Genomic DNA, 114,607 nt, shown 5'->3' with positions numbered 1-114,607 from the left:
GCGAAACCAGCCCAGGAGCCGCTCCCCGTCGGGGTTGTCGTATTCGCATTTCCCGCTCTGGCACGTGTCTAATACGCTGCGCGCGCGGCCCGCCGTGCGCGGATCGCTCCGACCGGACCGTCGCGGTCCGGTCGTCGGACAACGGGGAGGAACACATGGCTGCTGCGCGCCTTCGCGCAGTCTCACGCATCCTGGTCACCGCCACCGCGGCCACCGCACTGCTCGGCGCGGCGGCCGCGCCGGGCCTCGCCGCGGCAAAACCGAAGATCGATTTTTCGGGTATCGCGTTCGCGACCGACCAGGTCGACACCACCACCGGCGGCACGACGGTCACCCTGAACTGGACCGTGACCGACTCCTCGGCCACCGCCCGGAACCTCAGCGGCCGCATTTTCGTGCAGCGGTACAGCGGCGCCAGCGCGGTCGGCCCGGCCGAGGAGATCCGGTTCAGCCTCGACGGCGGCTGGCCGGTCGTCGGGCCGTACACGGGCGGGATCGCCAGTTCGTCGTACGCGCACGACTTCCTCGTGACCGAGTACGGCCCGGCCGCGCCGGTGACCTACCGCGTCACGAAGATCACTGCGACCGACGACCAGGGCACCACGCGGACCCTGTCCGGCGACCGGATCAGCCCGTCCGCCGTGCTGGCCGCGACCCAGAACCCCGACACCGCACCGCCGGTGGTCAACCAGATCTGGCTCGACTCGCCGACCAAGGAGCACGTCTACGACGCCGGCTCCGGCGCGACGCTGCGCTACGGCCTGTACGTCTTCGACGAGCCGGGCGCGGGCTTCTGGAAGGGCCGGATCGTTCTCGACGGTCCCGGCACCGCGGAGGTCGTCGCCCCGATCACCATGTCGTGGAGCGACCAGGGCGGCTACCTCTGCGGCGACATGCAGACCTGGGACCCCTGGTTCACCGAGTGCCACGTGCCGGTGACCCTGCCCGCGGGCAGCCCGACCGGCGAGTGGAAGGTCAAGGCTGTCACCGTGACCGACCGGGCCGGCAACACCAAGCGCTACACCGGTCTCGCCGCGCCCACCGTGCAGGTGACCCGCAACGAGGCGATCGTCGCCGGCGGGTTCGCGCTGACCCCGACGCAGGTGAACAACTGGCGGGAGCCGGGCAAGCCGACGCTGACGTTCACCGCGAGCGGTGTGCAGGGCACGCTGAACGCCACGGTCGCGACCACGGGCTGCTCCACCTGGAACCAGGTGCTGACCGAAGGGCCGGCGGGCACGTACTCCATGCCGGTGGTGATGAGCGAGCAGAACACCACCTGCACCGTCGACGGCATCCTGCTCACCGACGCGTCCGGCGCGGCGTCGGTGTACGGGGCCTACTACGGCGCGCCCGCGCTCGACCTGCGGGCCACCCGGGTGCCCGACACGTCCCGGCCGGTGGCGACCGCGGCGGCGCTGAGCCGCACCGAGGCCGCTCCGGGCGAGCTGTCCAACGGCATCAGCATCGCCGTCACCATCGACGATGTCACGCTCGCCCCGGTGACCGGGTTCTCGACCACCATCTACAACTCCCTCGGCCACTCCGTGGGCGGCGCGAACGGAGGCGTCCACGTGGGGGCCGACGGGAAGCTGTCGCTGCCGGTGTACTTCCGGGACCTGCCGGCGGGGACGTACACGGTGGGCTTCACGCTCAGCACCGCGGCGGGCAACAGCGCGAGCTGGGGCTATCCCAACGGTGGCGCTCCGGCGCCGTCCGGACCGCTGGTGTTCACCAGCCTGCCGGCGGCCTGACCTGCCACCACACTGCTGAACCGCGGCCCTTCCCGTTTCGGGAGGGGCCGCGCGGCGTATCCGGCCCCGGATACACCGAAGGCCCGGATCAGATCTCTCTGACCCGGGCCTTCTTTCGGTCGGGGTAGCCGGATTTGAACCGACGGCCTCTTCGTCCCGAACGAAGCGCGCTACCAAGCTGCGCTATACCCCGAAGCGGTGCTCCGAAATAGTAGCTGACCCGGTCCCCGGCTCCAAAACGGGTATCCCCCTCAGCGTGGGATGAGCGTCAGCAGGGTCGCCTCGGGGCGGCAGGCGAAGCGCACCGGGGCGGTCGGATGCGTGCCCAGCCCGGCCGAGACGTGCAGCCAGGCCCGGTCCCACCGGTGCAGGCCGCGGGCTAGCTTGCGGTCCAGCCCGCAGTTGGTGACCAGCGCCCCGACCCCAGGCACGCGCACCTGCCCGCCGTGGGTGTGCCCGGCCAGCAGCAGCTCGAACCCGTCTTCGGTGAACGCGTCGAGCACCCGGGGCTCCGGGGCGTGGCTGAGCGCGATGCGCACCGCGGCGGTCGGATCGGCGGGCCCGGCCGGGTAGGCGTCCAGGTCGATGTGGGGGTCGTCGACGCCGGCCAGGTCGACGACACGGCCGCCGGCCTTGAGCGTGGCGCGCTTGTTGTTGAGGTCGACCCAGCCCGCGTCGAGGAAGGCCGTGCGCAGGTCCTCGAAGGGCAGTTCGACGCCGTGTTCGTAGTCGCGGTCCTCGCGGAAGTAGCCGAAGGGGTTCTTCAGCACCGGGCCGCTGTAGTCGTTCGAGCCGAAGACGAACGCGCCGGGCAGTTCCAGCAGCGGCTCGTAGGCGGCGAGCACGCCGGGCACCGCGTCCGGGTGGGCCATGTTGTCGCCGGTCACCACGACCAGGTCGGGGTCGAGGCCGGCCAGCTCGCGCACCCAGCGCTGCTTGCGCCGCTGCTTCGGGGTCAGGTGCAGGTCGGACACGTGCAGCACGCGTAGCGGCTCGGCCTCGGGGGCGAGCAGCGGCACGTCGTACCGGCGCAGCGTGAACCAGTTGCGTTCGATGAGCGTGCCGTATGCCAGCGTGCCCGCGCCGACCACGACGGCGCCCAACGCGATTTTCCCGAGCGGACCCATGAGGCTAAGAGTAGTTTCATCGCCCGAGGGCAACACAGTGCCGTCGGAGTGCGGAGCACGGAGAGGTGGGTATGGGCACCCTGAAGGAGCGCCTGACCGAGGACATGCGCTCGGCCATGAAGGCGCGCGACGAGGTGGTGACGGGGACGCTGCGGATGGCGCTGGCGGCCGTCGGTGTGGCCGAGGTCGCCGGGAAGGCCAAGCGTGAGCTGAACGACGAGGAGGTGCTCGCGGTGCTCGCCAAGGAGGCGAAGAAGCGCCGGGAGGCCGAGGTCGCGTTCGCCGACGCGGGCCGCGCCGAGCAGGCCGCGAAGGAGCGGGCCGAGGAGGAGGTGCTCGCCCGGTACCTGCCGAAGCAGCTCACCGATGACGAGATCGCGCAGTTGGTGTCGCAGACGCTGGCTGCGGGTGGTTTCAGCGGCATGGGCTCGATGGGCCCGGCGATGAAGGCGGTGCAGGCCGCGGTGGCGGGCCGGGCCGAGGGTGGCAAGGTCTCCGCGGAGGTACGCCGCCAGCTGGCCGCCTGACGCCTGAGCCGACCAAAGGGCGAGGCCCCGTTCGCGATGTGCGAGCGGGGCCTCGTCTGCCGTGTGCGTCAGTTTCGTGGTGGCGGCGGCTGTCCGGGTCCGTTGCCGGGACCGTTGCCCGGCTTGGCGTCCTTGCCGTTGCTGACCTCGATCATGACGATGCCCTTTTTGATGGTCCGTCCGCTCGGCGTGGTGCCGGCGGCGGTGCCCTTCGGGCACTTGGAGTCGATCTGCTCCGTGTTGACCTCGACCTCGAAGCCCTTGGCGCGCAGGATGCTCCTGGCCTCGGCGATCGACTTGCACTCCACCGGCGGGATGGAGATCTGGTCGCCGTATGCGATCTTGCGGCTGGGCTTGGTGAAGGCGACGGCCGGCTTGTTCTTCATGTAGTCGCGCAGGGTCCGCTGCACGGCCGGGTTGACCACGTCGTGGCGCATGCCGGTGTCGAACGCCCAGTCGGGGTTGGTGAGGAAGCCCGAGACGGCCAGCTGCTTGGTGGACAGGGTCAGCGTCGCCGAGCGGTCCTTGTCGGTGGTGCCGGTCTTGCCGGTGATCGGCTTGTTGACGATCCGGCGGGAGTCGCGGTTGGTCGCGTGGCCGTTGCACTCGCGGAAGGCCGAGTCGTCGCCACCCGGGCAGCGTCCGGCGTCGACGGCCGCGCGGGCGATGTCCGGCGCGATGACCTGCTTGCAGCGCTTGTCGGCGACGGAGAGCTTGTTGCCCTTGATGTCGGTGATCGACTCCACGGGGGTCGGCTCGCAGTACAGGCCGTCGGCGACGAGGGTCGCGTACGCGTTGGCCAGCTGCAGCGGGGTGGTGGCCGAGACGCCGAGGGTGAACGCGCCCCACTGGCTGGCGTTGTTCGAGAGGCCGAGGTCGTCCTCGGTGGTGTTGGGCTCGTCGTGGAACGTGATGCCCATCTTCTTGGCCACGTTCACCACGTTCTGGACCCCGGCCATGATCGCCAGCGGGACGAAGAACGTGTTGACCGAGCTGCCGAAGCCGGTCCACATGTTCTGCACGGCGCCGCCACCGCCGGTGACGCAGTATTTGCCGCCGCAGTTGGCGTCGGGGCCGCTGACCGGGAAGTTGGTGATGAACTGCTTCTTGGTGGCGATGTTGGTCGCCAGCGGGTAGCCCTTCTCCAGGGCGGCGACGATCGTGAAGATCTTGAACGCGGAGCCGGCCTGGTAGCCGGTGAACCCGTCACCGCCGGTCATCAGCGGGTTGGTGGTGTTCGGGTAGGTGCCGCGGATGTTCTTGGCCTTCTTCTTCGGGTCCGAAGAGATCTTGTTCTGCGGCTTGGACTTGCTGTCGAGCTTGAAGTTGCGGTTGACCGCCAGTGCTCGCACCTTGCCGCTGCCCGGCTCGACCGCGGCGAGCATCAGCGCCTTGTCGTTGTTCACCGAGATCAGGTCGCCGATGTTCTTGTTGGCGGCGTTCTGGGCGAGCGGGTCCAGGGAGGTCACGACGCGGAAGCCGCCGGACTTGAGCTGGCGCTCGCGGTCGTACGGGGTCGCCCCGAAGACCTCCTGGTCGTTCCACCAGCGCTGGAAGTAGTCGCAGAAGAAGCCCCAGGCGTTCTTGGTGGCCTGCACGCAGCCGTTCGGGGTGATCTTGCCGACGACCTTCAGCTCCTCGGCCTTGGCCAGCGTGGCCTGCTGCTCGGTGAGCGCCCCGGTGCCCACCATCTCGCTCAGCACGTAGTCGCGGCGGTCCACGGCGAGCTTCTCGCCGGCGCGGGTCTCCACGTTGAAGTCACCGGGGAACTTCACCAGCGCGGCCAGGAACGCGGCCTCGGCGGCGGTCAGCGTCTTCGGCTCCTTGCCGAAGTAGACCTGCGACGCGGCGTAGATGCCGTATGCCCGGTTACCGAAGTATGCGGTGTTGAGGTAGCCCTCGAGGATCTGCTCCTTGGTCATCCGCTGCTCGATGGCCATCGCGTAGCGCATCTCGCGGACCTTGCGCTTGGTGGTGTCCTCGGTGGCGTCGACGACCTCCTGCGCGGTGTCGGCCGAGTACGAGATGGAGAGCCGGACGAACTGCATGGTCAGCGTCGAGGCGCCCTGCTGCACGTCGCCGGCCTGCTTGTTGGCCACGAAGGCGCGGGCGATGCCCATCACGTCGACGCCGTTGTGCTCGTAGAACTTCTGGTCCTCGGCGGCGAGGATGGCCTGCTGGACGATCTTGGGGATCTCCGCGATCGGCAGGTCGCGCCGGTTCTCGTCGTACATGGTGGCGATCAGCGTCTTGCCGTCGTTGGCGTAGACGTAGCTGATCTGGGGGGAGCGCTTGACGACCAGCTCGTCGGGGAGCTGACCGAAGGCTTCACCGCCCGCCTTGGCGGCCAGACCGGACAGTGCCACCGCGGGGAATGCGGCAGCGGCCACCACCACGCCGGCTAGCAAGCCGCAAATCAACAGAGATGCGGCGTTGGCCAGTATGTTGTGGTCGCGCTTTCGCATCAGGGTCACCGCCTCAGGTTACGTGAGCAGGTTTCGGTGTCGCGTGCCGCACCATACCGGGTCAGGCTGCATGGACAGGCGCCTGACAGATCGGCCCCCGCCTCGCCCGCAACCGTCCCGGGCATGTCTTCGTTGTCCAAGACGCACGACCCCTGGCGTGTGGTTGCGTCGCCCCGGTCACGAGATGTCCCCCCGGACGTCGTGGCCGCACCGTTACTCGCATCTCGACGCTCCGCCGCGGGCCGCCGGACCCCCGTCCCGGCCCGCGGGCGGGCGTCACCCTGCGGCGCGCGTACGCACTGCTCAGGCACTGTTCAGCGCGGTTAAAGACCTTTTTCCGCCATTTTGGCTGACAACGTTGCGTAATCGTCTGACTACGGAGCATGATGGGCGGGCGAGTAACGCACACCGTTCGCGTCGGTTCGGGGGAACCATCGGGGGGATGTGCCCTGCTCAACGACCCTAAAGGTCGGTGGAGTCGGGCAAGTCGCGAGCGGTGAGGGGAACGTCAGGGGGGACGTGGACACATGGGCATGGTCAACGATTGGCCCAGTCTCGCGGCGTGCCGGAACGGAGATCCGGACGCGCTGTTCGTTCAGGGCGCGGAGCAGAACATCGCCAAGAGAGTCTGTCGCGGCTGCCCGGTGCGGTACGAGTGCCTGGCGGACGCACTCGACAACCGCATCGAGTTCGGCGTCTGGGGCGGCATGACCGAGCGGGAGCGCCGCGCACTGCTGCGCCGGCACCCGCACGTGGCGAGCTGGAAGCGCGCCTTCGAGGTCGCCATGCAGGAGCAGGACCGCCGGGAGCTGGTCCGGGCCTGACTGATAGCACCCATCTCATCATCGAAGGGCCGTTTTCGCCGTATCGGCGGGAACGGCCCTTCGGTTACCCGGTGTGACTCATTCGGCCCGTTCGGCCAGTGCCGCGCCGATCGCCCGAAGACCGGCGAGGTCGTGCACGTCGGTCGGCTGGGCCGGCACGTACGCCACCGGCACCTGCGGGAACTCGTCGGTGAACCCGGTCGAGACCTCGGTCTCCCGGGCCACCTGGCGCATCAGCAGCGCGTGCACCTGCAGCGCCTGGGCGGTCAGCGCGTGCTCCGCGTGCTCGGCGGACAGTTTCTCGGCCGCCTCCGCGCTGTCGGCCGCCGACAGCTCCGGCAGCTCGGACCGGTGCACCCGGTTGAGCACCAGCCCGGCCAGTGGCATACGTTCCGCGCCGAGCCGCTCGGCGAAGTAGGCGGCCTCGCGGACCGCGTCCGGTTCCGGCGCGGCGACCACCAGGAACGCGGTCTGCGGATCCTGCAGCACGCGGTAGGTCCGGTCGGCCCGCTCCCGGAAGCCGCCGAACGTCGAGTCCAGGGCCGACACGAAGCCGGACAGGTCGGTCAGCAGCTGCGCGCCGAGGATCTTCTGCACCGCCTTGGAGAACACTCCGAACGAGGCGGTGACCAGGTTGAACATGCTCTTGCCGCCGGCCCGCGCGGGCACCATCAGCAGGCGCAGCATCTTGCCGTCCAGGAAGCGGCCCAGCCGGGCGGGCGCGTCCAGGAAGTCCAGTGCCGATCGGGACGGCGGGGTGTCCACCACGATGAGGTCCCACCGGTCGGTGGCGCGCAGCTGGCTCAGCTTCTCCATCGCCATGTACTCCTGCGTGCCGGAGAACGTGGAGCTCATGGCCTGGTAGAAGGGGTTCGTGAAGATCTCCTTCGCCCGCTCCGGCGCGGTGTGGGTGAGCACGACCTCGTCGAAGGTGCGCTTCATGTCCAGCATCATCGCGTGCAGGTCGCCGTCGCCGGACAGCCCTTCCACCGGGCGCGGGGTGTTGTCGAGCTCGGTCAGGCCGAGGGACTGGGCCAGCCGCCGGGCCGGGTCGATGGTCAGCACGACGGTCTTACGGCCGTGCTCCTCGGCTGCTCGCAGCGCCAGCGCCGCGGCGGTGGTCGTCTTGCCGACCCCGCCCGACCCGCAGCAGACCACGATGCGTACGCCGGGGTCGGCCAGCAGGGCGTCCACGTCGAGCATGTGCTCAGCCTAAGGGGCGGGGCGCAGCAGCCCGGCGAGGTGGCGTACACCGGCCAGGTCCACCCCGTCCGGCAGCAGCGGCAACTCGACCACCGGCCGGCCCAGGGTCGCCAGCTCGCCGCGCAGCTCCTCCTCCAGCGCGCGCCGGGCCTGGTGGTCGCGCGACTCGTCGAGCAGGGCGGTCACCGTACGCCGGTCGGTCGGCAGCCCCGCCGCGGCCAGCCCGCGCTTGAGCTCGGCCTGAGTGACCCTGCCGTCGTCGAGCAGCGGCGGGCGGGCGCAATTCACAATGATCTTTCCCACACTGATGTTGAGCGCGGACAGCTCACGCAGCGCGTCGGCGGTCTCCTGCACCGGCATCTCCTCCAGCAGGGTGACCAGGTGCACCGAGGTCATCGGCGAGCGCAGCAGCGCGGCCACGCCCTCGCTCTGCGACTTGATCGGCCCGAGTTTGGCCAGCCGCGCCGCCTCGGCGGTGACGTTGAGGAAGCGCCCGATCCGGCCGGTGGGCGGGGCGTCGAGCACCACCGAGCGGTACACCCGGCGGCCGCTGTCGTCGGTGCGGGTGGTCGCCTCCTTCACCTTGCCGGTGAGCAGGATGTCGCGCAGGCCCGGAGCGACCGTGGTGGCGAAGTCGATCGCGCCCAGCTTGCGCAGCGCCCGCCCGGCCGCGCCCATCCGGTAGAAGAGCTCCAGATATTCCAGCAGCGCCTCCTCGGGGTCGACGGCGAGCAGCCGTACATCGACCCCGGCGTCGCCGAGCCGGCGCTCGGCGTACGGCAGCGGCTCCAGCTCGAACAGCTGGGCCAGGCCCTGCCGACCCTCGACCTCCACCAGCAGCGTGCGCTGCCCGCCCGCGGCCAGCGCGAACGCCAGCGCGGCGGCCACGGTGGTCTTGCCCACGCCGCCCTTGCCGGTGACCACATGCAGACGGGCCGGCCAGGCGGTGTCGTGTGCACCGCGGCCGGCCGGCCCGTCGTTACCGTCGTTCAGCACCCCTCGATGGTGCCAGGTGGCTACTTCACCTCGCAGACGAACCAGCCCTCGTGCTTGACGAGAGTCAATGTGAGCTTCTGCTCGGACATCTTCTCGTCGCTGGTGACCAGCTTGACGGTGACCTCGGCGGTCGCCTGGGTGGCCGTCTCACCGGAGATCTTCGGGGTCTCCCAGGTGAAGCTCGGGCCCTTGAGCTGGGACGTCTGGGACTTGATCTCGGCGATCTTCGCGTCGATGTCCTTGCGGTCGCGGGCGTCACCGCAGACCAGCTTCTCGGCCGCGGCGGCGTCGCCGTTGTTCTTGTAGATGGCGGTGAGGAAGCTCTGCGTCGCGTCCTTGGCGCTCGCCGCGCCGACGCCCTCGGTGTTGCGGGTCAGCAGCACGTACGCACCGATGCCGCCGCCGCACAGCAGCAGGAGCACACCGAGCACGATACCGATGACCAGCGGCGCCTTGCTCTTCTTGACCGGCGCGGCCGGCACGCCGGGGGCGCCGGGGTAGGTCATGCCCGGGTACGCCGGCTGGCCGGACACCGGGTAGGCGGGCTGTCCCGAGGTCGGGTAGGCGGGCTGCCCGGACGTCGGGTAGGCGGGCTGTCCCGAGGTCGGGTACGCGGCCTGGCCGGTGGCCGGGTAACCGGGCTGCGCCGGGTATGCGGGCTGGCCGGACACCGGGTAGCCGGCCTGCGGCGCGGTCGGGTACGCGGCGGTCGGCGGCGTGGGGTACGCGGGGGTGCCCGAGACCGGGGCGGGGGCGCCGGACACCGGCGGAGCCGGCGGGTTCTCGGCGATCGGCAGCGTGGCCGGCGGCGTGGTGGCCGGCTCCGGCTCGGTGGGCGGCAGCGGCACGGCGGGCTGCGGCGTCGTCGGCGGCGTGACCGTCGCCGAGGCGAACGGGTCCGCCGGCGGCGGGTACGCGGGCTGCGTCGGCTGCGGCGTCGTAGGCTGCTGTTCGTCGTGCGGCTGGGTCATGCGATCTCCCCTGGTCTGTTTTACGAGGCCGCGACACTCAGCTGCCCCCGCGGCGGCTCAGCTTAACCGCACCTCGCACCCTGTCGCAGCAGGGATCGACCAGCGGATCTTCCCGGCACGTTAGGTTATGCCCATGACGAAGTGGGAGTACGTCACCGTGCCTCTGCTGGTCCACGCGACCAAGCAGATCCTCGACAACTGGGGCGCCGACGGCTGGGAGCTGGTCCAGGTCGTGCCCGGCCCCAACCCCGAGCAGCTGGTGGCCTACCTGAAGCGGCCGAAGTCCGCCTGAGCACAACCCCGCGGACACCGCGGTGAAGGAGACAAAGATGTCTGACCCGTACGAAAAGCTCGCTGAGCTGGGCCTGAAGCTGCCCGAGGTGGTCCCGCCGGTGGCGGCGTACGTGCCGGCACTGCGGTCCGGCGACCACGTGTACGTCTCCGGCCAGCTGCCCATGGCCGACGGCAAGCTGCTGGCCACCGGCAAGGTCGGTGCCGAGATCAGCGCCGAGCAGGCGAAAGAGCTGGCCGCCCGATGTGCTCTCAACGGCCTGGCCGCACTTGAATGGCTGGTCGGCCTGGACAAGGTCGTCCGAATCGTCAAGGTGGTGGGCTTCGTGGCCTCCGCCCCCGGCTTCACCGGCCAGCCCGGCGTCATCAACGGTGCTTCCGAGCTGTTCGGCGCGGTCTTCGGCGAGGCCGGCAAGCACGCCCGCAGCGCCGTCGGCGTCGGGGAGCTGCCGCTGGGCTCCCCGGTCGAGGTGGAGCTGATCGCCGAGGTCCGCGACTGACCTCGCCCTCGGCGGGGTTGCCGCGGCCGCCCCGTTTTTCATAGACGTTGGCCTATCACATCGACTCCGTGTGCGTAGAAGTCGATGTGATAGGCCAACGTCGATAAAAGGCCCGGGCGGGGAAAGTCGTGCCGCGCGACCCGAGGCGACGCGCCCCGGGCTCAGTAGAGTTCTCGGCATGACGGCGCGGCTGACCTCGGAACTCCTCCCGGGCTGGGTGACCTGGCTGCGGGCACCCAACCCCGGCCCGATGACCCTCGACGGCACCAACACCTGGCTGCTCGACGACGGCACCGTCATCGACCCCGGCCCCGACGACCTCGCCCACCTGGAGGCGATCATCGAGGCGGGCCCGCCGATCCGGCGCATCCTCTTCACCCACGGCCATCCCGACCACGTCGACGGCGTCACCACGCTGCTCGCGCTCACCGGCGCGACCGTCGGCGAGGTTCCGGACTGGATCACCGAGCTGGGCACCCCCGGGCACACCACGGACTCGGTCTGCTTCGTCGCCGAACGGGACGGGCAGCGCGTCGTCTTCACCGGCGACACCATCCTCGGCCGCGGCAGCAGCGTGGTGGCCTGGCCCGACGGCGATGTCGGGGCCTACCTGGCGAGCCTGGACCTGCTCGCGGGATACCCGGTGCCCGGCCTGCCGGGGCACGGGCCCGCGCTGCCGAACACCGCGGTCGCCGCGGCCTGGCTGCGCGCCCACCGGCTGGAGCGCCTGGACCAGGTGCGGGACGCGCTCAAGCAGGGCGCGAGCACCCCCGAGGACGTGGTGAACATCGTGTACGCCGACGTCGACCCGAGCCTGCGGTTCGCGGCCGAGTGGACCGTGCGGGCACAACTGGCGTACCTCGAAACGTTGAGCGAGCTGTGAAGCTGTCATGACCTGTCCTGTCTGCGGGACCGTCCCGGTGCCGGCGGCCCGCTTCTGCCACCACTGCGGGGCGGCCCTGCCCGCGGCGGCGACGCTGCCCGCCACCGAGCGCCGTGTCGTCACGGTGCTCTTCGGCGACCTCTCCGACTTCACCTCGTGGTCGGAGGAGCTGGACCCGGAGCGGGTCGGCGCGGTCACCGACCGGGTGCTGTCGGCGCTGGCGGGCGCGGTGAAGACGTTCGGCGGGCACGTGGACAAGCTGACCGGCGACGGCATCATGGCCGTCTTCGGGGCGCCGGTGGCGCACGAGGACGACGCCGAGCGGGCGGTGCGCGCCGCGCTGTCGATGCAGCGCGCGGTGCGCCGGGTGCTCGACGACGAGCGCGGCGGCGGTGCGCCGACCGGGCTGCGGCTGGGGCTGAACACCGGGCCGGTGGTCGCGGGTGTGCAGGCCGGGCTGGAATACACGGTCATCGGCGACACCGTGAACACCGCCGCCCGGCTGGCCGACGCGGCCGCGGTCGGCGCGGTCTACGCGGGGGCGCGCACGGTCGCCGCGACCGGGTCCGTGGCGGGCTGGCGCAACCTGCGTCCGCTGCGGCTCAAGGGCAAGCGTGAACCGGTCGAGACGTACGAGCTGCTGGGCCTGCACGACGCCCGGGGCAGCCGGGCGGGGCTGGGCGAGGAGGGCCCGTTCGTGGGCCGCGAGCCGGAGCTGGGCCGGGTCGCCGGCCGCCTGGCCGAGGTCGTCGACCGGGACGAGCCCCGGGTGCTGGTGTTCACGGCCGAGGCCGGCATCGGCAAGACGCGGTTCGCGTCCGAGGTGGAACGCTTCGCCAACGGGTACGAGGTCAGCGCGGGCCGCTTCGCGGCGCGTACCCAGGCGCGGGTGCTGTCGGTGCGCTGCGCCGCGTACGGCGAACGCCGCCGCCTCGCGCCACTGTCCGACCTGGTGAAACTGGCCATCGGCCTGCCCGCCGACAGTGCCACCGCGGTCACCCGGCAGGTCGCCGAGGAGCGGCTGCGCCGCCTGACCACCCGGCTGACCCAGCGCAGCGAGCCCGGCAAGCCGGTCAGCGTGGACGTCGACGCGCTGCTGTCGCTGCTCGGCTACGCCGACCCGAACGAGCTGGCCCAGTGGCACGGCCTGTCCGGCGACGACCCCGAACAGCCCGGCCGGGAGACCGCCACGCTCGCGGTCGCCGTGGCGCGGCTGCTGGACGCGCTGGCCACCGAGTCCCCGCTGGTCGTGATCGTGGACGACCTGCACGACGGCACCCCGGAGACCCTGGACGCGCTCGGCTTCACGCTGGAGGAGCTGACCGGGCCGGTGCTGGTGCTGCTGCTGGGCCGCCCCGAGCTGGTGCGCCGGGCCGGGCAGCTCACCCGCGTCGCCGACGCCGAGGCCAACACGCTGCCGCCGCTGCGCGGTGCGGACGCGGCGCGGCTGCTCACCGCATACCTCAAGGGCGGCAGGCTGCCGCAGGCCGACGAGGACCGGCTGCTCACCACCGCCCAGGGCAACCCGTTCTACCTGGCCGAGCTGACCACGCTGCTGATGGAGCGCGGCGCGCTGACCAAGGCCGGCGCGCAGTGGCGGCTCACCCCGGGTTCGCTGGGCAACCAGCTGCTGTCCCGGGACCTGGCCGCGGTGCTCGCCGCGCGCATCGACGCGCTGCCCGTCGAGGCCCGTGCGGTGCTGCGCGACGCGGCCGTGGTCGGCGACACCGTGCCGACCGGCGCGCTCGAAGCACTGCGCGAACGCCGCTCCGGCCGGGACGGCCGGCCCGCCGCCGTGGTCGCCGTCGAGCTGGAGCGGGCCGTCGACGAGCTGCTGCAGCGCCGCATGCTGCGCCGGGTGCGGGGCGGGTTCGCGTTCGCCACCCCGCTGCTGCGCGAGGCCGCGTACGGCGGCGTCGGCAAGGCCGACCTCGCCGACCGGCACGCGTTCCTGGCCCGGTGGGCCGCGCCCGGCGAACCCCCGGTGCAGGTGTCCTCGGGTCGCACCGTGCCGGGCCTGACCGGGGTCGACGAGGCGATGCGCGACGCCTTCGTGGCCGAGCACGCCGAACGCGCCACCCGCCTGGCCGACGCGGTGCGGCTGCGCCCGGACGTGGCCGCCCGCCAGGTCGCCCCGCTGGGCGTGGCCGCGCTGGACCTGGCCGCGCGCCGGGCGGGGCAGTCCGGCGAGCCCGCCGAGGCCGTCGGCTACGGCGAGCGCGCCGCGCGGCTGGCCCCCGGGGCGCTGCCGCTGCCCGACCGGCTGGTGCACGCCCGCTCGCTGCTGCAGTACGGCCGGATCGCCGAGGCTTTGCACGACGCCGAGAAGCTGGTCGCCGACTCCGCCGACGATCCGCGCACCCGGGCCGGGGCGCTGCTGCTGGCGGGCCGGGCGCAGGTGGCGCAGGGCGACCCGCGCCACGCGTACCGGCTCTGGTCGGAGGCGCTGACCACGTCCACGGACGCCGAACTGCCCGGCGAGCGGGCCGAGGCGATGCGCCGGCTGGGCATGGCCGACTTCCTGGGCGGGCGGCTGGGCGACGCGTCCAGCCGGTTCGCCGGGGCGTACCAGATCGCGGTCACCGCCGGCGACCGCAAGTCGCAGGCCTGGTCGCTGCAGAACCTGGCCTGGGTGACCACCACCCGCGGCGACTTCGCCGGAGCGGACGCGGCACTGGCCCGCGCCGCCCGGCTGTTCGCCGAGGCCAAGGACCCGGTTGGGCGGGCCTGGCTGCGCGGCACCTCCGCGTTCACCCGGCTGCTGTCGGGCCGGCTCACCGAGGCGCTGCGCCTGGCGCATGTGTTCCTGCCGTTCGGGGAGCGAGTCGGCGAGGCGTGGGCGGTCGGCACGCTGCGCGCGGTCGCCGCGTTCGCCGCCGCCGAGCTCGGCGAGCTGGGCGAGGCCGACCGGGAGGCGCGCCGGGCCTACCGCGACTTCGCCGCCGCCAAGGACGTCTGGGGGCGCGGCTTCGCGTTGGTCGCCCGGGGCGTCGTGGCGCGCGGGCTGGGGGAGTACGGCCACGCCGAGGACCTGCTCGGGGAGGCGCTGGAGGAGGGCGAGAAGGTCGGGCACCCGCTGCTGGTCGGCATGGCCGGCACGGTCCGCGGCTTCGTGGCGCTGGACCGGGGCGACTTCGAGGCCGCCGAGCTGGACGCCCGCTCGGTGCTGACCATGGTGTCGCCGTACGGGGTGCTCGACCCGGCCCGGGTCGGCCCGCGAGCGCTGCTGGGCGCGTCCCGGCTGGCCGCGGGCGACACCGCGATGGCGATCCGGCTGCTCGCCCCGATCGCGACCGCGCCGCACGCGCCGTCCATGCTCTACTCCCGCCGCCAGGGCGTCGCCCTGTACGCGGACGCGCTGCTGGCCGCCGGGCGGGTCGAGGAGGCGCTGGCCGCCGCGGAACTGGCCGAGGAGCTGCCCGCGGTGGACGTGCGCAGCCTGGTGCGCTCGGCGGTCTCTCACGCCCGTGCGCTGTCCGCCGCGGGGCAGGACGAATCGGCGCTGGTCACGGCCGAGCGGGCGCGGGCGCTGGCGGACGGCACGCAGCAGACGAGCGAGCGTGCCGTTGCATTGGCGACATGGGGTGCCGTGACGTCGGGGCGAGGCGCTACCGTCTAGCCCGTGACCAACACGTCCGCCTTCCCGGAGATCCCCGGACTCACGGATCTGTCGCTGCTCGCCGTCGGTGGGTACGCGACGATCTTCCGGGCTGTGCAGGGATCGGTCGGGCGCGAGGTCGCCGTCAAGGTGGAGAACCGCACCATCGACAGCGACCGGGACCGTTCGCGTTTCCTGCGCGAGGCGCGCGCCGCGGGCAAGATGTCCGGTCACCCGCACGTGGCGGACCTGTTCGACGCCGGGGTGACCGCGGACAACCACCCCTACCTGATCATGGAGCTGTACGCGGGCTCGTACCAGGACCGGATGCCGCTGCGCCCGCACGAGGTGCGCGACCTCGGGGTGAAGATCGCCGACGCGCTGGCCGACGCGCACGAGCGCGGCGTGGTGCACCGCGACGTGAAGCCCGCGAACATCCTGATCAGCCACTTCGGCGAGCCCGCACTGGCCGACTTCGGGCTGGCCATCCTCGCCGAGATACGCGACCCCGACATCACCCTCGACGTGATGACCCCGGCGTACGCGCCGCCCGAGGCGTTCCGCCGCGCCGAGCCCGCCCCACCCGGCGACGTGTACGCGCTCTGCGCCACCCTGTACGCCCTGCTGCGCGGCGCCCCGCCGCGCTGGGAACGCGACCACCCGCCCGGCCTGCTCACCCTGATCGAGATGTTCGCCCAGCCGGTGCCGGACCTGCCCGAGGTGCCCGCCGCGCTGTGCGCGATCCTGCGCCAGGGCATGGACAACGACCCCGCCACCCGGCCCACCGCGCGGGCGCTGGAAGAGCTGCTGGCCTCGGTCGATCTCGACGGCCCCGCGCAGGAGGACCAGTCGACGGTGGACGTCTCGAACGTCGCCGGACCCGAGATCCCGGCCCAGCGCCAGGGCTTCTTCGGCAACCTCATCGACAAACTGTTCCAGTGATCGGCGCGGTGAGGTAAGGCACGACGCGCCGTCGGGTGCGTGTCGCCCTCCTTGAACCACTCGTTGCTCTGGTGTCAACAAGCGGTGGAGCACCGAGGAGCAGGTTCACCATGGCGACTCTCGACACCGCGCTGGACCCCCGCGCGCCCTCCTTCCTGGAAAACCGAAGCACCGCCCAGGCGGCTCTGCGTGCGCTGGAACAGGCGCACGGGCAGGCCCGCGACGGCGGCGGCGAGAAGGAGGTGACCAGGCACCACGCCCGCGGCAAGCTGCTGCCCCGCGAGCGCATCGAGCTGCTGGTGGACTCCGACACGGCGCTGCTGGAACTGGCCGCGACCGCGGGCCGCGAGGCCGGCGAACCGATGGGCGCGGGGCTGGTCACCGCGCTCGGAGTGGTCGACGGCATCGAATGCATGCTGGTCGCCAACGACCCGACCGTGTACGTCGGCGGACCGGCCCAGGCGGGCCGGGCCAAGTTCGCCCGTGCGGTGGAACTGGCCGACCGGCACCTGCTGCCGCTCGTGCTACTGCTGGAGTCGACGCCGGAGGAGCAGGGCCGGGCCGCGGTGCCCGATCCCTGCTTCGCGCGGCTCGGGCGGATGGCCGCCCCGGTGCTCTGCGCCGTCTTCGGCCCGCTCGACGCCTGGCTCGCCCCGCTGCCCGACCTGGCCGACCACGCCATCACGGTGCGCGGGCGCGCAGACGCGGCCCGGATGGACATGGTCGCCGAGGACGAGCGCGACGCGCTGCGCATGCTGCGCCAGACGGTGCGCCGCCTGGTCACCTTCCAGCGGGGGCCGCTGACCGGAGCGGTCGAGCCGCCGCGGTACGACGTGGAGGAGCTGCTCGCCGTGGCCAGCGCCGACCCGGCCGCGGTGACCGAACCGCGCGAGGTGCTGGCCCGCGTGCTCGACGGCTCCGACCTGGACGAGTTCCGCCCCCAGCGGGGCGGCGCGCTGCTGGCCGGGTTCGGTGCGGTGCACGGCCACCCGGTGGCGGTGCTCGCGGCGACCGGCCCCGTGATCGACCCGGACAGCGCCGACAAGGGCGTGGAACTGGCCCGGCTGGCCGGCAAGGCGGGCGTGCCCGTGCTCGTGCTGGCCAACCCGGCCGGGCACACCCAGCCCGACAGCTCCGCGCTGCTGCTGCGGGCGCTGGCCCAGGCCGACCGGATCACCCTGGTGCTGGGCACGTCCCCCGGGTCGTGGGCGCTGGCCGGACCCGGCTTCCGGTTCCGCTGGCCGGTGGACGACCAGTCCGCCGAGCCGTACGACGGTGTGATCGACCCGCGCGACACCCGGACCGTGCTGGGCATCTGCCTATCGGTGAGCGCCGCGCCGGCCCGGCCGGGCAACGCGCCAGAGCGTGAGGTGGCGTCATGATCCGCAGACTGCTGGTGGCCAACCGGGGCGAGATCGCCCGTCGCATCTTCGCGACCTGCCGCGCCGTCGGGGTGGAGACCGTCGCGGTCTACTCCATCGCCGACACCGACTCCCCGTACGTCGCCGAGGCCGACTACGCCGTGCAGCTGCCCGGTTCCGCGCCGAGCGCGACGTATCTGCGCGGCGATCTGATCCTGGCGGCGGCCCGCAAGACCGGAGCGGATGCGATCCACCCCGGCTACGGCTTCCTCGCCGAGAACGCCGACTTCGCCGCGATGGTCGTCGACGCCGGGCTGACCTGGGTCGGCCCGCCCTCGAAGATCATCTCGGTGATGGCCTCCAAGGTCGACGCGAAGGCGCTGCTGGCCGAGGCCGAGGTGCCGGTGCTGCCCAGCTGGACCGACCCGTCCGAGGTGGACGAGTACCCGGTGCTGGTCAAGGCGGCCATCGGCGGCGGCGGGCGCGGCATGCGCATCGTGCGCGACGCCGACTCGCTGGCCGAGGCCGTCTCCTCCGCCCGCCGCGAGGCGTTCGGCGCGTTCGGCGACTCGGCCGTGTTCTGCGAGCGCTACGTCGAGCAGGCCCGGCACATCGAGGTGCAGATCGTCGCCGACCAGCACGGCAACATCGTGACCCTGGGCGAGCGCGAGTGCTCCATCCAGCGCCGGCACCAGAAGATCATCGAGGAGGCGCCGTCCCCGGCCGTCTCCCCGGAACTGCGCGAGAACCTGTGCGCCGCCGCCGTCCTGGTCGCCGAGGCCATCGGCTACGTCGGCATCGGGACCGTCGAGTTCCTGCTCAGCCCCGACGGGGAGTTCTACTTCCTGGAGATGAACACCCGGCTGCAGGTCGAACACCCGGTCACCGAGTGCGTCACCGGCTTCGACCTGGTCCGGCTGCAGATGTACCTGGCCGAGGGCGGGCAGCTGCCGTTCCAGTCCGCCCCGCCGATGCGCGGGCACTCGATCGAGGTCCGGCTGTGCGCCGAGGACCCGGCCAGCAACTGGCTGCCCGCCACCGGGCAGGTGCACCGGCTGGAGGTGCCCGAGGTCTCGGCCAACTTCCGGCCCATGCTCCAGCCCGGCATCCGGGTCGACTCCGGGGTCGAGCCCGGCACCGTCGTCGGCGTGCACTACGACTCGCTGCTGGCCAAGCTCGTCGCCTGGGCGCCCACCCGGTACGAGGCCGCCCGCATGTTGGCCGGCACGCTGGCCCGTACCCGCATCCACGGCCTGGTCACCAACCGCGACCTGCTGGTCCGGGTGCTGCGGCACCCGGCGTTCCTGACCGGCCAGATCGACACCGGCCTGCTCGACCGGCAGCCCGAGGTGTTCGCGCCGCTGCTGTCCTCGGTGGAGGCCGTCCGGCTCAGCTGCCTCGCCGCCGCGCTCTCGGCCGCCGCCCGGCGGCGGGCGCAGGCCCCGGTGCAGCGCGGCATCCCGTCCGGCTGGCGCAACGTGCCCACCGGCGCGCAGACCGTGGTGTACGACGGGCCCGCCGGCCCGGTCGAGGTCGGCTACCGCCTCGACGGCACCGGCGCGCTGGCCCAGTGGTGGGTCCGCGCCGTCGACCCCGAGGAACTCGACCTCGCCGGGCTGGGCCAGGTCGGCCCCGTCGACGACCACCCGCCCGTGGCGGTCGTCTCGGCCGACCCGGACCAGGTCGTGCTCGACGTCGCCGGCATCCGGCTCGCCCTGCACGTGCACGAGGTCGGCGAGACCGCGTACGTCGACAGCGCCGAAGGCTCGCTGGCCCTGCGCCGCCTGCCCCGCTTTCCGGAGCCCGTCCAGGAGCTGGAGGAGGGCTCGCTGACCGCCCCGCTGCCCGGCGCGGTCGGCCGCGTCCTGGTCGCCCCCGGCCAGCGCGTAGGCGCCGGCGACCTCCTGCTCACCCTGGAGGCGATGAAACTGGAGCACCCTGTGCACGCCCCCGCCGACGGCGTGGTCGCCGCGGTCACCGTCCGCCCCGGCGTCCTCGTCGACACCGGCGCCCTCCTCGCCGTCCTCACCCCCGCCTGAGGCAAAGGAAGGGCACCTTCACAACGCTCCGCGTTGTAGAAGGTGCCCTTCTTAACACCCCAACACGCTGACCAGCACCGACGCCCGCCGCCCAGAGCCATCCCCGGCCACCCGCCGCCGCTATCCGGGCCGTCGGCAGTTTCAGGGAAACTGCGCTTATCCACCGCTCGATTGCTGCAGTTTCCCTGAAACTGCGGGGTGGGCCGGGGCGGTGGTGCAGGTGGGCGAGGTCGGGCGAGGGTCCGTGGGAGCGCGGAAAAGGACGTCTCCCGGTGGGCTGGATGGGGCCCGGTTCGGGAGACGTCCTTTTCGGTGGTGCCGGGCCAGCGCGGGTCTTCGGTCAGCGAAAGGGAGTCGCGCTGGTTGCCGGCCTGCCGGCGGGGTGAGGCGGGTGCAGTGTTTCGCCGGTTCCGGTCCGCGGGTGACTTCTCAAGTCGTCGTGGGCCGTACCCGCCGGCAGGCCGGACGGTTACCGGTTGGCGGACGCGCCGCCGACGCTCCAGGCGGCCGCGTCACCGAGCACGCCGACGGCCACGCCGCTGACGTTGATCGGGATCTGGATCGGCGCGTACACCTGGGTGCCGTTCAGGATGCCGTGGTTGCCGGCGCTGATCATCTTGACGTCGTCACCGTGCCGGTGCTTGCCCTGGTGGTGGTTGTGGTCGTGACCGTGGTCCGGGCAGGGCTGCGGGCGGGGCTTCGGCCGCGGCTTCGGGTGGTGGTTGTGGCCACCGCCGTTGCCACCGCAGCCACTGTTGCAGGTCGTGCCGTTGCCACCGCCGTTGCCGCCGGTGCTGGTGTTGTGCTCGGCGGCGTCGCTCTCGGTGTCGAAGCGGCCCATCGTGCCGACCCCGTCCAGAGCGTCGATGTCGATCGCGTCGGCGTTGCGCGCGATACCCTGGTTGCCCAGCAGGCCGCCGACCACGGGCAGGCCGCCCTTGGTCAGGTTGCCGACCAGCGGCAGGCCGCCGTTGCCGAGGCTGCCGACGAGCGGGAGACCGCCGTCGGTGAGGTTGCCGACCAGCGGCAGGCCGCTGCCGCCCAGGTTGCCGGCGAGCGGCAGGCCGCCGTTGGCCAGGCCGCCCACCAGCGGCAGGCCGCCCAGCAGGTCACCCGACTCGGTCGACTCGCGGTCGCCGTAACCGCCGTGGTCGTCGCAGCGGCTGTCGCACTGGTGCTTCTTCTTGTGGTGGTCGCCGTCGGCGTCGGCGCTCGCGCCGCCCTTGCACTTCGCGGCGGCGTTGCCGAGCACGCCCGCGGCCACGCCGCACACGTTGATCGGGGCCTGGATCGGCGCGAAGATCTGCGTGCCGTTCAGGATGCCGGTGTTGTTGGTGCTGATCAGGCGGGCGTCGTACACGCCGTCGAGCTCGGCGGCGCTGCCACCCACGCAGCCGGCGACCGCGTCGCCGCCCACGCTCGCGGCGATACCGCAGAGGTTGATCGGGGCCTGGATCGGCGCGAAGACCTGCGTGCCGTTCAGGATGCCGGTGTTGCCCGCACTGAAAACGGTGGTGTCGGCGTACGCGGCGGCGGAGCCGCCGGTGGCCATGACCGCGCCGGCAGTCAGCGCGCCGGCCTTCAGTGAGCGTCGAACCCACGTGTTCATAGTGGTAGGGACCTCTTTCGATCGTCGGAGACATCCGACCGACCGATCGAGGCGGTGCAAGAGGTGTCCGATACACCCAGGCACAGGCGAAAGGTCACCGCACGATCGGTCACTGTGGACACGTCTAGCCGCGCTCAATTTGCGAGGTTCGCGACCACTCGGACCAACGAAGTCCCACTGGGGCTGACATGTCGGCGACAATTTCCCGACACTTTGACCAGCCAATATGTACAGGTATGTCCGAATTTAGGCCGGATCACAGGGTTTCTCGGACCACCTGTCGCAACACCTAACGACGCAGACCCTCATCCGTCGCTCGGCCCGCCCACCCTGACCGAACGTATGACCTCGCCAGCCGGCCTGTCGCCGGGCCCACGACCTCAAGCCCGTCCGTCGCCACGCCCGGGACCCCTGCGCCGCCCGCCCGCTCGCCGCGGCCGGGACGCCAGCCCGCTGTCCGGTGCGGCCGATCGCCGCAAGGTCATCCGACTTTGCCCAGCAGGTGTGCGTATCTTGAGCGCGCATTCGCCCATGTGCCAGGCAAGTCGGGCGATCATGGGGGCGTGAGGGCGCGACGTGGGGCGGGTGGGTGGGAAACGAGCGCGCCCACCGTCGCGCGCCGGGCAGGCGCGGGAGGTGGGCGCGTCGGTGACGCGGAAGGTCAGACGCGGGCGCGGCGGGCCAGGCGCTCCGGGTCGAGGATGATGACGCTCTTGCCGTCCAGCCGGAGCCAGCCGCGGGAGGCGAAGTCGGCCAGGGCCTTGTTCACCGTCTCGCGCGAGGCGCCGACGAGCTGCGCCAGCTCCTCCTGGGTGAGGTCGTGAGTCACCCGGAGCACACCGCCGTCGCGGGTGCCGAAGCGGCCCGCCATCTGCAGCAGGTTCTTGGCGACGCGGCCGGGCACGTCGGTGAAGATCAGGTCGGCCAGCGCGTCGTTGGTCCGGCGCAGGCGGCGGGCGAGCACCCGCAGCAGCTGCTCGGCGATCTCGGGCCGGTTGTTCAGCCACGGGCGCAGGGCCTGCTTGCGCAGCCGCGCGAGGCGCACGTCGGTCACCGCGGTGGCGGTGGCGGTGCGCGGCCCGGGGTCGAACAGGGACAGCTCGCCGAGCATGTCCGACGGCCCCATCACGGAGACCAGGTTCTGCCGGCCGTCGGCGGCGCGTCGGCCCAACTTGATCTTGCCGGAGAGTACGATATAGAGGCTGTCTCCAGGCTCACCCTCGTTGAACACGATCTCGCCCTTGCGGATCTCGATCGTTTCCATCTCACGAGCAAGTGCCTCGGCGGCCTCCGGGTCGACACCCTGGAAGATCCCGCTCCGAGCCAGCACCTCGTCCATCGCCTACCTCCATCGACGCGGATCGTGGGCATACCGTGGATTAACTCGTCGCTACACGTACGCCGCGCGAGGTCAGTCTAGGCGCACGCAGGTGGCAACCGGACGCCAACCCCCGTAATCCTGCGACCTCGGCCGGTGCCGGTCGTGGCACCGGGCGGGTAGAGTGCCCGGCGATGTCCACACACCCCCTGAGCCGCCCCGATACCCCCGCACCGTCCGCGCAAACGCCGCCCCGTTCCACCATGGACCGGGTGTTCGGATCGCTTCGCGCACGCCCGGGGGTCTCCGCCGCGGGCGCGATCGTGCTCCTTGTCACAGTCGTCGGTCTCGGCTTCTCCGCCCTGACCTCGCCGGCCGACGCGGTCTCGGCGCAGTGGCACGCACCCGAGGGCGCCGCCGTCACGCCGACGGAGGCACCGGTCGAGCCCACCGCTGATCCGGCGGCCAACGCCATCAGTATGTCCGCGACCGGCGACATCATCATGGGCGACGCGCCGCAGGATCTTCCGCCGAACGGCGGCAAGGGCTACTTCGACAAGATCAAGCCGTTGCTGCCGGCGGACCTGGTGATGGGCAACCTGGAGCAGCCGATCACGGACGAGACAGGCACCGGCAAGTGCCCGGCGCCCAAGCCGGGCGAGCCCGTCAACTGCCACCAGTTCCGGGTGCCGCCGTCCTACGCCAAGCACCTCGTGGACGCCGGGTTCGACCTGCTGAACACGGCCAACAACCACAGCCGTGACTTCGGCTCGGCCGGCTTCACCAACACGCAGCGGGCGCTGGACGCCGCCGGGCTCAAGCACACCGGGGCCACCAATCAGATCACCGTCGTCGACGTCAAAGGCGTGAAGGTCGCGGTGCTGGGCTTCTCGTCGTACGCGGGGAACAACAGCCTACTCAACCTGACCTCCGCCAAGAAGGTCGTGGCGAAGGCGGCCGAGCAGGCCGATCTGGTCGTGGTGCAGGTGCACATGGGCGCCGAGGGCGCGGACAAGAGCCACGTCCGACCGGGCACCGAGAACTTCCTCGGCGAGAACCGGGGCAATCCGCACGCGTTCTCCCGAGCCGTGATCGACGCGGGCGCCGACCTGATCGTCGGGCACGGGCCGCACGTGGTTCGTGGCATGGAGTTCTACAAGGGCCGGCTGATCGCGTACAGCCTGGGCAACTTCGCCGGCGGCGGCCAGCTGCGCAGCGAGGGCCGACTGGGCTGGGGCGGCGTGCTGAAGGTGACCCTGAACCCGGACGGCAGCTTCGTCTCCGGGCAGTTCCACTCGACGATCTTCAGCGGCGCGCACGGCATCCCGGTGCCCGACACCAAGGACCGCGCGCTCGGCCTGGTCACTCAGATGACCAAGGAAGACTTCGGCAAGAGCGGCGCGGTGCTGAGCGCGGACGGGGCGATCGCCGCACCCGCGACGTAGGCTCTCTGCCGTGGTTACGGTGACGGGCGAGACCGACCTGGCGCGCAAGCGCCGGGTCCGGCGGATGGCGCGCGAACTCGCCGTCATCCATCCGGACGCGCACTGCGAGCTGGACTTCACCAATCCGCTGGAGCTGGCCGTCGCCACCATCCTGTCGGCGCAGACCACCGACGTACGGGTCAACCTGACCACCCCGGCCCTGTTCGCGAAGTACCGCACCGCGGCCGACTACGCCGGGGCGGACCGGGCCGAGCTGGAGGAGATGCTCCGCCCGACCGGCTTCTTCCGGAACAAGGCGGCCTCCCTGATGGGGCTCGGCCAGCAGCTCGTGGACCGGTTCGGCGGCGAGGTGCCGCGCAAGCTGGCCGACCTGGTGACGCTGCCCGGCATCGGCCGCAAGACGGCCAACGTGGTTCTCGGCAACGCGTTCGGTGTCCCGGGCATCACCGTGGACACCCACTTCCAGCGGCTGGTGAACCGCTGGGCGTGGACCGAGGAGACGGATCCCGTCAAGATCGAGCACGCGGTCGGCGCCCTGGTCGAGAAGCGCGACTGGACGATGCTGTCGCACCGGGTGATCTTCCACGGCCGCCGGGTGTGCCACGCCCGCAAACCCGCCTGCGGTGCCTGCCCCCTGGCCCGCATGTGCCCGTCGTACGGCATCGGCCCGGTCGATCCCGCCGAGGCGGTCAAGCTGCTCAAGGGTCCCCGTACCGCGGAGATCGCCGCCCTCGCCGGTGTCGGCGCATGACCCCGCACGCCCGCGCCGCTCGGCACCCGGGTCCTCGGCTGGCCGCACTTTCCGGGAAACTGCGCCTATCGACCTTCCGTGAGCCGCACTTTCCCCGAAAGAGCGTGCTGACGGCCGCTGCGGCGATGCTGCTGCTGGCGGGGTGTACCGGACCTGGTGGGGCCGGGCCGGACGAGGCCGTTCCGCAGCCGTTCGCGGCCTGCAGCCCGTTCACCGGAGGCGCGAGCGCCCAGCCGACGTCGCCGCCGCGCACGGACCCGTCGTCCGCCGCCCCCGCCTCGCCGCCTGCGACAGCCCCGTCGTCCTCGGCCGTCCAGGGCGCGGTGGTGCCGACGACCGGCCCCGAAGGTCCGATCGCCACCTTGCCGACCAGCGCCGCGGCGAAGCCGAGCGGCGTGCCCGCCACCGGCCCCGCCCGGCGAAACGCCCGGACGATCACACTGCCCGACCTGGCTCTGGAATGCATGGCCGGCGGCGCGCCCGTGCGTCTGTCCGCCCTGCGTGGACCCCTCGTGATCAACCTGTGGGCGTCCTGGTGCACGCCGTGCCGCCAGGAGCTGCCCGCATTCCAGCGGCTGGCCGACAGCGGCCGAGTGCCGGTGCTCGGCGTCGTCACCGAGGACTCCCGCGAGGCCGCGGCCTGGCTCGCCGACGAGCTGAAGGTGAGCCTGCCGAGCGTGTACGACCGCTCCGGCGCGCTCAAGGCCGCCGCCGGGGAGATGGCCTTGCCGCTCACCCTGTTCGTGACCGCCGACGGCCGCGCGATCGTCTACCGCGACGTCGCCCTGACCGATCAGACCCTGACCCAACTGATCGAGCAGCACTTCGGCCGCACGTGAACATGCTGCGCGGAGACGGAATGGGCGGGTCCGGTGAGCGGTTCCGCAGGGTTGAGGGCGCCGCAGACGACAGCAGCGAGGAGAACGCATGACCGAGGTGGTCACCGGGCAGGTGCCGGCGTGGTTCGAGCCGCTGCTGACCCGGGTGCGTGCCGCGCGTGCCGTGGACTTCACCCGCATCCCGACGCCCGACGAGGGCGGTCGGCCCGCCGCCGTGCTCATCCTGCTGGCCGAGGGCGAGCAGGGTCCGGATGTGCTGATCATGCAGCGCAGCGCGACCCTGCGTAATCACGCGGGTCAGCCGGCCTTTCCCGGCGGCGCCGTGGAGCCCGAGGACGCCGACCTGACCGCGACCGCGCTGCGCGAGGCGAACGAGGAGGTCGGGCTCGACCCGGCCAGCGTGACTGTGCTGGCGCAGCTGCCCACGCTGTGGATTCCGGTGACGGATTTCCTGGTCACTCCCGTACTCGCCTGGTGGCACGCGCCGCACCCGGTCGGCGCGCACGATCCGCGCGAGGTGGCGCACGTGGCCCGGCTGCCGCTGGCCGAACTCGCCGATCCGGCCCACCGGCTGCGGGTGCGCCACTCCAGCGGGTGGATCGGCCCGGCGTTCCAGGCGCGCGGCATGCTCGTCTGGGGGTTCACCGCCGGGGTGCTGTCGACGCTGCTCGAACTCGGCGGCTGGGCGCGACCCTGGCCCACCGACCGCATCGAGGCCCTGCCCACCCCGCCCGCCACGCTTAGTGGCACCGCCGATGTCCCTTCCGTAGGCTGAACCGATGTCGGTCGTCGACGGTGTCCTGATCCTGCTGCTGCTGCTCTTCGGTGTGAGCGGTTACCGGCAGGGCTTCGTGGTGGGCGTGCTCTCGTTCATCGGGTTCTTCGGGGGCGCCCTGATCGGCCTCCAGCTCGGCCCGCTGCTGGCCGGGCTGCTCACCGACCCGGTGCTGAAACTTGTGGTGTCGCTCATCGCGGTGTTCGGCCTGGCCGTGCTGGGCCAGTCGCTGGCCGGCTGGGGCGGTGGCAAGCTCCGGCGAGCCATCACCAACCGGGCCGGGCAGACCGTCGACGATCTGGGCGGCGCGGTGGTCTCGGTGCTCGCCGTGTCACTGGTGGCCTGGCTGGTCGCGGTGCCGCTGAGCGACGCCGCGCAGCCCTGGCTGGCCAAGGCGGTGCGCAACAGCAGCCTGCTGGCGGCCATCGACTCGGTGATGCCGGGCGAGGCGAAGACGCTGACCGAGGCGCTGCGCGACACGGTCGACACGAACGGCTTCCCCGAGGTGTTCGGCGATCTGGTGCCGACCCAGGTCAAGGAGGTGCCCGCGCCGGATCCGAAGCTGGCCGGGTCGCAGGTCGTGCTGAACGCGAAGAAGTCCGTGGTGAAGGTGCTCGGCAGCGCGCCGAGCTGCAGCCGCCGCATCGAGGGCTCGGGTTTCGTGTTCGCCGACGAGCACGTGATGACCAACGCGCACGTGGTGGCGGGCACGAAGTCGATCCGGATCGAGCTGAACGGGGCCCGGCTGTCCGGCAAGGTCGTCGTGTACGACCCGGAGCGCGACCTCGCCGTGATCCACGTGCCGTCGCTGAACGCCCCGGTGATGCGCTTCGCGAACTCGCCCGCCAAGTCCGGCGCGGACGCGATCGTGCTGGGCTTCCCGCTGGACGGGCCGTACAACGCGCAGTCCGCCCGGGTGCGCGACGTCGGCGACATCACCGGCCCGGACATCTACGAGGACGGCACCGTCACCCGCGAGGTGTACACCATCCGGGGTCTGGTGCGCAGCGGCAACTCGGGCGGCCCGCTGGTCGCGAAGGACGGCACCGTGCTCGGCGTGATCTTCGCGGCGGCCGCCGACGACCCGAACGTCGGCTACGCGGTCACCGCCGAGGAGGCGTCGACGATCGCGCTGATGGGCCGCAACCGTACGGGCGAGGTCGGCACCGGCAAGTGCGCCTGAGCCTCAGCGGCCGTCGGGCAGCCGGTTCGATCTGAGGTCGGCGCGGCGCAGCGCGGTGATCGCGCCGCCCGCGAGGGCGACGACTCCGACCAGCGCGAGGTTCAGCCCGCCGCGCTCGCGACGGGGCAGCGCCTCTGCGGCGGCGGACGGCGACGTGCCCGGTGAGGGAGTCTCGTCGGCCTGGGCCGGCGCGGTGCCGAAGCCCGCCTTGCCCGGCGGCGGCGCGTTGTCCAGCGAGTTCGTCCGGACCGGAGCCACCTCGGCGGTGAGCGCGGCGACCGGGTCCACCAGGCCGAAGCCGAAGCTGTCGTCGCGGCCGGCCGGCCCGAGGTCCTGCGCGGTCTTGATCAGGCGCTGCACCACCTCGGCGGCAGGCATGTCCGGCCAGCGGGAGCGCACCAGCGCGGCGGTCGCGGAGACCAGCGGCGCGGCGAAACTGGTGCCCTGCACCTTCCAGTAGCCGCCGGGCCGCGCGCCGACCAGGTCGGTGCCGGGTGCGGACAGCACGGCCTCCGCGCCGGTGAGCGAGCCCTGCCAGAGCCGGTGCTGGTCGCCGGGGGCGATCGCGGTGACGGCGAGCACGCCCGGCTCCCGGGCCGGATACCAGATCTCGGTGGGGCCGCCGGTGCTCACGTTGCCGACGCAGGCGACCACGACGACGTCCTTGTCGAACGCGTAGTCGATGGCCTCGGCCAGCGCGTCGCTGGCGGCGCCGCCGCCCAGGGACAGGTTGATCACGTCCGCGCCGTGGTCGACGGCCCACCGCACGCCCTCGGCGACGACCCGGGCGTCGTCGTATTTGTTGCCCTCGTCGAGCACGCGCACCGGCAGGATCTTCGCCTTCGGCGCGAGGCCCACGACCCCGCGGCCGTCGTCGGCGCGGCCCGCGATCAGCGCGGCGACGGTGGTGCCGTGGCCGACCGGGTCGTCCCGGCCGTCGCCGGAGCTGTCCACCAGGTCCAGTCCGGTGAGCACCTGTCCGGTCAGGTCGGGATGCTCACCGACGCCGGAGTCGACCACCGCGACGGTGGTGTTCGCGCCGTCGGACAGCTGCCAGGCGCGCGTGGCGCGCAGCGTGCTCAGCTGCCACTGATCGTCCGCGGTGCCGGCGCGGGACGCCCGCTGCTCCGCGGCGGCGGCCCGCACCTGCGCGACGTCGGGCGCGGGCGCTTCCTGCGGCGTGGTCGCGGCGATGCTGCCCAGGGCCGCCAGGGCCAGTGCCCCCACGACACGTAGCAGCGCCGTCGCATCTCTCCGCGGCACGGCGCTGACCAGTCGGGGCGTCCGGAATCTGGGCACAGTTCCGCCATTCTCACACGGGTTTCCGCGCGGAGAAAGAATTGCCGCCCGTCTTGCTGGTGCCGAGTCCGGTCAGGCCGCCCAGCCCTGGATCATTCCGTAGAGGCCGAGCACCCAGGCCGCGACCGGCACCACCGACACGACGACCAGCAGATCGAACAGGTCCGCGGCGCGGCCTACGTACGGCGAGGGGGCCTTGCGGGACCAGGTCTGCCCCGCCAGCACGATGATCATGGCCAGCACCACGGCGCCGACCGCGAAGAACGCGCGGCCGCTGCCGTCGGACAGCCACACGGCCGCGCCCAGCAGCAGCAGGTGGCCGAACAGGCCCGCGGCGACCAGCGGCACCCGCTGGCGCACCGTCACGAACAGGCGCGAGCGCAGCAGCAGCGCGGTCGCGCACACCGCGACGAGCACCCGGCCCGCGGTGCCACCGGAGGTGACCAGGATCAGGCCGGCCGCCGCCATCAGCACGGCGTACCCGATCAGCATGCCGGTGAGCAGCTCCTCCGAGCGGGCCACGGCGGCGAAGACGCGGGACCGGTCGGGCAGGTCCGTGGCCGCGCCGCGGGCCGCGGGGACCGTCGCGAAGGCGTTCTCGCCGTCGGCCGGACGGGGCGGGGTCACCGAAGGCACCGGCACCTTGCCGAACCGGATGGCCAGCACCGGCACCAGGCCGATACCGCAGACCAGGGCGCTGACCAGGACGGCGGCCGCCCCGGCCGCGCCGAGCCCGGCCAGCAGGGCGGTCAGCGCGCCGAGCAGGCCGGCCGTGCCGCCCGCGGTGAACACGCGCAGCCCGTGGCCCACACCCGCCGCGCCGAGCATCGCGAACAACAGCACCGCCACGCAGCCCACCAGCAGCTGTGCCTCGCCGAGCCAGGACGGCAGCCCGGGGGCTCCCGCGCCGTCCGCTCCGCCGAGCACCAACGCGCCACCGGCGAAGGCGTACGGCAGCGCGAAGCCCGCCAGGGCGCTGCCGGTGACGCCGTCCCCGTAGGCCCGGGACGCCAGCACACCGCCGACCAGCAGCAGCACCGCCACGGTCAGCGCGAGGTAACCGCCCGGCGTCCACTGCGGACCACCGTGCACCAGTGCCAGCACGCCCGCGACCAGCAGCACACCCGCGCCGACCAGGGTCGCCATGCGCGTCGCCGCGGGGCTCCACACTGTGCCGCGGCGGCGCGCTCCCTCGGCGATCGCCTCGACGACGTCGTCGTACTCCAGTTCCGGCCACTGCTCCTGAGCCGGCACCAGGTGCAGGATCTCACCGTCGCGGACCGACTGCTGCTGCAGCGACATGGTCTCGGTCAGCGGGCTGCCGTCGGGGCGGCGCAGCACCCAGCCGCCGTGCTGCTCGCCGTCGTCGGCGAGGCCGACCCCGGCGTGGCGCAGCAGATCCGGCAGCAGATCCACGACGGTCACCTGCTCAGGCAGCGCCACATCGACGCGGCGCTGCGGCGTGTGCAGCGTGATCCGGGCGAGGCCGGTGGGGGATGCGGTCGTGGCGGCGGGGTAGCTCACCCGGTACGTCTACCACGTTCGGCGGTGATGCGTCATCCCGCGCCGTTCCCGCGCACGGGCGCGCGAACGTGCCATGGCCTAGCATGGCGGGCGTCGTGCGGGCACGCCATGACTCCGCCGGCCGTCTTGGGGAGGGCGTCGCAATGGGTACGGTCATCGTCAAGCGCGCACCAAGGCGTCCCGCGCCCGAGATTCCGGTCGGGGAACTCGTCATCGACGCGCCACCGGAGATTCCGCAGGCCGCGGGAGGGCGTTGGCAGCAGGCCATGATGATCCTGCCGATGCTGGGCAGCGGCCTGGGCATGGCGATGATGGTCGGCCGCGGCAACGGGGACAAGATGTCCTATCTGGCCGGTGGCATGATGGGCGTGTCCAGCCTCGGCATGATCGCCGCGAGCCTGATGAACGGCGCGGGCCAGCCGAAGAAGGCCGAGATGATGGCGGCCCGCCGGGAATACCTGCGCCACCTGGCCGGGCTGCGCCGCCGCGCCCGCCAGGCCGTGCAGCAGCAGCGCACCGGCCTGTTCTACCGCCATCCCGACCCGCAGCGGCTCTGGTCCACCGTGGACAGCTTCCGGCTCTGGGAACGCCGCTCGCACGACCCCGATTTCGGCATCGTGCGCGTGGGCCTCGGTCCGCAGTCGCTGGCCACCCCGCTGCTGCCGCCGGAGACCCGCCCGCTGGAGGAGCTGGAGCCGATGACGGCCGGGGCGCTGCGGCGCTTCCTGGACGCGTACTCCGTGGTCCCCGACCTGCCGGTGGCGCTGTCCATGCGCGGCTTCGGCCGGGTGTTCCTGCGCGGCGACGGCGCGGCCCCGCGCAACGACGGTATGTACACCAGCAACACGGCCACCAGCGGTTTCGCCGGCGACCACCGCGACGGCGGCGACGTGCACGGGCTGACCCGGGCGATGCTCGCGCAGCTGGCCGTGTTCCACGCGCCCGACGACCTGATCATCGCGATCTGCGGCTCCTCCTACCGCCGCGAGGCGTGGGACTGGGCCAAGTGGCTGCCGCACCACCAGCACCCGAGCCGGGTGGACGCGTTGGGCCCGGCCCGGCTGTTCGCCACCTCCGCCCAGGAGATGGAGGGCATGCTGGCCGAGGTGCTGGCGGGCCGGCCCCGGTTCGGCGCGGGCGAGGGCGCGCCGCACGTGGTGGTCGTCCTCGACGGCGCGGACATGGCCGGGGCGGGGCAGCTCGCCGTGCCCGAGGGCCTGTCCGGCATGACGATTCTCGACCTGGACACCCCGCCGCCGCGCCTGCTGGAGCGCGGCATGCTCACCCTGGAGGTGCGCGGCCGGGAGCGGGCGCTGCACACCGTCACCGCGGCCTCGGTCGCCGAGGTGGGCATCGCCGACCGGCTCAGCGTCGTGGAGGCCGAGGCGCTGGCCCGCCGGCTGGCCCCGCTGCGCCTGTCCGCCACGACGATCACCAGCAGCAACGCGATGACGAGCGAGAAGGGCCTGGCCGACCTGCTCGGCATCCCCGACCCGGAGCGCTTCGACGTGGCGTACGGCTGGTCGCCGCGCGCGAGCCGCAACATGCTGCGGGTGCCGCTGGGCGTCGGCCCGGACGGCTCCCCGGTCGAGCTGGACATCAAGGAGTCCGCGCAGGACGGCATGGGCCCGCACGGCCTGCTCGTCGGCGCGACCGGTTCCGGCAAGTCGGAGCTGCTGCGCACCCTGGTGCTCGGCCTGGCCGCCACGCACTCGTCGGAGCAGCTCAACTTCGTGCTGGTCGACTTCAAGGGCGGCGCGACGTTCGCGTCGCTGGACCGGCTGCCGCACACCTCCGCGGTCATCACCAACCTGGAGGGCGAGAGCCACCTGGTCAACCGCATGGGCGACGCGATCACCGGCGAGGTGCTGCGCCGCCAGGAGCTGCTGCGGGCCGCGGGCAACTTCGCCAACCTCAAGGACTACGAGAAGGCCCGCGCGGGCGGCGCCGCGATCGCCCCGCTGGCGTCGCTGTTCATCGTCTGCGACGAGTTCTCCGAGCTGCTGACCGCGAACCCCGACTTCATCGACATCTTCGTGCAGATCGGCCGGGTCGGCCGCTCCATCGGCATCCACCTGCTGCTGGCCAGCCAGCGCCTGGAGGAGGGCCGGCTGCGCGGCCTGGACACGCACCTGTCGTACCGGATCGGTCTGCGCACCTTCTCCGCGATGGAGTCGCGGGCCGTGCTCGGCGTCGGCGACGCGTACGACCTGCCCAAGGCCCCCGGCCACGGTTACCTGAAGTTCGGCTCCGAGCCGCTGCAGCGGTTCAAGGGCGCGTACGTGTCCGGCTCCTTCAAGAAGGCGGGCGAGGGCAAGGCCGCGCGCCGGGTCGACGGCCGCGACATCGTCTACGACTTCAGCAACCACTTCGTGCCCGTGCCGCAGCGCCCGAAGGACGCCGAGCCCGAGGTCAACTGGGACGTCAAGCCGGGCGAGAGCCTGATGGACGTCATGATCGAGCGCATGGTCGGCCAGGGCCCGCCCGCCCACCAGGTCTGGCTGCCCCCGCTGGACGTCTCCGACCCGCTCGACCTCGCCTTCGGGCAGCTCGGCCTGGTCGAGGGCCGCGGCCTGACGGTCGCCAACCCCGATCTGCGCGGCGCGCTGCGGGTGCCGGTCGCCATCGTCGACAAGCCCGCCCAGCAGCTGCGCGACCTGCAGTGGCTGCGGCTGGCCGACGGCGCGGCCGGGCACGTCGCGATCGTCGGCGCGGGCCAGAGCGGCAAGTCCACGCTGCTGCGCACGCTGATCACCGGTCTGGCGCTGACGCACACGCCGCAGGAGGCGCAGATCTACTGCCTCGACTTCGGCGGCGGCTCGCTCGGCGCGCTGCGCGACCTGCCGCACGTCGGCGGCGTGGCGGGCCGGCAGGACGCGCTGATGGTCCGGCGCACCGTCAGCGAGGTCTCCCAGCTGCTCAACATGCGCGAGACCCGCTTCGCCGAACAGGGCATCGAGTCCATGGCCGCCTACCGGCGGCTGCGCGCGGCGGGGCGGTTCACCGACGACCCGTACGGCGACGTGTTCCTGGTCGTCGACGGCTGGAGCACGCTCAAGGAGAGCTACGAGGACCTGGACCCGGTCATCACCGACTTCGCGACCCGCGGTCTGGCCTACGGCGTGCACGTCGTGGCGACCTCGCTGCGCTGGCGCGACTTCCGGGCCAACATCCAGGACCAGTTCGGCAGCAAGATGGAGCTGCGGCTGGGCGACCCCGGCGACACCATCTGCCGGGTACGCAAGATCGCGCCCCAGGTGCCGCAGCGCCCCGGCTTCGGCCTCACCCCCGACGGCCTGTTCACCCTCGCGCTGCGCCCCGACGTGGACGCCCTCGGCCACCGCGACGACCTGATCCGGCACATCGCCAAGCACTGGGACGGCATGCCCGCGCCCCGGGTGCGCATGCTGCCCAGCGTGTACGCGTACGAGCGGATGAGCCTGGAGACCGGCGGGGAGTGGACGCTGCCCATCGGCATCGCCGACGACCTCACCCCGGCCGTCGTCGACTTCTACGCCGACGTGCACCTCACCGCGTTCGGCGAGAGCGAGAGCGGCAAGTCGACGCTGCTGCGCCAGATCGCCCGCACGATCACCCAGCGGTACACCCCCGACCAGGCCAAGATGATCATCATCGACCCGCGGCGCAGCCTGCTCGGGGCGGTGACCACCGAGCACCAGCTCGCGTACATCAGCAACCTGTCCCAGATCCGTGACTACGTCGAGGCGATCCGGGTCAAGATGGAGGAGCGGCGGCCGCCGGACGGCACCCGCCCGCAGGACATGCCGCTGCGGCCCTGGCTGGCCGGGCGCGGCGAGTTCTTCCTCATCATCGACGACTACGACGTGGTCGTCTCCGGCGGCGGCCACCCGATCGAGCCGCTGGCCGACTTCCTGTTCCAGGCCCGCGACGTCGGCCTGCACCTGATCGCGGCGGCCAACGCGAACTGGGGCGGCAACCGGTCCAGCTACGACGCCGCGCTGTCGCGCCTGGCCGCGGCCAACGCGCCCTACCTGATGCTCTCCGCCGAGAACATCGTCAGCGCGCCGTTCGGCAGCCGGATGAAGTACGACCGCATGCCGCCCGGCCGCGGTCGCCTCATCACCCGCCGCGGCTCGCGACTGGTCCAGCTCGCCGAGCTGCCCGCGTTCTAGCGGGTCCCGCGCAGACGAAGGGGCGCGGCCGGAGGAATCCTCCGCCGCGCCCCTTCGACATGTCCGGCCTCAGTGGCCGCCGTTCTCCTTGGCACGCTCATAGGAGCGCACGATCTCGGCCTCGGCCTCGGTGCGGCCGACCCAGGTCGCGCCCTCGACGCTCTTGCCGGGCTCCAGGTCCTTGTAGACCTCGAAGAAGTGCTGGATCTCCAGCCGGTCGAACTCGGCCACGTGATGGATGTCACGCAGGTGCTCCAGGCGCGGGTCGTCGGCCGGCACGCAGAGGACCTTGTCGTCGCCGCCCTTCTCGTCACGCATGCGGAACATGCCGATGGCGCGGCACTTGATCAGGCAGCCGGGGAAAGTCGGCTCCTGGACCAGCACCAGCGCGTCGAGCGGGTCGCCGTCCTCGCCGAGGGTGTTCTCGATGAACCCGTAGTCGGCGGGGTACTGGGTGGAGGTGAAGAGGGTGCGGTCCAGCCGGATCCGCCCGGTTTCGTGGTCGACCTCGTACTTGTTGCGCTGCCCCTTAGGGATCTCAACCGTGACGTCGAAATCCATTTCACACTCCCATTGGCCTGTAAGTTCGCCGACGTTGGCGAATTTTAGTTAGTCTCGCCTGGCTGGTTCGGGGCATCGGAGGAGGGCCGCTTTGGGGAGGCAAGGTTCACACTACGGTGCCGAACCCGCAGATGCCGCGGGTTCGCCGTCCGGCCCGCCGGGCGAGTGGGTGTGGAACGGGCAGGAGTGGGTGTGGCAGCTCCACACCGGTTATCCACAGGCCCCGGACCAGGGAAGCAGCGGGTATCCACCGGCTTATCCACAGAGCGCAAGCCCCCGACCGGGTGCTTATCCACAGGATGTGCACAGCTCTCCCCAGGACGGCCGGCCCTACGCCGGCCGTCCACAGGACACCGCACCCGCTAATCCACAGGCTTACGGCTCCGCGCGTCCACAGGTCTACGGCACCCCGCAGGGCCAGGTCGCGCCCGGCTACGGTTCGGCGCAGGTCCCGCAGGTCCCGCAGGTCCCGCAGGGCTCGGCCCCGCAGGCTCAGCCCGGCTACGGGTCCGCACAAGCCGGACCGGGCCAGTACGGCTCCGCCCAGGTCCCGCAGACTCAGTCGGGTTCCGGTCACGGGTCCGCCCAGGTTCCGCAGGGTCAGTACGGCTCGGCCCAGGCTCCGCAAGGTCAGCCAGGGGCTGGTTACGGTCCGGCGCAGGTTCCACAGAGCCAGTACGGCGCGGCTCAGGTTCCGCAAGCTCAAGCGGGGCCCGGTTACGGCTCGGCCCACGTTCCGCAGAGCCCGGGAGCCGCGTTCGGCGGAGGCGGGCCCACCCGTCCCGGCGAGTACGGCCGTCCCGCCGGGCAGGACGAGCCCGCGCCCACTGGGCCGAAGGGCGGCAAGCCCCGCAAGCGCCGCAAGGGCGTGCTCATCACGGTGCTGACCCTCGTGGTCGCGCTCGGCGCGGGGCTGGGCGGGGTCGCCGTGTTCAAGCCCGACCTGATGTCGGACCTGCTGGCCTCGCCCGACTGGGCGTCGCCCAGCGCGGCCCCGCCCGCGGAGCCCGCGGCCGCGCCGGTGCTGGCGGCCCTGGCCGACGCTCCACTGCCGGACGCCGCCGCGCTCAAGAAGGTGCTCGACCCGCTGGTGATCAGCTCGCCGCTGGGCAGCAACGTCAGCGCCTCGGTCGTCGACGTCACCACGGGCGAGGTGCTCTACGAGCGCGCCCCGACCGAGATGCTCACCCCGGCGTCGAACACGAAGCTGGTCACGGCGGCGGCGGTGCTCATGACGCGCGGCCCCGACTACCGCATCACCACCCGGGTGGTGGCCGGGCCGAACCCCGGCGAGGTCGTGCTGATCGGCGCGGGCGACGCCACGCTCGGCGTGACCGCCAAGAAGTTCTACGAGGGCGCGGCCCAGCTCGACGATCTCGCCGCGCAGGTCAAGAAGGCGATGGGGGACACCCCGATCACCAAGGTGATCACCGACGGCAGCCTGTTCACCGGGCCGAACGCCTCGCCGGACTGGCCGAGCGACACCCTCGGCGAGGGCAACGTCTCCCGGATCACCGCGGTGATGATCAACGGTGCGCGCACCGACATCAAGGACCGGGTGATGCCGTTCAACCGATACAACGACCCCGAGCGCGCCGCCGGTGACGCCTTCGCGAAGCTGCTCGGGCTGACCGGCAGCGCCAAGGGCAAGGCGCCCGCGACCACGACGGCCACCGGCTCGACGGCCCCGTCACCGCAGGCCAGTGCGGCCGCGGCCGGGCCGCCCGCGCCGGGCGCCGAACTGGGCTCGGTGCGTTCCGCGCCGCTGCTGCGCCAGGTCGAGCAGATGCTGACCGAGAGCGACAACACCCTGGCCGAGGCGCTGGCGCACCAGGTCGCGCTGGCCAAGGGGCAGCCCGGTTCGTTCGCCGGGGCGGCGGCCGCCGTCGAGCAGGTGGTGACCGAGCTCGGGCTCGACGCCACGCAGAGCGACCTGCTGGACGGCTCCGGCATGTCGCCCAAGAACAAGCTCTCGCCGAAGGTGCTGACCGCCCTGCTCGTCAAGGCCGCGGGCGGCACCGACTCGCACCTGTCCGACTTCTTCAACGGCCTGCCCGTGGCCGGCTGGTCGGGCACGATGACGCTGCGCTTCGCCAAGTCGAAGTCCGGATTCGGCGTGGTGCGGGCCAAGAGCGGCACGCTCAACGGCGTCAACTCGCTGTCCGGGGTCGTGCAGACGGCCGACGGGCGGCTGCTGGCGTTCGCGGTGCTCGCCGACAAGGTGCAGACGGACCGCGACACGGCGCAGAACGCCCTCGACAAGATCGCCGCCTCGATCGCGGTGTGCGGCTGCCGCTGAGGCTCAGCCGCCGGTCAGCTCACCTGACCGGCGGCTGACCGCGATCCCGCCGGGCAGCAGCGTCGCGCCCTGCCCGCGCCAGGCCGTGACCAGCGCGTCCAGGGCCGCGACGTGCCGGTGGGTCAGCGCCGCGCGGGGCGCGCCCAGCTCCGCGGCCCACCCGTGCAACACGCGGGTACGCAGCGCCGCGGGCAGCTCGCCCAGCGCGTCGGCGGACAACCCGGCGGGTGTACGGCACCGGTCGAGGGCCTGCCCGGCCAGCTCGTCGAGCAGATCGGCGTCCGCGCCGAGCAGCGCGGCGGACCGGGCCAGGTTGGCCACGACGCCCTCGCCCAGCGCAGCAACCAGTGCGGGAAGCGCATCGGCCCGCACCCGCGCTCGGGCGTACGAAGGATCGGTGTTGTGCGGGTCGTCCCAAGGCGTGAGACCCTGCGCGGCGCACGCGGCCCGGCAGGCCGCACGCGGCACGTCCAGCAGCGGCCGGCTGAACCGCGCCCCGGCGTGCGTCCGGTGTACCGGCATCCCGGCCAGCCCGCGCGGCCCGGCCCCGCGCGCCAGCGCCAGCAGCACCGTCTCGGCCTGGTCGTCCCGGGTGTGTCCGAGCAGGACCGTCGCCGCACCGAGCCGCCCGGCCGTCTCGGCCAGCGCCGCGTACCGCGCCTGCCGCGCCGCCGCCTCCGGCCCGCCGACCTCCCCGACCTCGACCGTCGCCACCTCCACCGGGTCGAACCCCTGCTCCCGGGCCCACCGCGCGACCTGCCGGGCCCGCTCCGCCGACCCCTCCTGCAACTGATGATCGACGGTCACCAGCCCCACCCGCCACCCCGACCGCGTCGCGACGAACACCGCCCCCGCCGCCAGCGCCAGCGAATCCGCCCCACCCGAACACGCCACCAAGACCAACCGCCCCGCCCCGGCCCCCACCCCCTGGCGCAACTCTTCAAGACTTGCGCCATCCGGACGCTCTTGAGGCCCCGGCTCTTTAAGACTTGCGGCAGGTGGGGCGGCCGCGCCGGCAGGCGGGGGCGGGCTGGGGAGGGTGGTCAGGGTGTGGCGGATCGCGGTGCGGATCGCGGCGACCGAGGGGTCGAGCCTCATCCCCGGGTGTCGGCGGTGACGACGCGGGTCACCCACGCGTCGGGGTCGGCGATCTCGTCCAGGGTCGGCAGGGTCTGCGGGGAGGTCCAGATCTGGTTCAGGCCGTCCATGCCGACCCGGTCCAGCACCGACTGCACGAAGACCCGGCCCTCGGCGTACTGCCGCATCTTGATGTCGATGCCGAGCAGGCGGCGCAGGTACTGCTCGACCGGGTTGCCGGGGTTGCGGCGGCGGTCGAACGCCGCGCGGATGGTGGCGACGGTCGGGATGACCCGCGGTCCGACGCCGTCCATGACGACTTCGGCGTGGCCTTCCAGCAGGGTCAGCACCGCGGTCAGCCGGTCGAGCACGGCCCGCTGCTCGGGCGTCTGCACGGCCTCCAGCAGGGACGCGCCGCGGGTGCCCTCGGGCGCGCGGGCGGCCTTGATCGCCGCGCCGAACTGCTGATATGCCTGGCTGAGCAGGTTGGCCGTGGGCGGCTCGGTGGCCTCGATGAAGGCCCGCACCTCGGCCAGGAAGTGCCCGCGCAGCCACGGCACGGCCGTGAACTGGGTCCGGTGGGTCACCTCGTGCAGGCAGACCCAGAGCCGGAAGTCGCGCGGGTCGGCCTTGATCCGCCGTTCCATGGCGACGATGTTCGGCGCGACCAGCAGCAGCTGCCCCGCCTGCACGGGGCGGCCGGGCTCGGCGGGCGGCGCGGCGAAGACGTCGTACTGGCCGAGGACCTTGCCGGACAGGTAGCCCAGCACCGCCCCCGCCTCCACCCCGGTGACCTTCGCGCCGACCAGGTTGCCGAGGAAGCCGACCTTCTCCTCCAGCTTGTCCGTCAGCGGCGTGATCACCGTCCGGAGCCCCTGCACGTTGACGTCGGCCCAGGTGCGCCGGTCGACCACGCGCACCGGCGCGTCCGGGACCTGCGGAATCATCTTCGTGTACTCCGCGACGTGGCCTATCGCCTCGTCGGCCAACTGCCGCAGGTCGCGCACGACCGCGGTGGCCTGCTCGTAGGTGACCGACGGTCCGGTCGGGCCGAACCGCGCGGCGGTGGTCGAGGCGAGATCCCAGTCCACGAGAGCCATAGGTAAGAACCTACTCTCCCGTAGCCATATCGCCCCGCGGCTCGTGTTTTGATCCAGGGATGCGACAAGCGGTGTACGCGCCCCAGGGAGTGGTGGCCACCAGCCAGCCGCTCGCCGCCCAGGCGGGCCTGGCGATGCTGCGTGAGGGTGGTTCGGCGGTCGACGCGGCGGTGGCGGCGGCGGTCACGCTGACCCAGGTGCAGCCGGGCTCCAACGACATCGGCGGCGACCTGTTCGCCCTGGTCTGGGACGGAAAGCAGCTGCACGGGCTGAACGCCTCGGGCCGCGCCCCGGCGGCGCTGAGCCTGGCCGCGCTGACGGCGGCCGGGCACCCGCCCAACGACGCCCTCGGCGGGGGCCAGGCGCGGGCCGAACTCGCCCCGCCGGCCCGCGGCTGGCTGCCGGTGACCGTGCCGGGCGCCCCGGCGGGCTGGCAGGACCTGCACGCGCGGTTCGGCCGGTTGCCGTTCGAGCGGCTGTTCGCCGACGCGGTGCACTACGCCGAGCAGGGCTGGACCGTGTCGCCGACGGTCGCCCGGCGCTGGGCCGCGTCCGTGGAGATCCACCGCGAGCTGGCCCGGCCCGAGTGCCGCGACTGGGCGGCCGTGTTCGCGCCGGAGGGCCGCGCGCCGCAGGTCGGCGAGCTGTTCCGCAACCCGGGCGCGGGCCGGGCGCTGCGGCTGATCGGCGGCAGCCACGCCGACTCCTTCTACCGCGGCGAGATCGCGCACGCGCTGGCGGCGTACGCGGCGGACACCGGCGGTTTGCTCACCGCCGCCGACCTGGCCGAGCACACCAGCACCTGGGTCGAGCCGGTGAGCACGGACTATCGCGGGCACACCGTGTACGAGATCCCGCCCAACGGGCAGGGGGTGGCCGCGCTGCAGGCGCTCGCGCTGCTCGACGGGTTGCCGCGGCACGGGCTGCACGAGCAGATCGAGGCGATGAAACTCGGCTTCGCCGACGCGCACGCGTACGTCGCCGATCCGGCCGCGTACCCGATGCCCGACCTGCTCGATCCCGCCTACCTGGCGGCGCGGCGCGCGCTGATCGGGGACCGGGCCGGGGACCCGCCGCCCGGGGACCCGATGAAGGGCGGCACCGTCTACCTGGCTGCGGCCGACGCCGACGGCATGATGGTCAGCCTGATCCAGTCGACCTACCAGGGCTTCGGCTCGTTCGTCGTGCTCCCGGAGTACGGCTTCGGGCTGCAGAACCGCGGGGCCGGGTTCAGCCTGGACCCGGCCCACCCGAACGTGGCCGCGCCCGGCAAGCGCCCGTTCCACACGATCATCCCCGGCTTCCTGTTCCGCGACGGCGCGCCGCTGGGGCCGTTCGGCGTGATGGGCGGGCACATGCAGCCGCAGGGCCACCTGCAGCTGGTACTGGCGACGGTGGACGAGGGCCTCGGCCCGCAGGAGGCGCTGACCCGGCCGCGCTGGTACTGGCACACCGAGCGGCAGGTCGAGGTCGAGCCCGAGTTCGACCCGGCCCTGATCGAGGACCTGCGCGCCCGCGGCCACGAGGTCACCGTCGCCACCGACCGCGGCACCTTCGGCATGGGCCAGGCCATCTGGCGCATCCCCGGCGGCTACGTCGCCGGCTCCGAACCCCGCGCCGACGGCCAAGCCGCCGCCTACTGATTCCGGCCACCTCGGCCGCTTCCGGGCAGCTCGTGGGGTCGGGCGTCATGTCCAGGCCCTACGCGCGTTCGTTGACGCCACTGTGAAGATGGCGACTTTTGTCCGGATTAGTTGCGGGCTTGCCCTGGTGGCGGGTGGTGCGGTGATACCGGCGGGCAGCGGCGTGGCCGCGCCGAACGGCCCGCAGAAACTCCAACCGGCGTCCCGGGCCACGGCCGGGCGGGCGCCCACCAGCCGGCTCGCGAAGACCGACCGCAGCCTGCTCGACCGCACCGACGGCGAGCGCATCCCGGTGCTTGTCAAACTCGACCACGACGCGGTCGCCAGCTACACCGGCGGGGTGCCGGGCCTGGCCGCGACCAGCCCGGCGGCCACCGGCACCCGGCTGCGCGGCGGCGACGCCGAACGCGCCTACGAGCAGTACCTGGAACAGCGCGAGGACGACTTCACCTCGGCGCTCGCCGCGAAGGTCCCGGCGGCGCAGGTCGGCGAGCGGCTGCGCACCGTGTACGGCGGGGTGGCGCTGACGCTGCCCGCCAACGAGGTCAAGCAGCTGCTCGCCGTCGAGGGGGTGGTGGCGGTGCAGCGCGACGAGCTGCGCGAGCCGCTGACCGACTCGTCCAGCTCCTTCATCGGCGCGGACGTGCTGCAGAGCGGCGCGGGCGCCAACGGCGCGCCGACCAGCCAGGCCGGCAAGGGCGTCGTGGTCGGCGTGCTGGACACCGGCGCGTGGCCGGAGCACCCGTCCTTCGCCGACCAGGGCGTACTCGCCGCCCCGCCGGCCAAGACGGACGGCACGGCGCGCCGCTGCGACTTCGGCGACAACCCGCTCACGCCCGCCAGGGACGTGTTCCGCTGCAACAACAAGCTGATCGGCGGCGCGGCGTTCCTGAAGGGTTACCTGTCGGCGTTCCCGGACGAGACGTACAAGTCGGCGCGCGACAGCGACGGGCACGGCACGCACACCGCCTCGACGGCCGCGGGCAACGTGCTGGCCTCGGCGAAGGTCTTCGGGGTCGAGCGCGGGCCGGTGCACGGCGTCTCGCCGGGTTCGTGGGTCAGCGTCTACAAGGTCTGCGGGGAGAACGGCTGCATGTCGTCGGACTCGGCGGCCGCGGTGGCGCAGGCGGTGCGCGACGGCGTCGACGTCGTCAACTTCTCCATCTCCGGCGGCACCGACCCGCTCAGCGACCCGGTCGAGATGGCCTTCCTGGACGCGTACGCGGCGGGGGTCTTCGTGGCCGCCTCGGCGGGCAACTCGGGCCCGGACGCGGGCACGGTCAACCACCTGTCCCCGTGGGTGACCACGGTGGCCGCCTCCAGCCAGCGCCGCGAGTTCAGCGCGGGCCTGACCCTGCAGGCCGGGACCGCGACCAAGCTGCTGAACGGGGCCTCGCTGACCGCGGGCGCCGGGCCGGCCCCGGTGGTGCGGGCCGGTGACGTCCCCGGCTACAAGGGCGGCATGGGCTGCGCCAAGCCCGCGAAGAAGGGCCTGTTCACCGGCAAGATCGTCGTCTGCGAGCGCGGCGTGAACCCCCGGGTCGAGAAGGGCTGGAACGTCCGCGAGGGCGGTGCCGTCGGCATGATCCTCTACAACCCGAACCTGCAGGACGTGGAGACCGACAACCACTGGCTGCCCACGGTGCACCTGGCCGACGCGGCGGTGCTGGAGTTCCTTGCCGCGAACACCGAGGTCACCGCGACGATCACGGCCGGGCAGGCCAACCCGGGCACCGGCGACGTGATGGCGGCGTTCTCCTCCCGCGGCCCCGGCGGCCTCGCCCTCAAGCCCGACGTGACCGCGCCGGGGGTGCAGATCCTGGCGGGCCACACGCCGACCCCGGACGCCGCCGCCGGCGGCCCGGCCGGTGAGCTGTTCCAGGCCATCGCCGGCACGTCCATGTCGTCGCCGCACGTGGCCGGCGCGGCCGCGCTGCTGGCCTCCCGGCACCCGGACTGGACCCCGGGCGAGCTCAAGTCGGCCCTGATGACCACCGCGGTGACCGAGGTGGTCAAAGAGGACGGCAAGACGCCGGCCGGGCCGCAGGAGATGGGCGCGGGCCGGATCGCGGTGGACCGGGCCGACCAGATCACGCTGACCGTCTCCGACTCCGCCACCCGCATGATGACGCTGGCCGGCGACGAGGTGCGCGCCGTCGACCTCAACCTGCCGTCGATCAACGCGCCGATCATGCCCGGTCGGCTGTCCACCGTGCGCACCCTGCGCAACATGACCGACCGGACCATGACGTACGCCGTCGCGACCACCGCGCCGGCCGACAGCTCGATCAGCGTCCCTGCGACGGTCACCGTGCCCGCCCGGGGTGCCGCGCCGCTGCCCGTGACGATCTACTCTCGCTCGGCCGCCGACGGCTACCTGTCCGGCGAGATCCGGCTGACCCCGGCCGAGGGCGGCCCGGCGCTGCACCTGCCGGTCGCCTTCCAGCCCGCCCAGGGCCAGGTGACGCTGGCCAGCACCTGCACCGCGAAGAAGGTGACGCTGACCCGCACCGCGCAGTGCACGGTGACGGCCGCCAACACCGGCTTCGACGACGCGCCGGTCGACCTGACCACGCGCCTGGACCCGGCGCTCGCCGTCACCGGCGTCGACGGCGGAGCCACGGTCGACGGCCCGCGCGAGGTCAGCCACGACACCACGCTGCGCGGCATCGAGCCGGGCACCCCTGACGTCGCGAAGCTGGACGACCGGGTGTGGCAGCCGCTGGACGTCACGCCCGACCCGATCGGCGACGAGGAGATGATCACTTACGACGTGCCCGGGTTCGGCTACGCCGGCCAGACGTACCACCGCATCGGCGTGGTCTCCAACGGCTATCTGGTCGTCGGCGGCGGCACCAGCCAGGACATCCGCTTCGAACCGCCCGCCGTCGACGGCGGGCGGGCTCCCGACGCGGGCCGACCCAACAACGTGCTGGCCCCGTACTGGGCCGACATGGACGGCTCGCAGGCCGACGGCGTGCGAGTGGCCACCGCCCAGGGCGGCGGTGTGGAGTGGATCGTCGTGGAGTGGCGGGTCAACCGCTTCGGCACCACCGACACCCAGCGCTTCCAGGTCTGGCTGGCCACCGGCGAGAACGAGGACATCCGGTTCGCGTACGACGCCAAGGACCTGCCCAGTGGCGCGAAGGTGTTCGCGGTCGGCGCCGAGAACGCGCTCGGCAAGGGCACGCTGCGCACCGAGAAGCCCGGCCCGGACCTGCGTGTCCAGAGCACCGGCGGGCACCCCGGCGGCGTGGCGTCGTACACCGTGCAGCTGCGCGGCGTCATGCCCTCCGACGCCCGGATCACCACGAGCATGACCAGCCCGGAAGTCCCCGGCACCACGGTCGTGCGCACCCGCATCCCGGTGGTCGCCCCGTAGCCCCTGCTCGGCAGGGTGGTGATGAAAGGAAGGGCACCTTCTACAACGCGGAGCGTTGTGAAGGTGCCCTTCCTTTCGTTCAGGTGCGGAAGGTGTGGCGGTAGTCGGCCGGGGTGGTGTCGAGGCGGCGGCGGAAGTGGTGGCGCAGGGTCGCCGAGTCGCCGAAGCCGGCGCGGGTCGCCACCGACTCGACGCTCAGGTCGGTCTCCTCCAGCAGCCGCCGAGCCAGCAGCAGCCGCTGATGGGTCAGCCAGTCGTGCGGCGTCGCCCCGGTCTCGGCCCGGAACCGGCGCGCGAACGTACGCGGGGCCATGTGCGTACGCGCCGCGAGGTCGTCCACGGTCAGCGGCTCGTCCAGGTGCGTGACCAGCCACTCCAGCAGCGGCTGCAGGGTGTCGCAGTCGACCTGCTCCGGGATCGGCGCCTCGATGAACTGTGACTGCCCGCCCGCCCGATGGGGCGGCACCACCATCCGCCGGGCCAGCTTCGTCGCCACCGCCGCCCCCTGCACCTGCCGCACCAGGTGCAGGCACGCGTCGATCCCGGCCGCGGTTCCCGCGCTGGTGATCACCCGCCCGTCCTGCACGTACAACTCGTTCGGCGACACCCGCGCCGTCGGATACCGCTCGGCCAGCAGCGCCGCGTGCTTCCAGTGCGTCGTGCAGCGCCGCCCGTCCAACAGCCCCGCCTGCCCCAGCAAGAACGCCCCCGAACACACCGACAGGATCCATGCGCCCCGCTCGGCCGCCGCCACCAGCGCCTCCACCGCCGCCGGCGGCACCTCCGACGTCAGCGGATGCGCCGGCACGGCCACCAGATCAGCCGTGGCCAACGGCCCCAGATCCGCATCCGGCACGATCCCGAACCCCGACCGCGTACGGATCGGCGCACCGTCCGGACTGCACACCGCGAACTCGTACGACGGAAACCCGTCCACGCTCCGATCGGTCCCGAACACCTCGCACAGCACCCCGAGCTCGAACGGCGCGATCTCGTCCAACCCCAGCACGGCCACCCGATACAGCGACATGTGACTCACGCTACTCGATGAATGGCAGAAATTCGAGGCACCCTGGCATCCCTGCCACTGTCCCACCCGAACCGGACACGAGACACTTAATTCACACCGGTGCGCACCATCCCAAACCACTCCGAAACGGTGAGGCCGTCATGGGACAGTTCATCTTCCTACTAGCGTTCCTACTGGTCACCGGCGTCGCGGGCCAGCTCGGGATGATCGTCACCAATTCCGACCCCGACGTGCGCCAGAGGCCCTTCATCCGGCAGTCTTGACCACATGGGCTGGTACGACGCGGACATAGACCGTGTGATCATCACTGAAGAGGAACTCCGCGGTAAGACCGCCGAGCTCGCCAAGCAGGTCGCCGCCGACTACGCGTCGGTAGACGGCCTGCTTCTCGTATGCGTCCTCAAGGGCGCGGTCATGTTCATGGCCGACTTCTCCCGCGAACTCGGCAAGATCGGCGGCCCCCCCGTCGAACTCGAGTTCATGGCAGTCTCCTCCTACGGCCAAGGCACCACATCCTCCGGCGTAGTACGCATCCTCAAGGATCTTGACCGCGACATCGCGGGCAAGCACGTGATCGTCGTCGAGGACATCGTGGATTCGGGTCTGACGCTCTCTTGGCTGCTGAAGTACCTGGAGTCTCGTTCGGCGAAGTCTGTCGACGTGGTGGCTCTGTTCCGGAAGCCTGAGGCGATCAAGGTGCCGGTGCCGGTGAAGTACGTCGGGTTCGACATTCCGACGGAGTTCGTCGTCGGCTACGGGCTGGACTACTCGGAGCGGTATCGCGAGGTGCCGTACGTGGGGATTCTCAAGCCTGAGGTCTATCAGCGCTGATTCGTGCGTGGTTGCGCTCCGCAGGGGGTGCCGCCGGGTTCGCTGGGGGCCGCCAAAACCGGGCGGCCCTTTACGCTCACTCCGGCGGCACCCCCTGCTCCGCTCCGGTAGGGGTGGTTGCGGTGGGTGGGGTTCATGCGGGTTTTTAGGTTCTGCCAAGTCAGTTACGCCCCACACTTGGCTACTACCTAGCCCCACAGTCCCCACACGGGTAGTGAAGGACCGTCATGTGGGGCGTTACTCGTAGGGCGCAAGCGAGTCGCCGTGCTCTCCGAGGGAGCCGTCTACGGGGTACGTGGGTTATGTGGTGACCGCTGTCGCTTATCCGTAATTTGTGGAGCTTTCTGTACGTGTCGTGCGGAGCGGGGTAGGGGTCGGGGGCGCGTAAAGGGCCGCCCGCTCTTGGCGGCCCAGCGCACCCGACCCCTACCCCGCGGAGCACCCCCCACCCATCCCCTCAGCCGTAAGCGAACACAGGTGTCATTTGTCCCGTATGCGGGGGACCTGAGCTGAGAAAACGCTGAACGTTGTGCGATGGGGACCACGCATCAGCCAACCGAAGGTTTCTACGGTGTACCGTCGACTAACCGGGCCGCGCCCGGTGAGCTGACCGCCTCTATCGATCAGGAGGACACGGGCGCGAACAAAAGCGTCCGGTAACAGCATGGAGCGTACGCGTTTCTTCCGCCGGCCGATCTTCTGGATCTTCATCGTGGCCATCGGCGCGATCCTGCTCAGCCAGCTCTTCACCAGCGGCCCGAGCTACCAGCCCGTGGACACCTCGGTCGCGCTCGCCCAGCTCAACCAGGCTGGCCCGAACGCGATCAAGGAAGTGCAGATCCGGGACAAGGAGCAGACGCTCCGGATCGACCTCGCCAATAAAGCCAAGTTCGACGACGTCGAGACCGACAAGATCGAGGCCCAGTACCCGGCCGACGCCGGGCTGGAGATCTTCAACCAGGTGAACGCGGCCAAGGCCGCGGGCAAGATCTCCGGGCCGTTCGACACCGAGGTCACCGAGGAGTCGGTGTTCCTGTCGCTGCTGGTGAGCCTGCTGCCGATCGCCGTGCTGGTGATCCTGCTGCTGCTGTTCATGTCGCAGATGCAGGGCGGCGGCTCGCGGGTGCTCAACTTCGGCAAGTCGAAGGCGAAGCTCGTCAGCAAGGACACCCCGAAGACCACCTTCGCGGACGTGGCCGGCTCCGACGAGGCCGTCGAGGAGCTGCACGAGATCAAGGACTTCCTGCAGAACCCGGCGAAGTACCAGGCGCTCGGCGCCAAGATCCCGAAGGGTGTGCTGCTGTTCGGCCCGCCCGGAACGGGTAAGACGCTGCTGGCCCGCGCCGTCGCCGGCGAGGCCGGGGTGCCGTTCTACTCGATCTCGGGTTCCGACTTCGTCGAGATGTTCGTGGGTGTCGGCGCCTCCCGGGTTCGCGACCTGTTCGAGCAGGCGAAGGCGAACGCCCCGGCGATCGTGTTCGTCGACGAGATCGACGCCGTCGGCCGCCACCGCGGCGCCGGCATGGGCGGCGGTCACGACGAGCGTGAGCAGACCCTGAACCAGCTGCTGGTCGAGATGGACGGCTTCGACGCGAAGGGCGGCGTCATCATGATCGCCGCGACCAACCGTCCCGACATCCTCGACCCGGCGCTGCTGCGCCCGGGCCGCTTCGACCGCCAGATCGCGGTGGACACCCCCGACATGGTCGGCCGCAAGGCGATCCTGCGGGTCCACGGCAAGGGCAAGCCGTTCACGCCGGACGTGGACCTGGACGCGGTGGCGCGGCGCACGCCGGGCTTCACCGGCGCCGACCTGGCCAACGTGATCAACGAGGCCGCCCTGCTGACCGCGCGTCAGGACAAGCGCGCCATCACCAACGAGTCGCTGGAGGAGTCCATCGACCGCGTGGTCGCCGGTCCGCAGCGGCGCACCCGGGTGATGTCGGACCACGAGAAGAAGATCACCGCGTACCACGAGGGCGGCCACGCCCTGGTGGCCTGGGCGCTGCCGCACAGCGCGCCGGTGCACAAGGTGACGATCCTGTCGCGCAGCCGCTCGCTGGGTCACACGCTGGTGCTGCCGACCGAGGACAAGTACACCCAGACCCGTGCCGAGATGATCGACACCCTGGCGTACGCGCTGGGCGGCCGGGCGGCCGAGGAGCTCGTCTTCCACGAGCCCACCACGGGCGCCGGCAACGACATCGAGAAGGCGTCGGCCCTGGCCCGCGCGATGGTCACCCAGTACGGCATGAGCTCGAAGCTCGGCGCGGTCAAGTATGGCACCGCCGGTGACGAGCCGTTCCTGGGCCGCTCCTACGGCCACGAGCGGGACTACTCCGACTCCATCGCCGCCGAGATCGACTCCGAGGTGCGCTCGCTCATCGAGCTGGCCCACGACGAGGCGTACGAGATCCTCGTGGAGTACCGCGACGTGCTCGACGCGATCGTGCTGGAGCTGATCGAGAAGGAGACCATCTCGACCGCCGACATGGCGCGCATCTGCGCCCGGGTCGTCAAGCGGCCGCCGATGGCCCCGTTCAACGGGTTCGGCAAGCGCACGCCGTCCACCCAGCCGCCGGTGCTCACGCCGGCCGAGGTGGAGAAGCAGTCGGCGAGCAACGGCCAGGCCACGGACAGCGGCGAGATCACCGTCTCGACGACCGCGGAGGCCACGAACTGAACGGCGAGCAAGAGCTGGACCATCTCGCCGCCCGCCTGGTCGACGGCTCCCTCACCGGTGTTCCGGTGGAGGAGACCGTCGACCTGGCGCGTATAGAGAAGGCGGTCCGGGAGATCCTCCTCGCGCTTGGCGAGGACCCCGACCGCGACGGTCTGCAGAAGACCCCGTCCCGGGTGGCCCGCGCGTACGCCGAGCTGTTCGCGGGCCTGCGGGTGAACCCCGCGGACGTGCTGACCACGACCTTCGAGGCCGACCACGACGAGTTCGTGCTGGTCCGTGACATCTCGATCTTCAGCCTGTGCGAGCACCACCTGCTGCCCTTCCGGGGCGTCGCGCACGTCGGCTACCTGCCCGGCGAGGATGGCCGCATCACCGGCCTGTCGAAGCTGGCCCGGCTGGTCGAGGTGTTCGCGCGCCGCCCGCAGGTGCAGGAACGGCTCACCTCGCAGGTCGCCGACCTGCTCCAGGAGAAGCTCCAGGCCCGAGGCGTCATCGTGGTGCTGGAATGCGAGCACATGTGCATGGAGATGCGCGGCATCCGCAAGGCCGGGGCCCGCACCGTCACCAGCGCCGTACGCGGCATCCTGAAGTCGGACCCGAAGACCCGCGCCGAAGCGATGTCCCTGATCAACTCTCGCTGACTCGCCTGAACGACGAAGACGCCCGCCTCGCCGCGACCGCGGCCGGGCGGGCGTCGTCGTACAGCCGAAGCGGCTCCGGTCCTCGAGCCGCGTCAGGCGTCCATCACAGGACGGCCAGCAGCGCGACGGCCAGCAGCACCGGTGCGATGCAGGCGAACGCGCCGACAGCGGCGGTCCGCGGCCGATCCCGGTAGACGACACCGACGAGCAGCCAGGCCGCCCCGAAGGCCAGCGGCCCGAGGAGCAACCCACTCACCGCGGCGAAGAACACCTGCGCGCCGTCGCCGGCCAGACCCGCGACAGCCAGCTGCACGAGCAGCGCCAGCAGCGCCATCGGCCCGTACACCAGCAGGTTGCGCAGCGTCTGCGAGCCGCTGCCCCCGTCGTCGAGCCGAGCCAGCGCCCCGTCGGCGACTTCCACGTTCGCGCCCGCCTGGCGCAGCGCCGCCAGCGCCACCGCCGGGCCGCCACCGACCGCCTCAGCCGCCGCCAGTAGCTCCGCGGGACCCGGCTGGAGCACGGGGGAGGGAACCCCCGCCCGGCTCGCCGTGTCCAGCAGCCGGGTGGCCTGCATGCCGAGGCGGGCCTGCACGGTCGGCAGCTCGTCCCGGGCCGCCGCCAGCGCCGACGCCTCACCGGCGGCCGAGTCCGCCGCCTCCCGCCGCACCGTGTCCAACCGCTGCGCCGCCCCGAGATACTCCGCCCAGGCCGCACTCCGCTCGCTCACGCTTCCTCCTCGCTCATGCGGGTTCCTGGGTCAACGCGGTGAGCACGATGGGCGGATCCGAGGAAGGGTCACGGGCCTGCCAGAGGCGCTGCCGTAGCGCGGCCAGCACCTGGGCGTCGGCATCCGGGTCGGGGAAGCGGACCGTCTTCTCGTGCCCGCGCGTCGCGCCCCGCGGGCCGCCCAGGCCGCCCGCCGTGTTCACGACCGCGCAGCCCAGCGGCAAGGTCGCCGCCGCGTCGTTCGTCGCCTCCAGCACGTCCCCGCCGCCCGGCAGCGCGATCCGCACCGGCACCTGCCCGAACAGCGAATCCCGGCGCACGTGCAGCGCCTCGATGCCGCGCACCGTCTGCGAACACAGGATCAGATGCACGCCGTACGCCCGTCCGCGCCGGCCGATCGACTCCAGCAACCCCAGCGCCTCCGCCGCGACCGGATCCGAACCCGTCAACAGCACCGGGAACTCGTCGATCACACAGACCAGGCGGGGCAGCGACCGCTGCTCGCGCGCCTGCGCGAACCGCTTCACCCCCAGCTCCTGCCACAGCTCCTCGCGGCGGCGCAGCTCCTCGTCCAGCTCCCGCAACACCGCCAGCCCCTGCTCGCGATCGCAGTCCAGCCCTACCACCCGGGCGTGCGGCAGCCACGCCGGATCAGGCTCGCCCCCGGTACTCGGCGCGAACCGGCCGAAGGCCTCACCCGGCTTGAAGTCCAGCAGGTACAGCGCCAGCTCGTCCGGGTCGTAGCGGGTGCACAGGCCGTACAGGACGTTCACCAGGAACGCCGACTTGCCGCCGCCGGACCGGCCGCCGACCAGCCAGTGCGGCGTCAGGTCGGCGAACACCAGCGAGATCGGCGTCTCACCCGCCAGCCCCGCGGTCGTGGACATGCCCGCCGCCGACGACTCCGCCCACCAGTGATCCGGGTCCGGCAGCAGATCCATCAGATGCACCTGCCCCGACAGGGCATAACGTTCGGCCAGCTCCCGGCACACCCGAGCCACCAGCTCAGCCGGCGGATCAGCGTCGAGTCGCACCGGCACCGACAGCCCCGGCCAGGTCGCGGTGGGGCTCGGCCCGTCGTCGGCGCGAGCCGACGGTGGCGTGAAAGGCATACCCCCGAGCAGTGCGTACGGGTTGCGAAGCGCGACCTGCGTGCTCATCGGCAGCGGGGTCTGTGCCGACGGCAGCGACGTGTCCGGGGTCAGCGGCGGCGGCGGCCAGCCCGCGACGACCAGGTGCAGCCCCGTCGCCGGCCCCGCCTGCGCCAGCGCCGTGATCCGATTCAGCTCGGCGCCCGTCACATCCGAGGGCAGAGCGGCGATCAGCAGCAACATCGTGCAGTCCCGGCGACGCGGCCGGGCCGTCGGACGCCGCTGCGCCTCCGGCCGGCTCGGGCGTACCCAATGCTCGGCCTCCGCCAGCACGGCCTGCAACCCGGCCCGGTCGGTGACCGGCGGCGGCATCAGACCCGCATCGGCCAACGCCCCGAACGGCGCGAACAGCGCCCCGCCCACCGCGTCCACCGCCCGCACCACCAGCGTGCCCGACGGCGCCGTCGCCAGCAGCCGCAGCAGGACCGCCCGCAGCACCCCCGCCACCCGCGGATCCCGCGAATCGGCGCTGAACGTCAGATGACCCGTACCCAGCAGCGGCAACACCGCCGGGAACTGGGCATCCTCGCCCGGCGCCGCCGTGCCGATCCGGACGAACTCCGGCCGGCGCTGCTCACCCAGCGGCAAACCCGCCGGCACCTCGTCCAGCACGGCCCCCAGCCAGCCCGGCGTCAGCCGCACAGCCGCGTCACGCAGCCGCTGCGCCAGCGCCTGCTGCTCGGCCAGATCGGTGCGCGGCGGCGGAAGATAGGTGTCCAACGCGGACGCCGCCGCCTGAGTCACCGCCGAAGCATGCCGGTGCAGGCTCGCCGCCTGGTCGATCCGCGCGTTCAATCCGGGCACGCCGACACCTCCGCTGCGTCCTCCCCGGGGGAGGGTAGCGCAGAGCGCCCGATACCTGTCGCAACTACGCGGAAGCAACTCCCGTGTAAACCCGACAGTTCAGCCGTCGATGCCGGGCTATTCGTCCTTCGACAGGTAGTCGATGAAGCGTGCCCTGATCAGAGGCTCCTGGTCGCCGTAATCGTGCCCGGTGAACTCCCGCCACAGCGACACCGAGTCGTCGACCGCGGAGCCGATGTCGGCAAGCTCCCGCTCCTCGGTCTCCGGGGAGGTGGGCAGGTGCTTGAACAGGTCCCAGAAGAAGCCGATGTCCAGCTTTTCGCGTGCCTTGGTGAAGGCGCGCTCGCGCAGCTCTTCAGTGGGCAGGGCGTCCAGTTCGGCGAATTCGGTCACCCGACCAGCGTACGGGGTGATTCCCGAAGCGGCCTCCCGGCGGTGAACTGTCCGCCTGTCGCGACCTCGTGCGGCCGGGAGGCGCAGGCTATCGTCATCGCGTGTACGAGACCCCGCCGCCGAAGCGGCCGTCGCCCCTCCTCGGCCTGGTGAAGAAGCCGATGATGCTCGCCATCGCCGGAGCCGCCGTGGCCCTGCTGCTGGTCATCTTCTGCTGCTGCGGACTGTGGCTGTTCGGCAACTTGAACACCGGGTCGGTCTGACGCGTGCGTCCTCCATGGAGGAACCGCAGGCCCTGTGCGAAGAGTGTCTGCTCGACTACGCTTCCCGCCAGGACGTGCTGACGCGGGTCTCACCTTCCGGAAGCATGGGCGAGGACGGGACCACCTGGCCGAACCGATCGTTGTCCCTCGTCACCGCCCTGGTCGAAGTAGGTAAGTGGCGTGTGGGCGGCCTCGCCGCCGGAGGACGACGACACGGGGCACCGTGCCCGCGGAGGAGCCGTGTCGGCGACGCGATGGCTCGTACCTAGCGACTTTAGGCAAGGATGAGAAGCATGGCGCGATCGGTCAAATGGCGAAAAGTCCTGCTGGTGCTCGGCATCGTGGTAGGCGTGGCGGCAATTGGCGGGACGACGGCAACGATCCTTGCCTACAACGAGGCTACGAAGATCGACAGAAGTAACCCGAAAGTCGTGCTCGACGAGTACTTGAGAGCAAGCCTGGTGCGCGCCGACAGTGTTGGAGTCGATCTTTACGCGTGTGAGCGCGAGCCCGATCTGTCGACCGTGACCAGTCTTCGGGAAGAACTAACTCAGCGAGAGCAGAAGTTCGCCGTTGAGATCGAGGTGACCTGGGGGTCGATCGACCTGAAGGCCGCATCCACCACCGCAGTGGCAACGACCGATCTCGCGATAACGGCCCGCAAGCAAGGGGCAGTTGAAAGCAGAAGCCGTGAGACGTGGCAGTTCACTCTTGTCGACGAAGAGGGGTGGCGCGTGTGCAAGGCGAGCAGAATGGCCACGCCAACATCTGCACCTACGCCCTCGCCTTCGGCGGGCTAATTACTCCAGCCACAATTCGGCGAGCGGCACCGCTCGCGTGGAAGGCGCTTGTCCCGTGGCGGCCCAGCGATACCAGTCATGCTCCTGTGTAACCCTGACAACCGGGTGGCCTTCGGGTCCGCTGTGCGCCTCTGTTGCCGCTCTGAGTCCTCGCTGCTCTCCCTCTGATCCCGTCTGGATCAGTCTCCTGCCCATGAGTTGACCGCTGCCTTGGGCAGCGACAGATTCAGCGGACACGGCCACGCGCGTTGGAGGTGCGTCGAGCGACACGAGGATAAGACCATCAGTCGGCGGCGTTCGTTCGGCAGAAGTGCTGATGGTCTCCACCCACACCCGTTCTACAGGAACGAGGGCGGCGAAGACTTCGGTGCGTTCCCGCTCCGCGCGATACCACTCCGACTCGGCCAGCACTGGTACCAGGCTGCGCGCACCTTGACGGATCATGGTGTCGCCGCGCATGCCAGTACGCCATCCGTGACCGGGAAGCCCAATGAGAACTCGCGCACCGCGTAGCACTCCACCACTGCTGATGACTGTCAACGCCGGTACCGGCACGATCGCGGCGGGCGGAGTGCGCCACTCGGCTGCCCATGCTGCAAAATCTGCCTCGGTCATGCCGAGTCGTTCCCCTTCCCCAAAGCAGCGCCCTTGCTGGCCATGAAAGGCACCGGGTCGATCGCGCCACGGTTCGAACGGTCGCCGTCGAGGTGAACCTGGAAATGCAGGTGCGGGCCGCTGGAGTGACCACTCGTGCCCACGTAGCCGATGACCTGACCAGCTTGGACCCGTTCGCCGACGTGGACCAGAGGTCTACTCACCATATGGCAGTAGCGTGTGATCACCTGGCCTGCATGCAGGATGTCGACGAACCAGCCGCAACCAGGTGTGGAGGGTGAGCCGTCCCGGTCGCAGTTGCCCACGTCGCATTTGCTGACGATGACGACGCCGGCTGAGGCGGCCCGGATGGGTGTGTGGCGCGAGGCACCTAGGTCGACGCCGTTGTGGCTAGGTCTCTCGCGAGTGCGGAACCCCGACCAAACCCCCGCGCCTACCGGGGCAGTCCACCCTGAGGCTGCAATCTGCCCGAACTCGGCACATTTAAACTGGTTCCCCACCACGACAGCGCGCGCCGCACCATCCGTGAGTTGGTTGACGATTTGTGTCGCGGTCGGTTCATGCTTGGCATAGGCGTTCGGATATGCGCTGACCTGCACCCGCTGCGCGGCGACGGTAAGCGGCAGCGACTCCCATCCCTTGATCTTGAGTAGCTTGTTGTAGAACTTCGTCGATGAGTAGACCGGATCCATGATTTGTTCGGGAGTGCCCCAGCCCTGACTCGGCCGTTGCTGAAAAAGCCCTAGCGAATCGTGGTCGTTACGATCCCCGAGATGTCCGTGGTTGGTGAGGCTACTTTCTTGCATTGCAGTCGCCACCGCGATCACCCATCCCCGCGGCGGCACCTTGAGCTGTTGGCCGGTCTTGATGATGATGGCGGCGTTTCGGATCTTGTCTTCGCTGTACGGGCCGATTCTTGGGAACTGCCCGGTGACACTGATGGTCTTGGTGCTGCCGCAGCCGAGCGCGTTGGTCAAGGATGAGTTATTGGAGGCGAGGTCGCCGAAAATGACGGCAGTCACGGCACCGCCGCAGCACAGCAGGCCCAAGGCTGCAGTCACGGAGACAATGACCGCCGGCCGGAGCAGGCGACGTCCCTTGTCTCGCATAGGGGCAGTGAGCGAAGGAAGATTGCTCATGCCCGCTCCCAATCGACGCCGTCCACCAGCCACTGGCCCTTCTCGGCCACCAGGCGCAAGCGCAGTAGGCCCGCATCGATCGGAATGACGACCTCTACGAAAGCGTCCGCGAGGGCCTCCATACGGGCAGTTCCGGTGATCCTGTCCGATGGCACTCCGGCTGGGTCTACACCGTCAAGCTCGGCGACAAGAGCCTCCGTGCTGTGCGGTCGGAGGGAGTCGAGCCAGGCATCGGCGCTGCGGTTGTGCCTGATCCACTGCTGGGCGAACTTGGTCGCCACCGAGATGGCCTGCGGGCCGTTGCTCGCCTTCATCGGACTCGGTGTCGGGTCTAGCTGGACCAGGCCATCGTCTCCCTCGTGGGGGTCGACGGCGCTGGGAGCGGCGAGTGGCGGTTGTGCGGGCGAGGTCACCGATGGAGCGGCGTCACCGAACAACTTGCCCAGCGCGACGATCACCGCGACCACTCCGGCCAGCCCGAGTGCCACCACGGTGCGGGGCCGTAGAGGAATCCGGGAAAGCATGACTAACTCCGTTCCGCCCAGGTCTCGGAGCGCCGTGGCTCCGTACGCGGCGACGGTTCAGCAGCAGGTTCGATGCGTGCCTCGGCTCGAGTGGTCGCCTGTTGGGGCACCGTGGCAGGCCGGTAAACCGCGTAGGCCGGCGAGGAATCAGGAACATCCGGAGACCGCCAGGTCTCTGCCCGCACCGTGTCGACACCGCCGCGTGTCTCGGCACGCACAACTGAGGCGGGGTCCTCGGCACTGACCGCAAGTTCTGGACGTGCCTCCGGCACGGTTGTACTGCTGGTGCTGCCAGGCGCGACCACCGTGGCGGGTGTCCGGTCGTTCGAGGAAGATGAGGCAGGTGCCGATGGCCTAGCTGTAAGGAGCGAAGTTCCGCTACTGCCGCCGCCGAGCTGTGTGATCCGGCGGTATGGACGCAGCAACATCCAGCCCACGGCTCCGCACAGCAATACCAACGTGACCTGAAGCCAGCCTGCCAGTGATGAAGTACTCATGATGAGGTCGACGGCGAACAAGTAGACCGCCGCTCCAGTGCCGAAGATGAGTACGTTGAAGAGCGCGGCCAGCACCGAGTTCACGAGTCTGCGCAGTCCGGCGCTGGCAGGTCGGAGAAGACCGACCGTGCCCAGAGCAGGCGCAGCGATGACGGCCCACCGAATGATCAGGAAGCCCAGGAGAACCAGCAGGGAAGCGACAACATCGAACGCGGCATAACAGATCGCAGAGAGGATCGCTACGAAACCTGCGCCGATCCGTTCCATGCCCTTGGTTCCACGAAGGTACTCGTATGCTTCCGGGTCTTCTGTCTTGATCTGCTCGGCGACCTTCATCCAATCGCTTTGCTTCGCCCTGATGATTCCGTCGCGGCGAGCGCTGTCATCCTGGATAGCCTCGACATCTTGCCAGCTGAGCGACTTCGCGCGGTAAAGCGCTGGCCCGTACTTCTTGGCTGTCTCGCTATCCGCAGAGCCTAGGACTCCACGAAGCCAATTGCGGTAGAGGAGGGCCTGAACGGCCGTATCTCCAGCGCGCACAGCAGGCGGTCGGCGATCTTCACAGGCACCCGGTTCTGGGTTGCTGCATGGTGTGCCACCGGTCGGAGGCGTGGCCTTTGGCCCGACCGCGTCGTGGACGACGCTGAGAACGCCGACAAGTGTGCTGTCGGCAGCTTTGGCCGACTGGACGGGCCAGCTGGCAATCGCGGTCACGCCGACCATGACCAGGATGGCCCAACCGACCGTGGTGAGCGCCATGGACATCTGGGCCTGCCGGGAACGCCACAGCAGGTAAACGCCGATGACCGCCAGCGTGATGACACCGAATACGCTGAACACCTGCTTGTAGAGCGCCGTCGTGGCCTTCTCCACGAGCGGGTCGGCCCAGCCCCACATCTCGTCCGGAGCCCAAGCGCGTTCCCGTAGCGCATTGGAGACACCGACGATGCCCGCAGCGAGCATGAACTCGCCGTTGGCAATGGTGTTCTCCAGCTTGTAGTCCGGGTGCATGACGGTCTGGACGCAGTTGATGTCGTAGGTGGTGTAGTCGTACCCGGCGTAGCCGTACTCGCTGTACAGCAGGTAGCTGCTGCCGTCAGCTCCAGTCGTCCAAGTGGGCTTGCTGACGAACCAGCCGCCCAGGCCTGAGTCCGGGGCAGCAGGGTTCGGCGCGCTTAGGCACTGCACGCGTGCCGCGCTGACCTCCTGTAGCCGCTTGATGCACTCGTCGAGCCCGCGCGCTGTCCACTCCTCCAGCGAGCACAGCTTGTCCCCTGGCGCGGCCGCAGTAGTAGCAGCGGGCGCGGCCGCCTGGACGGGTGCGCCGAACAACGTCCCCAGCGCCAGCACCATCGTGGCGAGGGTCGCGGCGGCGAGCCGCTTCACCGCTTGCCTCCCTGGCCGGCCGCCTGCCCGGTCGGGGTGGTGTCGAGCGTCTCCAGCAGCCCGGCGACGTACGACACGTCGACCCGCACCCGCTGCACCCGGCTGTCGACGTCCCGCAGCACGAACTCGCGATACCCCAGCCGCCCCGAACTGTTCGCATCCGGCGCGGACAGCGAGGCCAAGACCGCTTCGTACCCGACGTCGGTCGGCACCCGCAGCAGCCGCAGCGCCTCGGAGGCGATCTCCGGGTCCTGCGCGATGCGTCCGACGAACACGGTCGAGACGAGGTTCTGCACGTCGAGTCCGAGGATGTCCTTCGGGTTCTGCGAGGCGACGAGTGCCGCGAGGTTCCACTTGCGGCTGTCGCGCGCGAGCCGGACCAGGAACGAGCGCCCGGACCGCCAGCCTTCCATGAAGTGCGCCTCGTCGAGTCCGACGAGTTTGCGCTGGTGCATGTCGCCGGAGTAGCAGCGCCGGACGGCGAGCCGGTGTGCGGTGTGCAGCATCGGCAGCGCGAGGGCTTCTTCGGCGGACCAGTACTCGCGCTCGATCTTCAGGTCGGGCAGGCGCAGCCCGGACATGGTGATGACGGTGAGCGCGGAGTCGGTGCTGAGCAGGTCGCCGGGCGGGCTGCCGAAGAACAGCAGCGCGAGCGGCATCTCGGCGGTGTCGAGCAGCAGGTTGGCCAGTTCGCGGCCGGTGTCGTCGATGCCGGCGAGGCAGCGTACGACGTCGTCGAGGGTCGCGGTCTCTTCGGCGGGCACGGTGCGGACCGCGTGCCGGAGCAGTGTCGCGGTGGACGCCTCGCGGGCGACCTGCGGCGGCATGAGCATCGAGCAGATGTCCTGCACGAGCATGCGGCGTTCGGCGCGGGCGTTGCTGACGGAGATCTCGTATTCGCGGTCGCCGTCGGGGCCGGGTCCGAACTCGGTGCGCTGCGGGGTCGGGATCAGCGAGTACGGGGCGAGGGTGCCCTGCTCGCCGCCGGTCAGGTTGAGGACCCGGGAGTACGGCTTGAGCTCGGGCATGTTCGCCAGGCGCGCGAGCGGGCCGCTCGGGTCGAGCAGCGTGACCTGGACGCCGCGGCGGGCGTTCAGGTAGCCCATGGCACCGAGCAGGGTGGACTTGCCACCGCCGGGTTCGGCGACCATGACCGACAGGCCGGAGCGCTCGCGGACCTCCATGGGGAAGTGCGGGTCGAGGAACACCGGGCGGCGGCAGGTGCCGGCGGTGCGCCCGAGCAGGTCGCCGCGGCGGTCGCCGACGACCGACGCGGCCTGGGGGAGTGCGGCGGCGAGCAGCCGGACCGGCATGCGGCGCAGGTAGCCGGTGTTGGCGACGGGTTCGCCGGGGATGAACTCGCGGGCGAGCTGGTCCTGCTGCTTGGGGTGCTGCAGGGAGACGCGCAGCTCGCGGCTGTACGTGGCGACGACGGAGCGGGCCCGTTCGAGGCATTCCTCGCGGTCGGCGCCGCTGACGGCGATGCGGTGCCAGCCGTGCGCGCGGGCGGAGTCGACGGGCAGGCCGGTGGTCATCTCGTCGCCCATGACGAGGGCACGGCTGGCCAGGCGCTCCAGCTCGGGCGGGGCGTCCATGCCGTGCTCGAGGTAGTCCAGCTGCTGCGAGCGGATCATGCGCAGCCGGTGTTCGAGGTTGCGGAAGCTGTCGCCGGGTCCGAGGATGTCGACCCGCGACGACAGTTCCATGGGCCAGGGCAGGCGCTCGTGGAAGTGCAGCCAGGGCTCGTGTCGCTCGGGGATGTCGAGGGGTTCCATGCGGCCGACGGTGAGCACGGCGACGTGCCGTTCCTCGCCGGTCATCCGGTTGACGAGCTTGACCGTGCTGCCGTACGGGGTGCGGTAGCGCTCGATGTGCTCGGTGAGGGCGAGCAGGTCACCGGAGTCCCAGCGGCCGTGGTTCACGGCGCCGAGCATGTTCGGCGGGCTCATGCCGAGCGCGACGGAGCGGTAGAGCAGCCATTCGAGTTCGGCGGCGGCGGCGCGCTGGCCGCGCATGCCGAACGCGGCGAGCACCTCGTCGAACTGTTCGACCTGCTTGCCGAGCTTGCGGCGTTCGGAGTCGGCGGTGCCCTTGCCGAAGGCGCGCAGCAGCTTCTCGCTGAACGAGTCGCCGAGCGCCCGGCGGGCGAAGGTGACACCGAGGTAGGTCTGGCCCTCGCTGTGGTTGATCTCGCGCAGGTGGCGCTGGGCGGCGACGAGGTGGTCGCCCCAGCCGGGCGCGCCCGGGACGGGCGGCAGCGGCCGGGCGGTGAGGTGGTCGAGCTGGGCGGCCCACTGGTCGGCCGGGAACGGCCGGGTGGTGCGGCGCAGGTGCAGGCGGAACCCGGCGAGGCCGGCGTACTGCTCGCTGATGGCGGACAGCAGCGCCTCGCGGTCGGCGTCGGGGCGGAACGCCCAGCGCACCTCGGGCAGCATGTACCAGGCGGTCACCGCGTGCGGAGTGAACGTGAGGTGACCGGCGATCTCGGTGATCGCGAGTTCCTGGGCGGCGTCGCGGTCCTTGGCGGGCTTCGGCTGCGCGGGCGGCTTGACCTGCTTGCCGCGGCTCTTGGGCGGCGGCTGCCGGTGGCCGGTCGCGGGCGGCGCGGAGCGGGGCGCGGCCTGCGGTGTGCCGCGCGGGGGCAGCGGCCTGCTGCTCAGCGGCACGGTGCTGACCGGCACGGAGCTGACCGGCATCGCGCTGACCGGGCGGTTGCGCAGGTCCGGCTGGGGGCGCATGGGCACCCCGCTGACGGGTACGCCGCTGACGGGCGCGTTGCGCGGCACCCCGCTGACCGGGGCGTTGCGTGGACGGCCGGCCGTGGCACGCCCCTCGCCGGGTGGCGCGACGGGGTAACCACCCTGGTCGGCGAGCCGCGAGCCGGTCGGGGGTGGCGTGGTCCGGGTGGGGCTGACGGGCGGCGGGGCCGTCGGGGGCGAATCCGCCCGCACGGGTCCGCTGCGCTGCGCGGCGCCGGCGGCCGGTGCCGCGTCGGGGCGTCCGGTGTTGCGGCCGGTGCCCGTCGCGGCCGGCCCGCGGCTGGCCGGGGCCGAGCGCGGCGGGGTGCCGGACTGGCCGACCGAACCGGGGTCGGCCGCCTCGGAGTCGAACAGCTCCAGGAACGGCGACTCGATGTCGGGGCCGGACGGTGCCGGTGGCGCGCTCGGCGGCTCGGGGTCGCGGCGCGACGAGGCGGCGCGTTCACGCTGGGCCTGGGTGGCGGCCTCGGCGGCGGCGCGCATCTCGGCGGCCCGGCGGTCGGCCGCGGTCTGCAGGTCGCTGCGCAGGTCCGCGTTGCGCAGGTCGCCGGTGCGCGCCTCGGGACGCCCGCCGGTCTCCTCGGCGGGGGCGTCGGGCTCGGCGGGTTCGCGGCGGCGGGGCGGCTGGAACACGGCGACGGGGCCCGTCGCGGCGGTCCCTTCGACGGACGGGACGACGTCGGATACCGCGTCGTCCAGGTCGTACTCGGTATCGTTGCTGGTCATGTGATCGCCTGCCGCACGACGACGCGGCGGGCGACCAGGCGCGGGTCGCGGCGCTCGATGACCGGCTCGCGGGTGCGCCGCCAGTCGGTGAGCGCGGTGCGGATGACCATGCGCGCCGGCCGGTCGGGGTCGACGTGGCGGAAGATGTACGACGTCGTCACGATGGCGAGCGCGATCTCCCAGGTGGGGAACAGCTCGAACTCCTGCGTGAACAGCCAGTGGACGCCCATGTAGAGCGGGACCAGCAACACGAACAGGCCGTACTGGGCGTACGGCAACTGCACGGGGAGCGTGTATCCGGGCGGCCCGAGATAGACCAGCCGAGCCCGGTAGATGTCGTCGTCCGTACGCAGCCGCATCGCTTCCGCCTACTCGAACATGATGTCGATGAGGTTCTCGCCGACGAGCAGCAGCGCCCCCGCGCCGACGATGAAGGCGACGCCGATGATGGCGATCGCGGAGCTGGTCAGCACCTTCGACACCTCGCCCTTGCTGGCCCGGCCGATGAAGATGACGCCGAGGATCGCCAGCAGGATCGGAGAGATCTTCGTGGCGAAGAAGGTGAGGATGTCGTTGGTCGCGATGCCGCCCTTGGGCTCCTCGGGGGCCGCCTGGATCGCGTCGGCGATCATGCCGAGGGTCGGCGTGGCATGGCTCCACGCCGCCTGGACCAGCTCCATGGCGATCATTCGGTACCTCCCCGGTGCGCGACCGGCGCTGCAATTGCTTAAGCCTTACTGATGGGGGTCCTCAGCGGTGGGATGCAGCCGATGACACCCTGCTTCGTGTCGATCACAGTTCGTAGTGGAGCGCCGGGGTTTTGCGGTTATGTAGGACCGGTGTTCGATCCATAGCAGAGCGTACGGTGCACCCACCGGTGCGACAAGCCATGCAGGTGGTGGCGGGTGTCGGAAGTCCGCCCGTCACCTGCTACCGGTCATCGTGACGCTCACGTCGGCGAAGGTCAGCGGGATCGGCGCCTGTGGCTTGTGGACGGTCACCACCGCCTGCGCGACGCGGGAATCGGCCAGGCAGGCATCGACGAGTCGCTGTGCGAGGGTCTCGATGAGGTCGACCGGCGGCCCGGCCACGATCTCGGCCAGCCGAGCCGCCAGCTCGCCGTAGTGCACGGTGTCGGCGACGTCGTCGCTGGCCGCGGCCGGGCGCAGGTCCAGGCCGAGCTGCACGTCGATGACGAAGTCCTGGCCGTCGCGGCGCTCGAAGTCGAAGACGCCGTGGTTGCCGCGTACCCGCAGGCCGGTGAGCGTGATGAGGTCCATGGTCAGCTTTCGTAGCGCAGCCGAGGGCTGCCGGTGGCCCGCCATACCGCGAGGGCGTCGGCGGTCGAGCGCACGTCGTGCACGCGTACCCCCCAGGCCCCGGTCGCGGCGGCCAGGACGCTGGTCGCGGTGGTGGCGGCGTCGCGGTCCGCGGCGGGCCGGCCGTCGAGCAGCAGGCCCAGGTAGGACTTGCGGCTGGCCCCGAACAGCACCGGGAAGCCCAGGTCGAGGATGCGGTCCAGGTGCCGGGTCAGCGCCCAGTTGTGCTCGGCGGTCTTGGCGAAGCCCAGTCCCGGGTCGACGATCAGCCGGTCGGCGGCGACCCCGGCGCGCAGCGCCTCGTCGACCCGGCGCGACAGCTCCTCGCGCACCTCGGTGACCACGTCGCGGTAGGTGGCCAGCGCCTGCATGTCGGCCGAGTGCCCGCGCCAGTGCATCACCACGTACGGGCAGCCGGCCTCGGCGACGACGCGGCGTATGTCCGGATCGGCCAGCCCGCCCGAGACGTCGTTCACCACCGCCGCTCCGGCCTGCACCGCGGCCGCGGCGACCGCGGCGCGGGTGGTGTCGACACTGGTCGGCACACCGGCCTCGGCCAGCGCGGTGATGACCGGGACCACCCGCTTGATCTCGGTGTCGGCGTCGACGCGCGACGCGCCCGGGCGGGTCGACTCACCGCCGACGTCCACCAGGTGCGCGCCCTGTCCGTGCAGCTGGATCCCGTGCCGGACGGCGGCTTCGAGGTCGTCGTAGAGGCCACCGTCGGAGAAGGAATCCGGGGTCACGTTGAGAACCCCCATCACCAGCGGCGGCGTCGCGTGCATCAGGTCGGACACCACGCTGCGAGAATATCGGTCGTGACTTCGGTGGTCTTCTCGATAGGCAGCAACCTCGGCGACCGCGCCGATCATCTGCGCTTCGCGGTGCGCAGGCTCGCGCAGGAAGGCGAGCTGCTCGCGGTGAGCGGCGTGTACGAGACGCCGCCCTGGGGCGACACCGAGCAGCCGGCGTACTACAACGCCGCGCTGCTCGTCCGCGGCCCGCAGTCGGTGGAGCAGTGGCTGCTCACCGCGCAGGGCATCGAACACGAGGCGGGGCGGGTGCGCCACCAGGCCCGCCGGTACAGCCCGCGCACGCTCGACGTCGACCTGGTCGCGGCGTTCGCCGAGGACGGCGAGCCGATCCTGCGCGACACCCCCGAGCTGACGCTGCCCCATCCGCACGCCCACCAGCGCGCCTTCGTGCTGCGGCCCTGGCTTGAGGTGCAGCCCTACGCGCAGCTGCCCGGACACGGCTGGGTCAACGATCTCGTGCTGGCCGAGCCGATGGCGACCGAGGTCGCCATGATGACCGCGCTGCCCCAGGTGCGCCTCGAAGTAGAGTGACGGTCATCCAGTCGAGTGAAAGGTGGGGACCGAGTTGAGTCAGACGCCGGAGCCACGGCTGCAACCCACCAACCCGGCTACCCTGATCGTCGCGGGCCTCGGCTCGGCCGCCGTCGCCTGGCTCGTCATCAGCACCTGGTATTTCGACCTGGCGACGCTGCCGTTCCTCGGCCGCAGCGGCTGGCTGCCGGCGTTCACGCTGCTGGCGCTCGCGATCGTGGAGTTCGCGCTGGCGCAGCAGACGCGGGCGCGGCTGGAGGGCAAGCCGGGCCGGGAGCGGGTCGAGCCGCTGGCCGTCGCCCGCTACGCAGTGCTGGCCAAGGCGTCGTCGCTGGCCGGGTCGATCTTCGCCGGTTTCGCCGCCGGGCTGAGCCTCTGGCTGTTCGTGGACGGCCAGCAGCGGCAGCTGGCCGCGGTCAGCCGCGATCTGCCGGCCGCGCTCACCTCGCTGGCCTGCTCGCTGGCGCTGGTCGGGGCGGCGCTGTGGCTGGAGCGGGCATGCCGGGTGCCGAAGCGCCCCGAGGACGACAAGCCGGACGTCCAGTAACGGCCGAACGGATCGGCGGCGACCACTATCGGGTACCCGTCGGGCGCGGTATGTCATCGCCGGTAGACCCTGTTGCATTCACGTTTCAGCCGGTAGGTTGCCTCGGGTATGCCGTGTCGTACCCCGCGACCGGCAGCCGACTCGGGAGGCGCGAGTCATGGCCTACGACAGCGAAGCGACCGACGCGACAGGGCAGCGACGGTACCGCGGCGAGGGCTTCCGCGAGGAGTCCGATCTCAGAACCGACGGCGGCGCGCACAGCGTCCTCGCCGGCGTGCAGTACCGGCCGAGGGCGACGCCCGCGGCCAACCTCGACGACGTCTTCGACGACCCCGCGCACGGCGAGGTCGGCCGGGACCGGCTCGGCGTGCATTTCGCCTGGGAGGGCGTGCTGCTGCTGGGCGTGGTCGCGATCGGCTTCCTGCTGCACAGCGGCCACCGCGACACGATCACCGGCACGAACTTCAAGGAGCTGCTGGTCTTCGCGTCGGTGCTGGGCCTGCTCGGCTTCGGCGCCTCGATGACGCTGCGCGCCGGTGCGGTGAACCTGGCCATCGGTCCGGTCGCCGCGGCGGCCGCCCTTTACTACGCCGAGCACGGCGACCAGGGTGTCGTGCCCACCGCGGGCATGGCCGTGGCGCTCGCCGCCGGGCTGGGCCTGGCCGTCGCCGTCCTCGTGGTGGGCTTCCACGTGCCCGGCTGGGCGGGCAGCCTGGCGGCCGCGCTGGTCGCGATCGTCTGGATCCAGAAGCACCCGGCCCCGCTGACCGTGAGCGGCGGGTACGACCCCACCGACCACGCGCTCTACCTGTACGGCGCGTTCGCCGCGCTGACCATCGTGGCCGGCCTGCTCGGCGCGATCCGGTCCATCCGGCGCGGGGTCGGCCGGTTCCGTCCGGTCAGCGACCCGGCCCGGCGGCGTGGCGGCCTCGGCGGCGTCGTCGCCGTGCTCGCGCTGGTCGGCTCGACGGCGCTGGCCGCGGTCGCGGGTGTGGTGATGGCCGCGCTCAACGGCTCGACCGAGCAGGTCGTCGCGCCGACCGAGGGCTTCGAGCTGACCGGGCTGGCCCTGGGCGCGGCCCTGATCGGCGGGGTGAGCGCGTACGGCCGCCGCGGCGGCGTGTTCGGCACGCTGCTCGGCGTCAGCCTGCTGGCCCTGGTCGTCTGGTACGCCGAAGCGGCCCAGTGGCGCATCTCGCTGTACGCGCTGGCCGCCGGCGCCGTCGCACTCGGCCTCGTGGTCACCCGGCTGGTGGAGACGTTCGGGCGGCCGCTGCCGCTCGACGAGGACAGCCCGGACGACTGGGCCGACGTGGGCGTGCCCGGCACCTCGTGGTCCACGGGCAGCGGCGACACCTGGGCGAACCTGCCCGCGCAGCCCGCTCCCGCGCGCGCCGACCAGTGGGGCGACGAAGACCGCTGGTCCTCCCTGCGTTAGAGCTGAGCCGAGCCGCCGCGTCCGCCTCCGCGGGCGCGGCGGCTCGTTTCGCACCGTGCCACTTTCGAGCGCGGGAGCGGTCGAGTCGGGCGAAACGGGCGGGCGCTCGTTGAACCGTTCGTGACGAAGGTTCGGCGATTACCGGCGCGTCGCGCGCCGCGAGCGGGTGTGCGCAAGCCGCGCTGGGTGGCGCAGCTGTTCAGGACGGGTCGGCGACGATCTCCAGGCGGAATGTTCTCGCATTTCAAGGCCGTGGAGCATTCCCCTCGCAAGCAACTGTCGGTAGCCTCTAGCAACATGCCGGACTCGGACACTCGCGATGAACAGCGGCACGCGCGCCTGCTCCCGGTGTTGTTCTGGGGCGGCGTCGGGCTGGCCCCGCTGGCTGCGATTTTCCTGTTCATGGCCGATGGCGGCACCGCAATGCGGGCCGCCGTGGGCGTGGTCATCCTGTCGGTCATCCTGATCGGTCTGTCGATCACTCTCCGTCGCGACACCGAGACGGTGCGGCTCGAGATCGAAGACATGATCCTCGATGAGATCGACACCGTGCGGGCCGACGTCCGCGACGACATCTCCACGGCCGCCCACGCCACGCACCGCGCGTTCGGGGAGAAGTTCCAGTACCTGGTGGACCAGCTGGAAGCCACGCGGCACGAGCTGGAGGCCACCCGGGCGCAGCTGGAGCACGTCCGGGCCGAGGCCGCCCGGGCGGCGCAGGCCGCTCCCGCGCCCGCGGCGCGTAGCGGCAGTCCCGCACCCGCCCCGCACCAGCCGGGCCCGAACTCGGGCCGCGCGGGCATGCCGCCTGGCGGCGTGGTGCGGCACACCGAGACCGTGCAGGTGACGACGCGGCACACCATCGTCGACCCGCACGGCGAGGACGGCCAGCGCGGCGCGGCGATCTACGGCAGCCCGGTCAGCGGCGGGGCAGGCGGCTTCGACCGCGACCGTGAGCGGGGCCGCGACGGGGCCGAGTACGCCCACCGCGCCGAGACCCCGCGGATCGAGGTGCAGCGCCCACGGGCGGAACGTGCCCGCGAGCGGGACCGGCACGAGGAGTCGTGGACCGAGCAGCGGTTGCGCGAGCAGCTGGAGCGCCGCCGCGACGCGAACGAGCCGGTCTCCGGCGGCGACAGCTGGACCTCGCGGCGCGACCGCGGCGACGACCGCTGGTCCGACCGGGCCGGCGACGCGATCGAGGGCCGCTGGTCCGACCGCGACGACGAGGACCGTCCGGTGCGGGCCGCCGGCGACCGCTGGACCACGGTGCGCAGCGACGACCGGGGCCGTGAGGTGCGGATGGGCGAGCGCCGGGCGGCGCTGCACAGCGACAGCTCCGGCACCGAGCTGCGGATCGAGGACCGCTGGGCCGCGGTGCGGCGCGAGGACCGCGGCTTCGACGACGACCGGGCCGACGAGGGCCGGGGCGGCTTCCCGTACCGCGACCAGGACCGCCGTGAGCCTCGCGCGCTGACCGGCTCGGACCGCGAGGACCGCTGGTCCGACTACGAGGACTCGCGCGAGCGGGATCGTGATCGGGAGCGGGACCGGGACCGCGATCGGGACTACGACCGCCGGTACCGCTGAGCACCACAGCCAGGACGCGCCCTTCCGGACAGCCCGGGAGGGCGCGTTTTCCCGTCAACGGCTACTTGTCGATGTCGCCGACGACGAAGAACATCGAGCCCAGGATGGCGATCAGGTCCGGCACCAGGGTGCCCGGCAGCAGCGTGGACAGCGCCTGCACGTTGGCGTACGACGCGGTGCGCAGCTTCATCCGCCAGGGCGTCTTGTCTCCCTTGGAGACCAGGTAGTAGCCGTTGACGCCGAGCGGGTTCTCGGTCCACGCGTAGGTGTGCCCCTCCGGGGCCTTGACCACCTTCGGTAGGCGTACGTTGACCGGCCCGCCGATCCGGTCCACCCGGTCCAGGCACTGCCGGACCAGGTCCAGCGACGCGTACACCTGGTCGAGCAGCACCTCGAAACGCGCGTGGCAGTCGCCGGCGGTGCGGGTGACGACCGGGACGTCCAGCTCGCCGTAGGCCAGGTACGGCTCGTCGCGGCGCAGGTCGAAGTCCAGGCCACTGGCCCGCCCGACGGGCCCGGAGGCGCCGTACGCGGCGGCCTGCTGGGCGGTCAGCACCCCGACGCCGACCGTGCGGGCCAGGAAGATGTCGTTGCGCCGGATCAGGTCGTCGAGCATGGGCATCCGCGAGGCGACCAGGTCGACGGCCTCCCGGGCGCGCCGGGTCCAGCCCGCCGGGACCTCTTCCTTCAGCCCGCCGATCCGGTTGAACATGTAGTGCATGCGGCCGCCGGTGGCCTCCTCCATGACGGCCTGCAGCACCTCGCGCTCGCGGAACGCGTAGAACACCGGGGTGATCGCACCGATCTCCAGCGGGTACGAGCCGAGGAACATCAGGTGGTTGAGCACCCGGTTCAGCTCGGCCATCGCCGTGCGCAGCCAGACCGCCCGCTCCGGCACCTCCAGCCCCATCAGCCGTTCGACGGCCATCGCCGCGCCCAGCTCGTTGCTGAACGCGCTCAGCCAGTCGTGGCGGTTGGCCAGCACCAGGATCTGCCGGTAGTCGCGGACCTCGAACAACTTCTCCGCGCCGCGGTGCATGTATCCGACGATCGGCTCGGCGGACAGCACCTTCTCGCCGTCCAGCACCAGCTTGAGCCGCAGCACGCCGTGCGTGGACGGATGCTGGGGCCCGATGTTCAGCACCATGTCGGTGCCCAGCTGCTGGGCCCCCGCCCCCGCGCCGACCGTCAACTCCCGGCTACCGCCCGCTGCCACCATGCGCGCCATCGTAAGCCAGCCCCCAGAAAGGAAGGGCACCTTGCCATCGCTATTTGTAGAGGAAGGGCACCTTCTTAACGCAGCGCCCGCTGCGGCCTGGGACGGGCGGTCGGTCAGCGGTGGGTGAGCAGGAAGGGCAGCTCGCTCGGGTCCAGGCCGGTCCACTGCGCGAGCCACCAGTGCGCCCCCAGCCCGCCGGTGGCGGTCAGCTCGCCGATCTCGCTCGCCGCGGCCAGCGCTCGCACGTAACCGACCGGATCGGTCGAGGCCAGGGTGAGCGGAGGCCGGCCGGCGGTGACGCCGAGGCGGTGCAGCGCCGTGCGCTGGTCCAGCAACCGCCAGCCAGCCCCGCCAGGCTCCCTCGCATCGTTCGGCCAGGCCTCTCCGCAGGCGTCATCCGCTCCGCTCGGCAAGGCCTCGCTACGGGCGTCGGCCGCTCCGCCCGGCCGCGCAGCCGCGGCAGCGATGGAGTCCATGGCGACGTGGCAGGTGATGTCGGTGCTGCCGTCGAAGGCCGGGGGCACCTCACGGCCGTCCCGGAAGCCGGTGGCCGTCGGCAGCGCCGGTCGCCGGTCGCGCAGATGTCCGTAGTCGACCGCCAGCGCGAGCCCCGCGTCCAGCGCGCCGACGGCGTCGGCCCATGCCTCGTCACGGCTGCGCCCGATCTCCACGACGTCGTCCGCACCGGCGGGCCACCACCGAGCGATCCAGGCGGCGTCGACGGGATCGACGGTTCCGCACGGCTGCAGGTCCGTGTCCAGGTACGACCCGTCGCGGGCGAGGTCCAGCGGCACGTTGTCGAGCCACTCGGTGGCCAGCAGCAGCCCGGTCAATCCGCGCGGAAGTTCGGTGTGCCAGGTGATGCCGTCGTCCCCGCGAGCGCTGACCTCCACGGCCACCGGCCGGACCCGCGTCTGCAGCGACACGGGCAGCGAGGCCAGCACGCCGTGCAGCAGCTCGCCCCGCCCCGCACCGACATCCACCAGGTCGAACACCTCGGGCCGGCCGAGCGCCCGGTCCACGTCGGCGGCGAGCGCGGCGATCGCGCGGGCGAAGTGGGGCGACTGGGCGCTGGTCCGGAAGTGGTCGGCGGGCCGCTCGCGGACGAAGAACCCGTCCGGCCCGTACAGCGCAGTTCGCATCGCGTCCCGCCAGCGCATGGAAACGGTTCACACTCCGTTCGTCCTGGGTTGCCCTGCCGAATCTAGTTTCCGGCCATGCGACGTATTCTCACCTGCCTGACGGCAGGCGCCCTGGCGGCGACCGCGCTGCCCGGCGTGGCCGCGGCCGAACCCGGGCCGGCGACCGGCGGCGTGCCCGCCCTGCGCGCGGTCACGGCGAAATTCGAGACCCCCGCGCTGTACGACGACGAGCCCGGCGGCGACGCCGACGCGGACGACCCGGCGATCTGGGTGAACGAGCGGGACAAGGCCCGCAGCCGGGTCATCGTGACCGCGAAGAACGGCGGCCTGCGCGTCTACGACCTGCGGGGACGCGAGACCCAGTCGTTCGCCACGCCGGACGCGCCGGGCCCGGACGACGAGCCCGGCCGGTTCAACAACGTCGACCTCGTGACCGGCTTCCCGCTGCACGGGCGCCTGGTCGACCTGGCCGTGGTCACCGACCGGGGCCGCGACAAGCTGCGCTTCTACCGCATCGACGACGGCGTGCTGACCGACGTGACCGCGCCGGACGCGCCGTTCGCGTTCAACAGCACCCAGGAGGAGGTCAACGAGCAGGCCACCGCGTACGGGCTGGCGACGTTCCGCGACGGCCGGGACTTCCTGGCGGTCGCCAGCCGCCGGCACACCCCGGAGCTGGGCATGTTCCGCCTGGTCGCCAAGGGCGCGAAGGTGAGCTACCAGCGCGTCGACCGGCTGGTGCTGCCGGACACGTTCGCGTTGAAGGGCGGCGGCTCGTGGACGCCGTGCCTGGAGCCGGGCGAGCTGCCGCAGGTCGAGGGCATGACGGTGGACCCGGCGCTGGGTGTGCTCTACGCCGCGCAGGAGGACGTGGCGCTGTGGCGGGTGTCGGTCACCGGCGGCCGCTTCGGCTACACGCCGCGCATGGTCGAGCGGACCCGGGAGTACGGCGTCCCGGCGGTCTACGACCCGCAGACCGAGGAGTGCACGGTCGACTGGTCGGCCGATCCGGGCGAGGGCGGGCGCATCGCCGCCGACGTCGAGGGCGTGACGATCTTCAAGACCGGCCGGTACGCGGGCACGCTGCTGGTCTCCTCGCAGGGTGACGACACCTTCTACACGTACGACCGGCTGACCTTGCGCCCCACGGGCCGCTTCGCGGTCGTCGACGGCCGGGTCGACGGCTCCCAGGAGTGCGACGGCGCGGCGGTGGTGAACACTCCGCTGCCCGGCTTCCCCGGCGGCCTGCTGGTGGTGCACGACGGCCAGGAGACCCCGTCCGGCGACCGGGCCGCGACCAACGTCAAGTTCCTGGACGCGGGCTTCCTGAATAGGCACTGACCGGCGAGACGGCGGTCACGAAAGGCGCTCTCGGGAGGTGGTCCCGGGGGCGCTTTTCGTTGTGCGGATGTGAACGAATCGCGGCAGTGCGGTTTCGCACAGTCTCTGTCCAGTGATCAGGACACGGGGTCATACTTGCCCCGACCGGTACCCCGAAGAAGAGGACTGGATCAGATCATGAGTGCTGAGCTCACCATCGGTGTGATCGGCGCCGGCCGGGTCGGCGCGGTCCTCGCCGCCGCCCTGCGGGGCGCGGGACACCGGGTAGTCGCCGCTTCCGGCGTGTCCGCCGCGGCCAAGCACCGCATCCGCACCCTGCTTCCCGGTGCGCAGAATCTTCCCGCCGACGAGGTGGCCCGCGCCGCGGCCGATCTGCTGATCATCGCGGTGCCCGACGACGCCCTGGCCGGCGTCGTGACCGGCCTGGCCGCCACCGGCGCGCTGCGACCGGGCCAGGTCGTTGCGCACACCTCGGGCGCGCACGGGCTGGCCGTGCTGGCCCCGGCCGCCGCGGTCGGCGCCCGCACGCTGGCGCTGCACCCCGCGATGACCTTCACCGGCACCGCCGCCGACCTGGACCGGCTGCCCGGCATCTCGTACGGCGTGACCGCCGCCGACACCACGGTGCGCGCCCTGGCCCAGGCGCTCGTCGGCGACCTGGCGGGCAGCCCGGAGTGGATCGCCGAGGACCGTCGCGCGCTCTACCACGCCGGCCTCGCCCACGGCGCGAACCACCTGGTCACCCTCGTGAACGAGGCGGCCGACCGGCTGCGCGACGCGGGCGTGCTGAGCCCGGAGAAGGTGCTCGGCCCGCTGCTGACCGCCGCGCTGGAGAACGCGCTGCGCATGGGCGACTCGGCGATCACCGGCCCGGTGTCGCGCGGCGACGCGGGCACCGTCGCCCGGCACGTGCAGGAGCTGGCCCGCACCGCCCCCGACTCGCTCCCGGCATACGTCGCGCTCGCCCGGCGCACCGCGGACCGCGTGATCGCCAACGGGCGGCTGCGCGCGGTCGACGCCGAGCCGCTGCTGGGCGTGCTGGCCGACCCGACCGCCGCCGACGCCGGGCAGCTCGGCGAGGCGGCGAAGTGACCGCCGTCGTCCGCACCCGCGAGGAGCTGGCCGCGGCGCGTTCGGCCGCGCGGGGCTCCGTGGCTGTGGTGATGACCATGGGCGCGCTGCACGAGGGGCACGCCACCCTGCTGCGGGAGGCCCGCAAGCACGCCGACGTCGTACTGGCGACGATCTTCGTGAACCCGCTGCAGTTCGGTCCGAACGAGGACCTGGCCCGCTATCCGCGCACCTTCGACGCCGACCTGGCGCTGTGCGCGGCCGAGGGCGTCGACCTGCTCTTCGCGCCGACACCCGAGGTGATGTACCCGCACGGGCAGCCGCAGGTCACCGTGCACCCGGGCCCGCTGGGCGAGGTGCTGGAGGGGGCGGTGCGCCCCGGCCACTTCGCGGGCGTGCTGACCGTGGTCGGCAAGCTGCTCCTGCTCACCCGCCCGGACCTGGCGTTCTTCGGGGAGAAGGACTACCAGCAGCTCACGCTGATCAAGGCCATGGTGCACGACCTCGAACTCGGGGTGGAGATCGTCGGGGTGCCGACGGTCCGGGAGCCGGACGGGCTGGCCCTGTCCAGCCGCAACCGCTACCTGAGCGCGCCGGAGCGGGAGACCGCGCTGGCCCTGTCCCGGGCGCTCCGGGCGGGGGCCGCCCGGCGCGAGCCCGCGGCGGTGCTGGCCGCCGCGCGGGCCGAGCTGGCCGGGGTGGACGTGGACTACCTGGCCCTGCGCGGGGCCGACCTGAGCGAGGAGCCGGGTCCGGGCGAGGCGCGGCTGCTGGTCGCGGCCCGCGTCGGCACCACCCGGCTGATCGACAACCTGCCCGTCCACCTCGACGCGGCAGCCCCGACGACCGAGGAAGAACCGGCCTGATGTTCCTGCGCACCATGTTCAAGTCCAAGATCCACCGGGCCACGGTGACCCAGGCCGACCTGCACTACGTCGGCTCGGTCACCATCGACGAGGACCTGATGGACGCCGCCGACCTGCTGCCCGGCGAGCAGGTCGCGATTGTGGACATCACCAACGGGGCGCGGCTGGAGACGTACGTCATCCCGGGCGAGCGGGGCACCGGCGTGATCGGCATCAACGGCGCGGCGGCGCACCTGGTCAAGCCCGGTGACCTGGTCATCCTCATCTCGTACGCGCAGGCCGACGAGGCCACCGCCCGGTCGTACACCCCGCGGGTGGTGCACGTGGACGCCGACAACCGGATCATCTCGCTCGGCGCGGACCCGGCCGAGGCAGTGCCAGGCATGGTGGGCGACGTCGTCCGGGGCGACCTGACCCTGAGCCGTTAGGCCGATCCGCTATGTGGTTCGAGTCGAAGAGTAGGACGAAATCCGCGAAAGGGACCAAGGGCAAGGGCGTTCCCTGCCTCTGAGCTGCGAAATCGTCGCCGATGTGATCGCGGTCTCGGCCGTTAGGCCGATACGGTCCCGACGGGTTTCGCTTAGGCTCGCCCAGGCTTTATGACCTGGGAGGATGGGCGATGCGGGGACGCCTTACGGTCGGCACCATGCTGGCCGCACTACTGACGAACCTGGCCCTGGCCGGCTGCGGGACCGCGCTGCCGGCCGAGGTGGACTCGAAGCTGACCGACGACTGGGTGAAGGTCGCCGACGTCAAGGGCTGGGTGCCCGAGGCGGGCGTCTGCCTCGGCGTGGCGCCCAAGGACACCGGCCGCTACACCGACGCCGTCGTCGACTGCGCCAAGTCGCACTACGGCGAGGTCGTGCACGTCGGCGAGTTCAAGGGCCTGACGACCTCGCCCGGCCCGAAGGACAACGCCGCCGCGCTCGCCGAGTGCGACAGGGAGGCCACGACCTACCTGGGCCGCTCCTGGAGCCTGGCGCGCCTCGAACTGACCCTGGCCGTGCCGACCCCGACCGCCTGGACCGGCGGCGCGCGCTGGTTCCGGTGCGACCTCGCCGAGGTCACCACGGTGTTCGACGCGCCGGACTGGGTGCAGCGCACCGGCAGCCTGAAGGGCGACGTGCCGGCCGCGCTGCTGGTCGGCTGCGTGAACTCCCAGGAGAAGGGCGACTCGATCGTCAAGATGCCCGAGGTGGCCTGCGCCAAGGCGCACAACAGCGAGTTCGTCGGCGCCTACCGCGCGAGCGTGAGCACGGCATACCCGAAGTCCGAGCGGCAGTGGAACGTCCTCCACGACGAGTGCCAGGACCTGGCCGCCAAGTTCATGGGTGTCAGCCTGAGCAGTGCGGGCCGGATCGGCGTCATCTCCAGCCCGAACAACCCGGAGTCCTGGGCGGCCGGTGACCGGATGGTGCGTTGCGTGCTCTGGTTCTATGACGGCAAGACCATGAAGAAGTCGGCCAAGGGGTCCAAGGGCAAGGGCGTTCCGGGCTGGTAGAAGGCCGACAGCACCGCTGTCGCGGTCGCCTTCCGTCCGTTAGGCTCCCGGGCGGACGTCTGGGAGGGACGACACATGGCATGGAGGCGGAGGATCGCCGCCAGTGCGGCCGTCTGCGCACTGGCGGCGCTGGCGGGCTGCTCCTCGCCGGTGCCCGGTGTGGACGGCAAGCTCGCCGACGACTGGGCGAGCCTGCCCGCGGCGCAGGTGTTCACGCCCAGCGCCGAGGTGTGCCATGAGAAGGCGTACGAGCAGACCGGCCGGGCCACCGCGTACCGGCCGGTCGACTGCGCCACGGAGCATTACGGCGAGACGGTCTACGTCGGCACGCTGACCGGTGCCGCCGCCGAGCTGGCCACCGCGCCGGAGGCGGACGACGCGGTGCTCGCGGGCGCGTTCGCCGAGTGCGACGAGCGGTCCACCGCGTTCGTCGGCCGGCAGTGGCGCGACGGCCGGCTCACCCTCGACCTGACGCTGCCCTCGGCCGCGGCCTGGCAGGGCGGCGCCCGGTGGTATCGCTGCGAGCTCAACGAGCTGACCACGGTCACCGACAAGGCCGACTGGGTCCGCCGCACCGGCAGCCTGCGCGGCTCGCTGCCGACGCCGCTGCTGCTCACCTGCTTCGCCGAGAGCGGCAAGAACGGCTCGGTGGACACCATGCCGGAGACCGACTGCGCCAAGTCGCACAACGCGGAGTACGTCGGCACGTTCACCGCCGCGGCCAACCGCAAGTACCCGGCGAGCGAGACGGACTGGGACTACTTCCACGACAACTGCCGCAAGGCGATGGCCACGTTCATCGGCGTCAGCGTGAGCGCCACCAGCAAGTACGGCGTGATCTCGTGGCCGTACAGCAAGGCGACCTGGGCCGGCGGCGACCGCGGTGTGCGCTGCTATCTGTGGCTGGAGACGAAGAAGATGACGGGCTCGGCCAAGGGCACCGCGGGCAAGGGCATCCCGAGCTGACCGGTCGACCGGATACGCGTCGAACCCGGTGGCGGGTATGAAATATGCTCCCCATTCATGTTCGGCATGGCTTGGGGAGGGCACTGATGCGTGAGGTGATCGGCCGTAGGGTCGCAGGGGTCGTGCTGGTCGCGGCTGCCCTGCTGGCCACATCGGCCTGCGGGGGGCAGCTGCCGGCGGGAGCCGACGGCGACCTCACCAACCAGTGGCCGGCGATGCCCGCGGCCCAGAGCTGGCGGCCCGAAGAGGCCAAGTGCGACGACGGCTTCCGCGACGTCAGCTACCGCTCGTCCTACAAGCCGGTCGAGTGTGACCAGAGCCACACCTACGAGACGGTGGCCGTCGCGGACTTCACCGGCGAGGCGGCCTCGCGCACCACGGTGCCGTCGGAGGGCTCGCCGGACATGCGCGCGGCCTGGGCCGACTGCGACAAGCGCATCACCGACTTCCTCGGCGGCGACTGGCGCTCCGGCGCCCTGTGGTTCGGCGTCTCGGTGCCGTCGGCGGCCGGCTGGGACGGCGGCGCGCGCTGGTACCGCTGCGAGCTGACCGCGCTGGACGGCCAGTACGGCGACCCGGTGGCCCGTACCGCCTCGCTCAAGGGCGAGTTCACCAAGGCGTCCACGCTGAAGTTCGGCTGCTACCAGTACGGCACCCGGCTGGTCTCCACCGCCTGCAACAAGGCCCACAACGCCGAGTTCGTCGGCGTGTGGAACGCGGGCGGCGCCGCCTACAGCAGCCTGGCCGGCATGAAGACGCGCATCGCCAAGGAGTGCCGCACGCTGGTCGCCAAGTTCGTGAAGGTGCCCAACGACTCGAACATCAGCTACCGCACCGGTGTGGTGTGGAACTGGCCGTCGAAGTCCGACTGGGAGGCCGGCGACCACGGCGTGCGCTGCCACCTCTGGCTGGACAAGAAGAAGCTCACGAAGTCGCTGCGCAACGGCGGCACGAAGGTTCTGCCCACCAACTGAGCCCGATACCCGCACCCGTCCCCGGCCCTGTGCCGGGGGCGGGTGAGGGGTGTCACGTGGGGTCGGGGGTGAACGGCGGGCTGCGGCGCGGTTGACTGTGCTGGTGCGCAAGGCGTTGACAGTCCCGGTTGATCTTCCGGTGTTGCCTCGGGCGTTGCCCGCGCGGCCCGCGAGCTGGTTCGAACCCACCGACGTGGTGGTGATCGGGTCCGGCATCGCCGGCCTGACCGCGGCGCTGCACCTGCGTGAGGCAGGCCTGCACGTCACCGTGGTGACCAAGGTCAACATCGATGACGGCTCCACCCGCTGGGCCCAGGGCGGCATCGCGGCCGTGCTGGACCCGCTGGACACCCCGGCCGCCCACGCCCAGGACACCCTGGTCGCCGGCGTCGGCCTGTGCGACCCCGCGGCGGTCGACGTGCTGGTCACCGAGGGCCCGGCCCGGGTACGCGAACTGATCAAGATGGGTGCCGAGTTCGACCGCCACCCGGACGGCTCGCTGATGCTGACCCGTGAGGGCGGGCACCACGCCAACCGCATCGTGCACGCGGGCGGCGACGCGACCGGCGCCGAGGTGCAGCGGGCGCTGCACGCCGCGGTGCGCCGCGACCCGTGGATCCGCCTCGTCGAGCACGCGCTGGTGCTCGACCTGCTGCGCGACGCCGCCGGCCGGGCCTGCGGGGTGACCCTGCACGTGCTCGGCGAGGGCACCGAGGACGGCGTCGGAGCCGTGCTCGCCCGCGCCGTCGTGCTGGCCACCGGCGGGCTGGGCCAGATCTTCGCGGCGACCACCAACCCGATCGTGTCCACCGGCGACGGCGTCGCGCTGGCGCTGCGCGCCGGGGCGGACGTCACCGACCTGGAGTTCGTGCAGTTCCACCCGACGTCGCTCTACCTGCCGAACAACCGGACCGCGCAGCAGCCGCTGGTCAGCGAGGCGCTGCGGGGCGAGGGGGCATACCTGGTCGACGGGGACGGCAAGCGGTTCATGGTCGGGCAGCACGAGCTGGCCGAGCTCGCGCCCCGCGACGTGGTCGCCAAGGGCATCCACCGGCAGATGCTGGCCTCGGGCACCGATCACGTTTACCTGGACGCCCGGCACGTGCCCGACCTGGCCCACCGGTTCCCGACGATCACGGCGTACTGCCTGGCCGCCGGAGTCGACCCCACGGTGGACCTGATCCCGGTGGCCCCGGCCGCGCACTACGCCTCCGGCGGAGTCCGCACCGATCTGGACGGCCGCACCAGCATCCCCGGCCTGTACGCCTGCGGCGAGGTCGCCTGCACCGGCGTGCACGGCGCGAACCGCCTGGCCTCGAACTCGCTGCTGGAGGGCCTGGTCTTCGCCCGCCGCATCGCCGCCGACATCACCCGCGACCTGCCCGCACAGACCGACCCGGTGCTCGCCCCGGCCGGGCCGGACCTGCCCGCGGGGGGTCTGGCGTGGACGCCGGAGGGTTTGGTTCCGGCGAGCGAGCCGCCGGTGGACCTGGCCGCGCGGCGGCGGGAGCTGCAGCGGGCGATGACCCGGGGGGCGGGCGTGCTGCGCAGCGCGCAGACGCTGGCCGAGACCACGCGGGTGCTGCGCGAGGTGGGCACGCCGCCGTTGCCGGGGCGCACCGCGGGCTGGGAGTTCGCGAACCTGCTGACGGTCGCGAGCGCTCTGGTCGCGTCGGCGTCCCTGCGCGCCGAGACGCGCGGGTGCCACTGGCGCGAGGATCATGCAGAGGCGGACGAGGGCTGGCGGGGGCACCTGTTTCCCGGGTTCGCCGAGGACGGCACGACGACGGATACGTGGGAGGCGATGGCGTGAGGGACACGACGCAGGCGCAGCTGCTCAAGGCGGGGCTCGACCCGGACGAGGTGCAGCGCATCGTGGCGAACGCGCTGCGCGAGGACCTGGGGCCGGACCGGCTCGACGTGACCAGTGTCGCGACCATCCCGGAGCACCAGGTCGACACCGCGGATCTGATCGCCCGGGAGGCCGGTGTGCTCGCCGGGCTGGCCGTGGCGGAGCTGGTGTTCGAGCTGGCGGGTCCGGGGGCGGAGGTCACCGTGCACGCGGCCGACGGCGACACGGTGGCGCGCGGCGACGTGCTGGCCACGATCACGGGGCCGACCCGCACGCTGCTGTCGGCCGAGCGCACCGCGCTCAACCTGCTCTGCCGCATGTCCGGGGTGGCCACGCACACCCGCCGCTGGGTGGAGCAGCTCGCCGGCACCAAGGCGCTGGTGCTGGACACCCGCAAGACCACCCCCGGCCTGCGGCCGCTGGAGAAGTACGCGGTCCGCGCGGCGGGCGGCACCAACAAGCGCATGGGCCTGTACGACGTGGCCATGATCAAGGACAACCACAAGCTGGCGGCGGGCTCCGTGACCGCGGCGTACGACCTGGTCCGGGCGAACTTCCCGGACGTGCCGGTGCAGGTCGAGGTGACCACCCTGGCCGAGGCGCAGGAGGCGGTGGCCGCCGGGGCGACCTTCCTGCTCTGCGACAACATGTCCCCGCAACTGCTGCGCGAGGTCGTCGCGGCGGTCGGCGACCGGGCCGAGTTGGAGGCCACCGGCGGCCTGACGTTGCAGGTCGCCGCCGAGTACGCGGCCACCGGCGTCGACTACCTGTCGGTGGGGGCGCTCACCCACTCGTCGCCTATCGTGGACATCGCCTTGGACCTCCGAGCGCGGAAGTAGACGTCGGGTGCTGCTCTGTATCGACATCGGTAACACCAACACGGTGCTCGCCACCTTCGAGGGCGACAAGATCGTGCACTCGTGGCGGGTGAAGACCGACGCCCGCAACACCGCCGACGAGCTCGGCCTGATGTTCCGGGGCCTGCTGGCCGGGGACAACGTCGAGATCACCGGGGTGGCGGCCTGCTCGACCGTGCCCGCCGCGCTGCGCTCGCTGCGCACCATGCTCGGCCGCTACTACGCCGGGCTGCCCGCGGTGGTCGTGGAGCCGGGGGTGAAGACGGGCGTGCAGCTGGCCATCGACAACCCGAAGGAGGTGGGCGCCGACCGCGTGGTGAACACGCTGGCGGCGCACACCCTCTACGGCGGGCCGGCCATCGTCGTCGACTTCGGCACCACCACCAACTTCGACGTGATCAGCGCCCGGGGCGAGTTCCTCGGCGGCGCGTTCGCCCCGGGCATCGAGATCTCCTTTGACGCCCTGGCGGCCCGCGCCGCCCAGCTGCGCAAGGTCGAGCCCGCCCAGCCCCGTTCGGTGATCGGCAAGAACACGGTCGAGTGCCTGCAGGCCGGCATGTACTTCGGCTTCGCCGGCCAGGTGGACCGTATCGTCGAGCGGATGATCGAGGAGCTGGGCGGGGTGACCGCGGTGATCGCCACGGGCGGGCTCGCGCCGGTGGTGATGGGCGAGTGCCGCACCATCACCCATCACGAGCCGATGATCACCCTGATCGGCTTGCGCATGGTGTACGAGCGCAACGTCAACGCCTGACCGTCCGGCACACCGTCGTGACGTAGGGCAGCTCGAAGGTGTCCCGTCCAGCCAGGTCGGGGTGCGTCGCGCACAGCTCGGTGACCTGGTCGCGCAGCCGCTGCCGCAGGTCCTCGGCGGCGACGAGATACCAGGACCGGGTGGCGATGAGTTCCAGCAGGCCCTGGGGGGTCTGCGTGACGGCGTGCCGGAACGTCGCCCACTCGGCCGGCGCGAACAGCGGGCCGAAGTCGACCTCGTCGGGCCGGTGGAAGCGGGCCGCCTGGACGATCGCGTCCAGCTGCCGGACCCAGTCGACGCTCAGGTCGCGGTCGTTGCGCATGGGCGCGAAGACGCCGCCAGCACGCAGCACCCGGGCGATCTCCGGGTGCGCCCGCTCCTTGTCGAACCAGTGGTACGCGGTGCCCACGACGACGGCGTCGGCATACCCGTCGGGCAGCGGGATGGACTCCGCCGAGCCCTCCCGTGCGACGGTGCCGGGGGTGGCCGCGTCGAGTGCCGCCCGCATGGCGGGGTCGGGTTCCACCGGCACGACGGCGAAGCCGGCCGCCAGCGCCACCCGGGTGAGCTGGCCGGTGCCGGCGCCCAGGTCGACCACGCGGCCGGGGGCGGTGCCGATCGCCCAGGCCAGGGCTTCGGCCGGATAGGTCGGGCGGGTTTGCTGATATGCCTGTGCCACGGCGCCGAAAGAGAGCCGGTGCTCGTCGATGGGGTCCATGTGCGCCTCCCGTGTGTGTCGCCATAACGCCCGGCCCACCCTAGTGCCGCCCGTCCGGGAGGTATTCGTCCCGTCCGGGTGGATCGATCGACAGGCTCATCCCGGGCCGCTCGGATACGCCCGCGGCGGCGTTTCCCGAATCGGGCCCACAGGGCGGGACGATCCCGCCCCCGGCGCTGCCGACCGGCCGCGCATTGGGCGGCCGGATAGGCCGGGCGGCGCACAGGGTCATCGGTCCGTCGCTGAGCGCGAATTGTTCGCCCGCTCCACGGCTGGTGCCCGGACGACTGCGCAGTGCGAGCAAACCGCTGCGGCGGTATGCCGTGCGTCCGGCGCGCAGGAACCGGTATCCACGGCTTCTCGGCAATGGCACGGCGAATCCGTTTTCCCTTGTCAGAGGATAATCGACCGAGCAGCTGTCCGACTTCGCGCCGCGCCCGGCGTTGGTATGCCGAATAATGGGTCACGCCGGAATTGATCCGCTGTCAATGAGTGGCTATCCTGGCGAGCGCTTGCACTATGAATTCATGGCGCCCTCGACTGGCGGGGAGGATCCGGGGCGGCGAAGAAAGGAAGACCGTATGGCCAGGCGCGAGATTGTGGTGCTGGCGGACGACCTCGATGGTTCCGAGGGCGATGTCCGCAGTGTGAGATTTGGATTCGAAGGCGCCAATTACGAGATCGATCTCGGCCCGGCGAACCACGACAAGCTGGCCCTCGCGCTGGCGCCGTTCGTGGCCGCCGCGCGCAAGGAGAGCGGTCGTCGTGGACCCGCCGCGGCCCCCAAGGCGAAGGCGCCGACTGCGGCCGAGCAGCGTGCTTTCAACCAGCGGGTGCGGGATTGGGCCAAGGGGCAGGGTGAAGCGGTCAACGACCGGGGCCGGGTGCCGGCGAAGGTGATCGAGGCGTACTACGCCGCCGGTCTGCGGTAACCCTTTGTAGGTTTTGCGGCGTTTGCCGGATTGGCGGTACGGCGCGAAGGTTACGTGCTTCCTTCGCGTCGTACCGTTTTTCGCGTCCGAGGGTCCGCGCCGGGCGGGTCGGCCAGGATGTGGACACAGATATTTCGCTGTGCGCGTAGCGGTCCTGGATGCGGAACAGCCGCGAGCGAGGCAAGGTTGGCTCTGATGCCAGCCACGTCGGCGGTTTGCAGGGCAAGATGCCCCGTTTCCTCCGCTTTCTAGTCGACGGTAAGCGACCCGATGGTTACCCAACGGTGACCGGACGAGCGTTTCCGGCGGGCCGACATGGTCGGGGTCTGGCGTTAGAGTGAGTGAAACAGCTTCGCCGCCGCGGATCTCCGGCAGGGGTTCGAGGAACTGAGGCGTAGGTGAGGAGCGGGAATGTTCGAGCGGTTCACCGACCGGGCGCGTCGGGTGGTCGTCCTGGCCCAAGAAGAAGCCAGGATGCTCAACCACAACTACATCGGCACGGAGCACATCCTGCTCGGCCTCATCCACGAGGGTGAGGGCGTCGCGGCGAAGGCGCTGGAAAGTCTCGGCATCTCGCTGGAGGGCGTGCGCCAGCAGGTAGAGGAGATCATCGGCCAGGGCCAGCAGGCGCCGAGCGGGCACATCCCGTTCACGCCGCGGGCCAAGAAGGTGCTTGAGCTGTCCCTGCGCGAGGCGCTGCAGCTCGGCCACAACTACATCGGCACCGAGCACATCCTGCTCGGTCTGATCCGCGAGGGCGAAGGCGTCGCGGCCCAGGTGCTGGTGAAGCTCGGCGCCGACCTCAACCGGGTGCGCCAGCAGGTCATCCAGCTCCTCTCCGGCTACCAGGGCGGCAAGGAGCCGGCCGCGGCCGGCACCGCCACCGGCGAGGCCGCTCCGTCCACCAGCCTCGTGCTGGACCAGTTCGGTCGCAACCTGACCCAGTCGGCGCGGGAGGGCAAGCTCGACCCCGTGATCGGCCGCGAGAAGGAGATCGAGCGGGTCATGCAGGTGCTGTCCCGCCGCACCAAGAACAACCCGGTGCTGATCGGTGAGCCCGGCGTCGGCAAGACCACCGTGGTCGAGGGCCTGGCCCAGAAGATCGTCAAGGGCGAGGTGCCCGAGACGCTGAAGGACAAGCAGCTCTACACGCTGGACCTCGGCGCTCTGGTGGCCGGTTCGCGCTACCGCGGTGACTTCGAGGAGCGCCTGAAGAAGGTGCTCAAGGAGATCCGCACGCGCGGCGACATCATCCTGTTCATCGACGAGATCCACACCCTGGTCGGCGCGGGCGCCGCCGAGGGCGCGATCGACGCCGCCAGCATCCTCAAGCCCATGCTGGCCCGCGGCGAGCTGCAGACCATCGGCGCGACCACGCTGGACGAGTACCGCAAGCACCTGGAGAAGGACGCCGCGCTGGAGCGCCGCTTCCAGCCGATCCAGGTCGGCGAGCCCTCGGTGGCGCACACCATCGAGATGCTCAAGGGCCTGCGGGACCGCTACGAGGCGCACCACCGGGTCACCATCACCGACGCGGCCCTGGTCGCGGCGGCGAACCTGGCCGACCGGTACATCTCCGACCGCTTCCTGCCGGACAAGGCGATCGACCTGATCGACGAGGCCGGCGCCCGGATGCGCATCCGCCGGATGACCGCGCCGCCGGACCTGCGCGACTTCGACGAGAAGATCGCCCAGGTGCGCCGCGACAAGGAGTCGGCGATCGATGCGCAGGACTTCGAGCGGGCCGCGCAGCTGCGCGACAAGGAGAAGCAGCTCCTGGGCCAGAAGGGCGAGCGGGAGAAGCAGTGGAAGGCCGGTGACCTGGACGTCGTCAGCGAGGTCGACGACGAGCAGATCGCCGAGGTCCTGGCCAACTGGACCGGCATCCCGGTGTACAAGCTGACCGAGGAGGAGACCTCCCGCCTGCTGCGCATGGAGGACGAGCTGCACAAGCGGGTCGTCGGCCAGATCGACGCGGTCAAGGCGGTCTCCAAGGCGATCCGGCGCACCCGGGCCGGCCTCAAGGACCCGAAGCGCCCGTCCGGCTCGTTCATCTTCGCCGGCCCGTCCGGCATCGGTAAGACCGAGCTGTCCAAGGCACTCGCGGAGTTCCTGTTCGGCAGCGAGGACGCGCTGATCCAGCTGGACATGTCCGAGTTCCACGACCGCTACACGGTGTCCCGCCTGGTCGGCGCCCCGCCCGGATACGTCGGCTACGACGAGGGCGGCCAGCTGACCGAGAAGGTGCGCCGCCGGCCGTTCTCGGTGGTCCTGTTCGACGAGATCGAGAAGGCCCACCCGGACGTCTTCAACACGCTGCTGCAGATCCTGGAGGACGGTCGCCTGACCGACGGCCAGGGCCGCATCGTGGACTTCAAGAACACGGTGATCATCCTGACCACCAACCTGGGCACCCGGGACGTGGCCAAGGCGGTCTCGCTGGGCTTCCAGAAGTCCGAGGACGCCGAGTCGAACTACGAGCGGATGAAGGTCAAGGTCAACGACGAGCTGAAGACCCACTTCCGCCCGGAGTTCCTGAACCGTATCGACGACACCATCGTCTTCCACCAGCTCACCGAGGTGGAGATCCTCTCGATCGTGGACATCATGATCAAGCGGATCGAGAACCAGCTGCGCAACAAGGACATGGGCCTGGAGCTCACCGACAACGCCAAGAAGTACCTGGCGAAGAAGGGCTTCGACCCGGTTCTGGGCGCCCGGCCGCTGCGCCGGACGATCCAGCGCGAGCTGGAGGACACGCTCAGCGAGCGGATCCTGTTCCAGGAGCTCAAGCCCGGCCAGCACGTGCTGGTCGACTGCGAGGGCGACCCGGAGCAGATCGAGACGTCGAAGCTGACCTTCACGGCATCGCAGAAGGCGGCCGCTCCCGAGGTCCCCGAGGCCCCGGCCGAGCCGGTCGGCAGCGACGCCGCCGCGTAACAAGCACGTTTACGAAAGAGGGGCACCGCGCGAGCGGTGCCCCTCTTTCTACGCGCTCAGCCGATGTAGTCCTCCAGCAGGGCGGGCGTCAGGCCCGACTTGTAGATCGCGTTCAGGGCGCCCAGCAGGTCGTCCATCAGGGCCGGGCGGAAGTGCATCAGCAGCACGTCGCCGGGCTGCACGACCTTCTTTGCGGTCTGGTACCGCACGATGCCCTTGTCGACCGTCTGCGTCCAGAAGAACGCCGCCTGCGCCCCGCAGTCGTGCGCGGCCTTCAGCGTCGTGGCGTCCTTGTTGCCGAACGGGGGCCGGAACAGCGTCGGGCGGCGGCCGAACAGCTGCTCCAGCTTGTCCGCCGACCCGCAGATCTCCTTCTTCTGGAAGTCGTACGACTTGCCCTTCAGCGACGTGTGCGTGATCGTGTGGTTCTCGACCATGCCGCCGGCCTCCTGGATCGCCTTGAAGTACGCCGTGTACTTCGTGGCGGCGGGGGAGTTGAGGAACATCGTCACCGGGATCTTGGCCTGCCGGATGAACTCGATGACCTCCGGCTTACGCGACAGCGCACCGTCGTCGATGGTGATGAAGGCGACCTTGTTCGTGGTCGGCACCTTGAACAGCCACATGGCCGACGCGCTCTCCGGCACCTTGACCCGGTGCGGGGCCGGTGCGGGCCCGAACTTGGGGGCCTTGTCCAGATACCACTGCAGGGACTTGACCGCCGGGGGCGACGGCGACGCCGACGGGCTGGGCGAAGCGCTGGGACTCGGCGAGGCCGACGGCGTCGGGCTGACGTCAGGGCCGGCGAAAATCGGGTCCGGGCCGGCGCTCTTGCACGCGGCAGGCGCGAGCAGGGCGGTCAACAGGAACACGGCAATGGCGCGGCGTACGGGGGTGGGGGCCACGCCCGGACTCTATCCAGGCTGAGTGAATCCGCAATACCACGGAAAGCTCGAGGCCGAGTCAGAAATCGGCGGGAACACGCCCGGGCAGGCCGAAACGCTCCCCCCGGGGCACCACGAGACCGTCGGCCAGCAGGCTGTCCAGGGCCCGCTCCCGCTGCACCTGATCCGGCCACACCACGTCCAGGGCCGGCTTCGGCACGGGCCCCGTCGCCTGCCGCAGCACGGCCAGCAGCAGCCCGCGCACCTGGCGGTCGGTGCCCGCGTAGCGCTGCGGCTTGCGGGACGGGCCCGCCGGCAGCGCCGCGCCGGAACGCCGCCACGCGCACCGCTCCCGCAGGGGGCAGGCCTCGCACCGGGGCGTACGCGCCGTGCACAGCACCGCGCCCAGCTCCATGAACGCCGCGCTGGCCCGCGCCGCCGCCGCGTCGGCCCGCGGCAGCAGCGACTCCACCAGCGTCAGGTCCGCCGGGGTGGTGGCGGCACCGGCGTCGGCCAGCCCGCTCACCGCCCGCGCCGCGACTCGGCGCACGTTCGTGTCCACCACCGGATGGCGCTGCCCGTACGCGAACGCCAGCACCGCCCGCGCCGTGTAGTCCCCGACGCCGGGCAGCGCCAGCATCTGGTCCAGCCGCCGCGGCACCTCGCCGCCGTGCCGCTCCACCAGCGCCGTCGCGCACGCGTGCAGCCGCATCGCCCGCCGGGGATAGCCCAGCCGCCCCCAGGCCCGGATCGCCTCGCCGGAGTCCTCCACGGCCAGGTCCGCCGGGGCGGGCCAGCGGGCCACCCACTCCCGCCACACCGGCAGCACCCGCACGACGGGCGTCTGCTGGAGCATGAACTCGCTGATCAGCACCGGCCAGGCGCCGATCTCCGGAGCCCGCCAGGGCAGATCACGCGCGTTGACGTCGTACCACGCAGTGGTCAGCGAGGCGAGTTCGGACATGCGCTCCACCCTACTGGTGCACAATGCCCGCAGGAGCGAGCGTCGAGGAGCAGGCATGACTGACGTGCACGGAGCCGAACTGGCCGTCACCGTGATCGGACCGGACCGCACCGGGATCGTCGCCGACGTCGCCGAGGCGCTGGCCAGGCTCGGCGCGAACCTCACCGACTCCACCATGACCCGGCTGCGCGGCCACTTCGCGATGACGCTGATCTGCACCGCGCCGGCCAGCGCCACCGAGGTCGAGGCCGCGCTGCTGCCGCTGTCCGCGGACGGCCAGCTGCTGGTGACGGTCCGCGACGTCGGACCCGACGAGCCGCCGCACAACGGCGGCCTGCCGTACCTGCTCAGCGTGCACGGCGCGGACCGGCTCGGCATCGTCGCGGCGGTGACCCGGGTCGTCGCCGACGCCGGCGGCAACGTCACCGACCTGTCCACCCGCCTGGTCGGCCCGCTGTACCTGCTCGTCGCCGAGGTCGACCTGCCCGAAGGCGTGCCCGGCGAGCTGACCAAGCGGCTCGCGCACGTCGCCGACGAACTCGGCGTCGAGGTCAACCTGCGCCCCGCCGGGGCGGACGTCTTATGAGCGGCCCGCACACCGACGGCGACCGGCACGGCGAGGAGGCGGCGTGAGCATCGAAGGCTGGGACATCACCACGCTGGGCACGGGCCGGGCGCTGCCCGTCGTCACCGCGCCGGAATCGGTGCTGAGCCGCGTCGGCGAGCCCGTCGATCCGACCGACCCGCAGATCGTGGCGCTCGCCGCGGACCTGGTCGCGACCATGGCCGTGTCGCCCGGCTGCGTCGGCCTGGCCGCGCCGCAGGTCGGCGTCAGCGTGCAGCTGTTCGCCGTGGACGTCACCGGCCACCCCAAGGCGGCCACCCTGCACGGCGCGTTCGTGCTGGCGAACGCGGTGATCGTGGAGGCCAGCCGGTGGCGGCCGGGCCGCGAGGGCTGCATGTCCGTGCCCGACCTCACCGGCGACGTCAAACGCGCCGGGCGCATCGTGGTCACCGGCGAACTGCCTGGCAGCGGCCGCAAGGTGACGATCACCACCGATGCGTTCGAGGCCCGCGCGCTCCAGCACGAGATCGACCACTGTAACGGACTGCTCTTTTTGGACAAGGTGAGCGGAGCGCACGCGATCTATCAGCGCAAAGTCTATCTGTGACACGGACTTCGCCTACTGAGCGTGTCGCGTAGTGCGTGTCGTGATCGAGGGCGCTAGCGTGAGCACATCATGAGACTGATAGTGGGTCCGCTGCCCGCAGCCGTCTACTGGCGACGCCGCGCCATGGTGCTCGGTACGCTGCTGGCTGCCGTACTCATGATCACCCTGGTGGTGCGGGGCACCGGCAGCGGCGGCGCCCAGCAACCCACCGCCAACGGCACGCCGACCAGCGCAGGCGCGTCCCCCGCTTCGGCGGCCGGTGAACCCCTCGCGTCCCCGGCAGCGTCACCGACCGACGGCGTCATCACGCCCGTGTCCGAGCTGACCCCGTCGCCGACCAGCGCGGGTGAGGACGAAGGCGAAGGCGAGGGGGAAGTCGACCCGAACGCCTGCACGGACACCGAGATCAAGGTGACCGCGAAGCCCGCCCAGACCAGCCTCAAGCGCGGCAGCGACCTGCTGATCACGCTGCTGATCAAGAACGTCTCGCAGCGGACCTGTACTCGTGACGTCGGTGCCGATCTGCAGGAGCTGCGGATCCTGAAGAGCACGGAGAAGGTCTGGTCGAGCGACGACTGCGGGGGGCCGCGGGGGCACGAGGTGCGTTCTTTCCCGCCGGCGCATGAGCGGTCGTACACGGTGGTGTGGAACGGGCATTCGAGTTCTGCTTGTGAGAAGTCGATCAAGCGAGTGCCTGATGGGCCGGTGCCTGCTGCTGGGGAGTATCGGCTGTATGCGCGGGTCGGGACGGCGATTTCTGCTTCTGTGACGTTGAAGCTTACGTAGGTGGGGTCGCGGAGCCGGGGGAATGCTCTCGGCGTTGGGGCCGCAAAGAGCGCGGCCTTTTACGCGCCTACGAGCATTCCCCCGGCTCCGCTCCGGCCGTAGGCGCACGCCCGTCGGTGGTCAAGGTAAGTGGGGCAACCCAAGGTGAAAGCGACAGCCTTACCGACCCACATGCCGTCCCCTGAGCAACGCGTAGCCACCACCAGCAACGCCCCGAACTCATGTCAGCGGAGAACACGGATCTCCGCTGTTCGCCGTCCAACGCTTGGTCGGGGCAGATGCCGTCATCTGTTACGCCCTGAACCGGGTTGGTGAAGCGGGGCGGGGAGGCTGTCGCTTTGTGGGAAAAGGGTGCTCTTTTTATCTGGTTACTTTGTGAGGGTGGCGTGGAGCGGGGGTTGGGGGTCGAGGGCGTAAAAGGCCGCGCTCTTTGCGGCCCCAGCCCTCGACCCCCAACCCCCGCGGAACGCCTACGCAGTCACGGTCTAGACGTAACGCTCAAGGATCGACGTCTCAGCGAGACGAGAGAGGCCTTCGCGGACACCCCGCGCGCGGGCATCCCCGACGCCGTCGACGGCCTGGAGGTCTTCGACGGTGGCGCCGAGGAGGCGCTGGAGGCTGCCGAAGTGGTCGACGAGGCGGTCGACTATGGCGCCGGGGAGGCGCGGGACGCGGGCGAGGAGGCGGAAGCCGCGGGGGCTGACGGCGGCGTCGAGGGCCTCGGTGGTGGCGGGGTAGCCCATGGCCTTGGCGACCGAGACCAGGTCGATGAGTTCGCTGGCCGTCAGGAGGTCCAGCTCTACCAGGGCCTCGTCGACGGTTCTGGTCTTGCGGTTCGGGGGGAGGTAGTCGCGGATGACGAGGGTGCGGTCGGCGTCGACGCCGGCCATCATCTCGTCGAGTTGGAGTGAGAGGAGGCGGCCGTCCGTGCCGAGTTCGACGACGTAGCCGGCGATCTCGTCGCTGATGCGGCGGACCATTTCGAGGCGCTGTACGACGGCCAGGGCGTCGCGGACGGTGACCAGGTCCTCGATCTCCAGGGCGGAGAGGGTGCCGCTGACCTCGTCGAGGCGCAGCTTGTAGCGCTCGAGGGTGGCCAGGGCCTGGTTGGCCCGGGAGAGTATCTGCCCGGAGTCGTCCAGGGTGTGCCGCTGGCCGGCCACGTAGACGCCGATGATGTGCATCGACTGGCTGACCGAGATCACCGGGTAGCCGCTCTGCTTGGAGACGCGCTCAGCGGTGCGGTGGCGGGTGCCGGACTCCTCGGTGGGGATGGAGGCGTCGGGCATCAGGTGTACGGCGGCGCGCAGGATGCGGGTGCCGTCGGCGGAGAGCACGACGGCGCCGTCCATCTTGCACAGCTCACGCAGGCGCGTGGCGGAGAACTCGACGTCAAGCGGGAAACCGCCCGTGGCCAGGGTCTCGATGAGTTTGTCGTACCCGAGGACGATGAGGGCGCCGGTCCGGCCGCGCAGGATGCGCTCGAGGCTGTCGCGCAGAGGCGTGCCCGGAGCTACCCGTGCCAGGGTGGCGCGCAACGGATCACCGCCGACTGCGGCGGTGTTCCAGGTGGTGTCGCGATCGATCGGCACGGGCACAGTCTACGGGGGCCGCCGGAGACTGCCCGGCGGCCCGTGGTGGAAGCGTCACTCAGCGGACAACCGTGCAGCCCAGTGCAGTGCCGTACGCAGATCGGACACCTCTTCGACCCGCATGTCCCCGGCCGGGGTGCCCGTCGACGACGGTCCGCAACCAGGCGGTACCAGAGCGTATTTGAACCCGAGCCGGGCCGCCTCGGCGAGCCGTCGGGGGACCGCGCCGACGCGGCGCACCTCACCGGTGAGACCTACCTCACCGATGGCCGCGAGCCGGGGCGACATGGACAGGTTGAGCCCGGCGGAGGCGACGGCGAGCGCGACAGCCAGGTCGGCGGCGGGCTCCACGACCCGGATGCCGCCGACGGTCGCGGCGAACACCTCCTTGTCGTGCAGCGCCATGCGCTCGGTGCGCCGCTGGAGCACGGCCAGCACCATGGCCAGCCGGGCCGAGTCGAGGCCGGAGACGGTGCGCCGCGGCGACCCGGCCACGGTCGCCCCGATCAGCGCCTGCACCTCGGTGACCAGGGCGCGGCGGCCCTCCATGGCGACGGTGACGCAGGTGCCGGGAACCGGTTCGGCATACCGGGTGAGGAACAGTCCGGACGGGTCGGGCAGCGAGGCGATGCCGCTCTCGTGCATCTCGAAGCAGCCGACCTCGTCGGCCGCGCCGAAGCGGTTCTTCAGCCCGCGGACCAGCCGCAGCGAGGAGTGCTTGTCGCCCTCGAAGTGCAGCACCACGTCGACCAGGTGCTCCAGCACGCGGGGACCGGCCACGTTGCCGTCCTTGGTGACGTGGCCGACCAGCACGGCCGCGATGTTGCGCTCCTTGGCCACGGCGATCAGCGCGGCGGTGACCGCACGCACCTGGGTGACACCGCCGGGCACACCGTCGTTGCCCGGGGCGGCGATGGTCTGCACGGAGTCGAGCACGAGCAGGCCCGGCTTGACCGCGTCGAGGTGGCCCAGCACCGCGGCCAGGTCGGTCTCGGCGGCCAGATAGAGCTGCTCGTGCAGGGTGTTCATGCGTTCGGCGCGTAGCCGGATCTGGCTGACGGACTCCTCGCCGCTGACGATGAGGGCGGGGCTGCCGGCCCCGGACGCCCACTGCTGGGCCACATCGAGCAGCAGCGTGGACTTGCCGACGCCGGGCTCGCCGGCCAGCAGCACGACCGAGCCCGGGACGATGCCGCCGCCGAGCACACGGTCTAGTTCGCTGACGCCGGTGGCGACCGCACGGGCGGGAACGGCGGAGATGGTGGCGATGGGCCGGGCGGGCTCGCCGGGGGACCGGGGGGCCACGTTGCGCATCGCGCCGAGGGCCGGGCCGGTCGAGGCTTCGATGACCGAGCCCCACTCGCCGCATTCGGGGCAGCGGCCGAACCACTTGGGAGGCTGATGCCCGCACGCGTCGCAAACGTATCCGGGGCGTGCGGGCTTCGCCGTCTTCGAGGAGGTGCTGCGCACAGTCACGTGCGCAACCTACCCCGTGGGTGTGTCAGTGGCCTTCGCCCTCGGTGCCGGGGCGGGTCGGCGGCGCGCTGGCGGGCAGGCGCGGCTCGGGGCTCAGCGGCGGCGCGAGCGGCACCACGGTGCCCGGCAGGGTCTCGATGACCACGCCGTTGGAGAAGGTCAGCTTCAGGTGCACGCCCTCGCCGTTGGGCACCGGCTTCTTGAGCCCGGTCAGGGCGAGGAGCTGGCCGCTGGCCGGGGTCAGCTCCAGGTAGCCCGCCGGCGGGATGGTGAGCTTCGCCGGGGCTGCGGTGGCGGGGCTCGGGCTGGCCTCGGGTTCCGGGCTGGCCTCCGCGTTCGGGGACGGGCTGCCGGACGCCTTCGGCGACTTGGTCGCCGCCGGGCTCGGGGACTCCGCCGCCGGGCTCGGGCTCGCGCTCGCCTTCAGGTCGGCCGCCGAGACGAGCTTGACGCTCGCCGCGTCGTTCGACTCGAACTTGTCGAGCGTGATGGGCTGCTGGGTGTCGTTGAAGATCCGCACCTGCAGCGGAGCCGTCGCACCCTGCGCGTAGCCCTTCGGGCCCGCGTAGGCGAGCATCGCATCGCGCAGGGCGACGCTGCCGCCGTTCGGACCCGGCACGGTCAGGCTGTAGCCGGGCACGGCCGCGACCTGGTCGGCGGTCTGGGAGTTCATGCCGGCACTGCAGCCGGTCAGGGCCAGGGCTGCGGCGGTGGCACCACCGGCCAGGAGCATGGTGATCGAGCGAGTCACGGGCTCAGCGTAGTGTCCGGCGATCGAGGCCACGCAGCCGACCCGCCGCCGATCACAGCGCCCCGCTGAGCACCAGCAGAGCCAGGTCCACGGCGGCCACCGCGAGCAGTGCGCGGAAGGCGGCGCGCGGTGCCGCGTACCAGCCGATGATGATCAGGACAACGGCCGTGAGCAGCGCGCCCGCCCCGGCCCACAGCGGCGGCCGGGCTCCGGCCAGCAGCGTCAGCGTCGCGGCCAGCAGCAGCCCGGACGCGGTGGCGAGGCTGCGCCGCGCGCCGAGCCGCTGGGGCAGGCCGCGGATTCCGGTGGCCGCGTCGTCGGCCAGGTCGGGCACCGCGTTGAGCAGGTGCGCGGCACCGGCCAGCAGGGCCGCAGCGGCGACCAGCCAGGCGGGCGGGGCCGGTGCGCCCGGCAGCGACGTGCTGACGAAGATCACCAGGGCGGCGAACGACACCAGGTAGGGCACGATCGACCAGGCCGTGGCCTTGAGTGGCCAGTTGTACAGGTGGGCCGACAGGACGGCGAGTGCGAACCAGGCCCCCGCGGGCCAGCCCCACCACAGGCAGGCGGCCAGGGTCGCGACGGCGGCGACCACGGCCGCGACGGCGACGGTACGGCGCCCCGCCGGGTCCCCGGCCAGCGGTTTGTCGATCCGCCCCACGGCCGCGTCGCGGGCGGCGTCGATGGCGTCGTTGGCCCAGCCGACCGACAGTTGGCTGAGCGCCACCGTGCCCATGACCGCCGCGACGCCGCGCGGGGTGTGGCCCATGCCGACCGCCAGCAGGCCGCCGAACACGGTGACCGCGAGCGCGGGCAGGGGATGACAGGCGCGCAGCAGACCCAGCGGTGACATCACAACAGTGTCGCGCCTGACCCGCCCCGTCGGGACCGGCCGCCCCGCCAAGCGGCGGCGGTCGGGGCGCCGGACGGGTCAGGGGCCCGGGAAGTGCTCGCTCGGCGGCAGGGTCGTGCCGGTCGGCGACGTTCTGGGAGGGGAACTCGCGGGAGCGGAGACCGCCGGGCGCACGGGCGGGCCGGGCTGCGGGCTCTCCGGGGTCGACTTGGTCAGGCCGGGCCAGGCGATGAGCAGCAGGCTCAGCAGCGTGATCACCACGGCGACGCCGAGCACGATGAGCGGCAGCACGAGCGAGGGCTGATCGGGGTCGTCGATGTGCTCGGGCAGGTGCAGCCGGCGTCGCCAGCGGGCCCGCCAGGCCGCGCGCCGGGCGGCCCTGGCTTCGGCCCGCAGTTCGTCCCTGACCCGCTCCGCCTCTTCGGCCAGCTCAGCGGGGTCATCGGGAATGACGACCTCACCCCACTCGGGCGGGAGGTCCGGAAGGCCGTTGCCCAGCGTGCCCATCGCCGGCTCCTCGCGCGTTCAGCACCGCGTCTCTCTACTGTCCCGCGTCGTACAGACTCACGCTAGTGGTGCGTCGGAGGAGATTGAGGTCTGTTCGCGATGTGGACATCGACCCCACAGATGCCAATCAGTGCATAAAAGGTTACTCAGCGTAGCGGAAGAAGCGGTCCGGAGCAGTGTCAAGCAGAAGAAATACGGCTCACAACGGGGGTGAGCTGCGCTAACTGTGCAAGACGGGCTGGGACTGCGCGGCACGCCCGTGTTACCCTAGACACAGCGAAAGGGGTTTCGTACCTATGGATTTCAGTGTCGGCGAGACCGTTGTCTACCCCCACCACGGGGCCGCACTCATCGAGGCTATCGAGACCCGCACCATCAAGGGCGAGGAAAAGCTATACCTCGTCCTTCGGGTTGCTCAAGGCGACCTGACGGTGCGGGTGCCCGCCGAGAACGCCGAGATCGTCGGCGTGCGTGAGGTGGTTGGCGAAGAGGGCCTGTCCAAGGTTTTCGACGTCCTCCGCGCCCCGCACACCGAGGAGCCGACCAACTGGTCGCGGCGGTACAAGGCGAATCTCGAGAAGCTCGCCTCGGGTAACCCGCTCAAGGTGGCGGAGGTCGTGCGTGACCTCTGGCGCCGTGAGCGTGAGCGTGGTCTGTCGGCGGGGGAGAAGCGGATGCTCGCCAAGGCTCGGGACATCCTCGTCGGCGAGGTCGCGCTCGCCGAGAAGAGCACCAAGGACGGCGCAGAGGTCCTTCTGGACAAGGTGCTCGCCGAGGCGTGACCCGCACAACGGCAGTGTCATCTGATATCGATAGCCGCGACGTTCCTGCGCCCCACCGGCGCAAGGACGTCGCGGTTCTCGTTCCCGCCGCGGGCATGGGCGTACGCCTCGGCGGCGGAACCCCGAAGGCCCTGCGCGAGCTGGCCGGCGAGCCGCTGCTGGTGCACGCGTGCCGCAGGCTCGCCCTGGCTCCCTCGGTAGCGATGATCGTCATCGCCGCGCCACCCGACGACGTGGACGCGGTCCGCGCGCTGGTGCCCGGCGCCACGGTGGTGCCCGGCGGCGCGACCCGCCAGCAGTCGGTGGCCGCCGCCCTGGCCGTCGTGCCCGAATCCATCGAGGTCGTGCTGGTGCACGACGCCGCCCGCGCGCTGACCCCGCCCGAGCTGGTCGAGGCGGTGGCCGACGCGGTCCGCGCCGGCGCGGCCGCCGTGGTGCCCGCCCTGCCCGTGGTCGACACCATCAAGCGGGTGGACGCCGGCGAGCACGTCCTGGAGACGATCGACCGCACCCCCCTCCGCGTGATCCAGACCCCCCAGGGCTTCCCTCGCCTGACCCTGATCCGCGCCCACGCCGAAGCCGTCGGCGAGCACACCGACGACGCCGGCATGGTCGAGCGCCTCGGCCACAAGGTCCACTGCGTCCCCGGCAGCGACCTGGCCCTCAAAATCACCCGCCCCCTGGACCTCGTCATAGCCGAATCCCTCCTGGCCACCCACCCCCTCTGACTCGTCGATCATGAACTTGTGGCAGGGTTCGACGGTGTGTCGCCACCCTGGCGCCGTGATGATCTAGGAGGCGGGCCGTGCGGGTCGGTATCGGGACGGATGTGCACGCGTTCGACGAGACCCGCCCGTGCTGGGTCGGCGGGCTGCTGTGGCCGGACGTGCCCGGACTGGCCGGCCACTCCGACGGCGACGTGATCGCGCACGCCGCCTGCAACGCGCTGTTCAGCGCGGCCGACCTGGGCGACCTCGGGGCGAACTTCGGCGTGGACCGGCCGGAGTGGTCGGGTGCCTCCGGGGTGACGCTGCTCACCGAGGCGGCCCGGCTCGTCCGCGCGGCCGGGTTCGAGATCGGCAACGTCTCGGTGCAGGTCGTCGGCAAGCACCCGAAGGTCGGCACGCGCCGGGACGAGGCGCAGCGGGTGCTGTCGGCCGCGGCGGGGGCGTCGGTCAGCGTCTCCGGCGCGACGACGGACGGGCTCGGATTCACCGGCCGCGGCGAAGGGCTGGCCGCGATCGCGGTCGCGCTGGTGCTTCCGCAATCGTGATCATGTCGCTGAGCAGGGCATAGTCGACAGTTGGCAAACCAGGCCGGTCCGAATTAGACTCGCTCCAGATAACACGACCGTCGTGATCGGACGCAGAGGCTTACTCGATCACTCGATGTCGTGCAGTCGACACGAGGAGGAGCTGATCCGGTCGCTCCCGTGACTGCCAGCTGAGCTGCCGTCGCGGAAGATACAACACCCACCCGCCTTGGGTGTTGATTGATTGTCCGATCAGCCACATTGCCTGCTCTCCCCTTGCCTTGCACAGCGGGTTCGCCGAAGCTTCAGGATTAGCGTCAGCTGCGGCTTATCGCGTCCGGGCACCGGTGTCTCTACCGGGCCCGCTTCCTTTGGTTGGGCGGGAGAAAACAACTGTGCGAAGGCTAGGTCGCACCACGGTGGCGGGGACTGCGGTAATCGCGGCCCTGCTCTTGGGCGTCGGTCCGGCGTCGGCGGTGCAACCGCCGCACGATCGGTCCGTGTCCGCGGTTCCGTCGACCGCGACACCGAACATCAATGACGGGACGGTCAACGCGATCGTCAAGGTGGACAACAAGGTCTTCGTCGGCGGCACCTTCACCGGGGTCACCGACCGAGGCACGGGTACGGTGCACAGCCGGCCGTACCTGTTCGCGTTCGACGCGACCACGGGTCTGGTGGACCCGACGTTCGCGCCGAACATCAACGACGAGGTGCTGTCGCTGCAGCCGGGCAGCCAGCCGGGCACGGTCTTCGTCGGCGGCCGCTTCACCGGGGTGCAGGCCGGTGGCTGGAGCAGGCTGGTCCTGCTCAACACCACCGACGGCTCCGTGGTGTCGTCGTTCAAGGCGGCGTCCTTCAACGGCGCGGTCAACTCGGTCAAGCAGTTCGGCGACCGGATCCTGGTCGGCGGCTTCTTCACCACGGCCGACGGGAACACCCGCAACGGCCTGGCGTCGGTGAACGCGACCACGGGTGTCTTCGACCCGTTCGTGAACATCGCGCTGACCGGGCACCACAACTACAACGGCTCCGGGGCGAGTTCCTCCGTCGGCGCCACCGAGCTCGACATCACGCCGGACGGCACCAAGGCCGTCGTGCTCGGCAACTTCAAGCAGGCCAACGGCGGCGACTACGACCAGGTCGTGGTGCTGAACCTGACCGGCGCCGCGGCGTCCATCGCCGCGTGGCACACCAACCGGTTCGACGACCGCTGCAAGGCCACGCACTTCGACAAGTGGGTGCGCGACCTCGACATCTCGCCGGACGGCACGTACTTCGTGGTGGTCACCACGGGCGCGCCCAACGCGGGCACGCTGTGCGACGCCGCCAGCCGGTGGGACTTCGTGACCGGCACGAACCTGCAGCCGGCCTGGGTCGCCTACACCGGTGGCGACACGCTGCTGTCGGTGGCCATCACCGGCACGGCGGTCTACGTCGGCGGCCACCAGCGTTGGATGAACAACGCTGACGGCAAGGACACCGCGATGCAGGGCGCCGTGGCGCGGCCGGGTCTGGCCGCGCTGGAGCCGGCCACCGGCATTCCGATGAAGTGGAACCCGGGCCGCAACCCGCGTGGTGTCGGCGCCTCGGCGCTGTACGCCACGGAGGACGGCCTCTACGTCGGCTCGGACACCCCCTACATCGGCAACTACGAGTACATGCGCGGCCGGATCGCGTACTTCCCGCTGGAGGGCGGCCTGACGCCGCCGGCCGGCGTGGTGGGCGACCTGCCGACGGAGGTGTTCTTCCCGAACAGCACCGTCACCGTGCCGGCCAACGACGTGCTGTACCGCGTCAACGCGGGCGGCCCGGAGCTGGCGGCGACCGACGGTGAGATGGCCTGGCTGGCGGACACCGCCAGCACCAGCCTGTACCGCAACTCGGGCAGCACCGCCAACACGATCGTGTCGAACACGATCACGGCGGACGCCTCGGTGGCCGCTTCGACGCCGATGGCGGTCTTCGACGACCGGCGGTTCGACCCGTCGGCCGCGCCGGAGATGATGTGGAACTTCCCGGTCGCCGCGGGCACGCAGGTGGAGGTCCGCCTCTCCTTCGTGGCTCGGGACTGGAACTACAGCTCCGCAGGTCAGCGCGTGTTCGACATCAAGATCGACGGTGTGGTCCGCGCGGACGACTACGACACTGTGGCCCAGGTCGGCTACAAGGTCGCGCACACCCTGAAGTTCCCGGTCACCAGTGACGGGACGATCAACATCGAGTTCATCCACGGGCTGCTCAACCCCGCGGTGGACGCGATCGAGATCGTGCGGACCAGCGGTGGCACCGGCCTCGGTGTCGCCAAGCGCACGTACAACGGCACCACGGCCGGCGCGCTCACCGGCGTCGGTGGTGCGGACGGTACCGTGTGGGCCAACCTGCGCGGCGCGTTCCTGGTCGACAACACGCTGTACTACGGCATGTCGGACAGCAACTTCTACAAGCGGACGTTCGATGGGGTCAACTTCGGTCCGGCCTCGCTGCACAACCCGCACTCCGACCCGCGCTGGGACGGTGTGCTGGTGGACGAGTTCGGGTCCACTGCCACGTACGACGGCAAGAAGACCGCGATCTACACCGAGCTGCCGAGCGTGCGGAGCATGTTCTACAGCAACGGCCGCCTGTACTACACGATCACCGGGAACAACTCGCTGTTCTGGCGCTACTTCAGCCCGGACAGCGGGGTCATCGGTTCGCAGCGCTTCCAGGCCAACGGCAGCGGCACCAGCACCTCGCTGGAGTGGCTCGGCACCACGTCGGGCGCGCTGTTCCTGTCCGGCGGTTACGTGTACTGGTCGCGTACCGACGGCCGGCTCGTCAAGCGGGCGTTCGACGGCACCGCGTTCAGCGGCGTCGCCACCGCGATCAGCGGTCCGGCGATCGACTCGGTGAACTGGACGTCCCCGGGCGCCTTCCTGTACGGCTGAGCGAGCACCAAGCGGTAAAGCGGACCGGTCACCCTCGGGTGGCCGGTCCGCTCTCTTTGTGGGGACGGCCGTTGCCGGTTACGGGCCGAACGGCTAAAGTGTGCCGAATGCCCGGGGTTAATTGTCGACAATAGACCCGTAATAGTGCGTGAAGTGGTATTCACGCAAGCGGTTACCGGGCTTTCCCGCGGTCGTCTGCACGACAGGCTCGTTCGCCGATCCGTGGCAGCATCCGGACGTATGTATGGGTTCTCGATCGCGCGTCGCGGTAGGCGGCGCTCGGTGCTCGTCGCGCTGACCACGGCGGCCACCCTCGCCGCCGTCGCCCTCGGCACCCCCGTCTCGGCGGTATCGGTCCAGCACACCGCACTGGTCGGACAGGATCCGGTCAACTGGACGCCGCACGCGCTCGACGGCACCGCCTTCAAGATTCTGGCGATCGGCGGCCGCGTCTACGTCGGCGGCTCGTTCACGCAGATCAGGCCGTCGAACTCGGCCACGGTGACCACCCAGCGCCGGCTGTTCGCGTTCAACGCCACCACCGGCGCGATCGACGCCACGTTCAAGCCGGTCGTCGACGGCACCGTCCGCGCCCTGGTCGCCGCGCCCGACGGCCAGTCGCTCTACATCGGCGGCGACTTCACCAACGTCAACGGCGTGCGCTCCCGTGGCGTGGAGCGGATCAGCGCGACGACCGGTGCGTCCGTGTCCGGCTTCACCGTGCCGGAGATCAACGGTGGCGTCGACGAGCTGGAGCTGACCGGCAGCCGGCTGCTGCTCGGCGGGCGCTTCCAGACCGTCGGCGGGGCGAGCCGGCGCGGCCTGGCCGCGCTCAACGCGGGCACCGGCGCGGCCGACGCCTCGGTGAACATGAGCCTGGACGGGGCGCGGGTCACCGGCTCCGGGGCCACCTCGGCGGTGAAGGTGACCGGCATGGACGTCACCCCCGACGGCTCGAAGCTGGTCATCATGGGCAACTTCAGCAGTGTCGCGGGCCAGGCCCGGCACCAGATCGCGGTGGTGAACCTGGCCACCTCGCCGGCCACGCTGTCGCCCTGGACGACGACGCGCTACCAGCAGATGTGCGCGAACTCGTTCCCGACCTACATGCGCGGCGTCGACATCTCGGCCGACGGGACCTGGTTCGTGGCGGTCACCACCGGCGCCCGGCGCACCGGCTCGCTGTGCGACACCGCGGCCCGGTGGGACCTGGTCAGCCAGGTCGCCAACAAGCAGCCGGTGTGGGTCAACTACACCGGCGGGGACACCCTGCTGTCGGTCGCGGTCGCCGGGGCGGCCGTTTACGTCGGCGGTCACCAGCGCTGGTTGGACAACCCGGACGGCCGGGACAGCGCCGGTCCGGGTGCGGTCCCGGCCGAGGGCATCGGCGCGATCAATCCGGTGACCGGCAAAGCCTTCGCGTGGAACCCCGGAAAGGATCGAGGCGTCGGCACTGAGGACATCTACCCCACTACCGCAGGACTGTGGATTGCCAGCGATACCGATACAGTTCATGGCGAGTTCCATGGAAGGATCGCATTCTTTCCATTGCCGGTAATGTGATCGGATTGCCTCCGATCGCCGATCACGAGAAATGTGATCAGGATCGGCAGTGAGATATTCGGCGCCGTGGCGGACAATGCATGTTCGCGACGGCGCCGCATACGGCTGCCATGAGCCAATACAGAGATCGCGGCACGGGCCGCGTGAACCTGCTCGGAGTCTGACTGTGGCCTACCCCGCGCGAAGCACCCGCTTCGCACCGCCAGAACGCTTGGACCCCCCTCGAACACGGCGAGGCGGCTTCTGGCCGCCGTCCCGCGGCCGCATGATCGTGGCCGCTGTCGTCGCCGCCTGCGTCGGTGTGGCACTGATCGGCGTGGCGATCGTGTTCGCCAAGGACAGCCCGCCCGAAACGACCACCCAGCGCATCCCCGTGGGCGAAGACGGATACGTGGTGCGCGAGGAGCCGGACACCGTGTTCGGCGGCCGGGACACCCTGGTGTCCGTCGCACGTCCCGACTACTACGCGGTGACATACCTGAAGTTCCAGGTCGCGACGCCGGCCGGCTTCCGCGTCCAGTCCATGTCGCTGCAGCTGCAGGCTGACGCGAAACCCCCGGCGTCGCTGCAGGTGCGTTCGGTGCTCAGCAGCGACTGGTCCGAGAAGGAGCTGTCGTACGCCACCCGGCCCGGCCTCGGCGAGGTGCTCGGCGGCGAGCCGACGGTCTCGGCGAGCAACCTGGTCAGCTTCGACGTCAGCGCGGCGGTGCCCACCCCCGGACAGGGCCCGGCCCGGTACTCGTTCGCGGTGACCAACGCCAGCGACAGCGAGACGCTGACCCTGTTCGCCGGCGAGCACGGCGCCGGTGCGCCGGCCCTGGCGGTGACCTTCATCGAGATCCAGGACACCGAGACGCTCGACGGGCACCAGCGCGGCGACGGCAGCGGCAAGCCGAACCCGTCCGGCACCGCCTCACCGGGCGCGTCGGTGTCGCCGTCGGTCGACCCCTCCGCCTCGGTCACCCCGGGCCAGCCGAACCCGCCGGGCAACATCCCGGCCGGGCGCACGCTGTGCGGCGTCGGCTTCATCCCGAAGAGTGGCGAGTCGTACGCCCAGGGCGTGACCCGGGTCGACAACCTCTACGGCGGCCTGGAGGCGTTCCGCACGTTCTACACGGGCGCGCCCGCGGCCTGGCCCGGCAACGCCGGCAAGGCGGGGCGGACCGTGGTCGTCTCCTTCAAGTACAACCCCAAGGAGATTCTCGGCGGCTCCCGCGACTCCTACCTGCGCAACTGGTTCGCCCAGGCGCCACGGGACCGCGACGTCTACTGGGTCTACTACCACGAGCCCGAGGACAACATCGAGGCCGGCGTGTTCACCGCGGCCGACTACCGGGCGGCCTGGCGGCGCATCGCCGGGCTGGCCGACGCGGCGGGCAACCCGAAGCTGCACGCCACGCTGGTGCTGATGGACTGGAGTGTGTTCCCGCAGTCCGGCCGCAAGTGGAAGGACTACTACGCCGGCAGCGACGTCATCGACGTGCTCGGCTGGGACGTCTACAACTTCAACTTCACCAACCCGAAGTACCCCGACGCCGCGACCATGGTGAACCGGGTGGCCAACATCTCGAAGGCCGAGGGCAAGCCGTGGGGCATCGCCGAGCTGGGCACCGCGATCCTGCCCGGCGACTCCTCGGGCACCGGCCGGGCCGCCTGGCTGACCGCCGCGGGCAACGCCTCGATCAAGGGCGGCGCGCTGTGGGTGACGTACTTCGACGTCGACTTCACCCGGGCCGACTGGCGGCTGCTGGACGCGCCCAGCCAGAAGGCGTGGCGCGCGTTCTGCGACGCGTGAGGTGAGCAGACGGAAGGGGGCGGGATCCGCGGATCCCGCCCCCTTCGTTCGTCGTGCTGTCAGATGCCGCGGCCGCGCTGGTGCAGCCGGCGCAGCACGGTGTCGGCCGAGACGAGCCGGGTCGCCACCGCCAGCGCCAGGTAGGAGCGCGCTTCGCGAGGGCTGTGCCGGATGGTCTTCTTGACCCAGCGCATGGCGTCCTTGCGGTGCCCGCCCGCGGCCTGCGCGAACGCGATCTGCCCGGTGATCCGGGCGTGGCCGCGCGGCGCGCCCTCGAACTCCGGGTAACGCTCCAGCAGCCACTCCAGTGCCTCGGCGATGGTCGCCCAGCGCGCGGTGAAGTACGACTGCCGGTGCCAGCGCACCCGCACGCCGACCCCCGGCGCGTTGGCGATCGGCGCCCGCCGCGCGACGCGCAGCAGCAGCTCGTAGTCCTCGGCGTAGCTGCCCGGGATGTTCTCGTCGACCAGGCCGATCCCGTCGACCAGCGCCGCCCGGCGGAACAGGAACGTCGACGGGTGCAGCTCGGTCAGCCGCGAGCGCAGCAGCTCGGGCAGCGTCACCAGGTCGCGATCCAGGGTGCGGTCCACGTCCTTGCCGTCGTAGTCGATGACGACGCCGATCGAGCACAGCTCGGAGGCCGGGTGGGCGTCGAGCATGGCGACCTGGGCCGCCAGCTTGCCGGGCAGCCACTCGTCGTCGTCGTCGCAGAACGCGACCAGCTCGGTCGCCGTGGCCAGGATGCCGGTGTTGCGGCCGCCGGCCAGGCCCTGGGTGCGCGTGTTCGTGATCACCCGGACCCGGCGCTGCGGATCGTCCTGGACCAGGGAGTAATCGGGCTCGCTCTGGTCGTACACGACGACGATCTCGACCGGGCCGGCGTAGTCTTGGCCCAGGATCGCATCGATCGCCTTGCGCAGCAGTTCCGGGCGGTTGCGGGTGGGCACGACCACCGAGACGCTCGCCGTCATTTCCTTCTCCAGTCCAGGTAGCCGTAGCGCGCGCGGCCGAACCACGTCATCACGCTGAGGATGCGGCGCTTGCGGGGGGCGAGCTTGCCGCGCCAGGCGGCGTCGAGCCGCAGCTCCAGCTCGCCGTTGGTGAAACGCATCGGGTTGCCCGCGACGGTGTGGGTGGTCTCCAGCCGGGCGACGGGCAGCCCGTCGGCGGGCTGGGTCAGGCATTCCGTGCCGCCGGGGGCGAGGCCCGCGAAGGCGCGGATGCGGCGCAGGCCGTCCACGGGCCGGGCCACCACGTCCTCGTAGCGCAGCCGCAGCGTGGGCGTGCGCACCCAGACGAGCACGTGGAACAGCGCGTTGTGCACCGACCACAGCACCCCCGACTTCACCGTCGAGTACTGCGGCATGAACACCTCGGCGCCCACGATCTCCGGACGGCGCACCTCGCGGCTCCACGAGTAGGCGACCGCGCGTCCGTCCCGGATCAGGTGCAGCACGCGCAGGTCGATGCCGCGCGCGTGGCGCAGGGCGAAGGCCAGCGAGGCGTGCTTGCTGGAGTCGACGACCACGCTCGCCCCGGAGACGTCGGCCACCGCGCGGTAGATCCGGCGGTGCAGCTCGCCGTACGCACGCAGGTCCCGCTTGCGGCGGTTCAGGAAGAACGGCAGGGACATCCGCAGCACGAAGCGCATGCGGTCGACCCGGTGCTTCAGGGCCATCGCGGCGTCGAGGTCCAGTTTGTCCCAACCGCCGAACGCCAGATCGCCCACTTTCGCCCAGAACGGGCAGTCGGCGAAGGCGCTGCCGCACCCGCAGCGCTCGTTGTCGCGCAGGGCGCGTTCCCAGATGTGAGTCACCTCACCGACCGCGCACACGTCGGGGGCCTGGCCGAGGATCCGGTCGGTCAGCGTGGAGCCGCTGCGTCCCCAGCCGCCGATGAACAGCACGGTGACCTGATCGGACGGTGCCGGGCGGGGTGTGCGCTTGATGAGGCCGTCGGCGATCGCGCCCACGCGCAGCGCGGCCGCGGTCGCCGCCGCGCCTGCCTCGCTGCCCGAGATGCGCAGCCGGGTGGGCTCGGCCACCGCGGCGTCGAGCGCGGCCCGGAACTCGGCCTCGGTGCGGCACAGCTCGACCATGCCCAGGCTGCCCATCCGGGCGGCGAAGCGCTGCTGGTGGTCGTCGACGTGCTCGTGCAGCGTCGGGTCGCGGGGCACCACGATCGGCTTGTGCCCGGCCCGGCGGGCCTCGGTGATGGTGGCGGGGCCGCCGTGGCAGACCACCACTGCGGCCTGGCGCAGCCGCTCGTTCAGCGTCTCGTGGTCGAAGAACGCGTCCGATCCGGGGGCCTGCCGCGGGGTCGACGAGCCGTACTGCATGACGCAGGGCACGCCGCTGTCGGCGGACCAGCCCTCGGCCCAGTCCAGCAGCCGGTCGAAGGAGTGCACGTCGGTGCCGACCACGACCAGCACGGCGTCGCGCTCCGGTCGGCGCGGCGCGGGCACGGTCAGCGCGGTGCGCTGCGAGGGAAGCTCGGGAGAGGTGGTCGTCACAGCAGCGGCCCCACCAGCGTCGCGCCCTTGTACAGCCGCAGCTGCTCCTCGAACTGGACGAGCATGCGCGAGGTGAACGGCTTGCAAAGCCGGGCCGTCAGGGTACGCGTTTCCAACCGGTCGTAGACCTCCACGTAAACAGTGGGTATCCGCAGCAGTCGGGCGACGATGAAGAACGGCAGCGCCACGCCCGCACCGGTCGAAATCACCACATCAGGCCGCGATCTGCGCAGCATCTTCACCGCGAGCAGCGCGTTGCGCAGCAGATTCGGGATGTTCCGGGTGGTCGGGTAGTGCGCGTAGACCACGTTCTCCCCACCGAGCAGGCTGTGTGCGTCCTGCGTGGGGAACGTCACCCAGGTGCGGAAACGGTCTGTCCACCATGGACGCAGTGCGTACAGTTGGGCGAGATGTCCGCCCGACGAGCCGACCAGCATGACATGACGTGCACGATTCGGTTCGCCCACCTCGGTTCCTTTCCTGTCGACGACCCGCAGCCTAGCGACACGATTTAACATTTCGTTGCGGACGATTGTCGGTAGCCTGACAGTGCACGTGATCTGACCGAACGGCAGGTTCGGCCGTCATACTCTTGACCCCGCAGATGCGATCGTGGCGTCCAATAACTCCGGTCTGACACAGAAGTGGCCGTTTGGCTGAGCGCGTGCCAGGCAGCGATGGCTAGGGTGAGGACCGTCTACCCAGGGCGTCTTCACCTGCGCCGCGCCGGTCGTCGGTCCTGTGTTCATGGGTTTGTTAACAAGGGGAATCAATGGCTACGAATGCGGCCTCGGTGCCGACGGCGAGCGTGGGCGATTACGTCGGCTGGCTGGCCCGCCGCTGGTGGCTTGTGGTCATCGCGGTGGCGGTCGGTGCGGTCGGCGGTCTCGGGGTGGCGGCGACCCAGCCCAAGGTGTACGTGTCCGAGACCAAGGTGCTCGTGATGCAGGTCGGCCAGGACACCACGACCAAGGTGAACCTCGACACCGAGTCCCAGGTCGTGCGCTCCACGACGGTCGGCGGCGCGGCCAAGAACCTCCTCAACACGGACACCCCGGTCGAGGAGCTGGTCTCCCGGGTCACCGTGACGGTCCCGGCGAACACCTCGGTGCTGTCCATCACCTTCGACGCCCCCACGGTCGCCGAGGCGCAGCGCGGCTCGCAGGCCTTCGCCCAGGCCTACCTGGACCAGCGCGCCGCGGAGGCGCAGAAGAACGTCGACGTGCAGGGCGCCGCCATGCGCGACGAGATCGCCGGCCTCACCAAGCAGCTCGACGAGGTGGCCGCGCAGCTTGTCGGCCTGGCCGCGAACTCCGCGGACCGGCAGAAGGCCGTGCAGAAGCAGCAGATCCTCACCTCGCAGATCAACACCCTGAACGCGCGGCTGATCCCGCTGCTGGCCACCACGGTCAAGCCGGGCAACATCCTGTCCGCGGCGACCAAGCCCACCTCGCCGGCCAAGCCGGACCTGATGCTCTACCTGGTCAGCGGCGTCGCGATCGGCCTGCTGCTGGGCCTGGCGGGCGCGCTGGTGCTGGACCGCATGGACTCCCGGATCTACCACAGCCGCCAGATCCCCTACCGCAACGACGTGCCGGTGCTGATGGAGGTGCAGCGCGGGCGGGACAAGGCGGTGGCCGACGCGGCGAGCGCGCTGGGCCGCGAGTTCAGCCTGCTGCGCAACGTGCTGCGGGTCGCCGCCGGCGCCGCCCGCGGCGGTCGCCCTTCGGCCACCGACGCGCTGCTGATCTGCGGCGCGGCCCCCGGCCCGGCGGTCGAGTTCGTGGTCGCCAACCTGGCCGCGGCGTTCGCCCGGTCGGGCGAGCGGGTCGTGATCGTGTGCACCGACTCCACCTCGAACCTGCCCGCCATGCTCGGCGTGAGCCCGTCCCGCGGCCTCGGCGACGTCATCGCCGGTGAGGTCACCCTCGACAGCGCCCTGTACGCCGTGCCCGCTATCCGCGGTGTCTCGCTGCTGGGCGCCGGCCGCCTCGACCCGCGGGTCGAACTGCCGGTCGCCGCCGTGTCCGATCTGCTGGCGCAGCTGCAGCAGCAGGCCGACCGGGTGCTGCTGGCCACCGCGCCGCCGAGCCGCGCGGTCGACGCCCAGGCGCTCAGCGAGATCGCCGCGTCCGTCCTGCTGGTCGTGGAGACCCGGGTGGCCCGTGCCGAGGACGTCGAGGAGTCGGTCGAGCAGGTCGCCCGCGTCCAGGGCCCGCTGGCCGGCCTGCTGGTCGTGCGCAGCCCGCGGGTCGGCCGCAAGATCAAGGTCAAGGCGGTCCCCAGCGCCGCGGTCGTCGACCAGCCCGCCGCTCCGGCAGCCGCGGATCTGCCCCGGGCGGGCCGCGAATTCGACCAGACGATGGTCATCCCGCGCGTCGGCGAGGACGGCGACCGGATCGAGTTCTGGGCCGGCGGCACCACCGACAGCAAGGTGAACGGAAAGCGCACCTCCTCCTCCGACCAGACCACCTCCGCCGATCTGCGATGAAGCGGTCACTGCGCCTGGGTGCGGCGGCCGCGCTGGCCGCCGCGGCGTTCACCTCGGGGTGCTCGGTCGGCCCGGCCAAGCCGCCGTCGACGGCGGCTCCGGTCGAGCAGTCGCCGTTCACGCTGCCGTCGCCGGAGGCGGTGCGCCCGCGCGCGCCGCTGACCGGGCTGGAGACGGAGGAGGCGACCAAGTCGAAGGCCGCGGTCATCGTGCCCATCGAGGTGGGCACGGGCGCCGCGGCCCCGGTCGGGCTGGACAAGGCCGACGTCGTCGAGCTGGAGTTCGCCGAGGGCAAGCTGCTGCGGGTGGCGGCGGTGTTCCAGTCGACCCCCGCGGACAAGGTCGGCCCGGTGGCCGCGGTGCGCCCCGCCGAGATCAAGCTGCTCAACCAGTTGCAGCCGTACATGGTGCACAACGGCACCCCCAAGGGCTGGCTCGACCTGCTGACCCTGTCGAAGCTGGCCGCGGTGACCCCGGCGAAGAAGACCGGCTTCACCACGGTCTCCGGCCGGGTCTTCGTGAACACGGGCACGCTGCAGGCGTCCGCCCCGGCCCAGCAGAAGCTGCTGGCGTCGCTGTTCCAGTTCGGCCAGGCGGGCGAGCCGGTCGCGATGGGGGCGACCCCGGCCACCACGATCTCCATCGCGTCCCCCGGCAAAGCCGCGGTGACCTGGAAGTTCGACACGACGGCCCGGCGCTGGCAGACCACGCTCGGCGGGGTGCCGGTGGCCACCGCCAACCTGGTCCTGCTGACCACCCCGTTCAACAAGAAGGACGTCAAGGCACTCGACCGCGAGGTCACCATGGCCGACCCGATCGGCAAGGGCGCGGCCCAGGTGTTCGGCGCCGGCCAGGGCGTCAAGGCGACGTGGAACAAGGACGGCTTCTTCGCCGCCCTCAACCTGCTCGGCCCTGAGCAGTCCGTGGTGCGGCTGACCCCCGGCCCGACCTGGATCCTGCTGCTGCCCTCGACCGCGAAGGTGACGGTCTCGTGAGCACCGCCGCCGGCCGCCTGCCGGGGGACACCGCACCCGGCAGTGAGGGCGCCCGCGGCGTGGCGGCGGCGCCCGAGCACGCCCGAGCGCTGCCGCCACTCGCGGCCGTGCTGCACCGCCGCGGCCAGCGCGACCCGATCCCGGCCCGCGACTGGGCGCTGTTCGCGATGATCGTGCTGTACCCGGTGGGCTGGCTGCTCGGCCTGACCCTGGCCTGGGTGCCGCTGCTGGCCATCCCGATGGCGCTGGAGCTGTTCCGGCGCGGCCGGGTGCGCATGCCCGCCCCGGTCTTCGCCTGGCTGCTGCTGTGCTTCCTCGGCCTGGTCGGCGTCGTGATGCTGGACGCCACCGTGCCCAACGCGCTGCCGCCGGAGATGGGGCTGGGCCGGATCCTGGCCTTCGTCCGCCGCCTGCTGGACATGGCCGCGGCGATCGTGGTGCTGCTTTACGTAGGCAACCTCACCGAGCGCGAGCTGCCGACCAAACGCGTCGTGAAGTTCCTGGCGTACTTCTTCGTCGTGCTCGTCGTCGGCGGCATCGCGGGCGTGCTCCTGCCGCGGATCGCGGTCACCACTCCGCTGGCCGAGGTGCTGCCGAAGTCGCTGCTGGCCAACGGCTGGGTGCGCTCCTCGGTGCGCATCGAGTTCGCCCAGTGGCAGACCATCGTGGGCGAGGCCCCCTCGCCCCGGCCCGCCGCGCCGTTCCAGTACACCAACGCGTGGGGGCAGTGCATCGCGGTGCTGCTGCCGTGGTTCATCCTCGCGACGCTGTACAAGGCCAAGGGCCTGTGGAACAAGGTCTGGCCGTCGCTGATCCTGGTCGCCGCGATGATCCCGATCGTCTACTCGCTCAACCGGGGCACCTGGGCGGGCCTGGGCATCATCCTGGCCTACCTGGTGGTCCGGATGGCGATCCGCGGCAGCATCATGCCGGTCGCCGGCGTCCTCGTCGCGGTCGCGCTGGCCGGTCTGCTGGTGCTCGCGACGCCGCTGGGCAGCACCGTGATGGCCCGCATGGACAACCCGCACTCCAACGAGGGCCGGGCCTCGCTCAACGCCGCCGCCCTGGAAGCCGCCAAGGCTTCGCCGATCATCGGGTTCGGCGGGCAGTCGGAGACGATCGGCAGCGAGCGGTCCATCGCGATCGGCCAGAGCCCGTCCTGCGAGCAGTGCGGCAACCGCGACATCGGCAGCGACGGCCAGCTGTGGATGCTGCTGATCACGCAGGGCTTCGTCGGCGCAGGGCTCTACCTGCTGTTCTTCCTGTGGATGGGCTGGCGGTTCCGCCGCGACCATTCGTGGCTCGGCATCGCCGCCGGTGTCACGGTGCCGCTGGCGGTCTGGTTCTCCACGATCTACAACTCGACCGGCATGACCCTCGTGATCATGATGGTCCCGCTGGCCCTGCTCTGGCGCAACGAGACGAACCGGGTGTACACATGAGCCGCGCGCCGATCCTGACCACCGCCCGCCGCCATGAGGCGGCGAAGTGAGCGGCGAGTTCCTCACCGAACTGGGCCGGCTGCTGGGCGACGACACCGTCGGAGCGCCCGCGGACCGGGTCTTCCTCGGCCGGGGCACGCACGCCGCGGACGAGGTCTACACCGTGGTCCCCGCCATCGGCAAGGCCCGGCTGCTCGTGCCGCACGGCGACCGCCGCGCGGCCGGGGCCGCCATCCGGCACACCAGCGCCCCGCGTTCGGCCAAGGACCGGCTGCGCCAGCGGGTGCTCGCCGGGGTCTTCTCCACCGGACTCGGCCGGCGCACCCTCGGCGACCTGGTCTTCCGTGACCGGCTGGCGGTGCGGGCCGAGCCGTCGCTGGCCGAACACCTCAGCGCGCTGCTCGGCGAGCAGGTGCGGCTGAGCGTGCGCTTCGGGCCGCCGCGGGCCAACCGCAAACCCGTGCTCCAGCTCATCGACGGCCGGGCGCGCACCATCGCGTACGCCAAGATGGCCGTCAACGAGCTGACCACGACCCTGATCGACGCCGAGCACCGCGCGCTGCGCATGCTCGCCGACCGCGACCTGGCCCCCGCCCGGGTGCCCGAAGTGCTGCACTTCGGCACGTGGGCAGGCGCGGCCCTGCTCGTCGTCGGCGCGCTGCCGGTGAGCGCGGAGGCGCCCCCGGACGGACTCACCCCGCTGAGCCTGGCCGCGATGCGGTCCATCGCCCAGGTGCAGGGTGTCACCCGCGGCAGGTACGCGGGCAGCACCTACGCCGCCCGGCTCGCCGCCCAGGTCGACGTGCTGGGCGAGCGGCCCGCCGCGACCCTGATGCGCCGCGCGCTGGCCGAGTGCGCCGGCGCCGAGCTCGGCTTCGGCTGCTGGCACGGCGACTGGAACGGCGGCAACATGTCCGTCCGCGACGGCGAGCTGCTGCTGTGGGACTTCGAACGCTTCACCCCGGACGTGCCCGTCGGCTACGACCCGCTGCACTTCGAGCTGCATGAGGCCGTCGCGGTCCGGCACACCGACCCGGTCGTGGCCGCGCGCGCGGTCGCCGAACGGGCCGTCGAACTGCTCGCCCCGCTCGGGGTCGACGCCGCGGTCGCCAACGAGGTCGCCGCCCTGTACTTCGTCGAGATCGGCAGCCGGTACCTCGGCGACGGTCTGGACAACCTCGGCCGGCCGATGGGGCGCGTCGACGAGTGGATCAACGGGGCGTTCGCCGGACTCGGCGGGCGATGGGCTTCTCTGGTGGGAGAGAACTGATGGCAGTCAAGAGCCGCGTACGCAAGTTCGTCTGGCGCAAGGCCGGCGCGCTGGCCCGGACCGCGGGACAGCTCACCGCGGACCGGCGCATGGTGCCGTCCTTCCTGATCGTCGGCACCCAGCGCGGCGGCACCACGTCACTGCACAAGGCGCTGGCGCAGCACCCGGCCTACCTGCCGCCGCGCTTCCGCAAGGGCGTGCACTACTTCGACATGGACTACCACCGCGGGCACGCCTGGTTCATGGGCCACTTCGTGAGCCGCACCAAGGCCGAGCGCGCCGCGCAGACCCTGGGCCACCCCGTGGTCACCGGCGAGGCCAGCCCCTACTACATGTGGCACCCGCTGGCCCCCCAGCGCATCGCCAAGGACCTGCCCGGCGTCAAGCTGATCGTGCTGCTGCGCGACCCGGTGGAGCGTGCCTACTCCGGCCACGCCCACGAATACGCCCGCGGCTTCGAGACCGAGAAGTTTGAGCAGGCCGTCGCGCTGGAGGCCGGGCGCATGGCCGGCGAGCGCGAGAAGATGGCCGCCGACCCGAACTACCACAGCCACGCCGTACGCCACCTCGCGCACCTCGGCCGCGGCGAGTACATCGACCAACTGCTGCACCTGGAGTCCCTGGTCGGCCGGGAACGCCTGCACGTCGTCGACAGCCACGACTACTTCGCCGACCCCGCGCGCGTCTTCAGCGGGGTGTGCGAGTTCCTCGGCATCCCGGACGTGCCCGGCATCGTTCACGACCAGCACAACGCCCGCCCGCGCTCGCCGATGTCCGACGAGCTGCGGTCCCGGCTGGAGGACCACTTCGCGCCGTACGACGCCCGGCTCGCCGACTGGCTCGGCCATCAGCCGAGCTGGCGGCGATGAGCGTCGACGCGCCGGCCCACGCCGGCGCCTACGGGGCCGACCGCGGGCGCGTCATGCGCAGCAGCTTGTTCAACCTGGTCGGCGCGGGAATCTCGGCGATCGCCGGGCTCGCGCTGACCGTGGTGGTCACCCGCGGCTTCGACGCGAGTGTCGCCGGGGTGCTGTTCACGCTCACCTCGGTGTTCCTGATCCTGTCCGCGGCCGCGCTGCTCGGCGCGGAGACCGGCGTGGTCTACCTGCTCGCGCAGCAGCGGGTCCGGGAGGAGACCGGCCGGATCCGGGCCACGGTGCGGGTCGCCATGACCCCGGTCGTGGTGGCCAGCATCCTGCTCGCGGCCGGGCTCTGGTTCGCCGCGCCGTGGCTGGTCGACGTCATGCTGCCGGAGGCCCCGGCGGGCACCGTCGCGGCGATCCGGGTGTTCGCCGTCTTCCTGCCCACCTCCACCATCACCGGCGTGCACCTGGCCGTCGGCCGTGGACTCGGCACCACCCGGCCCAACGTCATGGTCATGCGGGTGCTGCGGCCCGGCCTGCAGTTGCTCGGCGTCGTCGCCGTGCTGGTGGCGGGCTGGACCAGCTCGGTGTCGCTCGCCCTGGCCTGGGCCGTGCCGTACGCGCTGGGCCTGGTCGTGGCGGTGCTGTGGTCGGCGAAACTGCGACGCAAGGCCGAGCGCTCCGGCGGACAGCCGGTCGAGGCGCCCACCCGCGAGGACTGGGGCCGGTTCTGGCGCTACGCCTCGCCGCGGGCCGGCACCGGCCTGGCACAGCTCGCACTGCAGCGGCTCGACGTCGTGCTGATGGCCGCGCTGCGCGGCCCGGTGGACGCCGCGCTCTACACCGCCGCCACCCGCTTCCTGGTCATCGGCCAGCTCGGCGGCCAGGCGCTCGGGCAGACCGTGCAGCACCGCTTCTCGGGGCTGCTCGCGCAGGACAAGCACGACGAGGCGAACAGCCTCTACCAGATGACCACCACCTGGCTCATCGCGCTGATCTGGCCGTTCTACCTGACCTGGGCCATCTTCGGCGGGCAGTTGATGACGGTGTTCGGCGAGGGCTACACGGCCGGCGGCGACGCGGGCCTCGTCGGCGTCGTGCTGTCGCTGACCATGCTCGTCGCGACCGCGTGCGGCATGGTCTCCACGGTCCAGGAGATGGCCGGCCACACCGGGATCGCCTTCTTCCAGACCATGCTCGCCCTCGTGGTGAACGTGGTCCTCAACATCGTGCTGATCCCGTCCCACGGGATCGTCGGCGCTGCGATCGCCTGGTCGGCGGCCCTGCTCATCAAGAACCTGCTGCCGCTGGTACAGCTGCAGCGCAGGCACGGACTGTCCCCCCTCTGCCGGGGCGGCTTCATCGCGATGGCGGCCGCCGTCGCGTGCTACGCCGCCCTACCGCTGCTGGTCCGTGTCCTGCTCGGCGACCACCCGCTCGTCGGGTTCGGCTCGGTGCTAGTCGCGACAGTCGCCTATGCGGCGGTAGTGTGGCGGTGCCGGCACGTTCTGCAACTGGCCGGTCTGCGCGCGCTCCGGCGCCGTGGCAAGACCCCGGCACAGCCCTCACCCCCAGTGGAGTCCCTCGTCCCATGAGAAGAGCATTACCGGCTGCGGGGCTGGTGATGGTGCTTCTGGCAGTGGCGGCTGCCGGCTGCACGACCGTCGTCCCAGAGGACGAGCCGGCGGTGCCGGGCCGTCCCAGCCCCACCCTCAAGCAACTCCCCGCGGCCGCGTCCGGCCCGTTCACCACGACCGGACGTGGCCCTGCCGTGCCCGAGACGGGTGCCTGGTTCGGCGCGTTCGTGAACGCGCAGAACCGGCGCACCGGCGACCAGCTCGAAGCGATCGACGGCTTCGAGGACATGATCGACCGTCCGCTGGCGCTGGCCCACTCGTTCCACCCGTGGCAGGACGACTTCCCCTCGACGTACGACTACGAGCTGGTCCACCGCGGCAAGCTGCTCATGATCTCCTGGGCCGGCACCGACACCCGGTCGATCGTCACCGGGGTCTACGACGAGGAGATCCGCAAGCGCGCGGCGGCCGTACGCGACTTCCGCACGCCGATCCTGCTGCGCTACCGCTGGGAGATGGACCGCCCGAACCTGTTCAACGTGGTCCACTCACCCGAGGACTACGTGGCCGCCTGGAAGCACGTACGCGGCATCTTCACCGAGGTCGGCGCGAACAACGCGGCCTGGGTCTGGTGCCCGCACGCCGACGGTTTCATGGACGGCCGCGCCCAGCCCTACTACCCGGGCGACGACCAGGTCGACTGGCTGTGCGCCGACGTGTACTCCGGCCCGGAGATGTACACCTTCACCGAGCTGATGGCCCCGGTTCTGGAGTGGGCCAGGCACCGCCCCCGCCCGCTGCTGATCGGCGAGTTCGGCGTCGTGCAGGGCGAGCCCGGCCAGCGCTCCGCCTGGCTCAACGAGATGCGCCTGGCCCTGCCCCAGCACCCCCAGATCAAGGGCGTCCTCTACTTCAGTACCGCCACGGACTCCCGCCCCCGCTACGCCACCACCTTCGACAACGAACCCGACGCCCTCAAAGCCCTCACCCTGCTGGCCAAGGACCCCTGGCTGACCCGCCAACCCGGCCACTGACCCACCCCCGGCCCGCGTTGATCATGAACTTATGGAAGGGTTCGGCGGCGTGTCGTGACCCTGGGGCCGTGATCGACTGGCTGGGGCTGCCGGGTGCGGGTCGGTGGTGATCGCCGTTTCAGGTCAGATCGTGCGGTGAAGCCGCAGTTCTTGACCGGAGACGGCGATCTTTCCGCGGTGTGGGGACCGACCAGCGGTGGGCGTCGCGGGTAGCGAGCCCATGAAAGCCGAAACCGCGCCCTCCCGTGTGGGAGGGCGCGGTTTCGTGTCAGCCGGGTTGGTCAGGCGGCTTCGATGATCATGCCGGCGGCGACGGTGCGGTTGGTGGCTTCGTC

The 114,607-nt window shown here is 71.5% G+C and carries 93 protein-coding genes, 1 tRNA gene and 2 pseudogenes; 57 read left to right on the top strand and 39 right to left on the bottom strand.

Annotated features, from left to right (window positions below):
- Positions 1-155 precede the first annotated feature (155 nt).
- On the top strand, positions 156-1,754 hold the full coding sequence (locus tag ACFQO7_RS14350) for a hypothetical protein (protein ID WP_376806800.1): 1,599 nt from the start codon (positions 156-158) through the stop codon (positions 1,752-1,754).
- 119 nt (positions 1,755-1,873) lie between these two features.
- Here ACFQO7_RS14350 and ACFQO7_RS14345 read toward each other — a convergent pair.
- Both ACFQO7_RS14345 and ACFQO7_RS14340 read right to left on the bottom strand, forming a co-directional pair.
- Positions 1,874-1,947 (bottom strand) — tRNA-Pro (locus ACFQO7_RS14345).
- A 58-nt stretch (positions 1,948-2,005) separates the two neighbouring features.
- On the bottom strand, positions 2,006-2,881 hold the full coding sequence (locus tag ACFQO7_RS14340) for a metallophosphoesterase (protein WP_360523876.1): 876 nt from the start codon (positions 2,879-2,881) through the stop codon (positions 2,006-2,008).
- A gap of 71 nt (positions 2,882-2,952) precedes the next feature.
- Here ACFQO7_RS14340 and ACFQO7_RS14335 point away from each other — a divergent pair, with 71 nt between their 5' ends.
- Positions 2,953-3,408, top strand: a complete 456-nt coding sequence (locus ACFQO7_RS14335; RefSeq protein WP_360523879.1) for a GatB/YqeY domain-containing protein — start codon at positions 2,953-2,955, stop codon at positions 3,406-3,408.
- 68 nt (positions 3,409-3,476) lie between these two features.
- Here the strand turns inward: ACFQO7_RS14335 and ACFQO7_RS14330 are convergent, their stop codons facing one another.
- Positions 3,477-5,873 (bottom strand): transglycosylase domain-containing protein, encoded by a 2,397-nt coding sequence (locus ACFQO7_RS14330; RefSeq protein ID WP_376806860.1) that lies wholly within the window; start codon positions 5,871-5,873, stop codon positions 3,477-3,479.
- Positions 5,874-6,400: 527 nt separating this feature from the next.
- On the opposite strand from ACFQO7_RS14330, the gene ACFQO7_RS14325 reads away from it, so the two are divergent.
- Entirely contained in the window at positions 6,401-6,697 is a 297-nt protein-coding gene (locus ACFQO7_RS14325; RefSeq protein WP_203699140.1) for a WhiB family transcriptional regulator, read from the top strand.
- Between the two features lie 78 nt (positions 6,698-6,775).
- Here ACFQO7_RS14325 and bagB read toward each other — a convergent pair whose 3' ends face one another.
- Genes bagB through ACFQO7_RS14310 form a run of 3 tightly spaced genes read right to left on the bottom strand, consistent with a single transcriptional unit; the run spans position 6,776 to position 9,867 of the window.
- Positions 6,776-7,900, bottom strand: a complete 1,125-nt coding sequence (gene bagB, locus ACFQO7_RS14320; protein WP_376806799.1) for an ArsA family ATPase — start codon at positions 7,898-7,900, stop codon at positions 6,776-6,778.
- Between the two features lie 9 nt (positions 7,901-7,909).
- Complete coding sequence (bagA, locus tag ACFQO7_RS14315; protein ID WP_360524164.1) at positions 7,910-8,893, bottom strand: ATPase BagA; 984 nt, start codon at positions 8,891-8,893, stop codon at positions 7,910-7,912.
- A gap of 23 nt (positions 8,894-8,916) precedes the next feature.
- The gene (locus tag ACFQO7_RS14310; RefSeq protein ID WP_376806798.1) at positions 8,917-9,867 is read right to left on the bottom strand and encodes an Rv0361 family membrane protein; all 951 of its coding nucleotides are present in this window, start codon (positions 9,865-9,867) and stop codon (positions 8,917-8,919) included.
- A gap of 133 nt (positions 9,868-10,000) precedes the next feature.
- Here ACFQO7_RS14310 and ACFQO7_RS14305 point away from each other — a divergent pair, with 133 nt between their 5' ends.
- The 7 genes and pseudogenes from ACFQO7_RS14305 to ACFQO7_RS14275 all read left to right on the top strand — a co-directional run bounded on the left by ACFQO7_RS14305 (position 10,001) and on the right by ACFQO7_RS14275 (position 19,481).
- Complete coding sequence (locus ACFQO7_RS14305; protein WP_120317449.1) at positions 10,001-10,159, top strand: DUF4177 domain-containing protein; 159 nt, start codon at positions 10,001-10,003, stop codon at positions 10,157-10,159.
- A 37-nt stretch (positions 10,160-10,196) separates the two neighbouring features.
- Positions 10,197-10,658, top strand: a complete 462-nt coding sequence (locus tag ACFQO7_RS14300; RefSeq protein ID WP_360523891.1) for a RidA family protein — start codon at positions 10,197-10,199, stop codon at positions 10,656-10,658.
- Between the two features lie 178 nt (positions 10,659-10,836).
- Positions 10,837-11,541, top strand: a complete 705-nt coding sequence (locus tag ACFQO7_RS14295) for an MBL fold metallo-hydrolase (protein WP_376806797.1) — start codon at positions 10,837-10,839, stop codon at positions 11,539-11,541.
- 7 nt (positions 11,542-11,548) lie between these two features.
- Complete coding sequence (locus tag ACFQO7_RS14290) at positions 11,549-15,160, top strand: adenylate/guanylate cyclase domain-containing protein (RefSeq protein WP_376806796.1); 3,612 nt, start codon at positions 11,549-11,551, stop codon at positions 15,158-15,160.
- A 3-nt stretch (positions 15,161-15,163) separates the two neighbouring features.
- A pseudogene (locus ACFQO7_RS14285) lies at positions 15,164-16,080 on the top strand (serine/threonine-protein kinase); the annotation flags it as partial.
- A gap of 111 nt (positions 16,081-16,191) precedes the next feature.
- Complete coding sequence (locus ACFQO7_RS14280; protein WP_376806795.1) at positions 16,192-17,463, top strand: carboxyl transferase domain-containing protein; 1,272 nt, start codon at positions 16,192-16,194, stop codon at positions 17,461-17,463.
- Entirely contained in the window at positions 17,460-19,481 is a 2,022-nt protein-coding gene (locus ACFQO7_RS14275; protein ID WP_376806794.1) for an acetyl/propionyl/methylcrotonyl-CoA carboxylase subunit alpha, read from the top strand. The genes ACFQO7_RS14280 and ACFQO7_RS14275 overlap by 4 nt, the downstream gene beginning before the upstream one ends.
- Positions 19,482-19,950: 469 nt before the next feature.
- On the opposite strand, the gene ACFQO7_RS14270 is transcribed toward ACFQO7_RS14275, so the two are convergent.
- Both ACFQO7_RS14270 and ACFQO7_RS14265 read right to left on the bottom strand, forming a co-directional pair.
- The gene (locus ACFQO7_RS14270) at positions 19,951-21,090 is read right to left on the bottom strand and encodes a chaplin family protein (RefSeq protein WP_376806793.1); all 1,140 of its coding nucleotides are present in this window, start codon (positions 21,088-21,090) and stop codon (positions 19,951-19,953) included.
- Positions 21,091-21,751: 661 nt separating this feature from the next.
- The gene (locus tag ACFQO7_RS14265) at positions 21,752-22,429 is read right to left on the bottom strand and encodes a Crp/Fnr family transcriptional regulator (RefSeq protein WP_120317442.1); all 678 of its coding nucleotides are present in this window, start codon (positions 22,427-22,429) and stop codon (positions 21,752-21,754) included.
- Between the two features lie 242 nt (positions 22,430-22,671).
- Between ACFQO7_RS14265 and ACFQO7_RS14260 the strand changes: the two genes are divergently transcribed.
- From ACFQO7_RS14260 to ACFQO7_RS14240, 5 genes are all read left to right on the top strand, one after another.
- Entirely contained in the window at positions 22,672-23,853 is a 1,182-nt protein-coding gene (locus tag ACFQO7_RS14260) for a CapA family protein (protein WP_376806859.1), read from the top strand.
- 10 nt (positions 23,854-23,863) lie between these two features.
- Positions 23,864-24,604, top strand: a complete 741-nt coding sequence (nth, locus tag ACFQO7_RS14255; protein WP_376806792.1) for an endonuclease III — start codon at positions 23,864-23,866, stop codon at positions 24,602-24,604.
- Between the two features lie 104 nt (positions 24,605-24,708).
- Positions 24,709-25,443 carry a TlpA family protein disulfide reductase gene (locus ACFQO7_RS14250; protein WP_376806791.1) on the top strand — a complete coding sequence of 245 codons (735 nt, stop codon included), beginning with the start codon at positions 24,709-24,711 and terminating at the stop codon, positions 25,441-25,443.
- 88 nt (positions 25,444-25,531) lie between these two features.
- Positions 25,532-26,218: an NUDIX hydrolase gene (locus tag ACFQO7_RS14245; RefSeq protein ID WP_360523918.1), complete on the top strand. Its 687-nt coding sequence runs from the start codon at positions 25,532-25,534 to the stop codon at positions 26,216-26,218.
- A 4-nt stretch (positions 26,219-26,222) separates the two neighbouring features.
- Positions 26,223-27,401, top strand: a complete 1,179-nt coding sequence (locus tag ACFQO7_RS14240) for a MarP family serine protease (RefSeq protein ID WP_360523921.1) — start codon at positions 26,223-26,225, stop codon at positions 27,399-27,401.
- A gap of 3 nt (positions 27,402-27,404) precedes the next feature.
- Here the strand turns inward: ACFQO7_RS14240 and mycP are convergent, their stop codons facing one another.
- Both mycP and eccD read right to left on the bottom strand, forming a co-directional pair.
- Entirely contained in the window at positions 27,405-28,664 is a 1,260-nt protein-coding gene (gene mycP / locus ACFQO7_RS14235) for a type VII secretion-associated serine protease mycosin (protein WP_376806790.1), read from the bottom strand.
- A gap of 108 nt (positions 28,665-28,772) precedes the next feature.
- A complete protein-coding gene (gene eccD, locus ACFQO7_RS14230) occupies positions 28,773-30,224 on the bottom strand; it encodes a type VII secretion integral membrane protein EccD (RefSeq protein WP_376806789.1) in 1,452 nt (483 codons plus the stop codon).
- A gap of 143 nt (positions 30,225-30,367) precedes the next feature.
- On the opposite strand from eccD, the gene eccCa reads away from it, so the two are divergent.
- A complete protein-coding gene (gene eccCa, locus ACFQO7_RS14225) occupies positions 30,368-34,378 on the top strand; it encodes a type VII secretion protein EccCa (protein WP_376806788.1) in 4,011 nt (1,336 codons plus the stop codon).
- A 69-nt stretch (positions 34,379-34,447) separates the two neighbouring features.
- On the opposite strand, the gene ACFQO7_RS14220 is transcribed toward eccCa, so the two are convergent.
- Complete coding sequence (locus ACFQO7_RS14220; protein ID WP_203698955.1) at positions 34,448-34,939, bottom strand: inorganic diphosphatase; 492 nt, start codon at positions 34,937-34,939, stop codon at positions 34,448-34,450.
- A 301-nt stretch (positions 34,940-35,240) separates the two neighbouring features.
- On the opposite strand from ACFQO7_RS14220, the gene dacB reads away from it, so the two are divergent.
- Positions 35,241-37,238 (top strand): D-alanyl-D-alanine carboxypeptidase/D-alanyl-D-alanine endopeptidase, encoded by a 1,998-nt coding sequence (gene dacB, locus ACFQO7_RS14215; RefSeq protein WP_376806787.1) that lies wholly within the window; start codon positions 35,241-35,243, stop codon positions 37,236-37,238.
- Positions 37,239-37,241: 3 nt separating this feature from the next.
- Here the strand turns inward: dacB and tilS are convergent.
- Together tilS and ACFQO7_RS14205 are read right to left on the bottom strand one after the other, a co-directional pair.
- A pseudogene (tilS, locus tag ACFQO7_RS14210) lies at positions 37,242-38,138 on the bottom strand (tRNA lysidine(34) synthetase TilS); the annotation flags it as partial.
- 194 nt (positions 38,139-38,332) lie between these two features.
- Positions 38,333-39,415, bottom strand: coding sequence for a zinc-dependent metalloprotease (locus ACFQO7_RS14205; RefSeq protein ID WP_376806786.1), 1,083 nt, complete (start codon positions 39,413-39,415; stop codon positions 38,333-38,335).
- 59 nt (positions 39,416-39,474) lie between these two features.
- On the opposite strand from ACFQO7_RS14205, the gene ACFQO7_RS14200 reads away from it, so the two are divergent.
- Together ACFQO7_RS14200 and ACFQO7_RS14195 are read left to right on the top strand one after the other, a co-directional pair.
- Positions 39,475-41,058: a gamma-glutamyltransferase family protein gene (locus ACFQO7_RS14200; protein WP_376806785.1), complete on the top strand. Its 1,584-nt coding sequence runs from the start codon at positions 39,475-39,477 to the stop codon at positions 41,056-41,058.
- Positions 41,059-41,146: 88 nt separating this feature from the next.
- Positions 41,147-44,440 (top strand): S8 family serine peptidase, encoded by a 3,294-nt coding sequence (locus tag ACFQO7_RS14195; RefSeq protein ID WP_376806784.1) that lies wholly within the window; start codon positions 41,147-41,149, stop codon positions 44,438-44,440.
- A 79-nt stretch (positions 44,441-44,519) separates the two neighbouring features.
- Here ACFQO7_RS14195 and ACFQO7_RS14190 read toward each other — a convergent pair whose 3' ends face one another.
- On the bottom strand, positions 44,520-45,470 hold the full coding sequence (locus ACFQO7_RS14190) for a GlxA family transcriptional regulator (protein ID WP_376806783.1): 951 nt from the start codon (positions 45,468-45,470) through the stop codon (positions 44,520-44,522).
- Positions 45,471-45,610: 140 nt separating this feature from the next.
- On the opposite strand from ACFQO7_RS14190, the gene ACFQO7_RS14185 reads away from it, so the two are divergent.
- The 4 genes from ACFQO7_RS14185 to folE all read left to right on the top strand — a co-directional run bounded on the left by ACFQO7_RS14185 (position 45,611) and on the right by folE (position 49,625).
- On the top strand, positions 45,611-45,733 hold the full coding sequence (locus ACFQO7_RS14185) for a hypothetical protein (RefSeq protein WP_376806782.1): 123 nt from the start codon (positions 45,611-45,613) through the stop codon (positions 45,731-45,733).
- A 4-nt stretch (positions 45,734-45,737) separates the two neighbouring features.
- Positions 45,738-46,301: a hypoxanthine phosphoribosyltransferase gene (gene hpt, locus ACFQO7_RS14180; RefSeq protein ID WP_360523952.1), complete on the top strand. Its 564-nt coding sequence runs from the start codon at positions 45,738-45,740 to the stop codon at positions 46,299-46,301.
- A gap of 664 nt (positions 46,302-46,965) precedes the next feature.
- Positions 46,966-48,984: an ATP-dependent zinc metalloprotease FtsH gene (ftsH, locus tag ACFQO7_RS14175; protein WP_360523955.1), complete on the top strand. Its 2,019-nt coding sequence runs from the start codon at positions 46,966-46,968 to the stop codon at positions 48,982-48,984.
- Positions 48,981-49,625 carry a GTP cyclohydrolase I FolE gene (gene folE / locus ACFQO7_RS14170; RefSeq protein WP_376806858.1) on the top strand — a complete coding sequence of 215 codons (645 nt, stop codon included), beginning with the start codon at positions 48,981-48,983 and terminating at the stop codon, positions 49,623-49,625. Before ftsH ends, folE begins: the two co-directional genes overlap by 4 nt.
- Positions 49,626-49,728: 103 nt before the next feature.
- Here folE and ACFQO7_RS14165 read toward each other — a convergent pair whose 3' ends face one another.
- From ACFQO7_RS14165 to ACFQO7_RS14155, 3 genes are all read right to left on the bottom strand, one after another.
- Entirely contained in the window at positions 49,729-50,352 is a 624-nt protein-coding gene (locus ACFQO7_RS14165; RefSeq protein ID WP_376806781.1) for a hypothetical protein, read from the bottom strand.
- Positions 50,353-50,365: 13 nt separating this feature from the next.
- Positions 50,366-52,306, bottom strand: a complete 1,941-nt coding sequence (locus tag ACFQO7_RS14160; protein WP_376806780.1) for an FtsK/SpoIIIE domain-containing protein — start codon at positions 52,304-52,306, stop codon at positions 50,366-50,368.
- Positions 52,307-52,423: 117 nt separating this feature from the next.
- Complete coding sequence (locus ACFQO7_RS14155; protein ID WP_376806779.1) at positions 52,424-52,699, bottom strand: hypothetical protein; 276 nt, start codon at positions 52,697-52,699, stop codon at positions 52,424-52,426.
- A 101-nt stretch (positions 52,700-52,800) separates the two neighbouring features.
- Between ACFQO7_RS14155 and ACFQO7_RS14150 the strand changes: the two genes are divergently transcribed.
- On the top strand, positions 52,801-52,962 hold the full coding sequence (locus tag ACFQO7_RS14150; protein WP_155369439.1) for a hypothetical protein: 162 nt from the start codon (positions 52,801-52,803) through the stop codon (positions 52,960-52,962).
- A gap of 293 nt (positions 52,963-53,255) precedes the next feature.
- Positions 53,256-53,762 (top strand): hypothetical protein, encoded by a 507-nt coding sequence (locus tag ACFQO7_RS14145; protein ID WP_376806778.1) that lies wholly within the window; start codon positions 53,256-53,258, stop codon positions 53,760-53,762.
- Here ACFQO7_RS14145 and ACFQO7_RS14140 read toward each other — a convergent pair whose 3' ends face one another.
- The 9 genes from ACFQO7_RS14140 to folP form a co-directional block, all read right to left on the bottom strand.
- Positions 53,763-54,377: a hypothetical protein gene (locus ACFQO7_RS14140; RefSeq protein ID WP_376806777.1), complete on the bottom strand. Its 615-nt coding sequence runs from the start codon at positions 54,375-54,377 to the stop codon at positions 53,763-53,765. It abuts the gene before it with no gap.
- Positions 54,374-55,516, bottom strand: coding sequence for a M23 family metallopeptidase (locus ACFQO7_RS14135; RefSeq protein ID WP_376806776.1), 1,143 nt, complete (start codon positions 55,514-55,516; stop codon positions 54,374-54,376). Before ACFQO7_RS14135 ends, ACFQO7_RS14140 begins: the two co-directional genes overlap by 4 nt.
- Positions 55,513-56,040: a hypothetical protein gene (locus ACFQO7_RS14130; RefSeq protein WP_376806775.1), complete on the bottom strand. Its 528-nt coding sequence runs from the start codon at positions 56,038-56,040 to the stop codon at positions 55,513-55,515. The genes ACFQO7_RS14135 and ACFQO7_RS14130 overlap by 4 nt, the downstream gene beginning before the upstream one ends.
- Positions 56,041-56,042: 2 nt before the next feature.
- The gene (locus ACFQO7_RS14125; RefSeq protein WP_376806857.1) at positions 56,043-57,890 is read right to left on the bottom strand and encodes an MFS transporter; all 1,848 of its coding nucleotides are present in this window, start codon (positions 57,888-57,890) and stop codon (positions 56,043-56,045) included.
- A gap of 29 nt (positions 57,891-57,919) precedes the next feature.
- On the bottom strand, positions 57,920-61,408 hold the full coding sequence (locus ACFQO7_RS14120; protein ID WP_376806774.1) for an ATP-binding protein: 3,489 nt from the start codon (positions 61,406-61,408) through the stop codon (positions 57,920-57,922).
- Positions 61,405-61,767 (bottom strand): hypothetical protein, encoded by a 363-nt coding sequence (locus ACFQO7_RS14115; RefSeq protein WP_360523979.1) that lies wholly within the window; start codon positions 61,765-61,767, stop codon positions 61,405-61,407. The genes ACFQO7_RS14120 and ACFQO7_RS14115 overlap by 4 nt, the downstream gene beginning before the upstream one ends.
- Positions 61,768-61,776: 9 nt before the next feature.
- Positions 61,777-62,097: a molybdopterin-binding domain-containing protein gene (locus ACFQO7_RS14110; protein WP_155369450.1), complete on the bottom strand. Its 321-nt coding sequence runs from the start codon at positions 62,095-62,097 to the stop codon at positions 61,777-61,779.
- Between the two features lie 234 nt (positions 62,098-62,331).
- Positions 62,332-62,688, bottom strand: coding sequence for a dihydroneopterin aldolase (folB, locus tag ACFQO7_RS14105; RefSeq protein ID WP_376806773.1), 357 nt, complete (start codon positions 62,686-62,688; stop codon positions 62,332-62,334).
- 2 nt (positions 62,689-62,690) lie between these two features.
- Positions 62,691-63,524, bottom strand: a complete 834-nt coding sequence (gene folP / locus ACFQO7_RS14100) for a dihydropteroate synthase (protein ID WP_376806856.1) — start codon at positions 63,522-63,524, stop codon at positions 62,691-62,693.
- A 21-nt stretch (positions 63,525-63,545) separates the two neighbouring features.
- Here folP and folK point away from each other — a divergent pair, with 21 nt between their 5' ends.
- The 4 genes from folK (at position 63,546) to ACFQO7_RS14080 (ending at position 67,648) form a co-directional block, all read left to right on the top strand.
- Complete coding sequence (gene folK / locus ACFQO7_RS14095) at positions 63,546-64,073, top strand: 2-amino-4-hydroxy-6-hydroxymethyldihydropteridine diphosphokinase (RefSeq protein WP_376806772.1); 528 nt, start codon at positions 63,546-63,548, stop codon at positions 64,071-64,073.
- A gap of 34 nt (positions 64,074-64,107) precedes the next feature.
- Positions 64,108-64,620 carry a DUF3180 domain-containing protein gene (locus ACFQO7_RS14090; RefSeq protein WP_360523991.1) on the top strand — a complete coding sequence of 171 codons (513 nt, stop codon included), beginning with the start codon at positions 64,108-64,110 and terminating at the stop codon, positions 64,618-64,620.
- Between the two features lie 157 nt (positions 64,621-64,777).
- Complete coding sequence (locus ACFQO7_RS14085) at positions 64,778-66,058, top strand: ABC transporter permease (protein ID WP_376806771.1); 1,281 nt, start codon at positions 64,778-64,780, stop codon at positions 66,056-66,058.
- A gap of 297 nt (positions 66,059-66,355) precedes the next feature.
- Positions 66,356-67,648 (top strand): cation:proton antiporter, encoded by a 1,293-nt coding sequence (locus ACFQO7_RS14080; RefSeq protein WP_376806770.1) that lies wholly within the window; start codon positions 66,356-66,358, stop codon positions 67,646-67,648.
- A 61-nt stretch (positions 67,649-67,709) separates the two neighbouring features.
- Here the strand turns inward: ACFQO7_RS14080 and ACFQO7_RS14075 are convergent, their stop codons facing one another.
- Positions 67,710-68,867, bottom strand: coding sequence for an NADH-quinone oxidoreductase subunit D (locus ACFQO7_RS14075; protein WP_376806769.1), 1,158 nt, complete (start codon positions 68,865-68,867; stop codon positions 67,710-67,712).
- Positions 68,868-68,980: 113 nt separating this feature from the next.
- Positions 68,981-70,009, bottom strand: a complete 1,029-nt coding sequence (locus ACFQO7_RS14070; RefSeq protein ID WP_376806768.1) for an SAM-dependent methyltransferase — start codon at positions 70,007-70,009, stop codon at positions 68,981-68,983.
- 75 nt (positions 70,010-70,084) lie between these two features.
- On the opposite strand from ACFQO7_RS14070, the gene ACFQO7_RS14065 reads away from it, so the two are divergent.
- The 10 genes from ACFQO7_RS14065 to ACFQO7_RS14020 all read left to right on the top strand — a co-directional run bounded on the left by ACFQO7_RS14065 (position 70,085) and on the right by ACFQO7_RS14020 (position 80,191).
- On the top strand, positions 70,085-71,350 hold the full coding sequence (locus ACFQO7_RS14065; protein WP_376806767.1) for a phytase: 1,266 nt from the start codon (positions 70,085-70,087) through the stop codon (positions 71,348-71,350).
- Positions 71,351-71,527: 177 nt separating this feature from the next.
- Complete coding sequence (locus ACFQO7_RS14060) at positions 71,528-72,442, top strand: Rossmann-like and DUF2520 domain-containing protein (protein WP_376806766.1); 915 nt, start codon at positions 71,528-71,530, stop codon at positions 72,440-72,442.
- Positions 72,439-73,287 (top strand): pantoate--beta-alanine ligase, encoded by an 849-nt coding sequence (gene panC, locus ACFQO7_RS14055; protein ID WP_376806765.1) that lies wholly within the window; start codon positions 72,439-72,441, stop codon positions 73,285-73,287. Before ACFQO7_RS14060 ends, panC begins: the two co-directional genes overlap by 4 nt.
- The gene (panD, locus tag ACFQO7_RS14050; protein ID WP_360524012.1) at positions 73,287-73,715 is read left to right on the top strand and encodes an aspartate 1-decarboxylase; all 429 of its coding nucleotides are present in this window, start codon (positions 73,287-73,289) and stop codon (positions 73,713-73,715) included. Before panC ends, panD begins: the two co-directional genes overlap by 1 nt.
- Positions 73,716-73,906: 191 nt before the next feature.
- On the top strand, positions 73,907-74,788 hold the full coding sequence (locus ACFQO7_RS14045) for a septum formation family protein (RefSeq protein ID WP_376806764.1): 882 nt from the start codon (positions 73,907-73,909) through the stop codon (positions 74,786-74,788).
- Positions 74,789-74,863: 75 nt separating this feature from the next.
- Complete coding sequence (locus tag ACFQO7_RS14040) at positions 74,864-75,754, top strand: septum formation family protein (RefSeq protein WP_376806763.1); 891 nt, start codon at positions 74,864-74,866, stop codon at positions 75,752-75,754.
- 86 nt (positions 75,755-75,840) lie between these two features.
- The gene (locus ACFQO7_RS14035) at positions 75,841-76,728 is read left to right on the top strand and encodes a septum formation family protein (protein ID WP_376806762.1); all 888 of its coding nucleotides are present in this window, start codon (positions 75,841-75,843) and stop codon (positions 76,726-76,728) included.
- A 115-nt stretch (positions 76,729-76,843) separates the two neighbouring features.
- Positions 76,844-78,541, top strand: coding sequence for an L-aspartate oxidase (locus tag ACFQO7_RS14030; protein WP_376806855.1), 1,698 nt, complete (start codon positions 76,844-76,846; stop codon positions 78,539-78,541).
- A complete protein-coding gene (gene nadC, locus ACFQO7_RS14025) occupies positions 78,538-79,419 on the top strand; it encodes a carboxylating nicotinate-nucleotide diphosphorylase (RefSeq protein WP_360524024.1) in 882 nt (293 codons plus the stop codon). Before ACFQO7_RS14030 ends, nadC begins: the two co-directional genes overlap by 4 nt.
- Before the next feature lie 7 nt (positions 79,420-79,426).
- Entirely contained in the window at positions 79,427-80,191 is a 765-nt protein-coding gene (locus ACFQO7_RS14020; RefSeq protein WP_376806761.1) for a type III pantothenate kinase, read from the top strand.
- On the opposite strand, the gene ACFQO7_RS14015 is transcribed toward ACFQO7_RS14020, so the two are convergent.
- Complete coding sequence (locus ACFQO7_RS14015) at positions 80,181-80,909, bottom strand: class I SAM-dependent methyltransferase (protein WP_376806760.1); 729 nt, start codon at positions 80,907-80,909, stop codon at positions 80,181-80,183. The genes ACFQO7_RS14020 and ACFQO7_RS14015 overlap by 11 nt on opposite strands.
- Before the next feature lie 581 nt (positions 80,910-81,490).
- Between ACFQO7_RS14015 and ACFQO7_RS14010 the strand changes: the two genes are divergently transcribed.
- Both ACFQO7_RS14010 and ACFQO7_RS14005 read left to right on the top strand, forming a co-directional pair.
- Positions 81,491-81,841, top strand: coding sequence for a histone-like nucleoid-structuring protein Lsr2 (locus tag ACFQO7_RS14010; protein WP_203695248.1), 351 nt, complete (start codon positions 81,491-81,493; stop codon positions 81,839-81,841).
- 411 nt (positions 81,842-82,252) lie between these two features.
- A complete protein-coding gene (locus ACFQO7_RS14005) occupies positions 82,253-84,781 on the top strand; it encodes an ATP-dependent Clp protease ATP-binding subunit (RefSeq protein ID WP_376806759.1) in 2,529 nt (842 codons plus the stop codon).
- Positions 84,782-84,837: 56 nt separating this feature from the next.
- On the opposite strand, the gene ACFQO7_RS14000 is transcribed toward ACFQO7_RS14005, so the two are convergent.
- Together ACFQO7_RS14000 and ACFQO7_RS13995 are read right to left on the bottom strand one after the other, a co-directional pair.
- Positions 84,838-85,686, bottom strand: coding sequence for a polysaccharide deacetylase family protein (locus ACFQO7_RS14000; protein ID WP_376806758.1), 849 nt, complete (start codon positions 85,684-85,686; stop codon positions 84,838-84,840).
- Positions 85,687-85,744: 58 nt separating this feature from the next.
- Positions 85,745-86,629 (bottom strand): HhH-GPD family protein, encoded by an 885-nt coding sequence (locus ACFQO7_RS13995; protein ID WP_376806757.1) that lies wholly within the window; start codon positions 86,627-86,629, stop codon positions 85,745-85,747.
- A 55-nt stretch (positions 86,630-86,684) separates the two neighbouring features.
- Here ACFQO7_RS13995 and ACFQO7_RS13990 point away from each other — a divergent pair, with 55 nt between their 5' ends.
- The 3 genes from ACFQO7_RS13990 to ACFQO7_RS13980 all read left to right on the top strand — a co-directional run bounded on the left by ACFQO7_RS13990 (position 86,685) and on the right by ACFQO7_RS13980 (position 88,587).
- Positions 86,685-87,215 carry a glycine cleavage system transcriptional repressor gene (locus tag ACFQO7_RS13990; RefSeq protein ID WP_360524043.1) on the top strand — a complete coding sequence of 177 codons (531 nt, stop codon included), beginning with the start codon at positions 86,685-86,687 and terminating at the stop codon, positions 87,213-87,215.
- A gap of 43 nt (positions 87,216-87,258) precedes the next feature.
- Positions 87,259-87,801 carry a peptide deformylase gene (def, locus tag ACFQO7_RS13985; protein ID WP_376806756.1) on the top strand — a complete coding sequence of 181 codons (543 nt, stop codon included), beginning with the start codon at positions 87,259-87,261 and terminating at the stop codon, positions 87,799-87,801.
- A gap of 69 nt (positions 87,802-87,870) precedes the next feature.
- Positions 87,871-88,587, top strand: coding sequence for a hypothetical protein (locus ACFQO7_RS13980; RefSeq protein WP_376806755.1), 717 nt, complete (start codon positions 87,871-87,873; stop codon positions 88,585-88,587).
- Positions 88,588-89,072: 485 nt separating this feature from the next.
- Here the strand turns inward: ACFQO7_RS13980 and disA are convergent, their stop codons facing one another.
- The 5 genes from disA to ACFQO7_RS13955 form a co-directional block, all read right to left on the bottom strand.
- Positions 89,073-90,179, bottom strand: coding sequence for a DNA integrity scanning diadenylate cyclase DisA (gene disA / locus ACFQO7_RS13975; protein ID WP_373314343.1), 1,107 nt, complete (start codon positions 90,177-90,179; stop codon positions 89,073-89,075).
- 54 nt (positions 90,180-90,233) lie between these two features.
- Positions 90,234-91,655, bottom strand: a complete 1,422-nt coding sequence (gene radA, locus ACFQO7_RS13970; protein ID WP_376806754.1) for a DNA repair protein RadA — start codon at positions 91,653-91,655, stop codon at positions 90,234-90,236.
- A 25-nt stretch (positions 91,656-91,680) separates the two neighbouring features.
- The gene (locus ACFQO7_RS13965) at positions 91,681-92,406 is read right to left on the bottom strand and encodes a hypothetical protein (protein ID WP_360524054.1); all 726 of its coding nucleotides are present in this window, start codon (positions 92,404-92,406) and stop codon (positions 91,681-91,683) included.
- Positions 92,407-92,458: 52 nt separating this feature from the next.
- The gene (locus ACFQO7_RS13960) at positions 92,459-93,259 is read right to left on the bottom strand and encodes a UbiA family prenyltransferase (RefSeq protein ID WP_376806753.1); all 801 of its coding nucleotides are present in this window, start codon (positions 93,257-93,259) and stop codon (positions 92,459-92,461) included.
- 78 nt (positions 93,260-93,337) lie between these two features.
- Positions 93,338-93,766: a hypothetical protein gene (locus ACFQO7_RS13955; RefSeq protein ID WP_376806752.1), complete on the bottom strand. Its 429-nt coding sequence runs from the start codon at positions 93,764-93,766 to the stop codon at positions 93,338-93,340.
- A 296-nt stretch (positions 93,767-94,062) separates the two neighbouring features.
- On the opposite strand from ACFQO7_RS13955, the gene ACFQO7_RS13950 reads away from it, so the two are divergent.
- The 6 genes from ACFQO7_RS13950 to ACFQO7_RS13925 all read left to right on the top strand — a co-directional run bounded on the left by ACFQO7_RS13950 (position 94,063) and on the right by ACFQO7_RS13925 (position 102,088).
- The gene (locus ACFQO7_RS13950; protein ID WP_120317389.1) at positions 94,063-94,548 is read left to right on the top strand and encodes a CarD family transcriptional regulator; all 486 of its coding nucleotides are present in this window, start codon (positions 94,063-94,065) and stop codon (positions 94,546-94,548) included.
- A gap of 26 nt (positions 94,549-94,574) precedes the next feature.
- On the top strand, positions 94,575-95,276 hold the full coding sequence (gene ispD / locus ACFQO7_RS13945) for a 2-C-methyl-D-erythritol 4-phosphate cytidylyltransferase (RefSeq protein ID WP_376806854.1): 702 nt from the start codon (positions 94,575-94,577) through the stop codon (positions 95,274-95,276).
- A 77-nt stretch (positions 95,277-95,353) separates the two neighbouring features.
- Complete coding sequence (gene ispF / locus ACFQO7_RS13940; RefSeq protein WP_376806751.1) at positions 95,354-95,821, top strand: 2-C-methyl-D-erythritol 2,4-cyclodiphosphate synthase; 468 nt, start codon at positions 95,354-95,356, stop codon at positions 95,819-95,821.
- A 479-nt stretch (positions 95,822-96,300) separates the two neighbouring features.
- Positions 96,301-98,730 carry a malectin domain-containing carbohydrate-binding protein gene (locus tag ACFQO7_RS13935; RefSeq protein ID WP_376806750.1) on the top strand — a complete coding sequence of 810 codons (2,430 nt, stop codon included), beginning with the start codon at positions 96,301-96,303 and terminating at the stop codon, positions 98,728-98,730.
- A gap of 240 nt (positions 98,731-98,970) precedes the next feature.
- Positions 98,971-100,293 carry a hypothetical protein gene (locus tag ACFQO7_RS13930; protein ID WP_376806749.1) on the top strand — a complete coding sequence of 441 codons (1,323 nt, stop codon included), beginning with the start codon at positions 98,971-98,973 and terminating at the stop codon, positions 100,291-100,293.
- A gap of 265 nt (positions 100,294-100,558) precedes the next feature.
- Positions 100,559-102,088, top strand: a complete 1,530-nt coding sequence (locus ACFQO7_RS13925; protein WP_376806748.1) for a CBM96 family carbohydrate-binding protein — start codon at positions 100,559-100,561, stop codon at positions 102,086-102,088.
- Positions 102,089-102,147: 59 nt separating this feature from the next.
- On the opposite strand, the gene ACFQO7_RS13920 is transcribed toward ACFQO7_RS13925, so the two are convergent.
- Genes ACFQO7_RS13920 through ACFQO7_RS13910 form a run of 3 tightly spaced genes read right to left on the bottom strand, consistent with a single transcriptional unit; the run spans position 102,148 to position 105,037 of the window.
- Positions 102,148-103,059 (bottom strand): glycosyltransferase family 2 protein, encoded by a 912-nt coding sequence (locus ACFQO7_RS13920; protein ID WP_376806747.1) that lies wholly within the window; start codon positions 103,057-103,059, stop codon positions 102,148-102,150.
- Positions 103,056-104,600 carry a glycosyltransferase gene (locus ACFQO7_RS13915; RefSeq protein ID WP_376806746.1) on the bottom strand — a complete coding sequence of 515 codons (1,545 nt, stop codon included), beginning with the start codon at positions 104,598-104,600 and terminating at the stop codon, positions 103,056-103,058. Before ACFQO7_RS13915 ends, ACFQO7_RS13920 begins: the two co-directional genes overlap by 4 nt.
- Positions 104,597-105,037, bottom strand: coding sequence for a UDP-N-acetylglucosamine--LPS N-acetylglucosamine transferase (locus ACFQO7_RS13910; RefSeq protein WP_360524180.1), 441 nt, complete (start codon positions 105,035-105,037; stop codon positions 104,597-104,599). Before ACFQO7_RS13910 ends, ACFQO7_RS13915 begins: the two co-directional genes overlap by 4 nt.
- 335 nt (positions 105,038-105,372) lie before the next feature.
- On the opposite strand from ACFQO7_RS13910, the gene ACFQO7_RS13905 reads away from it, so the two are divergent.
- From ACFQO7_RS13905 to ACFQO7_RS13875, 7 genes are read left to right on the top strand one after another with little or no spacing between them, the layout of a single operon-like run.
- Positions 105,373-107,091, top strand: a complete 1,719-nt coding sequence (locus ACFQO7_RS13905) for a Wzz/FepE/Etk N-terminal domain-containing protein (protein ID WP_376806745.1) — start codon at positions 105,373-105,375, stop codon at positions 107,089-107,091.
- Entirely contained in the window at positions 107,088-108,086 is a 999-nt protein-coding gene (locus tag ACFQO7_RS13900; RefSeq protein WP_361052296.1) for a DUF3048 domain-containing protein, read from the top strand. The genes ACFQO7_RS13905 and ACFQO7_RS13900 overlap by 4 nt, the downstream gene beginning before the upstream one ends.
- Positions 108,083-109,528: an O-antigen ligase family protein gene (locus ACFQO7_RS13895; protein WP_376806744.1), complete on the top strand. Its 1,446-nt coding sequence runs from the start codon at positions 108,083-108,085 to the stop codon at positions 109,526-109,528. The genes ACFQO7_RS13900 and ACFQO7_RS13895 overlap by 4 nt, the downstream gene beginning before the upstream one ends.
- 46 nt (positions 109,529-109,574) lie before the next feature.
- A complete protein-coding gene (locus ACFQO7_RS13890) occupies positions 109,575-110,798 on the top strand; it encodes a protein kinase family protein (protein WP_376806743.1) in 1,224 nt (407 codons plus the stop codon).
- Positions 110,798-111,667 (top strand): sulfotransferase family protein, encoded by an 870-nt coding sequence (locus ACFQO7_RS13885; protein WP_376806742.1) that lies wholly within the window; start codon positions 110,798-110,800, stop codon positions 111,665-111,667. The genes ACFQO7_RS13890 and ACFQO7_RS13885 overlap by 1 nt, the downstream gene beginning before the upstream one ends.
- The gene (locus ACFQO7_RS13880; RefSeq protein WP_376806741.1) at positions 111,664-113,256 is read left to right on the top strand and encodes a lipopolysaccharide biosynthesis protein; all 1,593 of its coding nucleotides are present in this window, start codon (positions 111,664-111,666) and stop codon (positions 113,254-113,256) included. Before ACFQO7_RS13885 ends, ACFQO7_RS13880 begins: the two co-directional genes overlap by 4 nt.
- Before the next feature lie 29 nt (positions 113,257-113,285).
- Positions 113,286-114,272, top strand: coding sequence for a glycoside hydrolase family 26 protein (locus ACFQO7_RS13875; RefSeq protein ID WP_376806740.1), 987 nt, complete (start codon positions 113,286-113,288; stop codon positions 114,270-114,272).
- Positions 114,273-114,607: the final 335 nt, after the last annotated feature.

Source organism: Catellatospora aurea, assembly GCF_042663325.1.
In the GTDB taxonomy this organism is placed as follows: Bacteria; Actinomycetota; Actinomycetes; order Mycobacteriales; family Micromonosporaceae; genus Catellatospora; species Catellatospora aurea.
Note: the sequence above shows the minus strand (reverse complement) of the source record. Positions and strands in the feature narration are given on the sequence as shown.

What these genes read in the sequence shown, in the direction of transcription:
- ACFQO7_RS14350 (WP_376806800.1), top strand. Translation starts at nt 156, where the DNA reads ATGGCTGCTGCGCGCCTTCGCGCAGTCTCACGCATCCTGGTCACCGCC.
- ACFQO7_RS14340 (WP_360523876.1), bottom strand. Translation starts at nt 2,881, where the DNA reads ATGGGTCCGCTCGGGAAAATCGCGTTGGGCGCCGTCGTGGTCGGCGCG.
- ACFQO7_RS14335 (WP_360523879.1), top strand. Translation starts at nt 2,953, where the DNA reads ATGGGCACCCTGAAGGAGCGCCTGACCGAGGACATGCGCTCGGCCATG.
- ACFQO7_RS14330 (WP_376806860.1), bottom strand. Translation starts at nt 5,873, where the DNA reads ATGCGAAAGCGCGACCACAACATACTGGCCAACGCCGCATCTCTGTTG.
- ACFQO7_RS14325 (WP_203699140.1), top strand. Translation starts at nt 6,401, where the DNA reads ATGGGCATGGTCAACGATTGGCCCAGTCTCGCGGCGTGCCGGAACGGA.
- bagB (WP_376806799.1), bottom strand. Translation starts at nt 7,900, where the DNA reads ATGCTCGACGTGGACGCCCTGCTGGCCGACCCCGGCGTACGCATCGTG.
- ACFQO7_RS14310 (WP_376806798.1), bottom strand. Translation starts at nt 9,867, where the DNA reads ATGACCCAGCCGCACGACGAACAGCAGCCTACGACGCCGCAGCCGACG.
- ACFQO7_RS14305 (WP_120317449.1), top strand. Translation starts at nt 10,001, where the DNA reads ATGACGAAGTGGGAGTACGTCACCGTGCCTCTGCTGGTCCACGCGACC.
- ACFQO7_RS14300 (WP_360523891.1), top strand. Translation starts at nt 10,197, where the DNA reads ATGTCTGACCCGTACGAAAAGCTCGCTGAGCTGGGCCTGAAGCTGCCC.
- ACFQO7_RS14295 (WP_376806797.1), top strand. Translation starts at nt 10,837, where the DNA reads ATGACGGCGCGGCTGACCTCGGAACTCCTCCCGGGCTGGGTGACCTGG.
- ACFQO7_RS14290 (WP_376806796.1), top strand. Translation starts at nt 11,549, where the DNA reads ATGACCTGTCCTGTCTGCGGGACCGTCCCGGTGCCGGCGGCCCGCTTC.
- ACFQO7_RS14280 (WP_376806795.1), top strand. Translation starts at nt 16,192, where the DNA reads ATGGCGACTCTCGACACCGCGCTGGACCCCCGCGCGCCCTCCTTCCTG.
- ACFQO7_RS14275 (WP_376806794.1), top strand. Translation starts at nt 17,460, where the DNA reads ATGATCCGCAGACTGCTGGTGGCCAACCGGGGCGAGATCGCCCGTCGC.
- ACFQO7_RS14270 (WP_376806793.1), bottom strand. Translation starts at nt 21,090, where the DNA reads ATGAACACGTGGGTTCGACGCTCACTGAAGGCCGGCGCGCTGACTGCC.
- ACFQO7_RS14265 (WP_120317442.1), bottom strand. Translation starts at nt 22,429, where the DNA reads ATGGACGAGGTGCTGGCTCGGAGCGGGATCTTCCAGGGTGTCGACCCG.
- ACFQO7_RS14260 (WP_376806859.1), top strand. Translation starts at nt 22,672, where the DNA reads ATGGACCGGGTGTTCGGATCGCTTCGCGCACGCCCGGGGGTCTCCGCC.
- ACFQO7_RS14245 (WP_360523918.1), top strand. Translation starts at nt 25,532, where the DNA reads ATGACCGAGGTGGTCACCGGGCAGGTGCCGGCGTGGTTCGAGCCGCTG.
- ACFQO7_RS14240 (WP_360523921.1), top strand. Translation starts at nt 26,223, where the DNA reads ATGTCGGTCGTCGACGGTGTCCTGATCCTGCTGCTGCTGCTCTTCGGT.
- eccCa (WP_376806788.1), top strand. Translation starts at nt 30,368, where the DNA reads ATGGGTACGGTCATCGTCAAGCGCGCACCAAGGCGTCCCGCGCCCGAG.
- ACFQO7_RS14220 (WP_203698955.1), bottom strand. Translation starts at nt 34,939, where the DNA reads ATGGATTTCGACGTCACGGTTGAGATCCCTAAGGGGCAGCGCAACAAG.
- ACFQO7_RS14205 (WP_376806786.1), bottom strand. Translation starts at nt 39,415, where the DNA reads ATGGCTCTCGTGGACTGGGATCTCGCCTCGACCACCGCCGCGCGGTTC.
- ACFQO7_RS14200 (WP_376806785.1), top strand. Translation starts at nt 39,475, where the DNA reads ATGCGACAAGCGGTGTACGCGCCCCAGGGAGTGGTGGCCACCAGCCAG.
- ACFQO7_RS14195 (WP_376806784.1), top strand. Translation starts at nt 41,147, where the DNA reads ATGGCGACTTTTGTCCGGATTAGTTGCGGGCTTGCCCTGGTGGCGGGT.
- ACFQO7_RS14190 (WP_376806783.1), bottom strand. Translation starts at nt 45,470, where the DNA reads ATGTCGCTGTATCGGGTGGCCGTGCTGGGGTTGGACGAGATCGCGCCG.
- ACFQO7_RS14185 (WP_376806782.1), top strand. Translation starts at nt 45,611, where the DNA reads ATGGGACAGTTCATCTTCCTACTAGCGTTCCTACTGGTCACCGGCGTC.
- hpt (WP_360523952.1), top strand. Translation starts at nt 45,738, where the DNA reads ATGGGCTGGTACGACGCGGACATAGACCGTGTGATCATCACTGAAGAG.
- ftsH (WP_360523955.1), top strand. Translation starts at nt 46,966, where the DNA reads ATGGAGCGTACGCGTTTCTTCCGCCGGCCGATCTTCTGGATCTTCATC.
- ACFQO7_RS14145 (WP_376806778.1), top strand. Translation starts at nt 53,256, where the DNA reads ATGGCGCGATCGGTCAAATGGCGAAAAGTCCTGCTGGTGCTCGGCATC.
- ACFQO7_RS14140 (WP_376806777.1), bottom strand. Translation starts at nt 54,377, where the DNA reads ATGACCGAGGCAGATTTTGCAGCATGGGCAGCCGAGTGGCGCACTCCG.
- ACFQO7_RS14135 (WP_376806776.1), bottom strand. Translation starts at nt 55,516, where the DNA reads ATGAGCAATCTTCCTTCGCTCACTGCCCCTATGCGAGACAAGGGACGT.
- ACFQO7_RS14130 (WP_376806775.1), bottom strand. Translation starts at nt 56,040, where the DNA reads ATGCTTTCCCGGATTCCTCTACGGCCCCGCACCGTGGTGGCACTCGGG.
- ACFQO7_RS14125 (WP_376806857.1), bottom strand. Translation starts at nt 57,890, where the DNA reads ATGGTGCTGGCGCTGGGGACGTTGTTCGGCGCACCCGTCCAGGCGGCC.
- ACFQO7_RS14120 (WP_376806774.1), bottom strand. Translation starts at nt 61,408, where the DNA reads ATGACCAGCAACGATACCGAGTACGACCTGGACGACGCGGTATCCGAC.
- ACFQO7_RS14115 (WP_360523979.1), bottom strand. Translation starts at nt 61,767, where the DNA reads ATGCGGCTGCGTACGGACGACGACATCTACCGGGCTCGGCTGGTCTAT.
- ACFQO7_RS14110 (WP_155369450.1), bottom strand. Translation starts at nt 62,097, where the DNA reads ATGATCGCCATGGAGCTGGTCCAGGCGGCGTGGAGCCATGCCACGCCG.
- folB (WP_376806773.1), bottom strand. Translation starts at nt 62,688, where the DNA reads ATGGACCTCATCACGCTCACCGGCCTGCGGGTACGCGGCAACCACGGC.
- ACFQO7_RS14085 (WP_376806771.1), top strand. Translation starts at nt 64,778, where the DNA reads ATGGCCTACGACAGCGAAGCGACCGACGCGACAGGGCAGCGACGGTAC.
- ACFQO7_RS14080 (WP_376806770.1), top strand. Translation starts at nt 66,356, where the DNA reads ATGCCGGACTCGGACACTCGCGATGAACAGCGGCACGCGCGCCTGCTC.
- ACFQO7_RS14075 (WP_376806769.1), bottom strand. Translation starts at nt 68,867, where the DNA reads ATGGTGGCAGCGGGCGGTAGCCGGGAGTTGACGGTCGGCGCGGGGGCG.
- ACFQO7_RS14070 (WP_376806768.1), bottom strand. Translation starts at nt 70,009, where the DNA reads ATGCGAACTGCGCTGTACGGGCCGGACGGGTTCTTCGTCCGCGAGCGG.
- ACFQO7_RS14065 (WP_376806767.1), top strand. Translation starts at nt 70,085, where the DNA reads ATGCGACGTATTCTCACCTGCCTGACGGCAGGCGCCCTGGCGGCGACC.
- ACFQO7_RS14060 (WP_376806766.1), top strand. Translation starts at nt 71,528, where the DNA reads ATGAGTGCTGAGCTCACCATCGGTGTGATCGGCGCCGGCCGGGTCGGC.
- panD (WP_360524012.1), top strand. Translation starts at nt 73,287, where the DNA reads ATGTTCCTGCGCACCATGTTCAAGTCCAAGATCCACCGGGCCACGGTG.
- ACFQO7_RS14045 (WP_376806764.1), top strand. Translation starts at nt 73,907, where the DNA reads ATGCGGGGACGCCTTACGGTCGGCACCATGCTGGCCGCACTACTGACG.
- ACFQO7_RS14040 (WP_376806763.1), top strand. Translation starts at nt 74,864, where the DNA reads ATGGCATGGAGGCGGAGGATCGCCGCCAGTGCGGCCGTCTGCGCACTG.
- ACFQO7_RS14035 (WP_376806762.1), top strand. Translation starts at nt 75,841, where the DNA reads ATGCGTGAGGTGATCGGCCGTAGGGTCGCAGGGGTCGTGCTGGTCGCG.
- ACFQO7_RS14015 (WP_376806760.1), bottom strand. Translation starts at nt 80,909, where the DNA reads ATGGACCCCATCGACGAGCACCGGCTCTCTTTCGGCGCCGTGGCACAG.
- ACFQO7_RS14010 (WP_203695248.1), top strand. Translation starts at nt 81,491, where the DNA reads ATGGCCAGGCGCGAGATTGTGGTGCTGGCGGACGACCTCGATGGTTCC.
- ACFQO7_RS14005 (WP_376806759.1), top strand. Translation starts at nt 82,253, where the DNA reads ATGTTCGAGCGGTTCACCGACCGGGCGCGTCGGGTGGTCGTCCTGGCC.
- ACFQO7_RS13995 (WP_376806757.1), bottom strand. Translation starts at nt 86,629, where the DNA reads ATGTCCGAACTCGCCTCGCTGACCACTGCGTGGTACGACGTCAACGCG.
- ACFQO7_RS13990 (WP_360524043.1), top strand. Translation starts at nt 86,685, where the DNA reads ATGACTGACGTGCACGGAGCCGAACTGGCCGTCACCGTGATCGGACCG.
- ACFQO7_RS13980 (WP_376806755.1), top strand. Translation starts at nt 87,871, where the DNA reads ATGAGACTGATAGTGGGTCCGCTGCCCGCAGCCGTCTACTGGCGACGC.
- ACFQO7_RS13960 (WP_376806753.1), bottom strand. Translation starts at nt 93,259, where the DNA reads ATGTCACCGCTGGGTCTGCTGCGCGCCTGTCATCCCCTGCCCGCGCTC.
- ACFQO7_RS13955 (WP_376806752.1), bottom strand. Translation starts at nt 93,766, where the DNA reads ATGGGCACGCTGGGCAACGGCCTTCCGGACCTCCCGCCCGAGTGGGGT.
- ACFQO7_RS13950 (WP_120317389.1), top strand. Translation starts at nt 94,063, where the DNA reads ATGGATTTCAGTGTCGGCGAGACCGTTGTCTACCCCCACCACGGGGCC.
- ACFQO7_RS13930 (WP_376806749.1), top strand. Translation starts at nt 98,971, where the DNA reads ATGTATGGGTTCTCGATCGCGCGTCGCGGTAGGCGGCGCTCGGTGCTC.
- ACFQO7_RS13925 (WP_376806748.1), top strand. Translation starts at nt 100,559, where the DNA reads ATGATCGTGGCCGCTGTCGTCGCCGCCTGCGTCGGTGTGGCACTGATC.
- ACFQO7_RS13920 (WP_376806747.1), bottom strand. Translation starts at nt 103,059, where the DNA reads ATGACGGCGAGCGTCTCGGTGGTCGTGCCCACCCGCAACCGCCCGGAA.
- ACFQO7_RS13910 (WP_360524180.1), bottom strand. Translation starts at nt 105,037, where the DNA reads ATGCTGGTCGGCTCGTCGGGCGGACATCTCGCCCAACTGTACGCACTG.
- ACFQO7_RS13905 (WP_376806745.1), top strand. Translation starts at nt 105,373, where the DNA reads ATGGCTACGAATGCGGCCTCGGTGCCGACGGCGAGCGTGGGCGATTAC.
- ACFQO7_RS13900 (WP_361052296.1), top strand. Translation starts at nt 107,088, where the DNA reads ATGAAGCGGTCACTGCGCCTGGGTGCGGCGGCCGCGCTGGCCGCCGCG.
- ACFQO7_RS13885 (WP_376806742.1), top strand. Translation starts at nt 110,798, where the DNA reads ATGGCAGTCAAGAGCCGCGTACGCAAGTTCGTCTGGCGCAAGGCCGGC.
- ACFQO7_RS13880 (WP_376806741.1), top strand. Translation starts at nt 111,664, where the DNA reads ATGAGCGTCGACGCGCCGGCCCACGCCGGCGCCTACGGGGCCGACCGC.
- ACFQO7_RS13875 (WP_376806740.1), top strand. Translation starts at nt 113,286, where the DNA reads ATGGTGCTTCTGGCAGTGGCGGCTGCCGGCTGCACGACCGTCGTCCCA.